The sequence below is a fragment of the Silicimonas lutimaris genome, from assembly GCF_047314965.1.
In the GTDB taxonomy this organism is placed as follows: domain Bacteria; phylum Pseudomonadota; class Alphaproteobacteria; order Rhodobacterales; family Rhodobacteraceae; genus JAVJUV01.
This window is the reverse complement of record NZ_JBLBVK010000055.1, coordinates 1-110,673: the sequence shown is the minus strand read 5'-3', so window position 1 is coordinate 110,673 and position 110,673 is coordinate 1. Positions and strand designations below refer to the sequence as shown.

Below are 110,673 nucleotides of genomic sequence, written 5' to 3'. Positions count from 1 at the left end.
GCCGACAAGCCAGCGGATGACAATGTGATGCAGGGCCGGGTGGTGGATATCGGCTATCTGGGCAACCTCTCGACCTATCATGTCGAACTGGGGAACGGTCAGATCATCAAGGCGCAGAGCTTCAACACCGAGCGCGACACGCGGCGGCGGTTCACCTGGGACGATCCGGTCTGGGTCAACTGGACCGATGCCTGCGGCGTTCTTCTGGAAAAGTGAGGGCGGCGGCGTGAATATCGGACGGAAACTGCTGGTCGCCATTCCATACGCGTGGCTTCTGGTCCTGTTCCTGGTGCCCTTCGCGATTGTTCTGAAGATCTCGCTGTCGGACATCGCGCTGTCGATCCCGCCCTACACGCCGACGCTGGATTTCTCGGCCGGCTTGGCGGGGCTGAAAAGCTTTTTCTCGGAGCTCGATTTCGAGAATTTCGTCTTCCTGACAGAGGATGATCTGTACTGGAAGGCCTACCTCTCTTCGTTGCAGATTGCAGTTCTCTCGACATTTCTGACGCTGCTTGTGGGCTTTCCCATCGCCTATGGCATGGCACGCGCCCCGGAAGAGTGGCGGCCGTCGCTGATGATGCTGGTGATCCTTCCATTCTGGACCAGTTTCCTGATCCGGGTCTATGCGTGGATGGGCATTCTTTCGAACGAAGGTCTGCTGAACCAATTCCTGATGTGGCTGGGTGTGATCGATACACCGTTGATCCTTCTGAACACGCAGATCGCGGTTTATATCGGTATTGTATACACTTACCTGCCGTTCATGATCCTGCCGATCTACGCCACGCTGGAGCGGATGGATGCGAGCCTTCTCGAAGCCGCCGAGGATCTGGGCTGCTCTCGCATGAGCGCTTTCTGGCTGGTCACCCTGCCGCTTGCGCGGCCAGGCGTCGTGGCGGGGTGTTTTCTGGTCTTTATTCCGGCGCTGGGCGAGTTCGTGATCCCGTCGCTTCTGGGCGGATCGGGCACGCTGATGATCGGCAAGGTGCTGTGGGAGGAGTTTTTCAACAACCGTGACTGGCCGGTGGCCAGCGCGGTGGCGATCATCCTCCTGCTGATCCTGATCATCCCGATCATCCTGTTCCAGCGGAACCAGCAACTGAGCCGGGAGCGCGAAGGATGAACAAGCTTTCTCCGTTCAACGTCGTCTCGCTGACACTGGGGTTCGCGTTCCTGTACATCCCCATGGTCATCCTGGTGATCTACAGCTTCAACGAATCGAAGCTGGTGACGGTCTGGGCCGGTTTCTCGACCAAGTGGTACGGTGAATTGCTGCAGAACGAGGCGTTCCTCGATGCCGCATGGGTCACGATCAGGGTCGCGTTCTTCTCGTCCACGATTGCGACCCTGCTGGGCACGATGGCCGCCTATGTGCTGGTGCGCCGGGGACGATTTCTTGGCCGTACCCTGTTCTCCGGCATGATCTACGCGCCTCTCGTCATGCCAGAGGTGATCACTGGTCTGTCGCTCTTGCTTCTGTTCATCTCGATCGGTCTTGACCGGGGCGTTCTTACAATCGTGCTGGCGCATACGACCTTCTCGATGTGTTACGTTTCAGTGGTAGTCTCGTCGCGGCTGGTGACTTTCGATCAGTCGCTGGAAGAGGCGGCGCTGGACCTTGGAGCCTCGCCCTGGGAGGCGTTTCGGCTGGTGACGCTGCCGATCATCGCGCCGGCCGTCATTTCCGGCTGGCTTCTGGCGTTCACGCTGTCTCTGGACGACCTCGTGATCGCGAGCTTCACGGCGGGACCGTCCGCGACGACGCTGCCGATCAAGATCTTCTCGTCGGTACGACTGGGCGTCAGTCCCGAGATCAACGCGCTGTCGACGATCATAATCGCGATCGTCACCGTCGGCGTGATCAGCGCCTCGCTGATTTCGAAGCACCAGATCAGCAAGCGCGAACGCGAGGAGCGCATGGCGGCCGGCTAGGGCTGGTCCTCTTGCGTCAGAGCGGCGGGGTGTGCTTCTGCCAGTCCGATGCCTCGTGCCAGGCGGTGGCAAGCGCGATGAGCCGGTCGTCGCTGCCTTTGGAGCCGATCAGCTGCATGCCGGCCGGCAGACCCTCGGGGCCAAAGCCCACAGGGATGGACAGCGCGGGCAGGCCGGTGAGACTGGCCGGAACCATGCATTCCATCCAGCGGTGGTACGTGTCCATCTGGACGCCAGCAATCTCGGTCGGGTGCACCGTCTCGACCGGGAAGGGCCAGACCTGCGTCGTGGGAATGGCCAGCGCGTCGTACTTCGCGAAGAGACCGGCCAGTGCGGTGAAGAGGCGGGCGCGGGCGGCGCTGGCGCGGCGGATATCGGTGCCGGACATTGCGAGGCCGCGCTCGATTTCCCAGATCAGAGCCTCTTTCATCTGCGCACGGGCCTTCGGGCTGGCATAGTCCGCCTCGTTGCCCGCAGCGAGTGACAGAGAGCGGAGCGTCGTCCAGCCGTCCCAGATCTCCTCGCGTGTGACCGGGGGATCAAGCCGCTCCACGAAGGCGCCGGCCTTCTCCATGCGCGCAAGCGCGGCTTCGCAGAGAGACAGGATGCCGTCCTCGAACGGCCAGGCGCCGCCCCAGTCGGCCAGCCAGCCAATGCGCTTGCCCACGAGGCCGGGTGTCGCGGGAAGTCGGGAGACGGAATGGGGCCAGAGCGGGTCGGGTGCAGAGAGGACGTTGAGGAGAAGCGTGAGGTCCGACGGGTGCCGCGCCAACGGGCCATCGGTCGAAATTTGGTGCAGGATCTTGTCGGTGCCGGGGTCTTCGGGGACGAGTCCGAAGCTGGGGCGCAGGCCATAGACGCCGGACCAGGCTGCAGGGTTCCGCAGGCTGCCCATCATATCCGAGCCATCGGCGATGGGCAACATTCCGGTGGCAAGGGCGACGCCCGCGCCGCCCGAAGAGCCGCCGGCCGTGCGGGACGGATTCCACGGGTTGAGCGTAGCGCCGTAAACCGGATTGTAGGTGTGCGAGCCAAGGCCCATCTCGGGCGTGTTGGTCTTGCCGATGATGATCGCGCCCGCCGCGCGGAGGCGGCGGGGCAACATGTCGTCCTCTGTGGGGACGTGATCGGCGTATATGGGGGAGCCCCATGTGGTGCGGAGGCCCTTCGTGGCCTGCAGGTCCTTGACCGCCATGGGCAGGCCGAAGAGCGGGCCGGTGGGCGCGGCATCGTCGAGCGCGCGGGCCTCGGCCATCAACTCCTCGCGGGGGCGCAGCGCGACGATGGCGTTGACTTTGGGATTCACCGCGTCGATGCGGTCCAGCGTGGCTTCCATCACGTCCGAGGGCTTCAGGCGGCCTTCAACCATGGCACGGCACATCTCAGCGGCGGTTGCGGGCAGGTCTGTCATGTCAGATCTCCGGGCGGCGGTGGAACCAGGGGCGGGCGCGCTCGAGATCTGCGGCGAGCGACATCAGCGCCTCATCCTCGCCGAAGCGCGCGGCGAGGTGGATGCCGATGGGCAGGCCCGTTTCCGACCAGCAGAGCGGAACAGACATGGCGGGCTGGCCGGTGGCATTGAAGGCGGCGCAGTATGGCGAATAATCGAAGCAGCGCCCCGGCCCGAGGCGGAAATCAAGGTAATCCTCGGTCTGGTGGTTGAAACGGCTGATCAGGGCAGGCGGCTCGGCGAGCGTGGGGGTCAGAAGCATGTCCCAGTTCTCGAAGAAGGCTGCCATTTGGCGCCCATAGCGGTGGATCGTACCGATCGCTTTGAGATAGCCCGCGCCGTCGATGGTGGCGGCATGGGCTATGGCGCCGCGCGTGACGCCTTCGACGTCGTCGGGCCGCAACGCGCGACCCAGCGTGGCCAGTTCCGAACGCACGGAGAGCGCAGTGCCGCAGGCGACGATGTCGGTCCAGGCTTCCATCATGGCGCGGTGATCGGCGTCGGGCCGGGCGGGCTCGACGATGTGCCCCATGTCTTCGAGGAGCCGGGCGGCATCGTGGACGGCATCGCGGCACGCGGGATCGATGGCTGTGCCGTCGAAACGGGTGTCGCAGAGCGCGATCCGGAGAGGTGCCGGCGAGGCCGAAAGCGCGGCGGTGTAGCTCTCCCGCAATGGAGGCGCGGCATAGGGCGCGCCAAGATCCGGCCCGGACACGGCATCCAGGAGCGTCGCGCTGTCCCGTACCGATCGTGTCAGGAAGCCCTCGATCGCCATGCCGCCCCATCCTTCGCCGGAGTAGGGGCCGTCGGGCAGGCGGGCGCGGGTGGGTTTAAAGCCGAACAGGCCGCAGCACGAAGCCGGGATCCTGACCGAACCGCCCCCGTCCGAACCATGCGCGCCGGGAACGATCCCCGCCGCGACGGCCGCGCCCGAACCGCCGGACGAGCCGCCCGGTGTGTGCTCGAGGTTCCAGGGATTGCGGGTGGGTGCGCCATAGACCGCCGCTTCGGTGGCGACACCGATGGCGTTCTCGGGAATAGCGGTGCGTCCGAACGGAACGAGGCCGGTACCGATCAGTCGCGTGTACAGGTTCGAGTCCTCGGGCCAATGGCTGTTGGTCATCAGACGCGACCCCTCGTGACTGGGGAAATCCACTGCTTCGCAGCCGGAGTCTTTCAGCAGGAACGGCACGCCGTGAAAGGGGCCGGGAGGCAGGCCTGCTGCGATTTTTCGCCGCGCAGTCTCTTCCGCAAGAATGACAACCGCCGCAAGGCGCGGGTTCACGTCCGACAGCCGCGACAAGGCAAGGTCCAGAAGCTCGCCGGGCGTGATTTTCCTTTTCGATACAAGGGCCGCAAGCCCTGTCATGTCATAGGTGTCGTAGTCCAGCATCGTACGCCATTCACTTTCGAACCCGTCCTAGCGCGGCGTTCCGGCGGCTGCACGAAAAAAGCGATTCCGCGTATATGAACGCTCGTTCAAAAAAATCATTTGACGATCAGGGGGAGTCGCGGGAAAGATTGTAACCGAGCCGGCAGAGATCGGTGTCGGGACACCGGCGATTGGGAGGAAAACTTGGCTGCAAGCGTTGCTTCAAGCGACGGGCTTTCATCCATTCCGCGACTGCTTGCGCGGAACGTCCGCCAGTATGGCGACAAACCGGCCTACCGCGAAAAAGAATATGGCATCTGGCAAAGCTGGACCTGGTCTGAAGCTGCCGAGGAGATCGAGGCGCTTGCGCTCGGGTTTCTCGATATCGGGCTGGAGCCGGGCGACTATGTCGCCATCATCGGGCGGAACCGTCCGCATTTCTACTGGACGATGGTGGCGGCCCAGATGGCCGGTGCCGTGCCGGTGCCGGTCTACCAGGATTCGGTCGCCGAGGAGATCGCCTATGTTCTGGATCACTGCGGGGCGCGTTTTGCCGTGGTCGAGGACCAGGAGCAGGTCGACAAGATCATCGAGATCAAGGACAGGCTGCCCGCGCTGACCGACATCATCTATGTCGACAAACGCGGAATGCGAAAATACGACCATACCCACCTGACGCCCTATGCCGAAGTGCAGAACATCGGGCGGGCCGCCAAGGGGCGGCACGAGGCGGAGCTGAAGCGGCGAAGCGATGCGCTTGGGTGGGACGACACCTGCGTGATGCTCTATACGTCCGGCACGACCGGACGGCCCAAGGGCGTGGTGCTGTCGAACCGGAACATCATCGAGACGTCACGGGCCTCGGCCGAGTTCGATCACCTGCGGCGGGATGAGAGTATCCTGGCCTACCTGCCGATGGCATGGGTGGGGGATTTCATCTTTTCGGTGGGGCAGGCCTATTGGTGCGGGTTCTGCGTGTGCTGCCCCGAGAACACCACGACGATGTACGAGAACCTGCACGAGATCGGGCCGACCTATTTCTTCGCGCCGCCCCGGTATTTCGAAGAGCGGATCACGGTGATCACCATCCGCATGGAGGATGCGGGTCGGCTCAAGCGGTGGCTTTACACCACGGCCATGGCGTTCGCCAAGCGGGTGGGGCCACAGATACTGGACGGAAAGTCGGTAAGCGGCTGGGATCGTTTTAAATACTGGCTTGGGGATATCCTCGTTTACGGTCCTGTGCGAAGCCGCGCAGGCATGAGCCACGTGCGTGTCGCTTACACCGCTGGCGAGGCAATCGGACCGGAGATTTTCGATTTCTGGCGCTCTTTGGGGATCAACCTGAAGCAGTTGTATGGCCAAACGGAAGCGTCGGTCTTCATCACCCAGCAGCCGGACAACGAGGTCAGGGCCGACACGGTCGGTGTGCCGTCGCCGGGGGTGGAGTTGCGGATCGCAGAGTCGGGTGAGGTGTTCTATCGCTCACCAGGCGTGTTCGTGGAGTACTACAAGAACCCCGAGTCGACAGCGTCCACCAAGGATGCAGAGGGCTGGGTCGCGACTGGGGATGCAGGGTTCATCGAGGAAGGCACCGGGCACCTTCGGATCATCGACCGGGCCAAGGATGTGGGCAAGCTGAAGGATGGATCGCTTTTCGCGCCCAAGTATGTTGAAAACAAACTGAAATTCTATCCCAACATCCTGGAGGCCGTGGTCCATGGCGCGGATCGCAACATGTGCACCGCCTTCATCAACATCGACCTGACGGCGGTGGGCAACTGGGCTGAGCGGAACAACATCGCCTATGCCTCGTATCAGGAACTGGCGGGGCACAAGCAGGTTCTCGACACGATCCAGAGCCACATCGAAGAGGTTAACGAATCCTTAAGCACCGATCCGATGCTGTCGGGCTGCCAGATTCACCGCTTCCTTGTCCTGCACAAGGAACTGGACGCGGATGACGGCGAACTGACCCGGACACGGAAGGTGCGCCGGAACATAATCTCCGAGAAGTACGGCGATCTTGTTAACGCTCTGTACGATGGATCGCCAAAAATCTCGACCGAGACGGAAGTGACCTATGAAGACGGGCGGAAGGGCTCGATCAGGGCGACGCTGGAAATCAGGGACGCCAGGACTTTCGAGGTCAGGCCGACGACGCTGGAGGCGGCGGAATGAACGCGATGGCCGGAAACTACACCACCGCCGACGGCCGCAAGATCGGCGGCGTGTTGATGGAGATGAAGAACATCACCCTGCGCTTCGGTGGCGTGGAGGCGATCAAGAACATCTCGTTCGATATCCACGAGGGCGAAATTCGCGCGATCATCGGGCCGAACGGTGCCGGAAAATCAAGCATGCTCAACGTGATATCCGGCTTTTATCATCCTCAGGAAGGTGAGGTCTGGTTCAAGGGCTCACGGCGACCATCGATGAAGCCGTATCAAGTCGCGGCCCAGGGTATTGCGCGGACCTTCCAGAATATCGCGCTGTTCGATGGCATGACGGTTCTGGACAACATCATGACCGGGCGTCTCAGCCATATGTCGTCGGGGATGCTGGCGCAGGCGATCTGGAAGGGAAAGGCCGAAGCGGAAGAGGTCGCGAACCGCGAGAAAGTCGAAAAGATCATTGATTTCCTTGAGATACAGCACATTCGTAAAGTTCCTGTGGGCCGGCTGCCTTATGGGCTGAAGAAGCGGGTGGAACTGGCCCGCGCGCTCGCGGCCGAGCCGATGCTTTTGCTCCTCGACGAGCCGATGGCGGGGATGAACGTCGAGGAGAAAGAGGACATGTCCCGCTATATCCTTGATACAAATGATGAATTCGGAACGACCATCGCGCTGATCGAGCACGACATGGGCGTGGTGATGGACCTCAGCGACCGGGTCGTCGTGATGGATTACGGCAAAAAGATCGGTGACGGTACGCCGGATGAGGTGCGGAACAATCAGGAAGTCATCGACGCATACCTGGGGGTGGCGCATGAGTGACCTGTCCGTCTGCGATCGGTCGGCAAAACGTATGGCAAGCGTATGGCACGCCGAGTGCCAGCGGCGGGAGGTGAGACATGCCTGACCAGCTTCTCTTCGCGATGGAGGTCACGCTGAACGGCCTGATGGCGGGCGTGCTCTATGCTCTGGTGGCGCTGGGCTTCGTACTGATCTTCAAGGCGTCAGGCATCTTCAACTATGCGCAGGGCGTGATGGCGCTGTTCGCGGCGCTGACCCTGGTGGGGATCATGGAGGGGCAGGTGCCGTTTGCCCATCTGATCAACAACATCTTCGGCACCGACATCCATCACTTTGGCTGGCACGTGCCCGCGCTGGCAGCGATCGTGCTGACCATGGTGGTCATGGTGGCTTTTGCCTGGGCCGTGAACCGATTTGTCCTGAGGCACCTCGTGAACCAGGAACCGATCATTCTCTTCATGGCGACGATCGGGCTTGCCTATTTTCTCGAAGGCGTGGGTGACCTGATGTGGGGGTCGGACATCAAGACGCTGGACGTGGGCCTGCCGCAGGGGCTGAACGCAACCATCGACGAGATCACCTACAACGCTTTCGGCTACGGCTTCTTCATCGACAACCTCGACATCGTGGCGACCGTGATCGCCGCGGTTCTTGTCATTTCGCTGGTGATGTTCAGCCAGTACACCAAGCAGGGACGCGCCCTGCGCGCCGTGGCGGACGATCACCAGGCGGCGCTGTCGGTGGGGATCAGCCTGAATTACATCTGGGTGCTGACCTGGAGCATTGCGGGTTTCGTGGCCCTTGTCGCGGGCATCATGTGGGGTGCGAAATCGGGGGTTCAGTTCAGCCTGTCGCTGATCGCGCTGAAGGCGCTGCCGGTCCTGATGCTGGGCGGCTTCACCAGTATACCCGGCGCCATCGTGGGCGGTCTGATCATCGGCATGGGTGAAAAACTGTTCGAGTTCCTGATCGGCCCCATGATCGGCGGCGCGACCGAGAACTGGTTCGCCTATGTGCTGGCGCTGATCGTGCTGGTGTTCCGCCCGCAGGGGCTGTTCGGAGAGAAGATCATCGAGAGGGTGTAGCCATGACGAAACTCATCGCCATTCTGAACGTCATCGCCTGGTCGGGGTTCTGGGCCTTCGGCTATCTGGCCGTGACCGGGGACGGGAACGCGGTGGTGGCCGCGATCCTGGCTTTCATCGGTGCCGTGATCGGGGTCTGGGCCTATCTGCAGCTTGTGCGCCACGCGGAGCGGACAGGCTACGCCAAGGCTCCGGGGCGCGCACGTCCCACCGGTGCAGGCCCGGTCAACGAAGAGACCATCGGGTAATGCAGGGCATCCGGCGAGTCATGTCACCAGGCGTCGTAGACAGCGTAGAGCACGACCAGCGCAAGGACGATGCCGAGAAGGCCGCCCACGAGTGCGAGGCCGATCGGTGCGCCGTACCAGAGGCAGAAGCCGGCACCTATGACCGTGCCCGCGATACCGCTGGCCAGGACGACTCCGACCAGTCGGAACAGGCCAAGGGCGGTGTCCTTGCCCAACTCCTTGATCGTGTCGACGATTTCGGACGTTCCGGATTGTTTATCCATGGCATTCTCCTCGGCCCCGGGGCCAGAAATGGGCATGTCGCTCTGAAAAATCAAGAAATCGAGGCTCTTGCATGATCTATCGCGAGGCGGGTGACTTCAAGACAACATATGCCGCGGATACCCAGACCTTCCCGATCAAGCTGGACCGGATGGGGTATTACGCGACGCTTCTTGCCGCCTTCCTTGTGGTCCCCTTCGTCATCAACGATTACTGGGCCAACGCCATCCTGGTGCCGTTCCTGATCTATGCCATCGCATCCATCGGGCTCAACATTCTGACCGGCTACTGCGGGCAGGTCTCGCTGGGCACGGGCGGCTTCATGGCGGTTGGGGCCTATGCCTGTTACAAGCTGATGACGGCTTTCCCCGAGGTTTCGATCCTTGTTCACATCGTCCTGGCGGGCGGCGTCACGGCGGCGGTGGGGGTTCTTTTCGGTCTGCCGTCGCTGAGGATCAAGGGTTTCTACCTGGCGGTCGCCACGCTGGCGGCGCAATTCTTCCTGGTCTGGCTCTTCAACCGGGTGCCGTGGTTCTACAACTACTCGGCCTCGGGACAGATCAGCGCGCCGGAGCGGTCGGTGGCCGGGATCATCGTGACCGGTCCGAACACCGAACCCTGGGCGCAGTACATGATCTGTCTGGTGTTCCTGGTGGCGCTGGCGCTGATCGCGCGGAACCTGACCCGCGGCATGCAGGGCCGGCAGTGGATGGCGATCCGCGACATGGACATCGCCGCCGAAATCATCGGGGTGAACCCGCTGCGCGCCAAGCTGACGGCCTTTGCCGTTTCGTCGTTCTATATCGGCATCGCGGGGGCCTTGTTCTTCTCGGTCTACCTTGGCGCGGTCGAGGTGGGCGAGGCATTCGGCATCCAGAAATCGTTTCTTGTCCTGTTCATGATCATCATCGGCGGGCTGGGAAGCATCTTCGGCAGCTTCGCAGGCGCGGCCTTCCTGGTGGTGCTGCCCGTGGTTCTGAAGGTGGTCGGCGCGGACATCCTAGGCTGGCCCACGGATCTGGTGGCACATCTTCAGCTGGTGATCGTCGGCGGTTTGATCATGGCGTTCCTGATCCTGGAACCGCACGGCCTGGCGCAGCTTTGGCGCCTGGCGAAAGAAAAACTGAGACTATGGCCCTTCCCGCATTAGGGAGGGGCGCATCGTGAACCGAAAAAAGGGAGGAAGAAGAATGAAGAAAATTATTGCGGCCACGGCCTTGGCCATGATGACGGCCGCTCCGGCCGTCGCCGAACTCGTGATCCCGGATCTCAGCTACCGGACGGGACCGTTCGCCGCGGGCGGTATTCCGTTCTCGGACGGCTATCAGGACTACTTCACGCTTCTGAACGAACGCGATGGGGGCATCGGCGGCGTACCTGTGCGCGTGCTGGAATGCGAGACGGGCTACAATACAGAAAAAGGCGTCGAATGCTATGAGGCGACCAAGGGTGAAGGCGCGCTGGTGTATCAGCCGCTCTCGACAGGGATCACCTATCAGCTGATCCCGAAAGCCAGCGCCGACGGCATCCCGATCCATTCGATGGGCTATGGCCGGACATCCGCCGCTAACGGCAAGGTGTTCGAGTGGGTCTTCAACTATCCGGGAAGCTACTGGGACGCGGCGTCGATCATGGTGACCCATGCAAAGGACGTCTCGGACGGAAGTCTCGAAGGCAAGAAGATCGCGCTGCTGTACCATAACTCGGCCTATGGCAAGGAGCCGATCCGCACGCTGGAGGAACTGTCGAAACTGGAAGGCTATGAGCTGACGCTCATTCCGGTCGACAGCCCGGGCCAGGAGCAGAAGTCCCAGTGGCTTCAGATCCGCCGCGAGCGCCCCGACTTCGTATTCTTCTGGGGCTGGGGCGTGATGAACCAGGTCGCCGTGCAGGAGGCCGCGAACATCCGCTTCCCGATGGAGAATTTCATCGGCGTGTGGTGGTCCGGTGCCGAGCCTGACGTGCTGCCTGCAGGCGATGGCGCCAATGGCTACAAGTCGACCAACTTCACCGCAGTCGGCCGTGACTTCCCGATCTTCGACGACATACAGAAGTTCGTCGTTGATGCGGGAAAGGCGGCAGGTGACGGAACGAGCCTTGGGCAAGTTCAGTACAACCGCGGCATGTACGCGGCGATGCTGGCCTCCGAAGCGATCGCGACCGCGCAGAAGATTCACGGCGTGGCCGACATTACCCCGGCACAGATGCGTGACGGTATGGAAGCGCTGGAACTGACGCCTGCGCGGCTCGAAGAGCTGGGTATGCCGAATTTCGGCCCGACTTTCGCTGTGAGCTGTGAAAACCACGGCGGACCGGGCAAGGCTCTTGTTCAGCAGTGGGATGCATCCGCCCAGAAGTGGGAAGCGATCACCGACTTCATCTCGTCGAACCGTGACGTGATCATGCCGCTGATCATGGAAGACTCGGCCGCATACGCGGCGGAGAACAGCATCAGCGAACGCTGCAACTGATCGTGGCTGCCGGGCTGATGCCCGGCCTACGCGCCCTCCGGCCGACAGGCCGGGGGGCTTAACGGAGAGAGAGATGCTCGACGCGGGGAAGACCGACACGCCTCTTCTGGAGGTCAACAATATCGAGGTGATCTACAACCACGTGATCCTCGTCCTTAAAGGTGTCTCGCTGACCGTGAAAGAGGGCGGGATCACCGCTCTTCTGGGCGGCAATGGCGCGGGCAAGACCACGACGTTGAAGGCTGTTTCCAACCTTCTGCGCTCGGAGCGGGGCGAGGTCACCAAGGGTTCGATCGTGTATCGCGGCGAGCGGGTGCAGGACCTGGACCCGGCGGCGCTGGTCAAGCGCGGCGTGATCCAGGTGATGGAAGGCCGCCACTGTTTCGAGCATCTGACCGTCGAGGAAAACCTGCTTACGGGCGCCTATACGCGGCGCGATGGCGGCGCGAAGATCGCCGAGGATCTCGAACTGGTCTACACCTATTTCCCGCGGCTGAAGGAGCGCCGGAAGAGCCAGGCGGGCTATACCTCGGGCGGCGAGCAGCAGATGACAGCCATTGGGCGCGCTCTGATGAGCCGGCCGGAAACCATCCTTCTGGACGAACCCTCGATGGGTCTGGCCCCGCAGTTGGTCGAGGAAATTTTCGGGATCGTCAAAAGCCTGAACGAAAACGAAGGCGTGTCGTTCCTTCTGGCCGAACAGAACACCAACGTGGCGCTACGGTTCGCGCACTACGGCTATATCCTTGAATCGGGCCGCGTGGTGATGGACGGACCGGCCGCGGAACTGCGCGAGAACCCGGACGTCAAGGAATTCTACCTTGGCGTCTCGGACGAGGGGCGCAAATCGTTCCGCGACGTGCGGTCGTACCGGCGGCGGAAGCGCTGGCTGAGCTGATCGCTCAGGACACTTCGGCCTTCATCTCGTCGATCCGCTGCATCGCTTCCTCGCGGGTGTTGCGGATATTCGGCCGGAAGCCGCGGGATTCGGCGCGAAGCCGAATGTCGGTTTCCGTCTCGGAGCCGGGGGCATAGCGGACGGACCCGAGAGACCATCCCTCATTCAGTGCCTTGCCTCGGGCGCCATAGCGAATCCAGGCTTCAGAGAAGATCTTGGTGTTCTCGTAGTTGACGAGGAAGTACCACTTGCGCCCGGTCTCTTTCAGCCGAGCTTCGATCTCGTCGTAACAGTCATCCACGTCGCGCGAATGTGCGAAGGTGATGTTAGAGAAATCGACCTCCATGATGTCCTGATCCGGCAGGAAACTGACGCGCGCGGCAAAGGTGCCGGGGACGTAGTTCGGAACGTGGACGATCCGGGCTTCGCGCTTGGAAGGAAGCGACCGAAGGCGTTCGATCGCGTCGGCCCGGTCGGCGAAGAGGTTGGGGTCGAAATTGTCGGTGCCCGCCGAGCGTTCGATCTGAGCCCGGGTTTCCTCGGTCGTGTCATAGCGCACGCTGCCCATGGAATGCGCGAGGTTCAGGTCCTTGCCACGCCGTCCGTAGGCGAACCAGGCGCCGGGTTCGATCCGCGTGCCCTTGTAATTGATCAGGAAGTACCAGAGCGGCTCGCCGCTTTGTTCGATCCGGTCTTCGATCACGTCGTAGAGCATGTTCACGTCGGCGGAGTTTTCGAGTGTCAGGTTGGACAGATCGATGTCGAGGATCTCGTCCTGTTCGAGGAACGAAATTCGCGCTTCTATCTCTGTCTTGCTTACTGTCGGGGGGCATTGGGGGTCAAGGTAACGGACATGGCAGAAGGTCTCTTGAGAATGTCAGGCTGCCTTTACACCAATCTTGGTTTGGTTTGGATGTGACCAAGCGCCACGGTATGCAATTGCATACATTACCCTTTTGCGGAAAGCACTTGAAGCTGCCGCGATCCGGTTTTCTAAAGGAGGCATGAGAGCACTTTGGTATGAGCGTTTCGGGCCCGCGGCCGAGGTTCTGACGCTGGGCGAAATGCCCGATCCCCGACCGGGGCCGGGCGAGGTTCTGGTGCGGGTAAAGGCGTCGGGCGTGAACCCGTCGGACGTGAAGCTGCGCGCAGGCGCAAGGCCGGGCGCGGTGATGCAATTTCCGCGGATCGTTCCGCATTCGGACGGGGCAGGCGTCATCGAGGCGGTGGGCGAAGGCGTGGATTCCTCACGCATCGGCGAGCGGGTCTGGCTTTGGAATGGTCAGTGGCAGCGTGCATCCGGCACGGCGGCGGAACTGATTGCCTTGCCCGCGGAGCAGGCGCGACGCCTGCCAGATGGAACGACCTTCGAGGAGGGCGCCTGTTTCGGCATTCCTGCGATGACGGCGTGGTACGCGCTGTTCGGCGACGGTGCAGACCTGACGGGCAAGACCGTGCTGGTGACGGGCGGGGCCGGGACGGTCGGGCGTTATGCCTGCCAGATGGCCCGGCTGGCCGGGTCGCGGGTGATCACCACGGTCTCGTCCGCGGAAAAGGCGCGTCATTCCACGGCGGAGGAATGGGTGAATTACCGCGATACTGACGTGGCGGGCGCCGTGATGGAGATGACGGATGGCGCCGGGGTCGACCGGATCGTCGAAGTGGATTTCGGCATGAACCAGGCCGCATCGCTGGCGCTGATCCGGCCGGGCGGCGTGATCGCCTCTTATGCGTCCGCTGGCGTGATGGAGCCGAAGCTGTTCTTCTACCCGTTCATGTTCAAGGATGTGACGCTGAGAATGCTGATCGTCTACCAGATCGCGCCGGAAACGCAGGCCCGGGGCGCTGCGGTGCTGGGGCACTGGCTGGAGAGCGGCGCGCTGAGCCATGCGGTGGTTTCGGGTGGAGGCCTTGCGGATGCGGCCGCCGCCCATGACCGGGTGATGGCGGGAGAGAAGATGGGGACGGTTGTCCTCTCGGTCTGACGCTTAACATTTCTCGAGTTTTTTTCGGCTTAGTGCGACAGGCGGACGCATACGCGCGTGCGCCTCGCCCGCTAGGTCACCGTGGACAAGAAACACGAGCGAAGAGGACTTCTCATGTTCAAGGGCCTTACCCTTGCGATGACGCTGATCACGGCGGGTATGCTTGGCGCACCCGCGCTGGTCTTGCTGATGGGCTGACGCCCGGCGGAATACGCAAGCGAACGATCAGTGCGCGGTCCGCGATTGCGGGCCGCGACACTCCATCGGGCAGGCTTTGGCCTCCGAAATCCAGTCCCGGAAGAGAGTGCCCCTCAAGACCTGCTGTGCAAATGATCTGATTGCAGCAATGTCGCCCGGAAGAGCAAATCAACCGCAGATTTAAGAAATTGTATTGCCCAAAGCGCATGATTGTGCGGAAAGCGGGACCAGCATTCAGCAGATATTGAGATTTTCTTGAATAAAGCCGGATTTGATTTGAGAAAGAAGCATAGCCGAAGTTAGATATTTCGGACGTGTGGGGAAAATATGATTGTTAATTTCATCGACTTGCGGTCGCGCCCGTATCGCTGGAGTTCCGTTCTTGCGGTGGTGGAGTCTGCGGCGAAAGACAATGCGGCGGACGACTCCGACAAGGTCGAGTTCGGAATAGGGGTCGAGATCGACTATGCCGAGCGTGACGGCATTTCCGTGCGCGAGGCGGTCTTGTGGGCAGACCGCCTGGACGGCATGGTGACGCTGTACCTTTACGACCGGGACGACAGCGAGACGGAATGAAGCAACCATACGACGAGTTTGAAACTCAGAGCGCCGGGGAAAGGGCCGCTCTGATCGCCGAGACATTGCCAAAGCAGATCGCAGTGGCGCAGAAGTTGCCCGGATATGCGGGTCTGAAGAATATCGATGCCGCCGCGATCGACGGGCGCGAGGCGCTGGCGGCGCTTCCGGTTCTGCGCAAGTCGGATCTCGTGGCGCTTCAGCAGGCGACCCCGCCCTTTGGCGGCCTGACGACGCGTGCGGCTCATCAGTTCGATCATCTGCACCAGTCTCCGGGCCCGATCAACGAACCGGGGATGCGCGGCGGCGACTGGTGGCGGTTGGGCCGTTTCCTGCATGCCGCGGGCGTGGGCCGCGGCGATATCGTCCAGAACTGTTTCGGCTATCACATGACCCCGGCGGGCATGATCTTTGAAAGTGGCGCCGAAGCGGTGGGTGCGGCGGTGTTCCCTGCCGGAACGGGGCAGACCGAGTTGCAGGCGCAGGCGGCGGCCGACATGGGCGTGACGGTCTATGCCGGCACGCCGGACTATCTGAAAGTGATCCTCGAGAAGGCCGATGCCCTGGGGCTGACCCTGAAAATCACCAAGGCGGCGGTATCCGGCGGGGCGCTGTTTCCGTCGCTGCGCCAGTACTATGCGGACAGGGGCATATCCTGCCTTCAGTGTTATGCGACGGCGGACCTGGGCCTGATCGCCTACGAGACGCCGGCCATGGACGGCATGATCGTGGACGAGGGCGTGATCGTCGAGATCGTGACGCCCGGCACCGGTGATCCGGTGGCGGAGGGTGAGGTCGGCGAGGTCGTCGTCACGAGTTTCAACCGCGACTATCCGCTGATCCGCTTCGCCACGGGCGATCTGTCGGCGGTCTTGCCGGGGGAAAGTCCCTGCGGGCGGACCAATATGCGCATCCGGGGCTGGATGGGTCGCGCCGACCAGACCACCAAGATCAAGGGCATGTTCGTTCGCCCCGAGCAGGTTGCGGCGCTGGTTGCGCGCCACCCGGAGGTCGCCCGCGCCCGTGTCATTGCAGGCCGCGAAGGCGAAGCGGATACGATGGTCGTGCGCGTCGAGGGCGAGGGCATCGACGCGGACGCCGTCGCGACGAGCGTTCGAGAAGTGCTGAAGCTTTCCGGGACGATCGAACGGGTCGCGCCGGGCAGCCTGCCGCGCGACGGCGTCGTGATCGAGGATACGCGCAGCTACGACTAAGGCGTTGCCCGGTCGAAACCGTCAGGCGGTCTGCCGGACGCTCGGGCCGTCGTGCTGGGCGCGCAGGCTGCGAGGTGCCTCGCCGAATTCCCGTCGGAAGGCGCGACTGAAGGCGCTGGCGTCGTCGTAACCCGTTCTCCCGGCGATTTCCGCGATCGAGAGCGGCGTCTCCGTCACAAGCCGGTGCGCTGCGGTCAGGCGGATATGTGTATAGACCTGCCTGGGCGTGGCGCCGAAGGCGCGCGCGAAACGTGCTTCGAGATCACGCTGGCTGCACCCGACCCTTGTGGCGACGGCGGGCAATGCCATCGGCCGTTCCACGTTGTCCTCCATCAGCGCCACTGCACGCGCCACGCGCCGGTCGCTGCCCCGGGGCGCTAGCGGGCCCGGGGCGGACGGGTCGGGGGCCGAGAAAAGTGACGCGATCCGGAGCGTCAGCGCGGTGCCGTGGGTGCGGGCGATCAGCGCCATCATCATCTCGAAGGAGGTAACGGCGCCCGCGGCTGTCAGGCGGTCGCCGTCGTCGACCCAGCGGGCGCGGGTCGCGTTCACCTCGGGGAAGCGTTCGGAGAAGGCGTCGAACTCGTCGAAATGGATCGTGGCGCGATAGCCGTCGAGGAGCCCGGCAGAAGCCAGCAGCCAGGCACCCGCGTCAAGCCCGATCAGCGCGCCGAAGCGTTTCGAGGCGGCTCGCAGCGTGCGGGCAAGCGCCGGTGTCGCGAAATCTCGATAGCCGTAGCTGGGCAGCAGGATCAGCGCGTCGCCCGAGGCGGTTCCGTCGAAACGCCCGTCGGGCAGGATGGTGACGCCGGCGGATGTGCGCACCGGCCCTCCGTCGAGCGTGAGGATCGTCCAGTCATAGGCGGCACGCCCCAGAAAGGTGTTCGCGGCCCGGAGCGGCTCCAGCGCATTGGCGAAACCGTGGTTCGAAAACCGGTCGAACAGCACGAAGCTGATCCTTTGGGTGCGGTCGTTCGGAATGATCCAATTCGGCATGATGGACGCTAAAACAGCACAATGAATGGCGTCAAGCCACGTAACGTCTTTGCCAAAGGGAGGATACCGATGCCGCTAGAGATGAACCGCGAGGTCTTTATCACCTGTGCCGTAACCGGATCAGGCTCGACGCAGGACCGAAGCCCCCATGTGCCCCGCTCGCCGAAAGAGATCGCCGACAGCGCCATTGCAGCGGCCAAGGCCGGGGCGGCCGTGGTGCATTGCCACGTGCGCGATCCCGAGACCGGCGCGCCGAGCCGCGATCCGAAGATGTTCCGCGAGGTGACCGACCGGATTCGCGACGCCGATACCGACGTGGTGCTGAACCTGACGGCGGGGATGGGTGGCGACATGGTGTTCGGGCCGGTCGAATCTCCCTTGCCGCTCTCGAACGGAACCGACATGGCGGGGGCCACCGAGCGCGTTGTCCACGTGGCCGAATGCCGGCCGGAGATTTGCACGCTGGACTGCGGCACGATGAATTTCGCGGAAGCCGATTACGTGATGACCAACACGCCCGGCATGCTGCGGGCGATGGGCGGCATGATGACGGAGCTGGGCGTCCTGCCCGAGATCGAGGCCTTCGACACGGGCCATCTCTGGTTCGCCAAGCAATTGGTGGAGGAGGGCGTTCTGAAAGGCCCCGCGCTGGTCCAGCTGTGCATGGGCGTGCCGTGGGGCGCGCCGGACGACCTGAACACCTTCATGGCGATGGTGAATAACGTGCCCAAGGACTGGACCTTCAGCGCCTTCTCGCTCGGCCGGAACCAGATGGCATATGTCGCAGCCGCCGTTCTGGCGGGGGGTAACGTGCGGGTCGGGCTGGAGGACAACCTCTGGCTCGGCAAGGGACAACTGGCGACGAACGAACAGCTTGTCGAACGTGCGGTCGGCATCATCGAGGGGCTTGGCGCGCGGGTGATCGGGCCGGACGAAGTGCGCGCGAAGCTGAACCTCACGAAGAGGGCGCCGGTATGAAGCGCATTCTGTGCTACGGCGACTCCAACACCTTCGGCACCGGGCCGATGCCCGCGCTGGGCAGCGATCCGATTCACCCCAAGCATGTGCGCTGGGCCGGTGTGATGGAAGCCGAACTCGGGGCGGGCTGGGATGTGGTGGTCGAAGGCCTGCCGGGCCGGACGACCGTGTTCGATGACCCGGTCGAGGGTGAATACCGCAACGGTCTCCGAAGCTTCCGGGCCATCCTGGAGTCGCACCGTCCGATCGACCTTCTGATCATCAAGCTGGGCACCAACGACCTCAAGCAGCGCTTCAATCTCGGGCCGCAGGACGTGGCGCTGGGCGTGGCACGGCTTTTGAAGGAAGCCGCCAAGCTGGAGATCGTGAGCCGCTCGATGGTGATCTGCCCTGCGCCGGTGAAGGAGCGGGGCGATCTTGCCGAGATCTTTCGGGGCGCCGAGGCGCGGCTGGCGGGCCTGCCCGCGCAGATGGAACGCTTCGCGCGTGAGAACGGTGCCGAGTTCGTGGATGCGGGCACGCTGATCGAAGTCGACGAGCTCGACGGCGTCCATTTGTCCGCCGCGGCCCATGGCACGCTTGGCCGCGCGGTGGCCGCCAAGGTCAGGACGATCTTCACGTGAGCCGCCGGGTGGTGATCACGGGCGGCGCCTCGGGGATCGGGGCACGGATGGCGGAACGCTTCGCGGCAGAGGGCGACCGGGTGGCGGTTTGCGACGCGGATGCCACAGCCGTGGCGGGCTTCGCCGCCGCAAACCCCGGCATTCGCGCCGAGGCGGTGGATGTGCGGGACGAGGCCGCGATGGATGCGTTTCTCGCCCGGATCGAGGCGGATTGGGGCGGCGCGGATGTGGTCTGCGCGAATGCTGGCACCGGGGGGCCGGCCGGGCGGATCGAAACGCTGGCGTTCCAGGACTGGCGCGACTGCATCGCGGTCAATCTGGACGGGGCATACCTGACCTGCCGCTGGGCGGCGCGGGTGATGCGGGCGGCCGGCTCCGGGCTGATCGTCCTGACCTCGTCCACCTCCGGCCAGTGGGGCCATCCCAACCGGTCGCCCTATGCCGCGGCCAAGTGGGGGATCATCGGGCTGATGAAGACGCTGGCGATGGAGTTGGGCCCGGCGGGCGTGCGCGTGAACGCGATCTGCCCGGGCGCGGTCGAAGGGCCGCGGATGGAACGGATGTTGAAGAACCAGGCGGCGGCGAGCGGCAAGGACCCGGAAGTGATCCGCCGCGAGTATGCGTCGGGCACGTCGCTGAAAACATGGGTCACGGCGGATGACGTGGCCGACACGGTTCTGTGGCTGGCCTCGCCCGGCGCGTCGAAGATCAGCGGGCAGGCGATCGCCATAGACGGACATACGGAGACGAACAGCGCATGAGCAAGGCAGCGGTGATTGGCGGGGGCGTGATCGGCGGCGGCTGGGCCGCGCGGTTCCTCCTGAATGGCTGGGACGTGGTGATCTACGACCCCGATCCGGAAGCGGAGCGCAAGATCGGCGAGGTGCTGGTGAACGCGCGCTGGGCGCTCCCGATGCTCTATGACCGGGCGCTTCCGCCCGAAGGCCGGCTGACCTGGGCGAAGACCATCGCCGAGGCGGTCGAGGGGGCCGATTACATCCAGGAAAGCGTGCCGGAACGGCTCGACCTCAAGCACAGGGTCTATGCCGAGATCGAGGCGGCGAACCCGGACGCGCCGCTTGGCTCCTCCACCTCCGGCTTCAAGCCCTCGGAACTCCGCGAAGGCATGGCGACCGGCGCGCGCGTCTTCGTCGCCCATCCGTTCAACCCGGTCTACCTGTTGCCGCTGATCGAGGTCGTGCCGGGCGAGGGCGCGGTCCCCGCGATCATCGAACGCGCCAAGGGATTCCTGAAGGGCTGGGGTCTCTATCCTCTGGAAGTCCGCAAGGAAATCGACGCCCATATCGCCGACCGTTTCCTCGAGGCAGTCTGGCGCGAGGCGCTCTGGCTGGTCCGGGACGGCATCGCCACGACCGAGGAAATCGACAACGCGATCCGTTACGGCTTCGGGCTCCGCTGGGCGCAGATGGGGCTGTTCGAGACCTACCGGATCGCGGGCGGCGAAGGCGGCATGGCGCATTTCATCGCCCAGTTCGGGCCCTGCCTCAGCTGGCCCTGGACCAAGCTGATGGATGTGCCGGAGCTGACCGACGAGCTGATCCGCGCGATCGGCGACCAGTCCGACGCGCAGTCGGGACACATGACGATCCGCGAGCTGGAGCGCAAGCGCGATACCAACCTGATCTCGATGATGCGGGCGCTCAGGGCGCGAGGCAACGCGGCGGGCGCGCTCATCGCGGAGCACGAGGCCTCGATCCCCGCGGCGGGGCGGGCGGCCGACCTCGCCGCCGTCCCGGCGATCACGGCGCGCCGGGTGATCCCGGTCGACTGGACCGACTACAACGGGCACATGAACGAAAGCCGGTACGGCCAGATCTGGTCGGACGGCACGGATGAACTGCTGCGCGAGTTCGGAGCCGGGCCGGAGATGATCGACAGCGGATCCTCCTTCTTCACCGTTCAGAGCAACACCGCCTACCGCGCCGAGGCGATGGCGGGCGACCGGGTGCGCTGCGAGACGCGCATCGAGGAGGTGAAGGGCAAGAAGCTGCGCGTTACCCACCGGATGATCCGCGAGGGCGACGAAGAGCTTCTGGCCGAAGGCGACCAGATCCTCCTTCATGTGGACATGGCCACCCGCCGCTCTGCTCCCCCGCCGCCCGACATGGCGGCGAAAATGGAGGCGATGGCGCGCGCCCACGCGGAGGGGCGGGACTGATGGCTTTCTTCCTGGCGCAAGTATGGCGGGGGTCCGGGGGCGGAGCCCCCGGCCGGTCGACGCCCGAAGGGCGGCGAAACAAAAGGATCCAAGGATGAACTTCGGACTTACCGATGAACAGCAGATGATCGTGGACACGGTCCGCGATTTCGTCGAGCGCGAGATCTATCCTCACGAGGTTGAGGTGGAGCGGACAGGCCAGGTGCCGCCCGAGGTGGCCGCCGAGATCAAGCGGAAAACGCTGGAGTTGGGCTTTTACGCCTGCAACTTTCCCGAGGAAGTGGGCGGCGCGGGGCTGAGCCACCTGGAATTCACACTGGTCGAGCGCGAGTTGGGGCGCGGTTCGATGGCGCTGACGCATTTCTTCGGGCGGCCGCAGAACATCCTGATGGCCTGCGAGGGCGACCAGCGCGAGCGCTATCTCCTGCCTGCGGTCCGGGGCGAGCGGGTGGACGCGCTGGCCATGACCGAGCCGGGCGCGGGGTCGGATGTGCGGGGCATGAAGTGCTTTGCGCGCCGGGATGGCAGCGACTGGGTGGTGAACGGCACCAAGCATTTCATCTCGGGGGCGGATCACGCCGACTTCGTGATCGTATTCATCGCCACCGGCGAGGACATGACCGACAAGGGGCCGAAGAAGCGGATCACCGCCTTCCTTGTGGACCGGGGCATGCCCGGGTTCACGATCCGGGATGGCTACAAGAGCGTCAGCCATCGCGGCTACAAGAACATGATCCTCGAATTCGACGATTGCCGCCTGCCGGACGCGCAGGTTCTGGGCGAGGTCGATGGTGGCTTCGAGGTGATGAACACCTGGCTCTACGCCACCCGCATCACGGTCGCGACCATGGCGGTCGGGCGCGCGCGCCGGGTCTTCGATTACGCGTTGAACTATGCCGCCGAACGCAAGCAGTTCGGGCAAGCCATCGGCAAGTTCCAGGGCGTGTCCTTCCAGCTTGCGGACATGGTGACCGAGATCGATGCCGCCGACTGGCTGACGCTGGCCAGCGCCTGGCGGCTGGACCAGGGCCTGCCTGCGAACCGCGAGATCGCCTCGGCCAAGGTCTATGCCAGCGAAATGCTGGCGCGGGTCACCGACGCGACGCTGCAGATTTTCGGCGGCATGGGGTTGATGGACGATTTTCCCATCGAGCGGTTCTGGCGCGATGCACGGGTCGAGCGGATCTGGGATGGGACATCCGAGATCCAGCGCCATATCATCGGGCGCGAGTTGCTGCGTCCGCTGGGGGCCTGAGATTTCATGCCTCCGGCGGGAGTATTTTCAAAAAGAAGAAACGGATGCGCGTTCACCGTGACGATGGGTGAAGCCCATGCGTGACCTGTCGCGGCTGTTGTCGCCCCGGTCGATCGCCGTCTTCGGCGGGGGCTGGGCCGTCAAGGTGATCGAGGAATGCGACCGGATGGGCTTTGGAGGCGAGGTCTGGCCGGTGCATCCGGACAAGCTTGAGATCGGAGGCAAGCGCGCCTATCGCTCGGTCGCCGACCTTCCCGGCGCGCCGGACGCGGCTTTCGTCGGCGTCAACCGCCACGCGACGATCGAGGTCGTGGGCGAACTGCGCGACCGGGGCGCGGGGGGCGCGGTTCTGTTCGCCTCGGGCTTCTCCGAAACCGGCGACGCCGACCTGACCGAGGCGCTGCTGGCGGCCGCAGGCGAAATGCCGGTTCTGGGGCCGAACTGCTACGGCTTCGTCAATGCGCTCGACGGCGCGGTGATCTGGCCGGACCAGCAGGGCTGCGGACGGGTGGAGCGCGGCGTGGCGATCCTGTCGCAATCCTCGAACATCGCGATCACGCTGACCATGCAGCGGCGTGGCTTGCCGCTGGCCTATGTCGCCTGCCTGGGCAACGCCGCCCAGACCGGTCTGGCGGGACTGGCCGACGCCCTTCTGGCCGACGAACGGGTGACGGCGCTGGGTCTTTACGTCGAGGGGATCGGCGATGCGGCGGCCTTTGCCGATGTCGTTGCGCGGGCACGGGCGGCGGGCAAGGGCGTCGTCGTGCTGAAAGCCGGGCGGTCGGAGGCTGGGCGCGCGGCGGCTGTCACCCATACCGCGTCGCTGGCCGGCGAGGGCGCGGTGTCCTCGGCCTTCCTTGCGCAGGCGGGGGCGGGCGAGGTGACGTCTCTGCCGGAACTGATCGATACGCTGAAGATCCTCCATGTCCACGGTCCGATCCGCGCGGATCGGCTGGTTTCGGTCTCGTGCTCGGGCGGCGAGGCGGGTCTGATGGCGGACGCGGCCGAAGCGGCCGGTGTCCGGCTGCCGCCGATCCCGGAGGTTCAGGCCGCACGCCTGTCGGCGGTGCTGGGGCCGCTGGTGACCATCGCCAACCCGCTCGATTACCAGACCTTCATCTGGGGCGACGGGCTTCGGATGGGCGAGGTGTTCACGGCGGCGGCCGAGGCTGGCGACGCGGCTCTGTTCGTTCTCGATCTGCCGCGGGAAGACCGCTGCTCGACGGCAAGCTATGACTGCGTTTTCGAGGGGCTGCAGGCGGCGCGGCTGGCCAGCGGCAAACCGATCTTCAGCGTCGCCACGCTGCACGACTCGGTGGACGAGGCGGTAGCCCGCCGGTTCGAAGAGATGGGGGCGGTGCCGCTTCAGGGCATTGCCGAAAGCTTCGCGGCGATCCGGGCGGCCTCGGGGGCCCCTGCGCGGGAGGGCTGGAGCCCCGTCGCGCCCCTTGGGGGCGGCGGCGCGGTGCTCGACGAAGTGGCGGGCAAGGCGTTGCTGGCAGTGGCAGGGATTACCGTGCCGAAGGGGACGACCGCACCGACACTTGCCGCTCTGGATGGCTCGGCACTGACGCCGCCCTTCGCCCTGAAGGGGCTGGGCTTCGCGCACAAGTCCGAGGCCGGGGCGGTCCGTCTTGGCCTTGAAACACTCGATGGCGCTGAAGATATGCGGGGTGCCGCCGGTTACCTGCTGGAAGAAATGGTGCCCGGGGGTATCGCGGAGGTTCTGGTCGGCGCGCGGCGTGATCCGGTCTATGGCGTGGCGCTGACCCTTGGAATGGGGGGCGTCGAGGCCGAACTGCTGGCTGACACGGTGACGCTTGTCGCGCCCGCTACGCGCGACGAGATCGCCGCCGCCTTCCGCCGTCTTCGGCTGTGGCCGCGTCTCGACGGTTTTCGCGGGCGTCCCAAGGCGGATGTTGCGGCGGCGGTCGATGTGGCGTTTCTTGTGCAAGCCATGTTACTGGAGGATCCCGCACTGTCCGAGGTCGAGATCAACCCGCTGATCGTGATGCAAAAAGGCGCTGTGGCCGTGGATGCGCTGATCCGGAAGGAGTGAGGATGACCGAGACACCGATCAAGACCCGCCGCGAGGGCGCGATCCTCGAGGTCACGCTGGACCGCCCCAAGGCCAACGCCATCGATCTGGTGACCAGCCGGGTCATGGGCGAAGTGTTCCGCGACTTCCGGGACGATCCCGAACTTCGCGTGGCGATCCTGCGCGCGGCGGGAGACAGGTTTTTCTGCGCGGGCTGGGACCTGAAGGCCGCGAACGACGGCGATGCGGTGGATGGCGACTACGGCATCGGCGGCTTTGGTGGCTTGCAGGAGTTGCCACAGATGAACAAGCCGGTGATCTGTGCGGTCAACGGCATCTGTTGCGGCGGTGGTTTCGAGCTGGCGCTGTCCTGCGACCTGATCGTCGCCTCGGAGACCGCCAGTTTCGCGCTGCCCGAGATCAGGTCCGGGACGGTGGCGGATGCGGCCTCGATCAAGCTGCCGAAGCGCATTCCCTATCATGTGGCCATGGACATGCTGCTGACGGGTCGCTGGATCGACGCGGCGGAAGCCCACCGCTGGGGGCTTCTGCGGGAGGTCGTCGCGCCGGAGAAGCTGGAGGAGACCGTTTGGGAGCTTGCCCGGCTGATCGCCTCGGGCCCGCCGCTGGTTTATGCGGCGATCAAGGAAGTGGTTCGGGACGCGGAGGATTCCAAGTTCCAGGATGCGCTGAACCGGATCACGAAGCGGCAACTGGCGACGGTCGACCGTCTCTATTCGTCGGAGGATCAGCTTGAGGGCGCCCGGGCCTTTGCCGAAAAACGCGATCCTGTCTGGAAAGGGCGCTAGGCCTCTCTCAGAAGACGCTGAGGTCGGTGTCTTCGCCTTCGGTGAGTTTGGAAATGAGCGCGAGGAGCTGCTCGTGCTCTTTCTCGGTAAGTTTGGCGCGCATCAGGGCGTTGTTCTCGATTGCGAAGGGGACGCCCTGTTCTATCCTCTCCAACCCGGTGTCGGTCAGCGTGACCCGCGTTGTGCGCCGGTCTTTCCTGCCGGTTTCCCTTTTCAGCAACCCGTCCGCCTCCATGTATCGCAGGGCGCGCGAGGTCGCGGTGCGGTCGATGCCGATGAAGGCCGCGATATCGGAGGGCTGCCTCAAGTTCTCGACGCCGACCGCCAGCAGGACGCACCATGTGGTGCGGGTCAGTCCGAGGGTTTTCAGCGCGTCGTCCAGGCGTCTTTCCTGCAGACGCGCGGCAAGCGAGAGATTATATCCAAGCGAAGCATGAAGCCGGTAATTGCTCATCGGGGAACTTTCGGGAGCGGCGGTGCAAGTGTCAATGTGTTGAATGAGGGCAAGGCATGACAGAAGCGATCGTCTTCGACAAGGACGGAACGCTGTTCGATTTCCGGGCGACGTGGACAGCGTGGGCGGAGACGATGCTGGAAGAACTGGCGGCGGGGGATGCGGAGCTGCGGTCCGCGGCTGCCGAGGCCATGGGGTTCGTGCCGGGCGTCGGTTTCCTGCCGTCCAGCGTCGTGATCGCGGGCACCTCGGGCGAGGTCGGCGCGGCGCTGGCCGGCGCGACGAACCGGACAGCGCGAGAGCTGGAGGCACTGGCCAACAGGGTCGCGGAGGCAACGCCGCAAGTGGAGGTGCCGGGCCTGGTCGAGACGCTGGCGTTGCTGGCCGAGCGGCATCTTCTGGGTCTGGTGACCAATGACGGCGAGGCGGCGGCGCGAACACACCTGTCAGGCGTCGGGATCGCCCAGCATTTCACCTTCGTGGCGGGATACGATTCCGGCTACGGCGCCAAGCCCGCGCCCGGACCGCTACTGGCCTTCTCGAAAGCCACCGGTACGCGACCCGAAAGGACGCTGATGGTCGGGGACAGCCGACACGACCTGGCGGCGGGACGCGCTGCCGGAATGACGACCGTCGCTGTCCTGACCGGGGTGGCCGTGGCCGAAGATCTGGCGGACCTTGCCGACGCTGTTTTGCCGGACATTTCGCATCTGCCCGGCTGGATTGCCGCCAGAACCTGACCGAAAAGGACGGCATGCGACACAATTCGTCGGTTTTCAAACCGCGAATCCGTCTGTTCCGTCCAACACTGGGCTCAGGTCTCAAGGGAGGACGCCATGGCGGATGCCGCCACGAAAAAGCGCAGAACCGGAGGGCGTGCTGCCAACAAGGAACGCCGCTCGCGCGAGTTGTTCAAGCAGATGCCGTGGCGCGTGCCGCTCAATCCCGACCGCCCGACCGAGCCCTTGGACGAGGCCGGGGTCGAGGCGATCCACGATGGGGCGATGCGCATTCTGGAAGAGATCGGGATCGAGTTCCTGAACGACGAGGCGCAGGTCTTGTTCCGTGAAGCGGGCTGCAAGGTCGACGGCACGAACGTGAAGATGGACCGCGACTGGGTGATGGAGATGGTCGGCAAGGCGCCGGCCCATTTCACGCTGACGCCCCGCAATCCTGAACGCGAACTGACGATCGGCAAGGGCCATATCGTTTTCGGCAACGTGTCGTCGCCGCCGAACTACTACGATCTCGAACTGGGCCGGAAGGTCTCGGGCACACGGGAGCAGTGCCAGAACCTGCTGAAGCTGACCCAGCATTTCAACTGCATTCATTTCGCCGGCGGCTATCCGGTGGAGCCGGTGGACTTGCACCCTTCGGTGCGGCACCTTGACGTGCTCTATGACAAGCTGACGCTGACCGACAAGGTGATGCACGCCTACTCGCTCGGGAAGGAGCGGGTCGAGGACGTGATGGAGATGGTCAAGATCGCGGGCGGGCTGAGCGAGGAGGCGTTCCAGGCCAAGCCCTACATGTACACCAACATCAACTCGACCTCGCCCCTGAAGCACGACCAGCCGATGATCGACGGGTGTCTCCGCATGGTGCGGCGCGGGCAGGCCGTCGTGGTGACGCCCTTCACGCTGGCGGGCGCGATGGCGCCGGTGACGATGGCGGGCGCGGTAACGCTGTCGATCGCCGAGGCGCTCTCGGCCATCGCGCTGTTCCAGTACGTCGCGCCGGGATCGCCGGCGGTCATCGGCACGTTCACCTCGAACGTCGACATGAAGTCGGGCGCGCCCGCTTTCGGCACGCCGGAATACGTACGGGCCACGCAGATGACCGGCCAGATGGCGCGCTACTATGGTTTGCCAGTACGCTCCTCGGGCGTTTGCGCCGCAAACGTGCCCGACGGTCAGGCGATGTGGGAGACCTCGAACTCGCTATGGGCGGCCATGCAGTCGGGGACGAACATGGTTTATCACGCCGCGGGCTGGCTGGAGGGCGGGCTGATCGCGTGCCCGGAGAAGTTCATCATGGACTGCGAGGTGCTCCAGATGCTTCAGCGCTACATGGAGCCCGACGTCTGGGCGACCGGGCCCGAGGAGATCGCGCTGGACGCGATCCGCGAGGTTGGGGCGAATGGCCATTACTTTGGCATCCAGCACACGCAGGACCGCTACGAATCCGCCTTCTACCAGCCCTTCGTCAGCGATTGGCGCAACTTCGAAGCCTTCGCGCTGGACAACGGCGGTGTCTGGACCGCGACGCGCGCGCATGGGTTGTTCAAGGAGATCATCGCGAATTTCGAAGCGCCTCCGATGGACGAGGGTGTCCGCGAGGAACTGGCGGACTTTGTCGCGAGGAGAAAGGCCGAGGGCGGGGCACCGACGGATTTCTGATGATGGCACGGATGGGCAGACTCTCGACGCGTCGTTCCGCGCATGGCGTCGGAAAGCGCATGGACATGTGCAGGGCATGGACTCAGGTTGCGCTATGACGAACGGCAGCGCCTCCATCCCCTCCACCGACCGTATCCTTCCGGGTGTCGCGCTGATGCTGGGGTTTTGCCTGACTGCGCCTCTCCTCGATGTGGCGGCCAAGCTGGCATCCGAGACCGTTCCCGTGGGACAGGTCACGGCGGCGCGATTTGTCGTGCAATGCGTGCTGATGGCTCCGTTCGTCTGGATCATGGGCCTGTCATTGCATGTTCCCCGCTCCCATTGGCTGGCGCTGTTTTCCCGCGCGTTCCTGTTGTTCATCTCGACGTTCTGCTTCATCGCCGCGATCCGCGTGATGCCGCTTGCCGACGCTCTGGCGATCGTGTTCGTCGAGCCGTTCATCGTGCTGTTGGTTGGCAAATTCTATTTGGGCGAGGAGGTCGGCCCGCGCCGCGTGGGGGCGGCCATTGTCGGGTTCGTGGGCGTGCTGTTCGTGATCCAGCCGAGCTTCGCGGCCTTTGGCGCGGTGGCGCTGTTTCCGATCGGCACGGCGGTGGGTTTCGCGTTCTACATTCTCGTGACGCGGGGGCTGTCGCGCCAGGTTCATCCGGTGACCCTGCAATTCCACACGGGGCTGGTCGCCAGTCTTTTCTGTATTCCGGTGATGATCCTGGCCGAGGGGACAGGCTGGGACCTGCTCGATCCGGTCTGGCCCGAGGGTATTGCGTGGGTCTGGCTTCTGGGCGTCGGGTTTTTCGCTGCGGTGAGCCACATGATGATGACCTACGCGCTGTCTCTGGCGCCGTCGGCCACGCTGGCTCCGCTGCAATACCTCGAATTGCCGATGGCGACCCTGCTGGGATACCTTGTATTCCGCGACTTCCCGAACACGCTGACGCAAATCGGCATCGTCATCATAATCGGCGCGGGGCTTTACATGATACACCGCGAAAGAGTGACTGCGAGAAGGTTGGTCAGCGAGCGCGCAGCGCCGCCGTTCTGAGACGGCGGGGCCAATGCGGTACGCAGGTGCATGCGTTAGTGCGTTCCCGGCATCGCTGCTTTTCAGGCCTATGCTGTCGGTCTGTTGTCGCGACACGCGCGCCGCGCGCTCGTGTCGCTGTCTGCCTGTCGTGGCGAAGCGTCCGAAGACGCCGCGCTGTCAGGTGTCACGCGGCGGCTTTTTTCGAGCGCGCATAGCCCAGCGCGGCCATGGCCCCGATCAGGAGCAGACCGCTTGCAGGCAGCGGGACAGGCGAGGGTGGCTCTTGCTCGCCGGTCGCGCGGAGGACCCCGACAAGGTTCGCGACATTTTCCCGGCGCTCTTCGGTCCAGAAGTAATCGAAGAGCGATCCGCCGTATTCGAAGCCAGAGATGTCCATGTAATAGGATACTCCGCCGATCTCCACGGTGTCCGACCGCGCTTCGTTCAGCGTGGCTCCAACGCGGTCGGCGCAGCCTTTGAGGTTGACGCCCGTGTAGTTGTCGACGCCGTTCGCGCAGGTCTCGGCTTCGTTATGTGTCTCGAAGTGGTCGAAGACGAACACCGAAGTCACCGCCTCTGCCAGTCCTTCGAAGAAAAAGCTGACAGTCAGTTCGGCCTCGCGCAGAAGCGTGCCGCGGATCGGCTTGTTCAGATGAGTGAAGGCCCCGATCAGGAAGGACGCATCCGGAAAGACTTCCAGTGGAGTTTCGGCCGAGTCGAAGCGATAGCCGGACTGACCGTAGCCGGCAGACTCACCCCAGAGGAGTCGATCTGTCCCGACCCCCGAGACTACGGGATCGGAACCGCTCCAAGCGCCGTCGATCGTTGTGATTGTCGCCGCGGCGGCAAGTCCTGGACTTGCCAGCATGCACGCGGTCACTGCAAATCTGAAGAAACCATTGACCATTTTACCAGATACCGGTCACACCCGGCCCTAACTACAAAAACACTTACCAACGTTAACCCGACGAGACGAATGCGGAAAGGGCCTTGCGCCAAGATGACGCCTTTGTGTTGCCATTTTTTCGCCATCCTCAAGTCCATGTTATCTAATACAGAATCCATTCTGGCCAACGTATGGTTCGGCGGATGTGGACGCAGAAACGGAGTGTTTCCGATTTTTCCGGGTATCTGGAATGCAACTTGCGGCGACTTTTCCCAAGGGCCGCGTTGCGCAGACAAGGCGAGTCGGTGCAGGTTAAGGCGTTCATTTTTTGGAGTTTTTATTCATGATGAAAAAAGCGATCGGTGCGGCTGTCTTGAGTCTTGCCATTTCCAGCCCCGCGCTGGCGGGCGGAATGGCCGAGCCGTTGATGGAACCCGAGGTGATCGTCGAGGAATCCTCGGCCTCCTCTGGCGGGATCATCATTCCCCTTTTGCTGCTGGCGATCCTCGTCGCGGTGGCAAGCGGTTCTGGTAGTTCAACACCTCCGCCTGCAACCTTCTGATTCCAGCGCGGCATTTTCCGCGCCGGGGCGTCGCGGTCCTGACGGGCCGCGCGCAACATTTCCTAAACCGAAGCGATCCGGCCGCCGCCACGCTGGCTGACGGACTGTCGCCCTCCGACAGCCCAATGTCGCAAACTCTCTGGACACCCCTGTCCAGAGCCTCATAGGCTCCTCCCAAAATCACCGGGAGGCCGTCCATGAAATCGCATTATCGCGTCGTCGTCATCGGGGGAGGCGTCGTGGGCGCGTCCGTTCTGTACCATCTGGCAAAGATGGGCTGGTCGGACGTGGCGCTGATCGAGCGTTCGGTCCTGACGGCTGGATCCTCGTGGCATGCGGCGGGCGGTGTTCACACGCTGAACGCAGACCCGAACATCGCGGCGCTTCAGGCTTATACCATCGACCTTCTGCCCAAGATCGAGAAGGAAAGCGGCCAGAACATCGGGTTCCACATGACCGGCGGCCTGACCATGGCGGGCACGCCTGACCGCTGGGAATGGCTGCAATCTGCGTTCCGCGTCTACCAGTCGATCGGGATCGAGGACTGCCGTCTGGTGACGGTCGAGGAGGCCGTGGAACTGAACCCGATCATGTCGCCCGATGGTCTTCTGGGCGGTATGTGGGCCGACCGCGAGGGCTACATCGACACGACGGGCGTAGTCCATGCCTATGCCGGCGCGGCCAAGAAGAACGGCGCGACCGTGATCGAGCACAACCGCGTGCTGGAACTGAACCAGACGCTGCAGGGCTGGGACGTGGTGACCGAGAAGGGCACGATTTCCTGCGAGCACGTCGTCAACGCTGGCGGTCTCTGGGCAAAGCAGGTGGGCCGCATGGCGGGGATCGAACTGCCTGTCTCTCCGCTCAAGCACCATTACCTGGTGACTGAGTCGATCCCGGCGCTGGAGGCGCTGGACTTCGAGATCCCGATGACCGTCGATCTCGAGGGCTTCACTTATATGCGCCAGGATCAGAAAGGCGTTCTTCTGGGCATCTACGAGGTCAACCACGAGCATTGGGCGATGGACGGCGCGCCATGGGATTACGGGATGGAGCTGTTCCAGGAGCAGACCGACCGGATCGAGGACGAGCTGATCGCGGGCTTCCACCGCTATCCGGCTTTGCAGGAGGCAGGCGTCAAGACCTGGGTCAATGGCGCGTTCACCTTCAGCCCGGACGGCAACCCGCTGGTCGGCCCGGTCCCCGGTAAGCGCGGTTACTGGAGCGCCTGCGCGGTGATGGCGGGCTTCCTGCAAGGGGGCGGCGTGGGCAAGTCGCTGGCCGAGTGGATCATCGAGGGCGAGCCGCAAGCGGATGTCTACGGCATGGACGTCGCGCGCTACGGCGTCTGGGCCGAGAACAAGCAGTACATCAAGGAAACCACCGGCCAGTTCTATTCCCGCCGCTTCGTGATGACCTATCCCAACGAGCAGTTGCCTGCTGGCCGTCCCTTGAAAACAGCCCCGGCTTATCGGGACATGACCGAGGCCGGCGCGCTTTGGGGCCAGAGCTGGGACCTGGAGGTGCCGCTCTATTTTGCCGAGAAGGGGTTCAGGGAAACGCCTTCGCTCAAACGCTCCAACGCCTTCGATATCGTCGGGCGCGAATGCAAGGCGGTCAGGGAAGGCGTTGGCCTTCTCGATATCACCGGCTTCTCGCGCTACGAGGTCTCGGGGCCTAACGCCGAGGCGTGGCTGGACAAGATTATGTCCACCAGGCTGCCGAAACCGGGCCGCGCGCGGCTGGCGGTCATGCTCGGTCATGACGGGCGTCTGAAGGGAGACCTGACGCTCTTCAACTGGGGCGATGGCACCTGGTGGATCATGGGCAGCTACTATCTGCGCGGCTGGCACATGCGCTGGTTCAACGACCACCTGGAGGATGGCGTGACTGTCCGGGATCTGGGTGAGGATACCGCCGGGTTCTCACTGTCGGGGCCGAAATCGCGCGAGGTGATCGAGCGATTGACGGATGCACCGGTCGGCGATCTGCCCTTCATGGGCTGCGGCGATTTCGACATCGGGCTCTTCCGCTGCAGGGTGGGCCGGATGTCGGTGACCGGCGAACTCGGCTATGAAATCCACTGCCGGATGGGTGACCACGCCATGCTGCGCCAGCTGCTTCTGAAGGCGGGCGCGGCAAGCGGTATGATCGAATACGGCTACAACGCGCTTCTGTCGCTTCGGCTGGAGAAATCCTTCGGCATCTGGTCCAAGGAATTCACGCAAGGCTACACCCCCGGCATGACGGGAATGGACCGCTGGATCGACTGGTCGAAGTCAGGGTTCATAGGAGAGGTTCCCGCGCGCAAGGAGCGCGACGGCGGCGGACCGTCGAAACTGTTGGTCACGCTGGAGGTGGATGCCGCCGATGCCGACGCGGACGGCTACGAACCGGTCTGGTCGGGCGACCGCAAGGTCGGGTTCGTCACGTCGGGCGACTACGGTCACACGGTGGGCAAGTCGCTGGCCATGGCGCTTGTAGATCGCGATGTGGCCTCTGTGGGCAGCGAATTGACGACCCATATCGTTGGCGTCGCGCGCAAGGCAACGGTGATCGCGGCCTCGCCCTATGATCCGGACGGCAAGGCGATGAGGGGGTGACCGTTTCGGCTGATATCCTGCCCGGGAACGTCAAGGTCACCCGGCAGGACTGGCTGGATACGGCGAAGGCGCTGCTGGTCTCGGAGGGCATCGAGAGCGTGAAGATCCTTACGCTGGCGGGTTCGATGGGGGTCTCGCGTTCCAGTTTCTACTGGTATTTCAAGGACCGGGAGGAGCTTCTTCAGGCGCTTCTCGACGACTGGCTGTCGACCAACACCGGCGCCATCGTTTCCGCCGCAGGGTCGCCGGCTGAAACCATCACCGGCGGCGTCTGCAATGTCTTCAAGAGCTTCATCGATCCGCGCCGCTTCGACGTACGCCTCGATTTCGCGATCCGCGACTGGGCGCGCCGCGCGCCCGAGGTGCGACGCGTGCTGGATACCTCGGACAGCCAGCGCATCGCCGCTCTGGGCGGGATGTTCGCGCGCTTCGGCTATGGCGACGAAGAAAGCCTGATCCGGGCAAGAGTGCTTTACTACATGCAGATCGGCTATAACGATGCGGACCTGCAGGAGACGATGGCCGAACGCGCGCGGCTGATCCCGCATTACCTCCTGACCTTCACGGGACGGGAGGGCCGCGCGGACGAGATCGAAGAAATGCGCCGCTTCACACTGGCGCTGGAGGGGGAGACATGACGGCGACTGCCGATGCCATCATCATCGGAACCGGGGTCATCGGCACGGCGGTGGCCTATGAACTGGCGAAGGCCGGCTGGAAGACACTGTCGGTCGACCGCAACAGCCAGATCGGCCATGGTTCGACTGCAGGGTCCTGCGCGATCATCCGGATGCACTACTCGACCATGGACGGCACAGCTTTCGCCTGGGAGGGCTATCACTACTGGCGCGACTGGCGCGACTACCTGGGCGCAGGCGCAGAGGACCTTCTGGCAGAGTTCCGGCAATGCGGCTGCCTTGTCATGAGGACCGAGGCCAACGGGATGATGGCAAAGCACCTCGAGATGAGCCGCGCGCTGGATATCCCGATCGAGGAATGGGACGCCGACCGGATCCGGCAGCGTCTTCCGATCTATGCGCTGGACCGGTTCGGTCCGGCAAAACGCATGGACGACCCGGGCTTCGGAGAGCCGACCGGCGGTGAGATCGAAGGTGCGGTGTTCTGGCCGCTGGCCGGGTATGTGACAGACCCGGCGCTGTCCTCCCAGAACCTTGCGGCGGCGGCACGGCGGCACGGCGCAGACTTCAGGATGGGCGTTGAAGTCTCTGGAATCCTTCAGGAAGGCGGCCGTGTCAGCGGCGTGCGCCTGGCCTCGGGCGAGGTTCTTCACGCCCCTGTCGTGGTCAACGTCGCCGGGCCCGGATCGGCGCGCGTGAACGCGATGGCGGGCGTTCTGGACGACATGACGATCACCACGCGGCCACTCAGGCAGGAAGTCGTGCATGTGCCAGCGCCAGATGGATTCGACTTCGAGAAGAACGGCATGATCGTCTCGGATAGCGACATCGCCTGCTATTGCCGGCCCGAACACGGCAATCACATCCTGATCGGCTCGGAAGACCCCGAATGCGATCCGCATCACTGGGTCGAGGCCGACACCGGCTATGGCCGCGATTTCACCGATCAGTGGACGACACAGGCGATGCGCTATGGCCAGCGCGTGCCGAGCCTGGGCATTCCCAGCCGTATGCGGGGCGTGGTGGACCTCTACGATGCCTCGACCGACTGGATTCCGATCTATGACCGCTCGATGCTGGACGGGTTCTACATGGCCTGCGGCACCAGCGGGAACCAGTACAAGAACGCCCCCATCGCGGGCAAGCTGATGGCGGCGCTGATCGGCCATTGCGAGAACGGGGGCGATCACGATGCCGCTCCGTTGCAGTTCGAGCTGCCCTATATCGGGCGCACGGTGGATGCGGGCTTCTATTCGCGGAAGCGGAAAATCAACGCCGAATCCAGCTTCTCGGTGCTGGGATGAGCCGGATCGCCTCCATCGACGTTCGCCGGTTCGAGGTGCCGCTGGACGAAGTGCTGACCGACGCAAAGCACGGAGATCACACGCATTTCGAGCTGATCACCGCCACTGTGCGGCTGGAAGACGGCGCAGAGGGCACCGGTTATACCTATACCGGCGGCAAGGGCGGTCGTGCGATCGCCGCGATGATCGAACATGACCTCGCGCCGTTCCTGATCGGGCAGGAGTCGGGGGAGGTCGAGGCGCTGCATGATGCGATGCAGTGGCATGTGCATTACGTCGCCCGCGGCGGGATCGCGTCTTTCGCGATTTCGGCGGTGGATATCGCGCTCTGGGATCTGCGGTGCAAGGCGCTGGGCCAGCCGCTCTGGCAGGTGGCGGGAGGCGCTTCGGACCGGTGCCGGGCCTATGCGGGCGGGATCGACCTGAACTTCCCGCTGCCGAAGCTCCTCGACAGCATCCGGGGGTACCTGGACCGGGGCTTCAACGCCGTGAAGATCAAGATCGGCCAGCCGATGCTTGAGGAGGATGTCGAGCGGATCGCGGCGGTGCGCGAGATGATCGGGCCCGACGTGACGTTCATGGTCGATGCGAACTATTCGATGAGCGTGGATCAGGCGATCGACTGCGCGCGTGCGATCGCGCCCTATGATATCGCCTGGTTCGAAGAGCCAACGATTCCAGACGATTACAAGGGGTATGGCCGGATCGCCGACGCAACAGGCATGCCGCTGGCCATGGGCGAGAACCTGCATACCATCCACGAATTCGAATACGCCTTCGAGGACGCGCGCCTGTCCTATGTCCAGCCCGACGCTTCGAATTGCGGTGGCATCACCGGCTGGCTTCGGGTGGCCAGGATGGCCGACGGGCACGGCATCCCCGTGTGCAGCCACGGGATGCAGGAGCTGCACGTCAGCCTCGTGTCGTCGCAGCCGAACACGGGATGGTTGGAGGTGCATTCCTTCCCCATCGACCGCTACACGACCCGTCCTCTGGTAATGGAAAGGCACATGGCGGTTGCGCCGCATGTGCCCGGGATCGGCGTGACCTTCGACTGGGAGAAGCTGGAAGCGGTGGACGGTCAAAGGGCCGGGTAGGGCAGTCGGCAAGGCGTCTGCAAAACGTATGGCAAGCGTATGGCAGGTGTCGGCGCCGCAGCCGGCCGCGCATGTGGCCCTGCCGTTTTGAGGGTGGCGGTGCCGGCGCATTTCTGCATGCTGGCGGGCAAGAGCGACGCGCGCGTGCTCCGGTCGTGCGGAGATGCCATGCGGGTCTTCGGCGCAGCGTCCGCACATAGGGGAGGAAGACGGACAATGATGAAACGCTTGCTGATCACGGGGGCCAACGGAGGCCTTGGCTCGGTTTGCCGCCAGCGGCTGGGTCACCTTGCTGAAACGATCCGAATTTCGGCCCGGAAGGGGCTGGGCGAGGCGGGGCCGAACGAAGAGATCGTCTACTGCGATCTGGGCGACAAGGCCGCGGTCGAGGCTCTGGTCGAGGGATGCGACGGTATTGTGCACATGGGCGGCCAGGCGACGGAAGCTTCGTGGGAGACCATCCGCAACGCCAATATCGACGGCATGTTCCACCTTTACGAAGCCGCGCGGAAATCCAGCACGACGCCACGCATCATCTTCGCCAGTTCGAACCATGCGATCGGCTTTCACAAACAGACAGAGCGGCTGGATGCGAAGTCGCCGACGCGGCCCGACGGGCTTTATGGCGTGTCAAAGGTGTTCGGCGAGGCGCTGGCCAGCATGTACCACGACAAGTTCGGGATCGAGACCGCCTCGATCCGCATCGGTTCCTGCTTTCCCGAGCCGAAGGATCACCGGATGCTGTCTACATGGATGAGCCATGACGATTTCGTCCGCCTGATCGAGCGCATCTTCACGGTGCCGCGACTGGGGTGTCCGATCATCTATGGCGCATCGGCCAATGACGCCAGTTGGTGGGACAACCGCGAAGTGGCCTATCTTGGCTGGCGGCCCCAAGACAATTCCGAGGTATTTCGGGCAAAGCTCGACGCGGCAATGGAACCGCCGGCGGCGGACGCGCCGACGGCGGTCTACCAGGGCGGTGTCTTCACCGTGGACGGCATCCACGAGGAGTGACGCTTACCGGGGCGGCGGCCCGAGCGAGTCCCTTAGGCAGATTCGCGCCTCCAGTTCCAGCGTTTTGCCTGGGCTTCCTTTTTCGACCATGTCGACGAGTTCGCGGGCGGCGCTGGCACCCATTTCGCGGTGCGGCACGTGAACGGTTGTCAGGGCAGGGACGACGATGCGGGCCAACTCGATATCGTCGAAGCCGGTGATCGACACGTCGCGCGGAACGTCCAGTCCCATCAGCCGGGCCTGCCGGAGCGCACCCGCGGCCAGCACGTCGTTTCCGCAGAGAACCGCCGTGGGCCGCGGCGAGGCGGACATCAGTTTTTCGAACGCCGCGGACCCCGCATCAATCTCGTAGACCGTCTCGACGACGGCCAGCGTGTCGGGCGCGATGCCGGCGGCGGCCACGGCGTCGCGGATGCCGTAGAGACGCAGCCTTGCCCGGTCGTTATCGCTGGTCTCGGCGCTGATGACGCCAATGCGCGTATGCCCGAATTCCAGCACGCGTTCCGTCAGCGCGCGCATCGATCTCCGGTTGTCGAAGCCGATCGAAGGCAGGCCCGAGTCCGTGGCATGCGACCATGTCACCAGCGTGGGCACGCCCTGCGTTTCGAGAAAGCGGTAGATGGTCGGGTCCCTGTCGTGCCCGATCAGCATCAGGCCGTCCGCGCCGCGCGCGACCAGCGAGCGGATCTGTTCCTCCTCGATGTCCGCGCGATAGGACGAACTGGCGACCAGCAGCGTGTAGCCGTGGGCGCGCAACTCTTCCTGGAAGGCCTGGACGCCACGGGCGAAGATCGCGTTCTCCATCGTCGGGATGATCGCCCCGATGGTGTGCGTGCGCTTCGCGGCCAGAACCCGGCCGCCGAAATTCGGTGAATAGCCCAGTTCGCGCACCGCGTTCATCACGCGTGTCCGGGTGCTCTCGATCACGCGCTCTGGCGAATTCAGGCATCGCGATACTGTTGCGGTCGATACGCCGGCCAGTTGGGCGACATCGTTCAGGGTAGGGGCTGAGCGCTGGGTCATAATTTTTCTATCGTAATACCAGCACCTTGGTGCACGCCATTGAAACCGATGTGCAAGTATGCGCGCGAGAAAGCTCGATGTAAACGCTTGCATTGAGATTATGTAAGCGCTTACATCGGGGGTGAGAGCTGATTCTCACCGGGAGGACCGCAAGATGTGGTTGATCGCATCGATCCTGTTGTTTGCTGCTTTTGCCGCGAATGTCGCCATCGGAGCGTCCACCGGATCGCCCCTGCTGAGCGATGTGGGTGAGATGCTCGTTCTCTTTGCCGCGTCGGCGCTGTTCGTCGTGGCCATCCTCAAGAAAGAAGCCGACCGAAAGAAGAAAGAAGGCGGCTGACAGTCCAAAAGGGAGGAAATGTTTTGGACATCGAACGCAAGGAACTTGAATCGGCGGAGCGCCGCAATTTTCTGAAACTGGCCTCAACTGGCAGCTTCACGGCCGCACTGGTTGCGGGCGCGGGCGGTATGCTCTGGTCATCCGAGGCCGCGGCCCAGACCCAGCAGGAAGAGCGTGAGCGCGAGAAGGCAGCCGAGCACGTCATGACGGTTGCCACGGCCTATGTGCTCGGCGCGTCGCGCAGCTATCCGATCATGCAGCTGGACCTGAAGGAAAACATCCAGAACGCCACGAACGGCAAGGTCTATGTCAAGCTGGCTCCGGGCGGACAGCTGGGCGCAGGCGGGGCACTGGTGCAGAAGGTGCAGGGCGGCACGATTCAGGCTGCGCAGCATTCGCTGTCGAACTTCGCCCCCTTCGCTTCGACGGTCGACCTGATCAACATGCCGTATCTCTGCGGCTCGAACCAGCGCTTCACCAACCTCGTCAACTCGGACTTCTGGAACTCGGAAGTGCATCCGAAGGTCGAGGCGAACGGCTTCAAGGCGCTGTTCTATGTCAACATCGACCCGCGCGTCGTGGCGGTCCGCAAGGGCGGCAATGCCGTGATCACCCCGGCCGACCTGTCGGGCGTCAAGTTCCGCGTTCCGGGCTCGAAGATGCTGCAGCAGTACTACAGGATGGTCGGGGCGAACCCGACGCCGGTGGCATGGGGCGAAACCCCGTCGGCGATCAAGCAGGGCGTGGCCGATGCGCTCGATCCGTCAGTCGGTGCGCTCTATGTCTTTGGTTTCAAGGACATTCTCAGCCACGTCACCTTCACCCAGGCGGTGCCGGATTCGCAGGTCTACTCCTGCAACCTCGAATGGTTCAACAGCCTGCCGGGCGATGTGCAGGAGGGCGTGATGTGGGGCTCGGAGATGACCGCGCACATGAACATCTCCAAGGTTCCGTCGGCACGCGCCTACGCGATGTCCGAACTGGTCAAGGCCGGTGTGGAATTCCACTCTCTGAGCGACGACCAGCTTGCCGAATGGCAGGCGGCCGGTGGCTACCAGCGCTCCGAATGGGACGAGTTCAAGATCGAGCTGGCCGGCTCGCTCGACAACTTCGCCAAGATGGAAGAGGCCGCAGGCACCCAGGGCAAGTACTACGTCCACGACGCCTAAGGTCCGTAACCTTCCGCGGACCTGTCCGGAGGCGGCGTCGCCTCCGGACACCCTGACCCCTTTCACCGAACAAGGGTTCCCCTGATGAATTTCCTACGCCGACTTGACCGCGACGCCGAGCGCTGGGCGCTTCTGGTTTTCTACGTGATGCTGGTGATCACGATGGCCATCGAGGTGCTGCGCCGCGAAATCTTCGCCTATTCCTCGATCTGGGGCGAAGAGATCGTGCGCTACTCGTTCATCTACCTTGCGTGGATCGGCGCGGCGGCGGCCGTGAAGGAGCGGGCGCACATCCGGATCGACGTCATCATCCATTACATGGGTCCGCGCATGAAGGCGCTGATCTACATCTTCGGCGATCTGGTGATGCTCGTCGTGGCGCTGATCGCGCTCTACTGGTCGTTCGAGACAGTCCATGTCTCGTGGAAGTTCGGCTCGGTCAGCCACGGCCTTCGGATCTCGATGGTCTGGTTCCTGATGGCGGTGCCCGCAGGCTTCGCCCTGATGACCTGGCGGCTTTTCCAGTCGCTCAACCGCGACATCCGCAGCCTTCGCGACGGCACGCCCGTCTACGAAGGCGACAAGCTGTTCGACTAAGGGGCTGGCCAGATGCTTTGGAATCAACTCAATCAGACGGTCGAACTGGGCTGGGACTTCTATCTGCCCGTGATCCTCTTTGTCGGCCTGATCGCCATGGCCGTGCCGGTCTGGGCCGCGATTGGCGCGGCGGCGATCCTGATGCTGGTCATGTCGGGCGACATGCCCTTGTCGGCGGTGGGCGAGAGCCTGTTTACCGGCATCGACGCGTTCGCGCTGACCGCCGTTCCGCTGTTCATCCTGACCGGCGACGTGCTGGTCCGCACCGGGCTCAGTCGAAAGTTCCTCGATGTCGCCGAGGCGCTGACCCAGTTCGCCAAGGGCGGGTTCGGATCGGCGACCGTGCTGGTCTGCGGCATGTTCGCCGCGATCTCGGGCTCGGATGCCGCCGGTGCGGCAGCCGTCGGCCGAATGACAATCGCGCGACTGGTCGAGTCGGGCTATCCGCGCCCCTATGCCTGCGCGCTGGTCGCGGCGGGGGCCTGCACCGGCATCCTGATCCCGCCGTCCATCGCCTATATCATCATTGGCCTCGTCCTCGGCATATCGGCCTCGACCCTGTTCCTGGCGGCGCTGATCCCGGGCCTGTGCATCCTCGTCTCGATCCTTGTCACCAATATCGTCGTCAACCGCATCCACGGCTACGAGGGCGGCGGCAACATCTCGATGGGCGAGTATTTCTCGCGGCTGGGCGCCTCGCTGAAATCGGGCTGGTACGCGTTCATCGTGCCGGGGATCATCTTCTACGGCATCTTCTCGGGCCGCCTGACACCCACCGAGGCCGGAGCGACCGCCGTTGTCGTGACTATCATCATGGGCTTCATCCTGCGCACTCTGACGCTGGCCGATTTCCCGGCCATGCTGCTCAGCTCGGCCAAGGTGAACGGGGTGATCCTTCCGATCATCGCCTTCTCGGCGCCGCTCGCCGAGGCGCTGGCGATCATGGGCGTGCCGCAGGGCTTCGTCGCCTCGATCACATCGATCACGGACGAACCCTGGCTCTTGATCCTTCTGATGATCGGAATCCTGATCGCAGCGGGCTGCGTCATGGAGACGACGCCCAACATCGTGATCCTCGCGCCGATCCTGAAGCCCCTCGCGGACAATATCGGGATGAACGAGATCCAGTTCTGCATCATGATGATCACGGCCCTCGGTGTGGGCTTCATCACGCCACCCCTTGGGTTGAACCTTTTCGTGGTCTCCGGCATCACAGGAGAATCGATCCTGAAGATCGCCGCCCGTGCCGTACCCTTTGTTTTCTTCATGCTGATTGTCGTTCTGATGATTGCCTACATCCCGGCAATATCGACGACACTTCTGCCCGATATCTACAAATAGGACGCCCTTACCATGGCTCGTGAGTATCTCAAAAAAGCAACGCTGACCTCGACTTCCGACGCATCGGACGTGCATGACATCGTGCAGGGCATCCTGTCGGATATCGAGGCCGGTGGTGACGCGGCGGCGCTTGATTATGCCAAGCGCTTCGACAAATACGAAGGCAGCATCCTGTTGAGCGAGGCCGAGATCGAGGCGGCCATCGCGCAGGTGCCCGAACGGTTGAAGGCGGATATCCGGTTCAGCCATGACAATGTCCGCCGCTTCGCCGAGGCCCAGAAGGGCACGGTGTCGGATTTCGAGACCGAGATCGTGCCGGGACTGATCGCCGGCCAGAAGGCAATTCCGGTAAATGCCGCGGGGTGCTATATTCCCGGAGGACGCTATAGTCATATCGCAAGTGCGATCATGACCGTCACCACGGCCAAGGTGGCCGGCTGTCGGAACATCATCGCATGCTCGCCGCCGCGCCCGGGGATGGGCATCGCACCGGCAATTGTATACGCCGCGCATCTTTGCGGCGCGGACCGTATCCTTGCCATGGGCGGTGTACAGGGCGTGGCGGCGATGACCTTCGGTCTTTTCGGTCTGCCCAAGGCCAACATCCTTGTCGGCCCCGGCAACCAGTTCGTCGCCGAGGCCAAGCGCATCCTTTTCGGCCGCGTCGGGATCGACATGATCGCCGGGCCCACCGACAGCCTGATCCTGGCGGACAAGACCGCCGATCCGTTCATCGTGGCGACCGATCTCGTCAGCCAGGCCGAGCATGGCTACAACTCTCCCGTCTGGCTGGTTACCGACAACCGCGCCCTTGCCGAGAAAGTGATGGAGCTGGTGCCCGGCCTGATCGAGGATCTGCCCGAGATGAACCGCGACAACGCGCGCGCCGCGTGGCGCGACTATGCCGAGGTGATCCTTTGCGCCGACCGCGAGGAGATGGCAGCCTGTTCCGACGAGTACGCGCCCGAGCACCTGACGGTGCAGGCCGAGGACCTCGATTGGTGGCTGAACCGGTTGACGTGCTACGGCTCGCTTTTCCTGGGCGAGGAGACCACCGTGTCCTATGGCGACAAGGCGTCGGGCACGAATCACGTTCTGCCGACCAGCGGCGCGGCCAGCTACACGGGCGGTCTGTCGGTCCACAAGTACATGAAGATCGTCACATGGCAGCGAGCCACCCGCGAAGGAGCCAAGCCCGTGGCCGAGGCCACGGCGCGCATCTCCCGTCTCGAAGGCATGGAGGGGCACGCCCGCGCGGCCGACGTGCGTCTGGCCAAATACTTCCCCGACGAAGAGTTCGATCTGACCGCAAATGGCTGACTCGCGCCACCTGTTCGATCTGACCGGCCGCATCGCCTGCGTGACCGGGGCCAGTTCCGGTCTCGGCCGGCGCGCGGCCACCGTTCTGGCGGCTGCCGGCGCGCAGGTGGTGGGCGTGGCCCGCCGCCGCGAGGCGCTGGAGAACTGGCAGGAAGAGGCAGGCGGGAATGCAGCCTTCGTCGTGGCGGACGTCGCCGACCGCGACGGTATCCCGGCACTGGCCGAGGCCGTTGCGCGGCCCTTCGGCGCGCCGGATATCGTGGTTCACGCCGCCGGGATCAACACCCGGCAGGCCGCCGACGACGTGACGCCGGACGGCTGGGACAGGACCATCGCGCTTAATCTCTCGGCGCCGTTCTTCCTGTCGCAGGCGCTGATTCCGGAAATGAAAACAAGGGGCTGGGGGCGGATCGTCAACTTCGCCTCGCTTCAGACGACGCGCGCCTTTCCCGGAGGCGTTGCTTACGGAGCATCGAAGGCCGGTATCGGCCAACTGACCCGGGCCATGGCCGAGGCGTGGTCTCCGAAGGGGATCACCGCCAACGCCATCGGCCCGGGCTTCTTCAAGACAGAACTCACCGAAGCCGTCTTCGCCGACCCTGAGCGCGCCGAGCGCAATGCGCGCCAGACCTGCATCGGACGGAACGGCCGGCTGGAGGATATCGACGGCCCGTTGCTCTTCCTCTGCTCCGAGGCTTCTGCCTATGTTACGGGGCAAATTCTGATGGTCGATGGGGGGTTCACCGCGAAATGAAGGCTCTGGTCTATGACGGCGTCGAAAAACTGGGCTTCCGCGACGTGCCTGAGCCGGTCCAGCGGCCGGGCGAGCACCTGATCAAGGTGGATGCGGTCGGCATCTGCGGGTCCGACATGCACGCCTATCTCGGTCACGACAATCGCCGTCCCGCGCCGCTGATCCTTGGCCATGAGGCCGCGGGAGTGATCGTGGGCGGGCTGCGCGACGGCGAGCGCGTCACGGTCAATCCGCTGGTGACCTGCGGCACCTGTCCGGCCTGTCTTGCGAAGCGCGAGAACCTGTGCCCGACGCGCCAGATCATCTCGATGCCGCCTCGCGAAGGCGCATTCGCCCAGTACATTTCGATGCCCGAGGTCAACCTTGTCAGCGTGCCGGACGATGTGCCGCTCACCAAGGCCGCGCTGGCCGAACCGCTGGCCGTTGGCTGGCACGCCTGCCGGCTGGGACTGGCGGCACTGCACGAAGCGGTGATGCCCCGCGCCCTGATCCTTGGCGGCGGAGCGATCGGGCTGGCCTCGGCACTGTCGCTTCGCGCGATGGGTGTGAAGGACATCACCATCGCCGAGACCAACGACGCCCGCCGCGCCTTCCTGGCCGATCACTGCGGCGAGCAGGTGACAGCACGGGCCGAAGGGGTCTATCCTCTCGTGGTCGATGCCGTCGGCTATGCCGGGACGCGCGCAATCGCATCGGCTCATGCCGAACCGGGTGGGGTAATCGTTCACATCGGGCTTGGCGAGGATACGGGCGGTCTGGACGTGCGCCGCATGACGCTTCAGGAGATCACGTTCATCGGCACGTATGCCTATGATGCCAAGGACTTCCGGGACACGGCTCAGGCGATCTTCGAGGGGCGGCTGGGTGAACTGAACTGGACCGAGATGCGCGCGCTGGATCAAGGCGCCACGGCTTTCGCCGATCTCCGGGGCGGGCGCGTAGCGTCACCCAAGATCGTGCTTCGGCCGTGGGGCGAAACGGAAGACTGACTGGGATGAAGGAGTAGAACGGTGTACCGGAAAATCCTTGTGCCGATGGCACTCGATCACGGAATTTCGCCCGAGACGCTTGAGATTGCGCAGGCGCTGAAGGCGGAGGGTGGTGAAATCATCGCCCTTCACGTTTATGAGGCACCTCCGAGTTCGGTGGGCGCCTATCTCGACGAAGAGGTCGTGCGTTCCGCCTTCGAGGCTGCGCGTGCGAAACTGCACGAGAAACTTGAAGGTATCGAGGGCGTGACGCCAGTCCTTCTGAAAGGGCACAGCGCCCGGACGATCATCGATTATGCGGACGAGAACGGCGTGGACTGCATCGTCATGGGCTCGCACCGACCGGGGCTTCGCGATTACTTCCTCGGATCCACTGCGGCGCGCGTGGTGCGGCATGCCACCTGTGCGGTGCATGTGCAGCGGACCCGGGACTAACCAGGACCAAGGTAACCGCCCGGATCGCCGGGCAAGACAGGAAAACGGAAATAGATGAGTATTGATAAAAGGATAGTGGATGACCTTGTGGCGAACGACATCTCGTTCGTCACCACGGTGCCCTGCAAGCAGCTGGCCGGCGTGATCGACGAGATCGACCGCCACCCGGACATCTTTCACATCCCCTCGAACAAGGAAGACGAGGGTATGGGCCTTTGCGCCGGCGCCTGGATGGGGGGCAAGCGCCCCGCGATCATCATGCAGAACACCGCTATCGGCGTGACGATCAACACCCTGGCGACGCTGATCCAGTACTACCGGATGCCGCTGCCGATGATCATCTCCTACCGGGGCGAATTGCGCGAGCCGGTGGCTTGCCAGGTCGAAATGGCGGTGCACACCAAGGCGCTGCTGGCCCAGTTGAACATCCCCACCTACCACTTCCACTGGAAGAAGGATGTCGAGGAGCTGGATAACATCCTGAAATACACCTTCATGTGCAACAAACCGGTCGCGATCCTGACTGACGCGAACTTCTGGGGAGGCTACGGCGACCAATGATCCGTTCTGAAATCCTGAAAGAAATCGCACCGATCATCCGCGACCATCTTGTTGTCTGCAACATCGGCATTCCCAGCCAGGAACTGCACGCCATCGATGACCAGCCCACGAATTTCTACATGCTGGGCACGATGGGGCTGGCCTCGTCCATCGGTCTTGGCCTCGCGCTGGCGCAGCCCAAGCCCGTGATCGTCATCGACGGCGACGGTTCGGTCCTGACCAACCTCGGAACGCTTCCGACCATCGCCAACAACGTGGCCGACAATTACATCCTGATGATCATCGACAACGGCTCCTACGGCTCGACGGGCGACCAGCCGACCTATACCGGCAAGAAGACCTCGCTGGCTGGCATGGCGCGCGCGGCGGGCTGCGAGAACGTGGTCGAGGTCATGGATGTCGACACGCCCGAGGCGCTGGAGAAGGCGCTTGCCGAGGGCAAGATGACCGTCATGATCGTCAAGTGCGAAAGCGGCAATGCCAAGATGCCGGTCATCACCATGGACCCTGTCGTCATCAAGGACCGCTTCATGAAGGCCGTCCAGGCCTGATCCATGGGCCGCGCCGCGCATATCCATTCCAGCGAGGATGCGCGGCGGCTGGCCCGGCGGCGGCTGCCGTGGATGGTCTTCGACTATATCGACGGCGCGGCGGGCGGCGAGGCGGGGCTTCGCCGCAACCGTGACGCGCTCGACGCGATCACGCTGCGCCCTCGCATCCTGCGCGACGTCAGCCAGCGCGCGCTGGAGGTGCCGCTTTTCGATCAGACGGCGGGCCGTCCGTTCGGCATCGCGCCCATGGGCATGTGCAACCTCTCGGGCCCCGGCGCGGACCTGATGCTGGCGCGGCTTGCAGCCAAACACCGGGTGCCGCTCGGCATTTCCACTGTCGCTTCGACCCCGATGGAGCGTCTTCTGGAGGTGGCCCAGGGCCACGCCTGGTTCCAGCTTTACTTCAGCGGTGACGGCTCCGGCTCCTTCAGGCTGGTCGACAGGGCCGCGTCCGCCGGGTTCGACGTTCTGGTCCTGACCGTCGACGTGCCGGAAGTCGGCCGCCGTCCGCGCGAGCTGCGCCACGGCTTCACCATGCCCTTCAGGATCGGGCCGCGCCAGTTCCTCGATTTCGCGCTGCACCCGCGCTGGTCGCTCGCGACACTGGCCGCCGGTCGTCCCGAGATGGCCAATTTCCAGATGCCGGGTTTCACCTTCGACCGCACCGAAAGCCGGGCAAAGGCGGACTGGGACACGTTGAAGCGCCTGCGCGAGACCTGGAAGGGCAGGTTGGTGGTCAAGGGCGTGCTGGACGCCGAGGACGCGGTTGCCCTGAAGGCAGAGGGCGTCGACGCGATCCAGGTCTCCAGCCACGGTGCGCGGCAGCTGGAAAGCGCGCACGCGCCGATCCTGGCGCTGCGCCGGATCCGGGAGGCGGTAGGCGAAGACTACCCGCTTTTCTTCGACAGCGGGCTTCGCTCGGGCGAGGACGTGCTGAAGGCCTTTGTCCAGGGCGCGCAATTCGCCTTCTTCGGCCGGGTCCTGCAATTCGCCATCGCGGCAGGTGGGGAAGAGGGGCTAAACCGGCTCTGGGATGTGCTGACCAGCGAGCTGTCGATTGCCATGGCGCAGACCGGGCTTACCGATCTTGGGACCACGCCGCTGGACGGCGTCGCCGCCTGATCAGCTCGCCCTCCGGGCGGCGATGGCCTGACCCGCGGCCACGCCCGAGGACCAGGCCCATTGGAAATTGTACCCGCCCAGCCAGCCGGTCACGTCGACGGCCTCGCCGATGGCGTAAAGCCCGGGCACCTTCTTTGCCTCCATGGTTTTCGAGGACAATTCGTCCGTGTCGATCCCGCCCGCTGTCACCTCGGCCTTGGCATAGCCCTCGGTGCCGGTCGGATGGAAGACGAGGTTGGTCAGCACCTCCGCCGCCTGGTCGAGTGCGGCGTTCGAGAGGTTCCCAAGTTCGGTCGCAAGCCCGATCTTCTCGGCCAGAGCGTCCGCCAGCCTTGAGGGCAGCACTTCGGTCAGCGCCGCTTTCAGATGCGCCCGCGGCATCCGGCTTCGCGCATCACGAAAGTGCTCGGCGGCACGGGGAAGGACGTTGAGCGAAATCTCGTCTCCGGGGCGCCAGTAGGACGAGATCTGAAGGATTGCAGGCCCCGAAAGCCCCTTGTGGGTGAAGAGCGCCGCTTCCTCGAAAGAAACGTTGCCCACCCGCACCACGACCGGGCAGGCCACGCCCGAGAGCTGGCGGAAGAGGATCTCGCTTTCGCCCAGCGTGAAGGGCACGAGCGCGGGGCGCGGGGTGACAACGTTCAGCCCGAAGCGCCGCGCGATGTCATAGGCGACACCGGTGGCGCCCATCTTCGGAATCGACGGACCGCCGGTCGCAACGACGAGGGCAGGGGCGGTGGCGCCCGCCACCCGGAACAGCCCATCCGAATGCCCGATCTCGCCAATCGACGTTCCGAGCCGCACCTCGACGCCGCCTTTCGCGCATTCGTCCAGCAGCATCGCCACGATCTGGCGGGCCGAGCCGTCGCAGAATAATTGCCCCAGCGTCTTTTCGTGCCAGGCGATCCTGTGGCGTCCGACAAGGTCGAGAAAATCCCACTGGGTATAGCGGCTGAGCGCGGACTTGGCGAAATGCGGGTTCTCGGACAGGAAGTTCGCCGGCCCCGTGCCCATATTGGTGAAGTTGCAGCGCCCGCCGCCCGAGATCAGGATCTTCTTTCCGGCTTTCTCGGCATGGTCGATCACCAGAACGCGCGCGCCCGCCTGTCCGGCGGTTGCCGCCGCCATCAGGCCCGCGCCGCCGGCGCCAAGGATGATCGCATCGAAGTCCATGTCCGCCTTCTAGGCCGAACGCGGCGCGACCGAAAGCGCCGCGCGGTCGCAATTCGATCTTCGCAACACCCGGCCAGATGGCTTAGACACGACAGGGAACCGGCCCGGAAAGTACCTGAGAATGACCGACACTCCCCATGTCTCGACCCATGACGCAGCGGCGGACGACCGCAACGACCATATCCGCATCTATGTGGACGGTGATATCGTTCACCGGAACGAGGCGAAGGTTTCGGTCTACGACTCGGGCTTCATGCTGGGCGATGGCGTCTGGGAGGGGCTGAGGCTTTATGACGGGCATATCCCGTTTCTCGATGAACATCTCGACCGGCTTTACGAGGCGGCGCTCTACCTCGCGCTCGATATCGGCAAGACGCGGGACGAGCTGAAGGCGGCGATCCGCGACACCTTGATGGCGAACGGCATGACCACGGATGTCCATATCCGACTGATGGTGACGCGCGGGCGCAAGAAGAAACCGTTCCAGCACCCGCATCTCAGCATCTACGGCCCGACCATCGTCATCATCGCCGAGCATTCCAAACCGGACGAAAGCATCATCACCCGAGGCATCCGCCTTCACACCGTGCCGCATCATCGGGGTCTGCCGCTGACGCAGGATGCAAAACTGAATTCGCATTCCAAGCTGAACTGCATCATCGCACTGAACCATGCGGTGCAGGCCGGCGCGGACGAGGCACTGATGCTGGACCCGTTCGGCTTCGTGAACACGACCAACGCCTGCAACTTCTTCATCGTCCGCAAGGGCGAGGTTTGGACCTCGACGGGCGATTACTGCATGAACGGGATCACGCGGCAGAAGGTGATCGATCTCTGCCGCGCAAATGGCATTCCCGTCCACGAGCGCAACTATTCGTTGGTCGACACCTATGGCGCGGACGAGGCGTTCCTGACCGGCACCTTCGGCGCGCAGACCCCGGTCTTCGAGATCGACGGCCGCGTGATCGGCGGCGGCAAGGCGGGGCCGGTCTTTCATCGGATACGCGGGCTTTACAAGGACCTGATCGCCCGATCCGCGGAAGAGGAGGACGCATCATGAAGGTCAACGGAACCCCCTATCGCTCGATCTGGTTCGACGACGCGTCGGGTGTCGTACAGATCATCGATCAGCGCTGGCTGCCCTATGAGTTCCGGATCGCGGACCTTGTGACGCTGGAGGAGTTCGCCACCGCCATCCGCGACATGTGGGTCAGGGGCGCGCCGCTGATCGGCGCGACGGCGGCCTGGGGCGTGGCCGGGGAAATGGCGCGCGACGCCTCCGACGCGGCGCTGGACAAGGCCCATGCCGTGCTGGGCGCGACACGCCCGACCGCGATCAACCTCCTCTGGGCGCTCGACCGGATGCGGGCCGCGCTGCGTCCCTTGCCCGAGGCGGACCGCGCGGGGGCGGCGCATCGACTGGCGCGCGAGATCGCTGACGAGGATGTCGAGATCAACCGCATGATCGGCGTCCACGGGCTGGAGCTGATCCGTCAGATCGCCGCCCGGAAACCGGCAGGCGAACCCGTCCGCCTGCTGACCCATTGCAACGCCGGCTGGATCGCCACCGTCGACTGGGGCACCGCCACCAGTCCGATGTACCAGGCCCATGACGCGGGCATCCCGCTTCACGTCTGGGTCGACGAGACGCGGCCACGGAACCAGGGCGCGCTGACCTCGTGGGAGCTGGGCAGCCACGGCGTGCCGCACACCTACATCACCGACAACGCGGGCGGGCACCTGATGCAGCACGGGCTGGTGGACATGGTGATCACCGGCACCGACCGCACAACGCGGCGGGGCGATGTCTGCAACAAGATCGGCACCTATCTCAAGGCGCTGGCCGCCCGCGACAACGGCGTGCCGTTCTATGTCGCGCTGCCATCGCCCACGATCGACTGGACGGTGGACGACGGTGTTGCCGAAATCCCGATCGAGGACCGCCCGGAGCGCGAGGTGACCCATGTGCAGGGCACCGCCGTTGGCGGCGGGATCGGTGTCGTGCAGGTCACGCCCGAAGGCACGTCCGGCGGAAATCCGGCCTTCGACGTGACGCCGAACCGTCTGGTAACGGGCCTGATCACCGAACGCGGGGTCTGCGAGGCCTCGCCCGAGGGGCTGGCCGCGCTCTTTCACGAAAGGGCGTTCGCATCGGGCTAGTCCGACCGGTCATGCCCATTCTGCATGGCGATCCACTCCCGGAACCTTGCCAGCGGCGCATAGGTCTCCTTCTCCTCCGGCCAGGCAAGCCAATAGGCTCCGGTGGCAGGGACGGCCTGGTTCAGGACCGGGCGGAGGCGGTTTTCCTCGATCTCGGGCCGGGCGAGATAGTGGGGCAGCAGAGCGATCCCCAATCCCGAGATCGCCGCCTGGATCATCATCGAGAACTGGTCCATGACCATGCCCGAGGCGGCCTGATCCGCCACGCCATGAGCCGCGAACCAGTCGGCCCAACCTGTCGGGCGCGTCTCGAGCTGCAGGAGCGGCAGGCCCGCCATGTCGGACGGCGCAGCGATGGGGTTTTGCGCAAGGAAGCCGGGTGAGGCGCAGGCCGTCAGCGTCTCGTCGAAGAGCTTGAGGTGCCGTGCGCCCGGCCAGTCGGGATCTCCGAAATAGATCGCGGCATCAAAGGTTTCACTGGCGAAACTGAAGCGCTGGATCTTGGTCGAGAGGTTGAATGAGATGCCCGGGTTCTGTTCAAGGAACCGGCCCAGCCGGGGCGCCAGCCAGCGCGTCGCGAAGGTCGGCAGAACCGACAACGACAGCGCGCCGCCGGCCGGATTGGCGATCAACGCCATGCTGGCGCGCTGGATGATGTCCAGCCCGCGCGTGACATCGGCCTGGAACGCCGCCGCCTCGGCGCTTGGGATCAGCCGCTTCTTCTGGCGCACGAACAGATCCTTGCCCAGTTGTTCTTCCAGTGACCGGACAAGGCGGCTGACCGTCGACTGCGTCAGGTGCAACTCGTTTGCCGCAGCCGTGACCGACTGGTGGCGCATCACGGCCTCGAAGGCGAGCAGTTGCGAGAGCGATGGCAAAAAGCGGCGTTGGCGCAAGTTCATTCATTCCATGCATGTTCTTATTCCGAAATATCGGTTTTCGACACCGGTTCCAAACGGTATTACGATCAGAACACGCAAAACATGCATGAAGAGGCTCCGATGCTTGACCGACCCGACAGCAAACCGGCCGTCAACCACAAGGGCGCGGCCTTCAACTGGGAAGACCCGTTTCTGCTGAACGACCAGCTGGAAGAGGACGAACGTCTGATCCGCGACGCCGCGCATGCTTTCGCCGCGGACAAGCTTCTGCCCCGGGTCGAAAAAGCCTATCTGGACGAGGTGACCGATCCCGAGATCTTCCGCGAGATGGGCGCGAACGGCCTTCTGGGCGTGACCATCCCCGAGGAGTTCGGCGGCGCGGGGGCGTCTTATGTGGCCTATGGTCTTGTCGCCCGCGAAGTGGAGCGGATCGACTCGGGCTACCGCTCGATGATGTCGGTTCAGTCCAGTCTCGTGATGTTCCCGATCCATGCCTACGGGTCCGAGGAGCAGAAGGCAAAATACCTGCCGAAACTGGCTTCAGGCGAGTACATCGGTTGCTTCGGCCTGACCGAGCCTGACGCAGGCTCCGATCCCGGCGGCATGAAGACCCGTGCGATCAAGACGGACGGCGGTTATCGCCTGATCGGCTCCAAGATGTGGATCTCCAACAGTCCGATCGCCGATGTCTTCGTGGTCTGGGCAAAGTCCGAGGCCCATGGCGGCAAGGTGCGCGGCTTCATTCTGGAAAAGGGCATGAAGGGTCTTTCCGCGCCCAAGATCGGCGGCAAGCTGTCCCTGCGCGCCTCGATCACCGGCGAGATCGTCATGGACAATGTCGAGGTAGGCGAAGACGCGCTTCTGCCGAACGTCTCCGGCATGGGCGGTCCGTTCGGCTGCCTCAACCGCGCGCGCTATGGCATCTCGTGGGGTGTGATGGGGGCCGCCGAGGATTGCTGGTTCCGCGCGCACCGCTACGGGATGGAGCGCAAGCAGTTCGGCCGTCCGCTGGCCGCGACCCAGCTTTACCAGAAGAAACTGGCCGACATGCAGACCGAGATCGCGCTGGGCCTGCAAGGCTCTCTTCGCGTGGGCCGTCTGATGGACGAGGGCAAGTTCGCGCCCGAGATGATCTCGATCGTCAAGCGCAACAACTGCGGCAAGGCGCTGGATATCGCGCGGATGGCGCGCGACATGCACGGCGGCAACGGCATCCAGATCGAGTACCACGTCATGCGCCACGCCCAGAACCTCGAGACCGTGAACACCTACGAGGGCACGCACGACGTCCACGCGCTGATCCTTGGCCGCGCCCAGACCGGGATACAGGCCTTTGGCTGACGCGCCGCTGAAGGGGCTCAAGGTCGTCGAACTGGCGCGGATCCTCGCGGGACCGTGGATCGGCCAGACGCTGGCCGATCTGGGCGCCGAGGTGATCAAGGTCGAAAGCCCGCAGGGCGACGACACCCGCACCTGGGGCCCGCCCTTCATCGAACGAGACCTGCCCGGCGGCGGCACCGAGACGGTCGCCGCCTATTTCCATGCCGCGAACCGGGGCAAGACCAGCGTCACCTGCGATTTCGGAAACCCGGACGATCTCGACCGCCTCAAACGCCTCATCGCAGAGGCCGATGTTCTGATCGAGAACTTCAAGGTCGGCGGTCTGCAGAAATACGGGCTGGATTACGACGCGATGGCCGCGCTCAACCCGCGCCTCGTCTATGCCTCGATCACCGGTTTCGGCCAGAACGGTCCGCGCAGCGGTCAGGCGGGCTATGACTTCCTCATCCAGGGCATGAGCGGGATCATGGAACTGACCGGCGATCCCGGGGGCGAGCCGCAAAAGGTCGGCGTGGCCTGGATCGACGTCTTTACCGGGCTTTACGGCGTGATCGGCATCCAGGCCGCACTTGCCGAGCGCGACCGATCGGGGCAGGGCCAGCACGTTGATCTGGCGCTCTTCGACACCGGGCTTGCCGTTCTGGCCAACCAGGCCACGAACCACCTGATCGGGGGCAGGGAGCCGCGCCGCCTTGGCAACGCGCATCCGAACATCGTGCCCTACCAGGTCTTTCCGGCCTCGGACGGACACCTGATCATCGCCTGCGGCAATGACCGTCAGTTCCGGGCGCTTACCGACGAACTGGGCCTCGCGCATCTCGCCGACGATCCCGACTTCGCCACCAACCCGGCCCGTGTCACAAACCGCGACCGCCTTGCAGACCTTCTGTCAGAGGCCACCAGCCAGCGCACCCGTGCCGATCTGATCGACGCGCTCGACCCCGCAGGCGTGCCTGCCGGACCGATCAACCGTGTCTCCGAGGCGCTGTCCGACCCGCAGGCCGAGGCGCGCGGGATGGTGATCGCACCCGAAGGCATCAAGGGGTTGCGCACTCCGATCCGTTATTCGCGCAGTGATCTGGAGCATACCCGTGCCAGCCCGCTTCTGGGACAGGGGCGATGGGCGTTTTCGGGCTCCGGCCTCAAGGACTGAGCAGCCGTTAACCAGCCCGTCACGCCTGATGCACGCGGACGGTGAAGACCGGCCACCGAACAAATCGTGCGGCTGTATGCCACTGTATGCAATTCACCGTCGACCTTCTCCGGGAAAACGGGTAAGCGTCGCGCAAATCTCCTAATGAGGGTCCGACCGATGACTGATCACACAACCCCCGACATCATCTACACCAGGGTCGACGAAGCGCCGGAACTGGCTTCGGCCTCCTTCCTGCCGATCATTCGCAAGTTCGCCGCCGCGGCTGGCGTCACGCTGGGCACGAAGGATATCTCTCTGGCGGGCCGTATCATCGCGGCCTTCCCGGAGAGCCTGACCGACGCGCAGCGTCAGCCCGACGACCTGGCCGAGCTGGGCGAACTGGTGAAAACGCCTGAAGCCAATGTGATCAAGCTTCCGAATATCTCGGCCTCGGTCCCGCAGCTGGTCGCCGCGATCAAGGAACTTCAGTCCCAGGGCTACAACATCCCGGACTATCCCGAAGACCCGCAGACCGAAGCCGAGAAGACGGCGCGCGCGCGCTATGACGCGATCAAGGGTTCGGCCGTGAACCCGGTTCTGCGCGAAGGCAACTCCGACCGCCGCGCCGCCACCGCAGTCAAGAACTACGCCAAGGCCAACCCGCACCGGATGGGCGACTGGTCGGCCGATTCGAAGACCCGCGTCTCGTCCATGCCGGGCGGTGATTTCCGCTCGAACGAGGTGTCGGCGACGCTTCCGAACGCGGGGACCGCGAAGATCGTGCTGGAAACCGCGAATGGCGAAACCGTTCTGAAGGAGGGCGTTTCCTACCCTGCAGGGACGGTCGTAGACGCGACTTTCATGTCCGCCAAGGCGCTCGATGCCTTCATCGCATCCGAGATCGAGAAGACCAAGGCCGATGGCGTTCTCTTCTCGCTGCACCTCAAGGCCACGATGATGAAGGTTTCGGACCCGATCATCTTCGGCCACGCGGTGCGCGCATGGCTGGCGCCGGTGTTCGAGAAATTCGGCGACCGGATGGAAGCCCTGGGCGTCGATCCGAACTCGGGCCTGGGCGACCTGCTGGACCGCGTCAAGGATGACGCCGAGATCATGGCCGCAATCGACGCCGTCAGCGCCGATCGCCCGCCGCTCTACATGGTGAACTCTGACCGGGGCATCACGAACCTGCACGTGCCGTCCGACGTCATCATCGATGCCTCCATGCCCGCGCTGATCCGCGCCGGCGGCAAGGGCTGGGGTCCTGACGGGAAAGAGGCCGACAGCAACTGCGTGATCCCCGACAATTCCTATGCGCCGGTCTATGACGAGGCGATCGCGTTCTTCAAGGCGAACGGCAAGCTGAACCCGGCCACCGCCGGCACCGTCCAGAACCTTGGCCTGATGGCGCAGAAGGCCGAGGAATACGGCAGCCACCCGACCACCTTCGAGATTCCGGAGGACGGCACGGTCAAGATGATCCTCGACGACGGCACGGTGCTGCACTCTCACAAGGTCGAAAAGGGCGATATCTGGCGGTCGGCATCGACGCGCAAGGCGCCGATCGAAGATTGGGTCAACCTTGCCATTTCGCGGCAGAAGGCCACCGGCTTCCGCTCGATCTTCTGGCTGGACGAGACCCGCGCCCATGACGCTCAGCTGATCGCCTATGTGAAGCCGATTCTCGAAGCCAAGGGCGTTGCCGACAAGTTCGAGATCATGGCTCCGCGCGAAGCCACCCGCGCTTCGCTGGAGACGATCACGAAGGGCGAGAACAGCATTGCGATCACCGGCAACGTGCTTCGCGATTACCTGACCGACCTCTTCCCGATCCTCGAACTCGCCACCTCGGCAAAGATGCTGTCGATCGTGAAGCTGATGAACGGCGGCGGTCTCTTCGAGACGGGCGCCGGCGGCTCGGCGCCCAAGCACGTCCAGCAGTTGATGGAGGAGAACCATCTCCGCTGGGATTCGCTGGGTGAGTTCTGTGCGCTTGGCGAAAGCCTGAAATTCCTGGGCGAGGTCAAGGGCAATGCCCGTGCCACGATCCTGGGCGAGGCGGTTGATGCGGCAACGCAGGGCATTCTGGACAACGACCGCTCCCCGGGCCGCAAGGTCGGTCAGCCCGACAACCGCGACAGCCATTTCTGGTTCGCGCTCTACTGGGCCGAAGCGCTGGCGGCGCAGGACAAGGATGCGGACCTGGCGGCGCATTTCGCACCGATCGCCAAGGCGCTGTCCGATAATGCCGAGACTATCACCGGTGAAATGGCTGCCGTGCGGGGCGCCCCTGCCGATCTGGGGGGCTACTACCATACGGACCCAGACAAGACCGCTTTGGTCATGCGTCCCTCGGCCACGCTGAACGGGATCATCGGGTAAGCCGGCCTTCCGCCCGGCACCCAGCCGATCCATCGTATGCCGGGGTCTTCCCCGGCATACGTGTTTCTGACCGCACGGCCGGAGCACGTCGCCGGCGGGCAATCATGTGAGTTCCGAGACAGGCGCGGAATGGCAAGGTGTCCATACCGGTTGCCATACGCTTGCCATACGTTTTGCCGACGCCGTGCAGACCGGGCAAAACCCTTGTCCGGTCAGATGAAAACCGCCGCTGCTCTCCGGTGCGCCCGCGCGCGGCTACGTGCATCGCACGTGACGTCAGCCAAGCGCCTTCGGGCTACCAGTATTTCGGATCGTTCAGCGCCGGCACGCAGCGCGAAGGGCCTTTCAGGGGCGTAAGTAATTGATCCGTCAGGGATTGTGCCTGCCATCCTTCCGGCTGGTTCAGCGCAAAGGGGGCGGGCACGTCATCCACGGTGACCTGTGCGAACCCGACCTTCGAATAGTAGTTGGGGTCCCCATAGGTCACGACGACATCGACATTGCGCTCCCGCAGAACGTCGAGCCCATAACGCAACAACGCCTGCCCAACCCCCAAACCCTGCCGCCCAGTCGCCACCGCCACCGGCGCCAGAATGAAGGCCGTGCGGTCGTCGTTTTCGAAAGTCAGGCGCGAGAACATGATGCATCCGGAGAGGGCGTCGTTCTCTTGCGCGGTCACGACGATCAGGTCGTCCGCATTGGTCGCTTCCATCATGTCGCGCGCCAGCGCGCCGACCAGTGCACCTTCCTCGGCGCCTTCCGACGCAGTGAAGGTCGCGGCGAAAAGAGCGCTGATCTCGTCCGCGTGATCTTTGTTATCCGTTCTGAATTCCAACAATCTTCTCCAAAGCCTGTACGTGTCCTCTCTTGTCGCAAGTGTAGGCCGGAAAGGCTTGCACTGCATCGGACAGAGCAAAAAAAAACGCCCGGCAAGGGACCGGGCGTTTCTCGTTTCTGATGTCACAAATGGGTTTCGTCAGCCATATACCAGTCTTGGCAGCCAAGTGATGATCTGCGGGAACAGCATGCAGAGTGTCAGTCCCACGATCTGCAGCGCCAGGAACGGCAGTGCGGACTTGAAGATGTCGCCCATCGGGATTTCCGGCGGAGCGACCCCGCGCAGGTAGAACAGCGCATAGCCGAATGGCGGTGACAGGAAGCTCATCTGCATGTTCACGAGGTAAAGAACCCCGAACCACAGCACCAGGTCGTCCGGGCTGTCGAGGCCGAAGGCCTGAGCGCCGAGTGCCTTGATGATCGGTACGAAGATCGGAACGCAAAGCAGAAGGATGCCCACCCAATCGAGGAACATGCCGAGGATGATCAGGAGGATCTGCATCAGGATCAGGATGCCCCAGGGGCCAAGTCCCGTCGCCGCGAGGCTCTCCTGAACGAACTGCTGCCCGCCTTCGAGGACGTAAAGTCCCACGAAGATCGTCGCGCCGAACATGATCCAGATGACCATGGCGCTGGCCTTTAGGGTCGTCAGAGAGGCTTCGCGCACGGTCTGCCAGTCCAGCTTACGGTGGATGGCGGCCACGATGAAGGCGCCGAAAGTGCCGATACCGGCTGCTTCAACTGGCGTGGCGACACCGGTGAAGATCACACCAAGAACCACGACGATCAGCGCGATCGGAGCGGACATCCCGCCGAGAAGGCGGAGTTTCTCGGCGTTCGACACGCGCTCTTCCACCGGGATCGGCGGGCCGAGGCGCGGGTTTATGTAGCTGCGGATCACGGCATAGGCGATGTACATGCCCGACAGGAGCAGGCCGGGGATGACCGCTCCGATGAAGAGTTCGCCCACCGACTGTTCTGCGACGACCGCATAGATGATCGCAAGGATCGAGGGCGGTATCAGGATGCCCAACGTGCCGCCGGCCATGATCGAACCCATCGCGATCTTGGGGTCGTAGCCACGCTTCAGCATGGCGGGCAACGCGATGATCCCCATGGTCACGACCGCCGCCCCGATCACGCCGACCATCGCGGCCAGGATCGTAGAGGCCAGGATCGTCGCTGCTGCCAGTCCGCCCCGGAGGCCGCCGAGCAGCTTGTAGATGACGTCGAACATCTCGTTGATGATGCCCGCACGCTCCAGCATCGCGGCCATGAAGATGAACAACGGAATGGCCGACAGCTGGTAGTTCGTCATCAGCGGGAAGATACGCGACGGAACGATGTTCAGAGCGCGCTCATCTCCGAGGAGGAAGAGAAACACGCAGGCCAGTCCGCCCGTGACGAAAGCCAGAGGCAGGCCAGCCATGAGAAGGGTCAGGAGAGACCCGAACATGATGAGCGTCAGAAGCTCGATGCCGATATCGAGACCCATGGATCAGTACCCCCTCGCGATCGCGCGGATGTCTTTCGAAAGTTTCGAGACGCCCTGCAGCACCAGGAGCAGGCCGCCGATGACCATTACCCACTTCATGGGCCAGAGCGGCACTTCCCATTCATTGAAGCTGATTTCACCCCAGCGGACATTCGGATCGGTCCACTGTCCGAATGTCAGCGAGCCGAGCATCTCGAAGAAGCCCAGGTTGCCGCGCGCCCATTCGGAGACCACCGAGTTGCCGGTCGGTACGGCCAGCGCATCCATGGCGAAGATATAGGACGTCACCAGAAGGGTGCCGGCGAAGATGAAGAAGAAGATCGACGTCAAGAGATCAGCCCATGCTTTCCGGGGGCGGGACATCGGTGCATAGAAAATATCGACCCGCACATGGCTTTCGGTCAGCATCGCGTAGGCGCCGGCGATCAGGTACTGCATGCCGAACATCAGATACATCGACTCGTGTGCCCAGTTCGTGGGCGAGCCGAAGACATACCGGCTGATGACCTCGAAGTAATAGACGAAGACCGCGATCACGGCCCAGTAGGCGACGAACTCGCCGCAGGTCAGCGATAGCCGGTCGATCCAGTTCTCGACGTGATCCGCATCGGCCTTGGGGCCTTCTTCGGCCTCGGCGGCTTCCAGCGCGATCTCGGCCTCGGTCTTCCTTTCTTCGACGATATTGTCGTTCGCGCGCCGGACCATGCCCGGGATCAGCACGGCATCGATCAGCATCAGAGCGACGATCACGTAGAACGCATAGCCAGCAGCGCTTGCCCAGAAGCTCCGCGAGGCCTGCGCCTCTTCAAGAGATGAGCCGATTCGGTTGACCGTCTCTTCGGCCTCTGCGATCCGCTGTTCGGATTTCGGGATACTGTCTTCGGCGCGCTTGATGCCACGCTCGACGCGGCGTTCGGCAAAGCTGCCGGCTTCGACGGTGGGAAGTTGCGCGCGCAACTCCTCGAGTTCGGTGCGGGCTTCCTCGAGACGGGGTTTCTCGCGGCTGAGTGTCCGCTCGGCGATCTTCAATTCGTTGGATATGTTCGACACGATCGTGCGCGCGTCTGTGGACTGGCCGTTGGCGTAGAGCACGAACAGGAAAATCGGAACGAAGATCAGCCCCAGAAGGCTTTTCAGGTAGAAGCGGTGGAGGCCAAGTATCCCGCCCGTGACAAGGATCATATAGGCCAGCGGGATCGAATAACGGCTTTCGCCGGAACGCGGTCGCCTGCCGAGCGACATGGCGATCAGGGGAAAGACGATCAGTCCGACCCAGTACAGCCAGTGCGGCAGGGTGAAGTGGAAATCAGGCATCGCTTCGGTCCTGAGGTATAGGGATGTGTCCGTGAACGCGCCGCCCGGCGACAAGCGCCGGGCGACAAATCCGGTTTGACGGCAGTCTCAGAGGTCGAGTTCGAGACCTTCGACTTGCTCGGGCGTCACGTAGCCCAGAGAGCCGGACATCATGTAGTCGAGCTGGATCTTGAACACGCGCGCGGCGTCCTTGTCGCGGTTGGCGTAGTTGAACCAGATCGGAACCGCGACCTCGGTCATCAGTTCGACGTCGTCCTGGCTGAGGCGGGTGACTTCGGTGCCGTCGGCTTCGAACTTTTCCCATGCCTCCTGGTCGGCCTTCTGGATCGCGGCATGATGCATGTCCGAGTAGACATGGGTTTCCATTTCCACGAACTGGCGCATTTCCGGCGACAGGGCGTTCCATGCGTCCATCGACACGGTGATGTCCATGAGGTCGACCGGCTGGTACAGCGACATGAAGCCCGGAGGACCCATGACGATGTAGTCGGTTACCTGGCTGAAGCCGAGAGCATAGTTCACCGCCGGGCCAACGTAGTCGGCAACGTCGATGGTGCCCTTTTCGAGAGCCGGGAAGATCTCCGAGCCGGGAAGAACCGTGGTTTCAGCGCCGATCTCGGTGAAGACTTCTGCGACCATGCCACCCGGCAGGCGCATCTTCCGGCCAGCGAAGTCGTCGATCGAGCGGATCGGAACTTTCGAGTGGATGATGTTCGGGCCGTGGTGCACCGGACCGACGAACATCATGCCCTGTGCGGCATAGAGTTCGCGCGCGATTTCAAGGCCGCCGAGGCCATAGTAGAACACGTCCCACTCGTGCGGATTGCGCAGACCCAGCGGATAGGAGGTCAGGAACGTCGCCGCAGGGATGATGCCCTGAGCATAGATCGTGAATGGGTTCACCGCTTCGAGAACGCCGTTCTTCACCGCGTCGTAAAGCTGGAAGTCGCCGACAACGTCGTTTGCGCCGAAGGGCTGGAACGCCAGTTCGCCGCCGGTTTTTTCCTCAATCGTCGCGCACCAGTCCTTGAAAATCTGCAGGCCGGCTCCGCCGGGCCAGCTGGACTGAATACGCCACGTGGTGCCGTGTGCGGCAGCACTGGCAACGTGCGGCGCAGCAAGGCCGGCAGCGCCGGCGCCGGCCAAAGCGCGAATGGCGCCACGGCGAGTGGTAAGCTTTTTCATGGTGTCCTCCCAATTTACCTGTGCCCGCTAGCTTCATGCCTCCGAATTGTGCGGGTCGGATGCCGAAACATAGCAAGGTTTTCAGGTTTGGCCAGAACTTACATGTATTGGATAGTATTTTTTACCAATAGGTCGATATTCTGGGCTGTGAGGGGGCAATTCGACCTGCCGCTCGAGGGCGGGTGGATGGGTCGGGCGTGGTTCAAAGCCCGAGGGTCGGTCCGTAGAGCCAGACCAGCCATACTCCCCCGGCCAGGCCGATCGCTACAGATGTTGCGTGCGGCGTTCCGGCCCGGTCGGCTAGCCTGCACCAGCCGCGATGCAGGAGGGCCAGGGCGATCCCCAGGAAAATGGCGGCCGGAAGGGCAACCGCCCCAAGGATCGCTCCCGCGGGCAAGAGCAGCAGGGTCGGCGCCCCCCGTATCTTGTCGAGGATTCCAAGCGCCGCACAGCTCGCCCCGATCAGCGCACCCAGAAGATGCATGCCGAAGGGACCGGTCAGGCCCATGGCAGCCCAGAACAGTCCGAGCCAGGTCAATACCATGGCCAGAGCGAACGCAGCCCGCCGGTCGGGCGCAGCTAGAAGCGCGATGGCCTGGATCAGCCAGGCGACGATAAGCGTCGGAAGCCAGAGGTGCTGGGGTGCCGCGAGAATTCCCCAGACTGCCAGACCCACGGCCGTGATCTCCGAACTCAGGAGCCCGTGGCGGATGTCTTTGCCACAACACCGCGCCCGTCCACCGGCCAGCAGCCATGAGACGATCGGAATGACCTGGGTCGAGCGCAACGGTTTCCCGCAATTGTCACAATGGGAGGCGGCGCCGATCACGCTGGAACCTTCGGCGGCGCGGTCGGCCCAGAACTTCAGGAACGCACCAGTTGCCGGCGAGACAAGCAGCAGGCCGAGTGAAGCGTAGAATGTAGTTGTACCGGCGAGTACCATCGCGCGTGCCGCATCCCCGTCTCGCCCCCGGTGTCACAATCGGCCTGCACTTCGGTTTCCGTCAAGCTGCCGAAAGCCTAACTGGCAGGCGTTTCCCACACGTTGCAGAAACACCCCTTCTTTATGGCGTGAACACGGCCAATCTGTGCTCTTGCTCTGCAGATTTCGCGCAGATCGTGTGTCTGGGCGGCTTTTCAGGCGCGCTCGCGACTCAGAGCGCGCCCTCGGCGGCATTCCGGATGGCCCTGATATTCATGCCGTAGGGGGCCGGATCTTCGACTGAGCCGCCCTTGAACACTGCCGAACCCGCAACCAGGACATCCGCTCCTGCGGCTGCGACCAGGGGGGCTGTTCTGGGGTCGACCCCGCCGTCGATCTCTATATGAACCGGCCGATCTCCGATCATCCCGCGCAGGCGACGGATCTTGGCGGTCATGTCGATGAATTTCTGTCCTCCGAAGCCGGGGTTCACGGTCATCACGCAGATCAGGTCGACGGCGTCCATCAATTCGGCTGCGGCGTCCGCCGGAGTTCCGGGGTTTAGCGCCAGTCCGGCTTTCATACCCGCACCGCGGATGGCCTGAAGCGTCCGGTGAATATGGGGGCCCGCCTCGACATGGGCGGTCAGGATGTCCGTCCCGGCATCGGCGAAGGCGTCGATATAGGGATCGACCGGCGCGATCATCAGGTGAACGTCCATGATGCCCTTGATATGCGGCCTGATCGCCTTGGCCGTAGAAGGTCCGAAAGTGATGTTCGGCACGAAATGCCCGTCCATGACGTCGACGTGGATCCAGTCCGCGCCCTCGGCTTCGACGGCCCGGCATTCGGCGCCGAAATTGGCGAAATCGGCGGCAAGGATGGAAGGGGCGATCTTGATGGAGCGGTCGAACGGCATCGGAATCCCAGGCTGATGATGTTTCTTTCCGTGTACCCCGAGGTCTTCCGGGGGGCCAGATAGTATCGGGGCTTTTCTTGGCGAAACGTCATGCTAGGTCTTGCGGCATGCCGATATCCGAAAATGACCTTGCCCTAGAAACTCGCCCGGCGTTGCCCGAGGCATTGCGCGTCCTGCTTAAGGAGTATCCCCGCGAGGCCTGGGAAGCCGATCCGAATTTCAGCGGGCTCATCCGTTTCTGGCTGGATCGCCACATGATGTTCCGTCGGCTTGTGGCGACGATGAAGAGCGAGGCGGAGCATGCTCTGGACCGGTCGATGGAGCATCGCGTCTTCGGTGCCCATCTGTCGCGCTATGGGTCGATGTTCATCGGCGAATTGCATGGGCACCATTCGATCGAGGATGCGCATTACTTCCCTGTGATGAAGACGCTCGACCGCCGGATCGAGAAGGGTTTCGACATTCTCGACCTGGATCATCACGCCATCGACGGTCATCTCGCCGAGTTTGCTGAGGCCGCCAATGGTGCGCTGCGGCTCATCGCGGGGGGCGATCCGGCCACAGACGCGATCGCCGCCTTTCATGCGGAACTTCTCAGCGTCGAAGGATTTCTCGACCGGCACCTGGTGGATGAAGAGGAGCTGGTGGTGCCTGTGCTGCTGAAATACGCCCCCGCCGGCCTGGTCTGATCGTTCAACTGCGCCGTTCGGGCAATTCGTCCACGACCTGACCATAGGCGATCATTGTGAAGATGGCTGTTCCGCCGATGATGTTTCCGGCCAGAACAGGCAGGAAGAAGCCCGTCAGTCCCGCGCCCAAACCCAGTTCGCCACCCACGACCAGATAGGCCATTTCGACTGATCCGGCGATGATATGGGTGAAATCGCCAGCAGCGATCAGCCATGTGAAGCCGAGTATGATGAAAAAACGGTTCGCGCTGGCCTGCGGCATCGACCAGACAAGCGCGGCGACGAGGATGCCCGCCGGGATACCGCGCATGAAGCTTTGCCAGGCTCCCATGCCGGTAGCATGTTCCGATAGCGAGTGGATCGCCGGTCTGAGTTCGGCGGGGATGGCGGCCGTGTGATGCATGACCGTCGCCGCGATGAAGGCCCCGACGACATTTGCGGCAAGTACGATGCTCCACAACCGCAGGGTCGCCAGTCCAACCGACCATTTCGGGTCGTTCAGGAAGGGAAAGACCGTCGTGATCGTGTTTTCTGTGAACAGTTGCAGCCGGCCCATGATCACAAGGAGGAAGCCGAAGCTGTAGCCAATGTTTTCCACGAGATAGGAAGCGGGTGCATCCGGAAGATAGGTGCGGAATATCGCCTCTCCCAGCACCGAGAAACTCATCATCATGCCGGCGGCGACGCCGGACCAGACGAGTGACCTGTTCGTGCGCGCCAGTTCCTCCTCGCCCTCGCGTCGGATGATTTCATAGATGACCTTCGAGGGCAGGGGGCTGGCCTTCGAGACCTTCTCTTCGTTTTTTTCCTCGTGGTCCTCGGCCGGTTTAGGCTTGATGATGAGATCGTCAGACAAAGGGCTGGTCCTTCCTGGTTGCATCGACTGGCGATGCGCGCCGTGCCCGGAGCGCGGCTTCTGGCGTAGCGGGTTGAGGCGGCAGAGACTCAGGTGTCCGGAGAGAAGATCTTTCCGGGGTTCATGATGCCGTCTGGATCGATGGCTTTCTTGATCGCCGCCATGACATGGGTAGCGCCGTCCATCTCCTTGATGAGCGATGCCATCTTGCCTTGTCCGATTCCATGCTCGCCAGTGATCGTACCGTCCAGTTCGATGGCCAGCTGGCTGAGCCAGACGATGAAGTCGTCGGCGCGGGCACGCTCTTCGTCCCCGTCGACAAGAAGTGTGGCATGGAAATTTCCGTCACCCACATGGCCAAGGATCGGGGCGAGAAGGCCCATCGCGGCAGCCTGTTCCTGGGTTCTTGTCACGGCCTCCGCCAGGTTCGAAATCGGCACGCAGACATCCGTGGCGATGGCCTCGGCACCCGGTCGCAGCTGCAGGAGGGCCCAATAGCCATCGTGACGCGCCTGCCAGAGTTTGTTGCGTTCTTCGGCCGACGCCGTCCAGGTGAAACCGTGGCCGCCGAACTCCTCCGCGATATCGCCGAAAAGTTCGGCCTGTTCCTTCACCGAGGCGTGAGACCCGTGGAATTCCATGATCAGCAGCGGCTCTACCGGCAGATCCAGCTTGGAATAGTTGTTGAGCGCGGTGACGCATTCAGCGTCCAGAAGCTCGATCCGCGCGATCGGTATTCCGGTCTGAATGGCAAGGATAACAGCGTTGCAGGCTGCTTCGACCGTCGGAAAGGCGCAGCGCGCGGCCGACATGGCTTCGGGGATGCCGTAGAGTTTCAGGGTCAGTTCGGTGATGATCCCGAGGGTCCCTTCCGACCCGACGAGCAGCCGTGTCAGATCATAGCCCGCAGATGATTTTTTGGCCCGCTTTCCGGTTCGGATAATCTCGCCATTGGGCAGGACGGCCTCGAGGCTGAGAACGTTTTCCCGCATCGTTCCATAGCGCACCGCGTTGGTGCCCGAGGCCCGCGTGGCTGCCATTCCGCCCAGACTTGCGTCCGCGCCGGGGTCGATCGGAAAGAACAGTCCCGTGTCGCGCAGGTACTCGTTCAGGGCCTTGCGCGTGACGCCGGGCTGCACGACAACGTCGAGATCTTCGGCATGGACCTCAAGAATGGCGTTCATCCGGCTGGTATCTATAGAGATTCCTCCGGCAGGGGCGTTCACATGTCCTTCAAGCGAGGTTCCCGTGCCGAACGCGATCACGGGAACTTTGTGCTGTGCCGCGACGCGCACGATATCCGCCACGTCTTCGGTGCTTTCGGCGAAAACGACCGCATCTGGTGGCTGGTTCGGGATCCAAGTCGTAGTGTGGCCGTGTTGCTCGCGGATCGAAAGTCCGGTCTGACATCTGTCGCCAAACCGTTGTTTCAAGATCCCGATGGCAAGCTCAAGACCGGTTTCGTTTCGTGGAAGAGTTGTCTGATGTGGCATGGCGCAAGAATGCCGGAACCAAAGGCGCGCGCAAGAGCAAAGAACGAGTGCCTCGGCTGCGTGCGAAGACCCGGAAGTCCTTAAAAAATTCTCATAATTCTCTGGTATTGAGGGGAATTTCTTCGCGGGTCGTCAACTTTTTGCCACTTTTCGTGTTAAGAAAGGCGGGGTGGCCAATCTGCCTGGCCGCTCTGACCAAAAGGGGGATTCGTGATGGGTGTGCTGCCCGCCATTCCGATGTTTCTTCTTTTACTCGTGGCCGTGTGGTTTTTCTGGCCTGTCGTCGTCGATCCGATCGCGCGTGCGATCAGTTCTTCCCGCCGCGAATTGCGCCGCGATGCGGACAGGACCGCAGACTATCTGTTCGACGCCTGGACGGAGCGTGGATAGGCCTCATCGGCACTTTCAGCGGCCTCTCAATCGCCCGAATGCCCTGGCTGCCCTTGCAGCCCCCCGAGGGCGCCACTAAGACTCTCGCAACACCCTTGCGGTAGAACCGGATTATTGAAGGCAGGCACCCCATGAACAATCCTATCGAAACTTACATGAATCTCGTGCCCATGGTGGTGGAACAGACCAGCCGGGGCGAGCGGGCCTATGACATCTTTTCCCGTCTCCTGAAGGAGCGGATCATTTTCGTGAACGGTCCCGTTCATGACGGGATGAGCCAGCTTATTGTCGCGCAGCTGCTCCACCTCGAGGCCGAAAACCCCTCGAAGGAAATCTCGATGTACATCAACAGCCCCGGCGGCGTCGTGACCGCGGGTCTGTCGATCTATGACACGATGCAGTACATCCGGCCAAAGATCGCCACCCTGGTGGTGGGGCAGGCGGCGTCGATGGGATCGCTGCTTCTGGCCGCAGGTGAGAAGGGCATGCGCCTTTCACTGCCGAATTCCTCGATCATGGTTCATCAGCCTTCGGGCGGGTTCCAGGGACAGGCGACGGATATCATGATCCATGCCCGCCATACCGAGCGGCTGAAACGCCGGCTGAACGACATCTATGTCAGGCATACCGGCCAGTCGCTGGAAAAAGTCGAAGACGCGCTCGAGCGCGACAACTTCATGACGCCGGATGAAGCGAAGGAATGGGGTCTGATCGACGAAATCGTTGAATCCAGGGTCGTGCCGGAAGGTGCCAAGAGCTGACGCGGTACGCTCGGTTTCGGCCTTAAGGCCGATTCCAATTTTGCGTTGTACCCGTCCCGGCTCTGTCCTAGGGTCGATCCAGGTAAGGGTGGCCACTCGGATAAGCCGGATGGCGGACGGGTGATTACGAAGAGAGAACAGGCGAAAGCCAAAAGGTTTGAGTGATGGCAAGCAACTCTGGCGACAGCAAAAACACCCTCTACTGCTCGTTCTGTGGCAAAAGCCAGCACGAGGTGAGAAAGCTTATCGCCGGTCCGACGGTTTTCATCTGCGACGAATGCGTCGAGCTTTGCATGGACATCATCCGGGAAGAGACCAAGTCATCCGGTCTCAAATCCTCGGACGGTGTGCCAAGCCCGAGAGAGATTTGCGATGTCCTGGACGACTATGTCATCGGACAGATGCATGCCAAGCGCGTTCTTTCGGTCGCGGTGCACAACCACTACAAGCGCCTGAACCACGCGGGCAAATCCGATATCGAACTTGCCAAGTCGAACATCCTGCTGATCGGTCCCACGGGCTGCGGCAAGACGTTGCTGGCCCAGACGCTGGCGCGCATCCTGGATGTTCCGTTCACCATGGCCGACGCAACCACGCTGACAGAGGCTGGTTACGTGGGCGAGGATGTCGAGAACATCATTTTGAAGTTGCTTCAGGCGAGCGAGTACAATGTCGAGCGCGCACAGCGCGGGATCGTCTATATCGACGAGGTCGACAAGATCACCCGCAAATCGGACAACCCTTCGATCACTCGTGACGTCTCGGGCGAGGGCGTGCAGCAGGCGCTTTTGAAGATCATGGAAGGCACTGTTGCGTCCGTACCGCCGCAGGGCGGACGCAAGCATCCGCAGCAGGAATTCCTGCAGGTCGACACGACGAATATCCTGTTCATTTGCGGCGGCGCTTTTGCCGGGCTGGACAAGATTATCGCGCAGCGCGGCAAGGGCAGCGCGATGGGCTTTGGTGCCGATGTCCGCGATCCGAACGAGAAATCCATCGGCGAGCACTTCAAGGAGCTGGAGCCGGAAGACCTTTTGAAATTTGGTCTGATCCCTGAATTCGTCGGGCGCCTTCCCGTCATCGCAACACTGGAAGACCTGGACGAGGATGCGCTTGTCACCATCCTGACCGAGCCGAAAAACGCCCTGGTCAAGCAGTATCAGCGCCTGTTCGAACTGGAAGACACTCAGCTGACTTTCACGGATGACGCATTGATCGCCATCGCCAAGAGAGCGATCGAGCGCAAGACCGGGGCCCGCGGACTTCGGTCGATCATGGAGAACATCCTGCTTGACACGATGTTCGAACTCCCGGGCCTGGACAGTGTGGAAGAGGTCGTGGTCAACGAGGAGGCCGTGACATCGGACGCAAAGCCGCTGATGATCCATGCGGACTCCAAAAAGGAGCCGGCCAGCGCCGGGTGACGTCGGCTCCGGGCCGTCATCCGGAAGGCCGCCTTCATCAAAGCGCGCCGATTTGCCCGCGATTGCCATAATGATCATGGCGTTCGATACCCATGTTTTCACGGAAGGTTCACGGTTTCTTTTCGATCTATCCGCCTAAATTAATTGCAATATTCGCATTTTCTGGGCATCCCAACCGCTAGGAGCATGCATCGCGTTGTCGTGTGAGTGGACGCAAGCGTGTAGCTCTCCTAAGCTTTCCCCATCACATTTGTGTGTGAAAAAGGGGGTGTAAAATCCAACTAATTCCGTTCGCGGTGTCTTTTTTGGTTGGCGCCTTACTGTTCGGGTCTGACGCTGTTGCCGCTCACTTGCATCGGGAACAAAACGCTGAAAACGGCGATCGAGAGAAGCTGGAAGAGACGCGGCGCATCCTGTTCCGGAAGCACATGGACTGTGCCTCCCAGGCAACCGAGCGGCTCATGTCGCCGGGCGCGGCCAGCGATTGCTCTGACATATACCTGCGTTTGAAACTGACGTTCTTGCCCGGGGTAGATGCCGAAGGGTTCAAGACATTTTCGCCGGAGACCCGGGCCCGCATCAACCGGATCACATACGTGGCATACAGGTCCTGGCTGCAACGGCAGCTTGCCCTTGCTCCAACTTCCGAGGGCGAGTATCCGAAGCCAGCGCAGTGACCTTTTCCGGTCGCTGGCCGGATAGGGAACAATGTAATGCGTAAGCTTATTTCCACGGGCTCACCCTTCGAAGCCCGTATCGGTTACTCTCGTGCAGTCGTTGCCGACGGCTGGGTCTTCGTGGCCGGAACCACGGGTTATGACTATGCGGCCATGGTCATGCCGAAGGGTGTTGAGGATCAGTGCAGCAACGCGCTTCAAACGATTGAAAAGGCGCTGAAAGAGGCAGGCGCGTCGCTCGACGACGTGGTTCGCGTCCGGTACATCGTGCCCGATCCGAAAGAATGGCCTGCCTGCTGGCCGATCACGTCCGAGGCCTTTGCCAAGGCACGGCCTGCCGCCACGATGATTTCGGCAGCGCTTCAGGAGCCCGAGATGAAGATCGAGATCGAGGTGACCGCCCGGGTTCCCTCTGCATGAACTGTGCCTTTCGGAAAGACGTACCATTTGGCCGGCGGCAGACCGGGAAGATATGCCGGTCGACAGGTGCCGCCGACACTGGATCTCGGCCCCGGTCTCGGGCATACGGAGTAGGAATGGAAATGAGGTCCTGATCATGGGAATCCTGAACGGAGCACTTCGCGCGGTCACCTGGTGGAATAGCCAGACCTGGGGCACGCAGCTTTATACCTGGCGTCACGGTCAGAAGGTCGGCGAGGACAACCAGGGTAACGTCTTCTACCAGTCGAAAGACGGAAAACGCCGCTGGGTCATTTTCAATGGCGAAGCCGAAGCCAGTCGGGTCGATCCGGAATGGCACGGTTGGCTGCACCATACCTGGGCCGAGCCGCCGACCAAGGCGCCTTTGAAGCACAAGGCCTGGGAGAAGCCGCATCAGGAAAACCTGACCGGCACGCCTGCCGCTTACGCGCCTCCGGGGTCCATCCGGCGGCCTGATCCGGTGGCGCGCTCTGACTACGAGGCCTGGCAGCCGGAGTAAGCGCACATGTCCCACAACTCGACCGAGGTTTTGACAGGTGCGGGCGTGCTGGCTGTTGCTGCTGGCTTCCTGTTCTACATGGCGCAGGTTGGCGGGATCGGCGGAGGGAGTTCCGGCGACTCGATCTATACCGCGTCATTCCGTTCCGCCGAGGGCATCGGGGTCGGCACCGATGTGCGCCTTGCCGGTGTGAAGGTGGGCAGTGTTCTGGACATGGACCTTGATCCCGAGACTTTCCGGGCCGAGACGGTGCTGTCGGTCGACCCGGCGGTGCAGTTGCCGGAAGACACCGCGATCGTCATCAGTTCCGAAGGGCTTCTTGGCGGAAGTTTTGTCGAACTCCTTCCCGGAGGCTCGCCATTCACGATCGAGCCGGGAAGCGAGATCCTGGATACGCAAAGCTCGGTTTCGGTCGTGCAGCTTCTGCTGAAATTCGTATCGGGCGACGGGGAATGATCCTGCGGCCTGCGGCAATAGCCCTTGCCCTTGCGGCCCCGGTTGCGGCGCAGGACAGCATCATCACGTCCCCGATCGACGGCTCGACCGTGTCGATCCCGGATGTTGCGGCGGACTCGGTGCGGGCCATCGCTGCGCAGGGGGCGACCTTGAAGGGGCTCGACAAGATGTCGGGGCAGGTCGCCGATATTCCGATCAATACTGGCGAGACGGTCGCTTTTGGCCGCATAGAGATCTCGCTTGGGGAATGCCGATATCCGGAGGACAATCCGACAGGCGAGGCATATGCCTGGATGACGATCCGGGATCCGCGTCAGGATTCAATTCTTTTCGACGGATGGATGGTGGCATCCAGCCCCGCGCTGAACGCGCTGGACCATGCGCGCTACGATGTCTGGGTGATCCGCTGCACGACCGCCTGAGGATCGTGTTCCAAGTCCAGAGCATGAATGTCCGCCGGCACTTCAAGAGCTTGTGAAAGCCGCGCCCGGTAGGTTGAACGCGCAATCTCCAACGCGCCGAGCGATGCCAGGTGTTCGGTCAGGAACTGAGTGTCGAACAGGATGAAGCCTGTTCTGCGGAGGTGATCGACCGCGAAGGCCAGCGCCATTTTCGAGCCGTCGGTTGCGCGGCTGAACATGCTTTCGCCGAAAAATGCGCCGCCGAGCGCGATGCCATACATGCCGCCGATCAGTTCGTCATCCCGCCAGATTTCGAACGAATGGGCGTGCCCCATGCGGAACAGCTCCAGCATCAGTTGCCGGATCGTCTCGTTGATCCAGGTCTCCTGTCTGTCCGCGCAACCGTCGAGGACCGCTTCGAAGGCCGTATCCATGCTTGCGCGGATGCTGCCACGCCCCATGCGGCGCGCAAGGCTGCGCGAGATGTGGAAACCGTCGAGTGGGATGACGCCGCGTCTTCGGGGATCCACCCAGAATACATCGGGGGAGTCCCGCGTCTCGGCCATGGGAAACACGCCGGCCGCATAGGCCCCCAACAGCAACTCGGGCGTAAGGCTGCGATCACTCATGGCCGCAGCCTACAGCAGTGACGGGCCCTGCGCTATTACAGGTTCCGCTCCAGCCACTTCTCCAGCCAATGAATGTTATAGTCGCCTGTCTGGACGGCTTTTTCCTGGAGAAGCGCATCGAAGAGGGGCACCGTGGTATCGATGCCATCTACGATCAGTTCGGACAAAGCGCGGTCGAGTCTTGCCAATGCCTCAGGCCGGTCGCGGCCATAAACGATCAGCTTTCCGATCAGCGAGTCGTAGTAGGGCGGGATAGAATAGCCGTCATAGATTGCGGAATCCATGCGAACACCAAGACCGCCCGGCGCGTGGTATTGAGTGATCCGTCCGGGCGAGGGAGAAAAGTTCGGAAGCTTCTCTGCGTTGATCCGAATCTCGATCGCGTGGCCCTTGACCTGCAGATCCTCCTGGCGGAACTCCATCGGAAGGCCGGCGGCGACACGAATTTGCTCACGCACGAGATCGACGCCGAAGACAGCTTCGGTTACCGGGTGTTCGACCTGAAGACGCGTGTTCATTTCGATGAAATAGAACTCGCCGTCCTCGTAAAGGAACTCGACGGTGCCTGCGCCGATGTAGTTGATCTTGGCCACGGCATCGGCGCAGATCTTGCCGATGCGCGCGCGCTCCTCCGCAGTGATCGCCGGGCCGGGCGCTTCTTCGAAGACCTTCTGATGGCGGCGTTGAAGCGAACAGTCTCGTTCGCCCAGATGGACCGCGTTCCCTTTGCCGTCCCCGAAGACCTGAATCTCGATGTGGCGCGGCTTTTCGAGATATTTTTCGATATAGACTTCGTCGTTGCCGAACGCGGCCTTCGCTTCGGACCGGGCGGTGCGGAAAGCGTTCTCCATCTCGGCCGCGCTGCGGGCGAGCTTCATCCCGCGCCCACCGCCGCCGGCCGTGGCCTTGACGATGACGGGATAGCCGAATTCTTCGCCGATCGCTCGGGCAGCCGCGATGTCCGGAACGCCGCCATCGGAACCGGGAACCACGGGGATGCCGAGGTTTCTGGCGGTCTCTTTGGCGGTGATCTTGTCACCCATGATGCGGATATGTTCGGCAGAGGGCCCGATGAACGTGATTTCGTGATCTTCGACGATCTGAACGAAGTTCGCATTCTCCGACAGGAAGCCGTAGCCAGGATGGATCGCCTGTGCGCCCGTTATCTCGCATGCGGAAATGATCGCCGGGACCGACAGGTAAGACAAGGTGCCGGGGGGAGGTCCGATACAGACGCTTTCGTCCGCCATCCGAACATGCATCGCGTCGGCATCCGCCGTGGAATGCACCGCGACCGACTTGATGCCCATCTCGCGACAGGCGCGGATCACGCGAAGGGCGATTTCGCCCCTGTTCGCGATCAGGATCTTGTCGAACATGGTTGTACCCTCACTCGATGATCATCAAGGGGGCGCCGAACTCCACAGGCGCACCGTCTTCGATGAGGATGCGCTTGACCGTGCCCGACCTAGGCGCCGGGATCTGGTTCATCGTCTTCATGGCCTCGACGATCAGAAGCGTGTCGCCTTCGCTGACCTTGTCTCCGACCTTCACGAAATTGTCCGCACCTGGTTCGGGCGCGAGATATGCAGTGCCAACCATGGGCGAAGTCACCGCGCCCGGGTGAGCGGCCGGATCGCCAGCTTCGCTGGCCGCGGGAGCGGCGGACGGGGCAGCGGCGTGGGCCGGCGCAGAAGGCGCCGCCTGAACGGCCGGAGCAGTTGGAACGGCAACAGTGGCGGTGACCGCGCTTATGCGGCTGACACGCACGTTCAGTGTCCCATCATCGGGATACTTCCGTTTCACCTGAAGTTCCGAGAGATCATTCTCGCTCAAAAGTTCGGCAAGCGCCCGGATGAACTCGACATCGGTATCATGCGATTTGTTTGTCATTCTCGCCCCTTTTCTCCCGGCTTTGCGCCAGCGTCATATCTGCGCCGCTTATACGCAACCATTTCCGGAAGGGAAAGCGCCCGCAATCCGATTCAATTCTGCTGAAAATTTACCAGTTGATAAAATTTTTGTCTGTGGCAGTCTGATTTCAATAACGACAGGGAGATCTCACATGTCGAACACACCGCGGACGCCGGGGGTTGTAGCGGGCCGACTGCCGTCCGATGTGCTGGCCCGGAATTTCGGCGACCTGCACGCCCCCTTGGGCAATCATGAAGCGATGGTCGCTGCGGATCGTTGCTATTTTTGTTACGATGCGCCGTGCATCACGGCATGTCCGACCTCCATCGATATCCCCTTGTTCATCCGCCAGATACAGGCGGACAATCCCGAGGGGGCGGCGAAAACCATCCTTGAACAGAACATCCTCGGGGGCATGTGCGCCCGGGTCTGTCCGACCGAAACCCTGTGCGAAGAGGCCTGTGTCCGCGAAGCGGCCGAAGGCAAGCCCGTGGAGATCGGCCGGTTGCAGCGCTTTGCGACAGACACGCTAATGGCGACGGGAGTGCATCCTTTCGAGCGCGCCGCCAGCACCGGCAAGCGTGTCGCTGTCGTCGGGGCAGGGCCCTCGGGGCTGGCCTGTGCGCACCGGTTGGCGATGAAAGGGCATGATGTCGTGGTCTTCGATGCCCGCGAAAAGCCCGGCGGTCTGAACGAGTACGGCATCGCAAGCTATAAGACCGTAGACGATTTCGCTCAGGCCGAGGTCAAGTGGCTGATGAAGATCGGCGGGATCGACTTGCGAACGGGTCAGCGCCTTGGTCGAGAGATCATGCTGGAGGAACTTCAGAAGGATTTCGATGCCGTTTTTCTTGGCGTCGGTCTCGCTGGTGTGAACGCGCTCCGGGCGGAGGGCGAGGAGCACGCTCATGTTCGCGACGCTGTAGATTTCATTGCCGAACTGCGGCAGTCGGGGAATCCCGGGAATGTGCCGGTAGGTCGGGATGTGGTCGTCATCGGAGGCGGGATGACCGCAGTTGACGCGGCGGTGCAGTCGAAATTGCTCGGTGCCGAACATGTCACCATCGTGTATCGCCGCAAGCCCGAGAGCATGTCGGCCTCGGAAGAGGAGCAGCACCTGGCGAGTTCCAAGGGGGTCCGGATCATCACCGGCGCGGCGCCGGTCCGGCTGAAGGGTGGCGAGTTCGTCACCGGCGTGGAATTCGCCTATACGGAAGAGGGCGCCGATGGGCTTCGGATGACGGAGGAGACATTCTCGCTGAAGGCCGATGTCGTTCTGAAAGCGATCGGGCAGCATCTCGATGGCGCGCCGGGCGGTCTGAAGCTGAACGGGAACAAGATCGCGGTCGATGGGCCGGGCCGGACGTCGATGGCCGGGGTATGGGCCGGCGGCGATTGCGCCAGTGGCGGCGATGACCTGACGGTGACCGCCGTGGCCGAGGGTCGCGATGCGGCCGAAGATATTCATGCAAGCCTGATGGGCTGAGGAGGCTGAAATGGCTGATCTGACGACCGATTTTTGCGGGATCAAATCCCCCAATCCCTTCTGGCTGGCCTCTGCTCCGCCGACCGACAAGGAATACAACGTCCGCCGTGCTTTCGAGGCGGGCTGGGGCGGCGTTGTCTGGAAAACGCTTGGGGAAGCAGGCCCTCCCATCGTGAACGTGAATGGCCCCCGTTACGGCGTGGTCTATGGAGCCGACCGGCGCGTTCTGGGTCTGAACAACATCGAGCTGATCACCGACAGGCCGCTTGAAGTGAACCTGGAAGAGATCACGCGCGTGAAGAGGGACTATCCCGATCGCGCGCTGGTGGTCAGCCTTATGGTGCCCTGCGAGGAGCGCGCGTGGAAAGAGATTCTGCCGCGCGTCGAGGACACCGGCTGCGATGGAATCGAACTGAATTTCGGCTGTCCGCACGGGATGAGCGAGCGCGGCATGGGCTCGGCGGTTGGGCAGGTTCCCGAGTACATCACGATGGTCGCCGAATGGTGCAAGGCAAACACGCACCTACCGGTCATCGTGAAGCTGACGCCCAACATCACGGATATTCGTTACCCGGCGCGCGCGGCCAAGGCCGGCGGCGCGGATGCCGTGAGCCTGATCAACACCGTGTCCTCGATCACGTCGGTGAATCTCGACACCATGTCGCCAGAGCCATCGATCGACGGGAAGGGTAGCCACGGTGGATATTGCGGTCCTGCTGTGAAACCCATTGCGCTGAACATGGTCGCGGAAATCGCCCGGGATCGGGAGACCGCTGGCCTGCCGATCAGTGGGATCGGCGGGGTGACGACATGGAGAGACGCCGCGGAGTTTCTGGCGCTCGGTGCGGGCAATGTGCAGGTCTGCACGGCGGCAATGGTTTACGGCTTCGGTATCATCAAGGAGCTCACGGCCGGTTTGTCCGACTGGATGGACGAAAAGGGGTACAGGAGCGTCGCGGAGGTGTCGGGCCGTGCGGTGCCGAACGTCACGGACTGGCAGTACCTGAACCTGAACTACGTGGCGAAGGCCCGTATCAATGAGGATGCCTGTATCAAGTGCGGCCGCTGCTATGCGGCTTGCGAGGATACATCTCACCAGGCCATCGCCATGAAGCCCGGCCGCGTCTTCGAGGTGATCGAGGAGGAATGCGTCGCCTGCAATCTGTGCGTCGACGTCTGCCCGGTCGAGAATTGCATTACCATGGAGCCGCTCGCGGCCGGCACGCTCGACAAACGGACCGGCAAGGTGGTCGATGCCGATTACGCGAACTGGACGACGCATCCGAACAATCCGGGGGCGGTCAAGGCAGCGGAATGACCGACCTCGAAGAGGTCTGGCGGATCCGGGAGGAGGAGGTCTATCCACGTCTGTTCGGACGGGCGAGCCGGGGAATCTTCGTTCTCGATAGGGATATCTTCGAGGCGTTCGGAGTGACCGACCCGGACCCGCGATGGCTCAGCTATGGGGTCTTCGAGTTCGCACCGACGGAAAGCCGCCGGAGTTGGCTCTATGTCACGTCGGCCTATTCCAACCCTTGGGATGTTGAGCCGTCGGCTTTCAGCGAGACAGGCGATTCCGGTGAAGGGGTCGAGTTCGTTCTGGAAACCGACCGTCAGGGAAACTGGCCCATCGAACATCTCAGGCGCCTGATGGCTCTTGAATTGCTGTTGGCCGCTGGACGGATCGGGAGCGGTTCCCTTGGCATGCACGACCGCATACCGCTGAACGCGCCCATCGACGGCGTGGAGGGGCATCAGATCGATCACGTGCTTGTCGTTCCGTCCCGTTGGCCCGAGTTCACTCTGCCGTCAGGTCAGGTCATGTTCGTTCAGTTCGCCGGTATCACAGAGACCGAAAAGGACTTCGCACGAGAGCACGGAGCACAAGCCCTGGTCGGGAAGCTTGCATCGACGGGGACCTTTCCGGTGGTCGTGCCGGACCGCGTGTCAGTCGTCTGACGTCAGCGCGAGACGTCCAGCGCGGCGGGTTCCCGAGGCTCGGACAAGGTGCGAGTCACGGCAAAGCTCACCTCGGCCCGTTCCCGGCGCGTGGGTGGCGGATCGATATCTCCCTTAGCGTCGGTCTGTCGGTTGCTGTCGGGTCTTGCGGTCTCTGTTTCCGGTAGCTCGGCGTCAGGCGGTGCATCAGGTGTGTTCCGGGTTTCCGGCGGGTCAAGGGCGACGCGTGCCTGACGTTCCAGCGGGCTTTCCTCGAACGCCGGGGGTGGGCCTGTCGGGCTGTCCCTGTCGGCCTGAACGCGGTCGGTCCGTTCGGAGGTTTCCTGGTCTCGAAGGCGCGACGCCACGGCTACCTGATCGGGGGCGTCCACGGCCAGCGCGGTTTCGGCCCTCAGGTTTCCGGCGGCCATTTCACCGATACTGCCCCGAGCGGTTTCAGGCGCGGGAGGCGCCGTGGTTTTGTTAGCTGTTGGCGGCGCGTTCGTGGCGGCCGGCTTGGGCGCCTGTGCTGGCATTGTAACGGACGGAATCATGCCCGGGTCCTCACAGAGACCCCCACCGTTCATGACCATATAGCTTGCAGGTAAAGAACGGGTTAATCAGGCGAAGGGGTAAGGGCTCTGCGGTAAAACGACGTCAGAAACTCCGACGCAGCTGTAAGATGCTCGTCGTCTGTCGGTTTCAGAATACCGCGGACCTGCGCGTCGAAATCGGCGTAGTGCTGGGTCGTGGCCCAGATCGAAAAGATCAGGTGCCGGGCATCCAGAGCCGCCAGTCGTCCGGCTTTCTGCCAGGCTTCGATCAGCGCTGCCTTTTCGTCCACGAGTTCCTTCAGAGGCCCTTCGATCTGGTCGATGATGCGGGGCGCACCCTGCACGATCTCGTTGGCGAACAAGCGGCTTTCCCGCGGGAACGCACGGCTCATCTCGAATTTCCGGAGCACGTAGCTCACGATTTCGTCGATCGGGTCGCCCGCCGGGTCAAGTTCGCGCAGGGGGTCCAGCCAGGTGTCCAGAAGGTGCGACAGAAGTTCGGTGTAAATCGCCTCCTTTGACGCGAAGTAATACAGCACGTTCGGTTTCGAAAGCCCGGCCTCGGACGCGATTTGGTCCAGGGTCGCCCCGCGGAATCCCTCGGTCGAGAAAACGCCAAGTGCTGCGTCCAGAATCGCCTCGCGATTTCGCTTCTGAATGCGTGTTTGCGGGCGTTCGACGTTCACGGCGGTCCTCTTCAAAGCTTCGCCCCGTGCCCGTTTTTCGCTCAGGAACAAGGCAGATGCCCATGCGGTTTGCAATTCCGGGACACTGCGCTTGACTGGCCCCTTTCCTCTGCTAGCGTGATCCTGACCAATTGGTCAAACATTTTGAGACCAGGTCCGAAAAGAGACCGAAGCCGGGGAGAAATGGGATGGCCGCACCAGCAGCAAACATGAAAGTCGATGGCGACCGCTTGTGGGACAGCCTGATGGAGATGGCCAAGATCGGCCCCGGCGTGGCGGGCGGAAATAACCGCCAGACCCTGACCGACGCTGATGCAGAGGGCCGTGCCCTGTTCCAGAAATGGTGCGAAGAGGCGGGCTGCACGATGGGTGTCGACAAGATGGGCAGCATGTTTGCCCGCCGCGAGGGCACCGACCCGGATGCATTGCCGGTCTACGTCGGATCTCACCTGGATACGCAGCCGACCGGCGGCAAATATGACGGCGTACTTGGCGTCCTCGGTGGGCTTGAGATCATTCGCACGCTGAACGATCTGGACATCAAGACCAAGCATCCGATCGTGGTCGTCAACTGGACAAATGAAGAGGGCACGCGGTTCGCGCCTGCCATGCTGGCCTCGGGCGTGTTTGCAGGACGCCACACGCTGGACTGGGCCTATGACAGGGTGGATGCAAAGGGGCTGAAATTCGGTGACGAATTGAAGCGGATCGGATGGGTCGGCGATGAGGAAGTCGGCGCGCGCGAGATGCACGCCATGTTCGAGTTGCATATCGAACAGGGCCCGATCCTGGAGGCCGAGGGCAAGGACATCGGGGTCGTCACCCACGGGCAGGGACTTCGCTGGATCGAATGCACGGTGACCGGCAAGGAAAGCCACACGGGCTCAACGCCCATGCACATGCGGAAGAACGCCGGGCGTGGCCTCGCTCTGGTGACCGAGCTGGTCCACGAGATCGCGATGAAAAACCAGCCCAACGCGGTGGGCGCGATCGGGCATATCGACGTCTATCCGAACAGCCGGAACATCATCCCCGGCAAGGTCGTTTTCACGGTGGATATGCGGACGCATATCCTCGACAAGCTCAATGGCATGGTCGATGAGTTCATGGAGCGGGCACCCAAGATTTGCGAAGAGATCGGGGTGACCTTCGAGGCCCAGATCGTCGGCCAGTTCGACCCGCCGGCCTTTGACGTCGGGTGCGTCAATGCGGTCCGGAACGCTGCCGAGCGGCTGGGGTATTCCCATATGGATATCGTCTCGGGTGCCGGTCACGATGCCTGCTGGATCAACGACGTCGCGCCGACGGCGATGGTGATGTGTCCCTGCGTCGACGGGCTTTCGCACAACGAGGCCGAGGAGATCTCGAAGGAGTGGGCCGCCGCGGGGGCGGATGTGCTGTTCCATGCGGTTGTCGAAACGGCGGAGATCGTGGAGTGAACGTGCCGAGAATTTTCTTAAGCGCTTGGCGGTTTCCCGGAAGGGAAATGGAGGGAGGAATTCTGTCATGAATGCGCCTGACACCCTGAATGAAACTCAAATCCGGATCGACCTGGCCGCGGCGATCCGTCTGTCCTGCAGGAACGAGTGGCACGAAGGTGTTGCGAACCACTTCTCGGCCGCCGTCAGCGCGGACGGCCGCAAGTTCCTGGTCAATCCACGCTGGGTTCACTGGTCACGCGTGAGGGCGTCGGATCTCGTACTCTGCGACGCCGACGACCCCGGAACCATGAATCGCCCGGACGCGCCGGACCCGTCGGCATGGTCGATACACTCGGCGCTTCACAGGAATCTGCCGCAGGCCCGTGTCGCGCTCCATATCCATCCGCCGCATGCGACTGCGCTTTGCGGGCTGAAGGACCCGATCATCAAGCCCATCGATCAGGTCACCGCGCGGTTCTTCAACCGTCTGGCCTATGACATGAGTTTCGGCGGCATCGCGACAGCGGAGGAGGAAGGCGAGCGTATTTCAAATGCCATCGGCGACAAGAAGGCGGTGATGATGGGCAACCACGGGGTGACCACGCTTGGAGACAGCGTGGCCGAGGCCTGGGATGCGCTTTATCACCTGGAACGTGCGGCAAAGACATTGTGGCTCGCCTATGCGACCGGCCGGGAGTTGAATGTCATGGGCGACAATCTTGCAGAGGAAACCGCGTCCGAGTGGGAAACCTACAAGGATGCCGAGTTCGCGCATTTCGCCGAGATGAAGCGGATCCTCGATCGTGAGGAACCGGACTACAAGGACTGAGACAGCCCCGGGGGCGCTGCCCCCGGACCCCCGGCATATTTGAGCCAAGAAGAAAGCCGGGACCACAAGGACATACGGGGAGTTTACCATGTCGACTGTGATCAAGAATGGAACCGTTGTGACGGCGGACCTGACCTATGAGGCCGATGTGCTTGTCGAAGGCGGCAAGATCGTCGAGATCGGTCAGGGGCTTAGAGGTGACGAGGAACTGGACGCGACCGGCTGCTACGTCATGCCCGGCGGCATCGATCCTCACACGCATCTGGAGATGCCGTTCATGGGGACATACTCGTCGGATGATTTCGAGAGCGGAACTCGGGCGGCTCTGTCGGGCGGTACGACGATGGTGGTGGATTTCGCTCTGCCGTCTCCCGGGCAGGGGCTCCATGATGCGCTTCAGATGTGGCACAACAAGTCGACGCGGGCCAATTGCGATTATTCCTATCACATGGCGGTCACCTGGTGGGGTGAGCAGGTTTTCAACGAGATGAAAACCGTGATCGAGAAGGAAGGCATCACCACATTCAAGCATTTCATGGCCTACAAGGGGGCTCTGATGGTGAACGACGACGAGATGTACGCGTCGTTCAAGCGGTTGGGCGAATTGGGTGGCATCGCGCTTGTTCACGCCGAAAACGGCGATGTCGTCGCCGAGCTGCAGGCCAAGCTGATGGCTGAGGGAAACACCGGGCCCGAAGCACATGCCTATTCGCGTCCCGCGCAGGTGGAAGGCGAGGCAACGAACCGGGCGATCATGATTGCCGACATGGCAGGGGTGCCGCTTTACGTGGTGCATACCTCTTGTGAAGAGGCGCACGAGGCGATCCGGCGGGCACGGATGCAAGGCAAGCGGGTCTGGGGCGAGCCGCTGATCCAGCATCTGACTCTGGACGAGACCGAGTACTTCAACAAGGACTGGGACCACGCGGCACAGCGCGTGATGTCGCCGCCTTTCCGTAACAAGCAGCATCAGGACAGCCTTTGGGCCGGTCTGCAATCGGGGTCTCTGTCGGTCGTCGCCACCGACCACTGCGCATTCACCACCGAGCAGAAGCGCTTCGGCGTGGGTGATTTCACCAAGATCCCCAACGGAACGGGCGGACTGGAGGATCGGATCCCGATGCTCTGGACCCATGGTGTTAGCACAGGAAGGTTAACGCCCAATGAATTCGTCGCGGTGACGTCGACGAATATCGCGAAGATCCTGAACACTTACCCGAAGAAGGGCGCAATCCTGGTAGGTGCGGATGCGGATATCCTTGTCCTCGATCCCGAGAAGGAGAAGACGATCAGCGCGAAGACCCAGCAATCCGCCATCGATTACAACGTCTTCGAAGGTCACAAGGTGAAGGGCTTGCCGCGCTTCGTGCTGACGCGCGGTCAGGTCGCCGTCTTCGATGGGGAAATCCGGACGCAGGAAGGGCATGGCGAATTCGTGAAGCGCAAGGCGAACAACCCGGTGAACAAGGCGCTGTCGTCGTGGAAGGAACTGACCGCGCCGAGGCCGGTCGAGCGTACGGGCATCCCGGCGACGGGGGTCTGATGGACGGAGGCACTGCGCCGGAAATTGCGGCGAGGAATGCTATGCAAAAGCCTGTGATTGAAGCGAAAAGCCTTTCGCTGACATTCCAGACGAATGATGGGCCGGTTCACGCGCTCAAGGACGTGAACCTGACGGTGGAGCGTGGGGATTTCGTGTCGTTCATCGGTCCGTCGGGCTGTGGGAAGACGACGTTTCTGAGGGCTGTGGCCGCTCTGGAGCATCCGACTGCCGGCACCTTGACGGTCAACGGAATGAGCCCGGATGAGGCAAGGAAAGCAAGGGCTTACGGCTATGTTTTTCAAGCAGCAGGTCTGTATCCGTGGCGGACGATCGCGGGGAACATCCGTTTGCCACTGGAGATCATGGGATACGCGAAATCCGAGATGGACACCCGCGTGAAAAATGTCCTGCAACTTGTTGATCTGGAAGGGTTTGGAAAAAAGTTCCCCTGGCAGTTGTCGGGGGGTATGCAGCAGCGGGCGTCGATTGCGCGGGCCCTGGCGTTCGACGCGGACATCCTGCTGATGGACGAACCCTTCGGAGCGCTGGACGAGATCGTGCGGGACCGGTTGAACGAGGAGCTTCTGAGCCTTTGGGAGAGGACCGGGAAAACCATCGGTTTCGTCACGCATTCGATCCCGGAAGCCGTTTATTTGTCTACGAAAATCGTGGTGATGAGCCCCCGGCCGGGGCGGATCACCGACGTGATCGAAAGCCCTTTGCCGAAGGAGCGGCCACTGGATATTCGCGATACGCCCGAGTTCATCGAGGTGGCCCACAGGGTGCGCGAAGGGCTGCGCGCGGGGCATGGGGACGAGCTGTGAGACGCGATCGGCAAAACGTATGCCAAACGTCGGCAAAACGTATGGCACGCGGTATGGCACCCTCATGAGCGACGCCGCGATCTCCCGGTCGGGTGGCCTCGGATGGATCGGGCTTCCTCTGGTCGGCGCCGTCTTGCCGGTGCTCACCGTGGTCGCCGCGATCCTTGCGCTCTGGTACGCGGCCTGTGTGCCGATGAACATCCACGGCACGGTCAACCTCGCCCGTCAGCACGGCTTCGAGGCAATGCCTCCGAACCGGGGCGAGCGTCGCGACATGGGAGCGTTCGCGCTTGCCGCGGCCAATCCGGTGGCCATCCCGTTCACGTGGAACGAGGAGAAACCACGTCTGCCGGCGCCGCACCAGGTTCTGTCCGAGCTTTGGACTACGGCGGTGATGGAGCCCGTTACGTCGAAGAAGAGCCTTGTCTTCCATGCGTGGGCGACACTTTCGGCGACGCTGCTCGGGTTCGCGATCGGTACCGGCCTGGGCGTCCTGCTGGCGGTGGGCATTGTGCACAACCGGGCCATGGACATGAGCGTTATGCCTTGGGCCATCGCGTCTCAGACCATTCCGATCCTGGCGATCGCGCCGATGGTGATCGTGGTTCTGGCCTCGGTCGGGTTGACAGGATTGCTGCCGAAGGCGCTGATCTCGGCCTATCTATCGTTCTTCCCGGTGGTTGTCGGCATGGTGAAGGGGCTGAGGTCGCCAGATGCCATGCAGCTTGATCTTCTGAAGACCTACAACGCCAGCAACGGCCAGACCTTCTGGCGGCTGAGGCTGCCGGCCTCGATGCCCTATCTCTTCGCCTCGCTCAAGATCGGTGCGGCGGCCTCGCTGGTCGGTGCCATCGTCGGTGAATTGCCGTCGGGCGGCGGGCAGGGGCTGGGCGCGCGGCTATTGGCGGGAAGTTATTACGGGCAGACGATCCAGATCTGGTCGGCGCTTTTCATGGCGGCGATCGTGGCCGCGTCGGTTGTGGGCATCATCGGGTTCGTCGAGCGCATGACGCTGAGACGGATGGGGATCAGGCCATGACCGTGACCTTGCCGGCGAGGAACGTTCTGATCGTGGGTCTGGCCGTTGTCCTGCTTGGGCTGGTGATGGACTGGAGGCTTGGATTTGTTCTGGCGGTCTGGCTGGGGCTTTGGGCGCTGAACGCCGTGATCTCGGAAAGCGGCGCAGGCTGGGCGCGTTATGTCGTGCCGGTTCTTTTCGGTCTGGCGCTGATCCTGCTTTGGGAACTGACGGTGAAGCTGTTCGACGTGCCGTTGGTGATCCTGCCGGCGCCAAGCGACATCGCCGCCAAGATCGCGACGACGACGGATCTTCTCTGGCAGGATTTTGTCCAGACGTTCGTGATGGGGGCGCTTTCGGGCTATGCCCTGGGCTGCACGACTGCCGTTCTGGTCGCGATCCTGGTGGACCGCTCTCCTTTCCTGCAGAAGGGTGTCCTGCCGGTCGGCAATTTCATGGCGGCGCTGCCCATCGTCGGCACCGCGCCGATCTTCGTCATGTGGTATGGGTTCGGATGGCAGTCGAAGGCGGCGGTGGTCTTTACCATGGTTTTCTTCCCGATGCTGGTGAACACGGTGGCGGGCCTGAAAGAGGCGAGCGTTATGCAGAAGGACCTTATGCGCACCTATGCCGCCGGCTACTGGCAGACGCTTCTCAAGCTGCGGTTGCCGGCCGCGATGCCGTTCATCTTCAACGGGCTCAAGATATCATCTACTCTGGCTTTGATCGGTGCGATCGTGGCGGAGTTCTTCGGCTCGCCCATCGTGGGCATGGGATTCCGGATTTCGACCAGTGTCGGGCAACTGGCCCTTGATATGGTCTGGGCAGAGATTGCGGTCGCCGCCTTGGCGGGATCGCTGTTTTACGGGGCGGTGGCCCTTATCGAGCGCTGGGTGACCTTCTGGCACCCGTCACAGAGAAAATGAGTTCAACTGAGTTCAACAATGGGAGTTAAGACAATGAAAACCGTACTGAGCGCCGCACTGGCGCTGGGTCTGAGCGCCGGTGCGGCGCTGGCCGGCTCGCACGCAGACAGCGTCACGTTGCAGTTGAAGTGGGTCACGCAGGCCCAGTTCGCGGGCTATTTCGTGGCCAAGGACAAGGGCTTCTACGAAGAAGAGGGTCTGGACGTCACGATCAAGCCGGGTGGTCCCGACATCGCGCCCGAGCAAGTCATTGCCGGCGGCGGCGCTGATGTGATCACCACCTGGATGGCCGCCGGTCTGGCTGCGCGCGAGCGCGGAGTGCCGCTGGTCAACATCGCCCAGCCCTTTAAGCGGGGCGGGCTTCAGGTGAACTGCCTCAAGGAAAACGGCATTGCCACCACGGATGACTTCGTTGGCAAGACGATGGGTGTCTGGTTCTTCGGCAACGAGTATCCGTTCTATGCGTGGATGGCCTCGCTTGGAATCGAGACCGATGGCGCGGACGACAATGGCGTGACCGTTATCAAGCAGGCCTTCAGCGCGGATCCGCTGCTGCAAGGTCAGGCAGACTGCATCTCGACCATGACCTACAACGAGTACCGTCAGATCCTACAGGGTGGCATCGGCGAGGACGAACTGGTCACCTTCAACTATCTCGAAGAAGGTTTCGGCATGCTGGAGGACGGCCTCTATGTTCTCGAAGACAACCTTGCCGACGAGGCCTTCAAGGACAAGATGGTCCGCTTCGTGCGTGCCTCGATGAAGGGCTGGGACTATGCCCGCCAGAACCCGGAAGAGGCGGCTCAGATCGTTCTGGACAACGATGAGACCGGTGCCCAGACGCTTGACCACCAGGTCTACATGATGGGCGAGGTGAACAAGCTGACCGAGGGGTCCACCGGAGCGCTTGACCCGGCCGACTATGAGCAGACGGTGCAGACGCTGCTGAAGGCCGTCAGCCCCGACAACCCGGCCATCACCAAGGAGCCGACCGGTGCATGGACCAGCGAGATCACGGATGCGGCTTTGAACTAAGCCATCTCGGTTGATTGAGTGGGGCGCGGCGCGAGGGTGCCGCGCCCTTTTTCTATTCCGGTTTCGGTGCCGAAGCACACCATTGCCGGCAATTCTTCGCTGGTCCCGAAATCGGGGCTTTGGGAACGGGGGAACTCGCGTTTATGTTGTGCGGCAGAGCGTGGAGCAACCACGCCGAGGCAGGAAAACGAGTAGATCACCATGACGGAAGTGCTGAAAATGGCCCTTCGCGGGGCCGAGCATCGCCGCCATGCGCTTACAATCTGGAAGCGTTGGTGGCGCAGAGCTCTTTGAATGCGGAAGGGTCACGCTGAAAGGCGTGGCCCTTTTCACATGCGTGTGCGGCGTGCGCATCGTGCAACGGTTGTTCGTCAAGAGGTCCCGGAGCCTTCTTTTTGTCAGATTTGTCCGGCAATTGCCCGGATGATGTAAGACGAAGGGTGAGCGCATGCTTGGAAAGCTGATGGGCCGGAAGAAGAAGTCCGGCGAGAAAGCCGAACGCGGTTCGACCGTTGAAGACAAAGCCATTATTCACCAGTCGGTGCCGGACGAGGTGCTTTACCCGGACCGGCCTGCGCCGAGTGCTGCCGATATGTCGTGGCTGGACAGGGGATCTGCCAAGGATACGGCGGAGACGCCATCCGCGCAGGAAGTTCCGGTCGCAAGTGTCGGGACCGCGCCGATTGCACCCGTGCCTCCTGTTGCCAGACGGAATCCCGTTCCTGCGCCGAAGCCGCGCGTCGAGACCAAACCACTCGCTGCCAGGATCCCAGATCAGGCGCCGAATGCCAGCTCGGAAGGCCGGCCTCGCTATCCTTACGGCTGGCTCGTCGTCGTCGAAGGGCCGGGTACGGGGGAATGGTTTCCCCTGGAGCGGGGGCGGACCCTTATTGGCCGGGCCCCTGGGCATACAGTACAGCTTGACTTCGGAGACGCGGGTATCGCCGCCGATTGCCACACGGAGTTGGGGTATGACGAGGAACGCCACGGCTTTGTCGTGCAGAGCGATACCGGCTTTCGGGTGAACGGTGTCGAACGGAACGGCGCGATGCCGCTGCGCGATGGTGACGTCTTCACGGTCTCGGGGACCAGTCTGAGACTGGTCGCTCTCTGCAGCCAGAATTTTCACTGGGCCGAGCATATCGCCGCCGAGTGAACTCAGCGCGTGACTGGATCGAGCCCCGCGCTGTCGATCTTGAGACTCAGGTGGTCGTGACCCGCGCCAGACGCGCAAGCCAGTCTTGCAAGAGAGAGTGGGATACCTCGGGACGTTTCCGCGTCAGTCGCCCATGACCGGCTGCGTCCAGCACGGCGATCGTGCTGCGGGGATACCGGGGAAGCAGATCGATGGGATCGAGGTATCCCGACAAACTGTCCTGCCGGCCCGCAACAATCAGGCTGGGGCCGTCGAAGGTGGTGTGCTCCATCTCTTTTGCAAAGGAGAACTCGAAGTACCAGGCAACCCGGGCTTCCTGATCGGGAGCCCAAAGCTCGATCGCTGGCAGTTTCGTGCGCCGGGTCTTTCCGACGATGTCCCGGTTCTGCACGACCATGAAGACATCGAACCTTCCGATCTCGTCTTCCTGGAGTTCAGTGCGGATTGTCGGATCCTGTTCGCAAACCTCGTGCGCCGGGCTTAGCCCATGCCCCGGCAAGTCGACGTAGATGCGCTGCCATCCGGGGCAGGTCTCGAAGATGGGTTCGAGCGCTTTCATCATGTGGCGATGATAGACACGCTCTCCCGTGGAGGATCAGAAGCTGTGGTTCGTCTCCGACGGCGATGTGATGCAGCATCCGATTGCTCGGAAAATCCCGTCCCCAACCATTCTGTCCCGCCGAGGGAGGGCGGGTCAAACGGAACGGATGCAGGCATTTCGGGCGTGTCGGATCAAGGCTCAGTTGGCTAAGAGATGCGACTGTCGATGAAAAAGCCCGCATCGGAGTGATGCGGGCTTTTCCGAAGTCTATTTCCGGTCCGTCAGCCCCGGTTCATCCGGTTTGCAATCAGGTCGTCAACCACTTCGGGTTCGGCGAGTGTCGAGGTGTCGCCCAGAGATCCATAGTCGTTCTCTGCGATCTTCCTGAGGATGCGGCGCATGATCTTGCCCGAACGGGTCTTGGGAAGACCCGGCGCGAACTGGATCAGGTCCGGCTTGGCGATCGGTCCGATATCGGTGCGAACCCAGGTTTCGAGTTCCTTGCGGAGCTCTTCCGAGGGTTGCTCGCCGCCCATCAGCGTCACGTAGGCATAGATGCCCTGACCCTTGATCGGGTGCGGATAGCCCACAACGGCGGCCTCGGCGACCTTCTCGTGCGCGACGAGTGAGGACTCGACCTCGGCGGTGCCCATCCGGTGGCCGGAGACGTTGATCACGTCATCGACGCGGCCGGTAATCCAGTAGTAGCCATCGGCGTCGCGGCGGCAGCCGTCGCCTGAGAAGTAGTATCCCTTGTAGTCGGAGAAATACGTTTTCTCGAAGCGTTCATGGTCGCCCCAGACGGTCCGCATCTGGGCTGGCCAGCTGTCCTTTATGCAGAGCACGCCTTCGGCTTCGGTCGTGGTGATCTCGGCGCCCGACTGGGGGTCGAGGATCACCGGCTGGACACCGAAGAAGGGCAGGGTGGCCGAACCTGGCTTGGTCGGGATCGCGCCGGGAAGTGGCGTCAGCAGGTGGCCGCCGGTTTCGGTTTGCCACCAGGTGTCGACGATGGGCACGTTTCCGTGGCCCACGGTCTCGTGATACCAGTGCCAAGCTTCGGGGTTGATCGGCTCGCCGACCGTTCCGAGCACCTTCAGGGACGAAAGATCGTAGGGTTCGACGAATTGCGTTCCCTTGCCCATCAGCGCGCGGATGGCGGTGGGGGCGGTGTAGAACTGGTTGACCTTGTGTTTTTCGCAGACAGCCCAGAAACGGCCCGCGTCGGGGTAGGTCGGCACGCCTTCGAACATGAGCGTGGTCGCGCCGTTCGCGAGAGGTCCATAGACAATGTAGCTGTGGCCCGTGACCCAGCCGACGTCGGCGGTGCACCAGAAGATATCGCCGTCGTGATAGTCGAAGACGTATTCATGCGTCATCGACGCGAAGACGAGATAGCCGCCTGTCGTGTGCACGACACCCTTCGGCTGGCCAGTGGATCCCGATGTGTAGAGGATGAAGAGCGGGTCTTCCGCGTTCATCTCTTCCGGCGGGCAGTCGGTGGAGACGCCGTCTTCCATTTCGTGCAGCCAGAAATCGCGGCCGTCCTTCATCTCGACCGAGCCACCGGTGCGCTGCACGACCAGCATCTTGACGTCGCCTTCGATCTTGCCGAATGCCTTGTCGGCATTGGCCTTCAAGGGCGTGTTGCGGCCGCCGCGGGGGGCTTCGTCTGCGGTGATGACGACCTTGCCCTGGCACTGGTTCACCCGTGCGGCCAGCGCATCGGGCGAGAAGCCGGCAAAGACGATCGAGTGGATCGCCCCGATCCGGGCACAGGCCAGCATCGCATAGGCGGCTTGCGGGATCATCGGCAGGTACAGAACCACGCGGTCACCCTTGCTGACGCCCATTTTCTTGAGAACGTTGGCAAATTTGCAGACCTCGGCATGAAGTTGCCTGTAGGTGATATGCGCCGCTTCGGCGTTCGGATCGTCCGGTTCCCAGATGATCGCGGTCTGGTCGCCGCGTGTCGCAACATGCCGGTCGATACAGTTCGCGGCGACGTTCAGGGTGCCGTCCTCGAACCAGCGGATGTCGATGTTGCCGGGTTTGAAGCTGGTGTTCTTCACCTTAGTGTACGGCTTGATCCAGTCGATCCGCTTTCCTTCACGGCCCCAGAAGCTTTCCGGGTCTTCTATGGATTCCTTGTACATCGCGTCGTATTTCGCGCGGTCGGCGTGGGCATTCGCGGACATCTCCTTGTCCGGCCAATACATGCCGTCATGCTGGTCCAGCATTCCTTCCTCCGTTTGTCGTTTTGCCGCGCGCCGGTTCCGGGCCGGCGCGCTGAAGTCAGATCGCGAGGTACTTGGCGCGCAGCGCCTCGTCTTCGAGTACCTTTTGCGCAGAATCGTCGTAGACGACTTGACCCGTATCAAGGATGACCGCCCGGTCGGCGAGTTTCAGCGCCGCCACAGCGTTCTGCTCCACGATGATGGTGGTGATGCCCTGATCGCGGATAACGTTCAGCGTCTTAGCGATTTCTTGCACGATGACGGGGGCGAGGCCCTCGTAGGGTTCGTCGAGCAGGAGCACCTTGATGTCACGGGCCAGCGCGCGGGCAATGGCCAGCATCTGCTGCTCACCACCCGACAGTGTCACGCCGTCCTGTGTCCGGCGCTCGCCGAGACGCGGGAACAGGTCGTAGATGCGTTCGAGCGACCAGCCGATCGGCGGGGCGATCTGGGCCAGCTTCAGGTTCTCTTCCACCGTCAGGCCAGGGATGATCCGGCGATCTTCGGGCACGAGTGCGATACCGGACTGGGCCGCTTCGTAGCTGGTCATGCTGTGGAGGGGCTTGTGATCGAGCCAGATCTCGCCATGACGCAGTTCCGGATTGTCCATCCGCGCGATGGCGCGAAGCGTCGAGGTCTTGCCGGCGCCGTTCCGGCCGAGCAGGGCAAGGATCTCGCCTTCGTGCACGTTGAAGCTGACGTCCTGGACGATATAGCTCTCGCCGTAGTAGGCCTCGATGTTCCAGACCGAGAGATAGGCCGGGGCGGTCGCCGCGTGATTGGCGTTCGGGTTGAACGGTTTTTCGTCGAGCATGGTTTGCCCTCCCTTAGTGCGCCGACTCGCCGAGATACGCTTCCTGTACCTTCGGGTTGCCCTTGATGTTGTCCGGCGTGTCTTCGACCAGGGGCGTGCCCTGTGCCAGAACCGTGATGCGTTCGGCCAGCGAAAAGACCACGTGCATGTCGTGTTCGATGATGCACATGGTGATGTCGCGCTTGGACTTGATTTCCTTCAGGAGGTCGATCGTGTTGTTGGTGTCGGCCCGTGCCATACCTGCGGTCGGCTCATCGAGCAGCAGCAGTTTAGGCTCCTGCACAAGGCACATCGCCATTTCGAGACGCCGCTTGTCGCCGCGTGACATCGAGGCCGAGTGCATGTGCCGCTTGTCGATCATGTTGACGTCTTCCAGCATGGATTCGGCCCTTTCGATCAACTCCTTCTCGTTTGAGAAGCTTTCGAAGGCATGCAGCCGGAACGCTCCGTCGCGCCTTGCGAAGCAGGGGATCATCATGTTCTCCATCACGGTCAGATCGCCGAAGATCTCGGGCGTCTGGAACACGCGGCTGATGCCCATCTGGTTGATCTCGTGGGGCTTGCGCCCCAGCACCGACTGGCCGTCGAACATGACCGAGCCCGTGTCGGGGATCAGTTTGCCGACAAGGCAGTTGAGCAGTGTCGATTTGCCCGCGCCGTTCGGTCCGATGATCGCATGAACGGTGTTTTCCTCGACCGAGAGGTTCACGTTGCCTAGCGCCTGAAGGCCACCGAAGCGCTTGTTGACACCTTTGACTTCAAGAATTCCCATCGAAATATCTCCTTATTCCGCAGGTGTCTTGGCGGCGGCGTCGGCCGCATCGGACTTGGCCTTGCGGCCAATTCCGATGAGACGTCCGATCCGCTGGCCGCCCTCGACGAGGCCGCCGGGCAGGAAGATGACGACCAGCATGAAGAGGATGCCAAGCGTCAGGTGCCAGCCTTTGCCCACGAAGGGGTGGATGACCGTGACCAGGAGGTCTTCGATCCCGTCAGGCATGAACGAGAACCACTGGTGCAACACGTTGTCGTTGATCTTCGAGAAGATGTTCTCGAAGTACTTGATGAAGCCCGCACCGAGGATCGGTCCGACGAGCGTGCCCGCGCCGCCGAGAATGGTCATCAGGACAACCGCGCCGGATTCCGTCCAGAACATCCGTTCGCCGCCCGCCAGTGGGTCCATCGCCGCGAGGAGAGCTCCGGCAAGGCCGGCATACATGCCCGAGATCACGAAGGCCGCAAGCGTGTAGGGCCGCGAGTTCAGGCCGGTGTAGTTCATACGCTGCTGGTTCGACTTGACCGCGCGCAGCATCATCCCGAAAGGCGAACGGAAGATGCGGATCGCAAGGTAGAACATCGCAAGGAAGATCACGCCGCAGAAGTAGTAACCGAAGTTGAACGTCCACTCCCACGCGCCGAAGTCGATGACCTTGCTGGAAGCCATCTGGAACCCGAAGAAATGCGTGTTCTGTGGGTCGCCCGCGCCGAGGAGGTATTGCGGATCGTTCGAGTATACCTGGAGGCCGGTTTCGCCGTTCGTCACCGTCGTGCCGACGAAGCGGCCGATCAGGTCGGAATAGGCGATCCGGTAACACATCTCGGCGAAGGCCAGCGTCAGGATCGAGAAGTAAATGCCCGAGCGCCGCAGCGAGATGTAGCCGATCACCAGAGCGAAGAGGCCGGAGACCACGATCGCGAGAATGATGCCGGGCAGGACGTTGAAGCTGAGGAGCTTGTACATCCATACCGTGGCGTAGGAACCTATCCCGAGGAAGGCCGCGTGGCCGAAGGAGAGATAACCCGTGAGCCCGAAGAGGATGTTGAAGCCGATCGCGAAGATCCCGAAGATCAGGAACCGCTGCATCAGGTCCGGGTAACCCGCGTTGAACTGGGCAAGGCCGCTGTCCGCCGGGAAGGGGTTTAGGATGATCGGCGCACAGATCGCCATGATCACAACGATGACGAACAGCGTCAGGTCTTTTTTATTAAGCCCCAGCATTGATTATTCCTCCATGACGCCTTTGCGGCCCATCAGCCCGCGGGGGCGGGTGAGAAGCACGACGATGGCGATCAGATAGATGACGATCTGGTCGATGCCCGGCAGGAAGTTCTTGACCTCGTTCATCGAGGCGAAGCTCTGCAGGATGCCGAGCAGGAAGCCTGCGGCGACTGCTCCGGGCAGAGAGCCCATCCCGCCGACGACGACCACGACGAAGGAGAGGACGAGGAAGTCCATGCCCATGTGGTAGTTGGGCGCAAGGATCGGACCGTACATCACGCCCGCAAGCCCCGCGACCGAGGCGGCTATGCCGAACATGATGGTAAAGCGTTTGTCGATGTTGATGCCCAGCATACCTACCGTCTCGCGGTCGGCCATGCCGGCGCGGACGACCATGCCGAAGGTCGTGAACTGCAGGAAGCCGAAGACCGCGGCAATGATGACCATTGCGAAGATGAAGTATATCAGGCGCCAGAACGGGTAGATGATAGTGTTCGGATCGAAGCCGAGGAGAACGCCGAAGTCGAACGAGCCGACGAAAGCATCGGGCGCCGGGGTCTGGATCGGGTTGGCGCCGTAGTAGGCCTTCACGATTTCCTGGAGCACGATGGCGAGGCCGAAGGTGACGAGGATCTGGTCGGCGTGGGGGCGCTTGTAGAAGTGCTTGATCAGGCCGCGCTCCATGACGAAGCCGACGATCAGCATGACCGGAATGGCGAGAATGATGGCCAACGGAACCGACCAGTCGATCAGGGCTTGCCCAACCTCCGGGCCGAACCATGCCTCGACATAGGGCTGCTCCACTTTCAGGGGATTGCCAAGAAAGTCCTTCTTGGTCTCGTCGATCGTGGTGAAGCTCAATCCCAGCAGGCGCTGCATGGTTACGGCGCAGAAGGCACCAATCATGAAGAGCGCTCCATGCGCGAAGTTGACCACGCCGAGCGTGCCGAAGATCAGCGTGAGACCCAGCGCGATCAACGCATAGGCCGAGCCCTTGTCGAGCCCGTTGAGAATCTGAAGGATGAGCGCGTCCATCATTCCACCCTATTAATTCGTTGCGGAAGTCGCCCCATCGGGCGGAAGGGACGGGCGATGATCGCCCGTCCCGAAAGGCGTCACGCGCCGTTGTTGCACTCGCCGAGCGAGGCTTCCGGTCCACCGAACATCGGGTGGTCGGGCGGATAGGTGACCTGTGCCACCGGCGTGACTTCGACGATTTCAAGCGTGTCGTATTCGGTGGTCGGGTTCTCGGCCCCGCGCACGACGAGCACGTCCTTGAAGCACTGGTGGTCTTCGGCGCGGTAAAGCGTCGGGCCGTTGCCCAGACCGTCGAACTCGAAGCCTTCCAGGGCTTCGACCACCGCACAGGGCTCGAACGAGCCGGCGCGGGTCACGGCGTCTGCGTAAAGCAGGGTCTGCACGTAGCAGGTGTGTGCCGAGTTTGACGGCGGACGGCCGTACTTTTCACCGAACGACTTGACGAAGGCTTGAGTGCCGGCATCCGGCAGCTGCCAGTTCCAGTTCATCGAGCCGAGCACGCCCTTGATGTTCTCGCCGGCACCGGCAGCCATCAGTTCCGAGTAGAGCGGAACGACGATGGCGAAGTCCTTGCCGTTGACCTGAGCGTCCTTGAGGCCGAACTGAACGGCCTGGGTCAGCGAGTTGACCATGTCGCCGCCGTAGTGGTTCAGGACCAGCACGTCTGCACCGGAGTTCAGAACCGGCGTGATGTAGGACGAGAAGTCGCCTGCGCCGACCGGCGTCAGCACCTTGTTGGCGGTTTCCCAGCCCATCGCTTCGGTCGCGCCGATCATCGATTCTTCCTGGGTCCAGCCCCAGGTGTAGTCGGCGGTCAGGTGGTAGGCGCGACGATCGCTGCCGAGCTCTTTCTGAAGGATCGGACCCAGAGCAGCACCGGACATGTAGCCGTTGAAGAAGTGGCGGAAGCCGTTGGCTTTCCGGTCCTTGCCGGTTGTGTCGTTGGAGTGGGTCAGGCCGGCCATGAAGATGATGCCAGCTTCCTGGCAGAGGCCCTGAACCGCGATGGCCACGCCCGAGGACGAGCCGCCGTTGATCATCGTGACGCCGTCCTTCTGGATCATCGACTGCGCGGCGGCGCGGGCGACGTCCGACTTGGTGGCGGTGTCGCCGGTGACGAACTGGACTTTCTTGCCCAGGATGCCGGTGCCGTCGAGAACCTTGGACGAGAAGGTGTTCAGCATGCCGCCGTCGCCTTCGCCGTTCAGGTGCTGAACCGCCAGCTCCTGCGCGCGCAGTTCGTCAAGGCCTTCTTCGGCGTAAGGGCCGGTCTGGGGCACGTTGAAGCCCAGCGTGACCGTCGAGCCTGTGGGCTCGTTGGTCATAGCGTTCACCCGAGAGGTGAAGATCGTCGGCAGAGCGAGACCCGCGCCGACTGCCGCACTGGTCTTCATGACGCCGCGACGTGTAATGTTGGATTTCGACATATAGTCCTCCCATTTGGAAATTCCGGCCCGATGGCGGAGCAGCCGCTCCTCCACAGACGGCCGGACCTTTACAAGGTGCCTTATTTATCGCGCTTAGTAAGAAAACTTTTCAACAAGGCCATGTGGTCAAAAGTTTTTTCTGTAAACATATACACAAAGATGTGTTATATTCTGTAAAGAAATTTTCTTGCGCTGGCAGAAACGCATTGAAAAATATGGAGGTTTAGCGTGAACACGCGGCAGTTGACCGGCTCTAGAATCCGCTCGTTGCGGCTTGACCGGGGGCTGCGTCAGGCCGAGTTGGCGCGCAGGTGCGACATTTCGGCCAGCTACCTCAACCTCATCGAACACAACCGCCGCAAGATCGGCGGCGCGCTGCTGAATCGTCTTGCGCGCTCGCTGAATGTCGATCCCGCCAGTTTGAGCGAAGGGGCCGAGAGGGCGCTGACATCGTCGGTCGAAAGCGCCGCGTCCCGGCACCCGGATACCGGGGCCGAGACGGACAGGGCCGAAGACTTCGCCGGACGTTTTCCGGGCTGGGCGCGGCTGGTTGAGGCCCAACACCGCGAGGCGCAGCGTCTTGAGCGCGTGGTCGAAGGATTGAATGACAGACTGACCCACGACCCGTTTCTCTCGGCGTCGCTGCACGATGTCCTGTCCAGCGTCACGGCGATCCGCTCGGCCAGTGCGATCCTCGCCGATGGCGGGGAAATCGCGCCGGAATGGCAGGCTCGGTTCCACCGCAACATCCTTGAAGACAGCCGGAGATTGGCACAGAGCGCCGAGCAGCTGGTGTCCTACCTGGATGCCGGAGCCGATGTCGAGCGAGGGATGAGCCTTCCGCAGGAAGAGCTTGAAGTATGGTTGGAGGGGACAGGCTGGTCCGTTCCGGAGCTGGAACAGGACGCCGCAGCGGACACGCAAGGCATTGTCGACGCTTCCGACGCTTTGGTCTCGGCAGCGTCCCGTCACCTGGCTCAGGCTTTCCTGGAGCAGTATGCCCTTGATGCCGCGGCGGTGCCGCAGGAGGCGTTGCGATCCGCTGTCGAGGTGTGGAACGGAGATCCGGCGCAATTGGCTGCCCGCTTTGGTGTATCCCTCTCCGTCATCTTCAGGAGGCTTTCCACCTTACCTGCCAGGGCTTTCCCGGATGGGTCGCCCCGGGGTCTCGTCGCCTGCGATGGCTCCGGGACGCTGGTTTTCCGCAAACCGATCAGCGGTTTCGATCTGCCGCGGTACGGTGCGGCCTGTCCGCTGTGGCCTCTGTTCCAGGCGTTGCAGCGGCCGATGCAGCCCGTCCGTCAGACGCTGATCATGAGCGGCCGGGACGAGGCCGCCTTTACCGCTTGGGCGGTGGCCGAGGTCGATCATCCCTCAGGTTTCGACGGTCCCAGCGTGGTCGAGGCATGGATGCTGTTGTCGCCAAGGCAGGGTCTTGGCGAGGGCGAGGCGGCGGTCGGTGTGGGAACGAGTTGCCGCATTTGTGCGCAACCACGCTGCCCCGCACGCCGCGAACCGTCGCTGGTCGCTCGGAGAGAGCTTCCGGCGGTCGCTGAAGTGCAGGAAAAATCAGCGATTTGACCGCTAGTCTTTTGACAGTGGTGTTCAGTCGGGCAATAGTCCCGATAATGCATGCGTTCGTCTGTCCAGGGGAGGGGATTGGCGATGCCCGGACGGGTCCTTCTGATCGAAGACGAGCCGAACATCATCGAAGCCATTCGATTCATCCTTTCTCGGGAGGGGTTTCGCGTGGACACCCACTCGGACGGCAGTACCGCGTTGGAGACAATCCGAAGCCGTGCGCCCGATGTCGTGATTCTGGACGTCATGCTTCCGAACCGTTCGGGGTATGACATCCTGCACGATTTGCGCGGTGACGCCGGTCTTGGGCAATTGCCGGTTCTGATGCTGACCGCACGGGGCCAGAAAAAGGACCGCGAGCTTGCTGAAAAGCTTGGGGCAACCCGGTTCATGACGAAGCCTTTTGCGAATAACGAGATCCTGGCTACTGTGCGGGAGCTGGCTGGCTGATGGCGCGACGGCCCGAACCGGTCTTCCTCGAGCGGCAAAGCTATCGAAGGCGCCGGATCGGGGATGCCGCGAAGTTCCTTCCGTTCTTCGGGCTCGTTCTGGTCTTGCTGCCGATTCTCTGGTCCAGGGATGCCACCACCTCGGGCGGCATCGTGTATCTTTTCGTCGTCTGGGGGCTGCTGGTTCTCGTGGCGGCCGCATTGTCGCACTATCTGGGCACGACCGAGCCCGCTCAGGGCGAGGCCGGGAAACGGCCGACCGGCGAGGGCTGACCCATGTTGTCCTTCAACTTGCTGATCGTCATCTGCCTGGCCTATGTCGTGTTGCTGTTCGCGGTGGCATTCTGGGCCGACAAGCGCGCGGAGCGCGGACGCGTCGGCTGGGTCCGCGCGCCGCTGGTCTACACGCTGTCCCTGTCGATCTACTGCACAGCATGGACCTTCTACGGTGCGGTGGGCTACGCCGCGCGCTCGGGGCTTGAGTTCATCACGATCTACCTGGGCCCCACGCTGGTCATGCTGGCCTGGTGGAGCCTTCTGCGCCGATTGGTGCGGATCGGGCGGACGGAGCGGATCACCTCCATTGCGGACCTCATTTCGTCACGCTTCGGAAAATCGAACCTGCTTGGCGTTCTGGTCACGCTTCTGGCCGTCGTCGGCACCACTCCCTACATTGCACTTCAGCTTCAGTCGGTGGCGTTGAGTTTCGACGTCTTTTCGGGGCGGGGGCTGGCTGATGAGGGCGGCTGGGATACCGCACTGCTGATGGCAGCGGGCCTTGTTGTGTTCACCATCATTTTCGGCACGCGCAACCTCGATGCGAACGAAAGGCACCATGGCGTCGTCATGGCGATCGCCGTCGAGGCGGTGGTCAAGCTGGTCGCGCTGCTGGCCGTAGGGGTTTTTGTCGTCTTTTCGGTCGGCGGCGGAGTGAGCGAAACGATGGCGCGTATCGAAGAGGCGCCGATCGCTGTCTGGGACCTGAGACCTGACCGGTGGCTGACGCTGGTCTTCCTCTCGGCTGTCGCGTTCCTTTGTCTGCCGCGCATGTTCCAGGTGATGGTCGTCGAGAACTCGGACGAGCGCCACCTGTCCACGGCAAGCTGGGCGTTCCCCGCCTACCTTATGCTGATGAGCCTGTTCGTCGCCCCTATCGCTGTCGTCGGCCTGGCGGTGTTGCCCGAGGGATCGAACCCGGACCTTTTCGTTCTGACACTCCCTCTCGCCTTCGATCAGGGGGCGCTGGCGACGCTGGCCTTTCTTGGCGGGTTTTCCTCAGCCACCTCGATGGTGATCGTGGCGGCCATCGCGCTTTCTACCATGGTGTCGAACCATATCGTGATGCCGATCTGGCTGAACGCGCGGCAGGGCGGCGCGACCATCACCGGAGATGTCCGCCACGTCGTGCTGCTGTCGCGAAGGCTGTCGATCGCGGGCATCCTGGCGCTGGGCTATCTTTACTTCAGACTATCGGGCGGCGGTGCCGCGCTGGCGGCGATCGGGCTGGTGTCCTTTGCCGGCGTGGCGCAGATCCTGCCATCGCTTCTGGGCGGTATCTTCTGGCGCGGCGCCACGCGCTGGGGAGCGGCCGCGGGGATCAGCGTGGGATTCGCGGTCTGGCTCTGGACCTCCTTCCTGCCGAGTTTCGGGCAGGGCGCGGTTCTGTCGTCCTCGGTTTTCGCTGCCGGACCGTTCGGTTTCGAGCTTCTAAGGCCGCAGGCGCTTTTCGGCATCGAAGGCATGGACCCATTGGTGCACTCGGTGTTCTGGTCGATCCTTCTGAATACGACCGCCTTTCTGGTTGTGTCGCTTCTGACCTTCCCGAACCCTCTGGAACGGGTTCAGGGCGCGACCTTCGTCAATATCCTGCGCTACGCGGAAAGCGCGGGCGGCTGGCAGGGTGGGATTGCCGAGGCCGAAGACCTGCTGATGATGTCGCAGCGCATCATGGGGGCGTCCGAAGCGCAGGCGTTGTTCGTTGCCGAGGCTTCGGCCCAGGGCAAGCAGGGTTTTCTGCCTGATGTGACCCCGGAATTCCTGGAGCGGCTGGAACGCGAATTGGCGGGGTCAGTCGGAGCGGCCACAGCACATGCGATGATCGCGCAGTTGACCGGCGGTGTGTCGGTATCGGTGGAAGATCTGATGAAGGTTGCCGACGAGGCTCAGCAGATCCTGGAATACTCGAACCAGCTCGAGGCCAAGTCGGCCGAACTGGGGCGAACGGCGCGACAGTTGCGCGAGGCCAACGAGAAACTCATGGCCCTTTCCGTGCAGAAGGACGCTTTCCTCAGCCAGATCAGCCACGAACTGAGGACGCCCATGACCTCGATCCGCTCTTTCAGCGAAATCCTGATGGGCGGCGAGCAGATGAGCGCGGATGACCGGCGCCGCTACAGTCAGATCATCCATGATGAAGCGATCCGCCTGACGCGGCTTCTCGACGATCTGCTTGATCTCAGCGTTCTGGAGAATGGGCAGGTCGTTCTGAATGAGCGGGAAGATTTTCTTGAGAATATCCTGGACCGCGCCGTTTCAGCGACCGAAAAGCGCGATCTGACACCGGCACTGGCCATTGAGCGTGAGCGTGCCAAGGAACGCATCGTGCTGTTCACCGACAGCGACCGGCTGTCTCAGGTCTTCATCAATCTGATTTCGAACGCGCAGAAATACTGCGATGCCGAGGCGCCGTCGTTGCGAATCTTGGTGCGCGATATCGCAGGACGCCGGGTTGTGGATTTCATCGACAACGGAAAGGGAATCCCGAGAGACGCGCAGCAGCTCATTTTCGAGAAGTTCGCGCGCGGCACGGATCATCGCGCTGCAGGCGGTGCGGGTCTGGGACTTGCGATTTCGCGCGAAGTGATGAACCGGCTGGGCGGCGCGATCACCTATCTGCCGGGGCAGGGCGGTGCCGCGTTCCGCGTCACGCTTCCCCACAGGCGCGCCGAAGCGGCCTGAGCCTAACCCTATCGTAACCTTATCGGGCGATGACGGCGGAAAACGTTCTGCCAGGAATTTCATGCCCGAGACCGACGCCCAGACCGTCATGCGCCGGAAGCTGGCGCCCCCCCGACCTCCGACGGTGCCGGGCCAGGGCGCTTTGCAGCATATGCTGGCCAAGACCATGCCACGCGATGCGGAAGAGCTGCTGGGGTTGCAGGTCATGGTGATCGAAGTCACGCCGGCACAGCAGAACAAAGCCGACGTGATCGCGGCGCTGACGCCCCATGATCTTGTCTACATGATGAAGTCCGACAAGCGGTCCCCCGGTCTTTGCGTCCTGTCTCCCGCTTTGCTCTCTGCTCTGATCGAGATGCAGATGTCCGGTCGCGTGTCGAGCGGCGAGCCGACCGATCGGGTGCCGACCCGCACGGATGGTATCGTGGCAAGCGACATCGTCGACCGGTGGATTTCGACCGCCAAGACCGAGGCCGGACATCAGGAGATCGCCGACCGAGTGCCTTTCGCGGATCACTATCGGGCGGGAACGGTTGCGAATGCGCGGGCTGCCGATCTTGCGCTGGACCCCGGCGAGTTTCGCACTCTGCAGGTTACGCTGGAGTTGGCGGGAGGCGCGAAGACGGGGCGGCTGCTCTTCGCAATTCCGGTGCCGAAGCCGTATCAGGGACAGGCGAACAAGGGGCTTGCCGAGGAGTTTTGCGGAGCGATAGTCGAGACGCGAACGAAATTGTCTGTGGTGCTGACCCGATTGCCCTCCACGCTGGGGCAGGTCTCGGGACTGGCGCTGGGCGATGTGCTGGAGGTGCCGATCACGGCGCTTCAGGCCGTCTCGGTCGAGGGCCACGAGGGCGAACAGGTCGCCACCGCCCGGCTGGGGCAAGCGGGCGGCAAGAAGGCCGTGCGGCTGCTTGGACAGGAACCGTCAGCTGGGCCGAGCCTTCCCGGTCCGGGCACAAGTGACTTTCTGGGTGCCGCCTTGCCAGCCGCCTCGCGGGTGGTGCCCAACAAGAACGGGGGCACCTCTGACATGCCGGGCCTTTCCGATCTGCCGGAGTTGCCCGACTTTCCCGATCTGCCAGAGCTTCCTGACCTGCCGGATCTTCCCGACTAGCCGGCGCTGCGTGCGGCGATTGCGTCCAGTTGCGGCACGAGGGCCTGAAGATTGTAGCCGGCAGCGGTCGTGCGGTTAAGGATATCTTCAGTCGTGTGTGTTCCCGCCATCGCCAGCCCCCAGAGGATGCTGGAGCGGTTGCCGGAAGCGCAATAGGCCAGGACCGGGCCGTCCGACGTGGCTGCCCGCCGCTGGATTTCGATATGGTCCGGCGAAAGCGAACCATGGCTGAGCGGGTTCATCACGAATTCGAGCCCCAGTTCCCTGCAGGCGCGCTCCATGTTGGCGGCACTCAGTTCCTCGGGGACTTCGCCGTCAGGCCGGTTGCAGACGATCGTCTTGAACCCCTGGGCCTTCAGGTCGGCCAGGTCTTCGATCGCAATCTGGGGTGCGACGGCAAATGTCTCGGTCAGGTATCTTGCTACGGTCATGGACTACTCACGTCGCCTGTTGCTGTTCCAGCCGCGACTTTAGCGGCGGAGCGGCGAACATGCCAAGGGCCATTGCGGCCACGAAGACCAGCCCGCCTGTACCTCCCCAGGAGAGGGACGCGATCGCCGGGCCGGGGCAGAGCCCGGCCAGGCCCCAGCCCATGCCGAACAGCGTCGAGCCGATCACGAGGTTGCGCCCGACGCGCGGTGCGGGCGCTTCGGGAAATGCGCCGCCGAGAACAGGCTGGCCGCGGCGGGCGGCGATCTGCCAGGCGATGCCCATGACGACCACGGCGCCGGCCATCACGAAGGCCAGCGTCGGATCCCAGCTTCCGAAGATATCAAGCCACCCGATAACCTTGCGCGTGTCGGTCATGCCGGAGATGAGAAGGCCGGCGCCGAAAATTCCGCCGGCAATGAAAGACCACAAGAGCCGCATCAGACGATCCCCAGAATGTGACGGGCGAAGACCACCATAAGGCCGCCTGCGCCGATGTAGAAAACCGTTGCGACGATGCCGCGAAGGCTGAACCTGCTGATGCCGCAGACGCCGTGCCCCGAGGTGCAGCCGTTCGCGATCCGCGTTCCGACGCCCACCAGAAGCCCGGCTAGCGCCACAACGACGACGTTGCCGGTGATGTGGGTGTCCGCGCCCCCCATCACCATGGCCATGATGCCGGGAACTATGGCGAGACCGGCGAGGAAGGCGGCACGCTCGGACCAGCTGTCCTTCGCGGTCCCGTCGACAAGGGCGCCGATGATCCCAGACGCCCCCATGATGCGGCCGTTCACCAGAAGGTAAACGGCCGCCGCCACTCCGATTATGACCCCGCCGACGAGGCCATAAATCCATTCAATTGGCATGTTTTACTTTCCCAGCTTGTTGACCGGCACCTTCAGGAACACGTCACCCTGTGCATCCGGTTCCGGCATATTTCCCGCGCGCATGTTCACCTGAAGCGAGGGAATGATCAATTTCGGCATTGCAAGGGTGGCGTCACGCGCGTCGCGCATGGTGACGAACTCTTCCTTGCTCTTTCCGCCGCCGACATGGACGTTCTTTTCCTTCTGCTCGCCGACTGTGGTTTCCCATGCGTATTCGTCCCGGCCCGGCGCCTTGTAGTCGTGGCCGACGAAAATGCGCGTGGCGTCGGGAAGAGACAGGATCTTCTGGACGCTTTCGTACATCGTTTCCGAGGATCCGCCCGGAAAATCGCAGCGCGCGGTGCCGAAATCGGGCATGAAGAGCGTGTCGCCCACGAAGGCCGCGTCGCCAATCACGTAGGTGAGGCAGGCGGGCGTGTGTCCGGGGGTGTGAAGCACGTCGCCGCGCAACTGTCCGATATGGAAGCTGTCGCCTTCGACGTAGAGCTTGTCGAACTGGCTGCCGTCACGCTGAAACTCGGTGCCCTCGTTGAAGACCTTGCCGAACGTGTCCTGCACGACGGTGATCTTCTCGCCGATGCCGATCTTGCCGCCCAGCCGCTGCTGAAGGTACGGCGCGGCGCTGAGATGGTCGGCATGGACATGGGTTTCGAGGATCCATTCGACCTTCAGACCCTCCTTCTCGACGAAGGCGATGATCTCGTCGGCGCTCTCGGTATCCGTGTGTCCGGATGAGTAGTCGAAGTCCAGCACACTATCTATGATTGCACAGGACGAGCCTGTCGGGTCCTTGACCACATACGAAATTGTGTTTGTGGGTTCATCGAAGAATGCTGTAACAACTGGATGCATGATGATCTCCTAGTGCTTTTCAATCATATGCATTTTTTTGAATGGATTGCAAGAGTAGCCTGAGTTATCGTCCGGATGCATGTTGGTTGAGTAGAGATGTGATGCCATGAGTTTCGATGCTGTTATCGATCACGATGTGATGGCCGATGCCGCGCAAGAGGCTTCGACCTGTCTGCGTGCGTTATCCAATCCTTCTAGGCTTCTTTTGTTGTGCCATCTTCTGGAGAGCGAAAAGAACGTCGGAGAGTTGGAAGACGCGATTGGTCTGGGGCAAGCCTATGTGTCCCAACAACTGGCGCGTTTGCGTGGTGAGGGGCTTGTAACGGCGCGTCGAGACGGGCGAATCGTTTACTATTCACTGGCCGACACCCGCGTCCGACCGATTATAAATGTGCTTTACGCGGAATTTTGCCGACCTCTGACTGGTCGATAATTCATCATTTTGCACGTTATTTGGACGTTTGTCCTTTTCTGCCTGCAACCTGCGGCAGGATAACATGTCTGTCATGAAACATCTGTTAATCTACCGTAGGTAGAGCGGCTGAAAAGGCTCGCAGGGAGGTTTTGCCATGACACAGCTGATGCGCCAGGCGAAGTGGGAAGATGAGATGGACAGGATCGTCGAGACCCTGATCGCGCATCCTGAACGTGCTCCCGAGCTGAAGGCTCTGCTTCGAGCCCGCTTTGAAAATCCCTCTGTCGTGCGGATTTCCCCGGTGCGGGTCGTGCCTGTCCCTCAGCCTGACGAGGCCGACGACATGTGGGACAACGTGCCCGTCTGACCGGCGGACACCCGCGCGGATCAAGGTCACGCAGCCTTGTTTTTTGTCCCCGTTGGCGTATGAAAAGCCATGGGCAAGGAAGAGCAGGTGATTTCGGCCGACACGGTGCGTCGCGAGGCTCGCGGCGACGTGGTCATTCTCACGATCGACAATCCGCCACTGGCCACGCTTACTGCCGAAATTCGAGCGAAACTGGTCGCTGAACTGGATGCCGCCGAAGCGGATGACGCGGTGCGCGCGATCGTGCTGGCAGGGGCCGGGGATGTCTTTGCGGCCGGTGCTTCGGCCTCGGAGGCCGACGAGCCGGATGTGCCCGATCTGGGCGCGCTCTGCGACCGGGTGGAAGCCTGTGACAAGCCGGTGGTCGCGGCCATCCGTGGCTCGGCCCTGGGGGGCGGTCTGGAACTGGCGCTGGCGGCGCATCTTCGGGTCGTGCATCCGGCGAGCCGCCTTGGCAGTCCGGAGATCACGGTCGGGCTGGTGCCGCGGGCCGGTGGCACGCAGCGATTGCCCAAGGTTGTGGGGGGCGTTGCCGCGCTGAAGATGCTTCTGAGCGGCCGCGCGGTTTCGGGCGATAGCTCGGCCAAGCTGGGACTGGCCGACATTCTGGCGGCGGGCGACACGCTGGAGGCGGCGGTCGAAGCCGCGCGCAAGCTGGCCGACAGCGCCGGGAGCCTGCGGCGTTCCTCGACGCGGCGGGACCGGCTGGGCGAGGGGACGGCGTTCCTGGAGGCGGTTGCGCAGCACCGGAAGATCGCCGCGAAATCGCCGCTGGAGGCGCCTTTGCGCCTGATCGAATGTGTCGAGTCGGCGCTTCTTCTGCCTTATGATATCGGGCGCGGGCTGGAGTTGGCCGCCTACGAAGACCTTGTAAACTCGGACCATTCCCGCTCTCTGAGGCATATCTTCGCGGCCGAGCGGCAGCTTCAGGCCGCCACACGCTGGGAGGGCCGGGTCGGGTCACGCCCCTTGAAAAGCGTGGCGGTGATCGGCGCGCAGGCCGAGGGCGCCGAGCTTGCGGTCCTGTGTCTTGATGCCGGTTTCGACGTGACGGTCGCCGAGGACAGCGACGAGGCGCTGGAAACCGGCGTGTCGCGGATCATCGAGCATTTCGATGCGCGCGTTGCGGCCAGCAAGATGACCGAAGACGGGGTGGAGCAGATCCTTGACCGGATGCATGCGGTCAGCGGGTTCAGCAAGCTGATCGATTCCGACATCGTGGTGGATCCGTTCGCCTCCGCCTCTGCCGAGAGGGTGAAGGAACTGGATACGTCCATGCGCGAGGGGTCAGTTCTGGCGCTTGGCCTCGAAGGGAGCGATCCGGCTGAAGTCGCTGCCGGGACGGGGCGTGAAGCAGACGTGGTCAGCATGCGCTTCCCCACGGGCCTGAGGCAGAACCGGCTGGTGGAATTCGCCGTGACGGACAAGACTGGCCCGAAGGCCGTGGCGACGGCGCGTGCCTTGATGCGCAAGCTGGACAGGCTTATTCTTGACGTGAAACCAAAGCCTTACAGTGTGGCCTCGCGGCTGGTTGCGGCGCTTCACGCGGCGGCTGACCTCTGCCTGGAAGACGGCGGTCGCGTGTTGCAGATCGACACGGCCCTGCGGGACTGGGGTTTGCCCTATGGCTCGTTCACGTTCCGCGACATCGTCGGGCTGAAGCGCGACAATGGCAACCGGGGCGCCGAGGGCGCGCGGGGAAGCGGTCTGGACGCGGCGCTGATCGCAGCGGGGCGGACCGGGTTGGCGGTGGGCCGTGGCTATTTCCTGTATCAGCAGCGTGGAAAGATGGGCGTCGAGGACCCGGAAGTGACGGCGCTGATCGAGGCGGACCGGGCCGCCAAGAGCATCAGTACGCGCACGCTCAGCGATGGCGAGGTGCGGATACGTTGCGTGGCGGCGATGGCGGGCGCGGGGGCGCAGATGCTGTCGGAGGGGATCGTCCGGCGTCCGGCGGATATCGACATGGTCGCGGTGCATGCGCTGGGCTTTGCGCGGCGCACAGGCGGCGTGATGTATGCCGCTGATCTTCTTGGGCTTTCCGAGGTGCGCGACGTGCTTGTGGAGCTGTCACAGGAGTCGGCGCGGATTGCGCCTCCGGACCCGATCTTCCAGGATCTGATCCGGTCGGAAAAGACCTTCGACGACCTGAATTCCTAGCCCAGCAGGATCCCGACGACGACCATCATCAAGCCGATGGCCGAGAGGAAGAGCGCGCCCATGTTGACGGCCACGACCGTCTGAAGCTTTGATTTCATTGCGTTTTCATCGAGACCCTGACGCTTGGCGCGCATCGCGGTCGCAACGCACCAGACCAGTCCCCCGACACCGAGAAGCGTGACCAGCGCGCCGATCCAGATCAGATTTTCCATGCCACTCTCCGCCACTTCGGGACCGGGGGGTGGTAATCGCTTGGGCCGCGCTTCGCAAGCCCTTGAAGCGGCGGCCCCGGACCGCTATCGAACGGGTTCCAGTACCCCAGAGAGGCTTCCGATGAACGACAGTGCCCCCGACCAGAGCTACCGCGTCACCGCCGATGAGTTGCGGCAATTTATCGAGCGTTTCGAACGGCTTGAGGCCGAGAAGAAGGATATCGCGGACCAGCAGAAAGAGGTCATGGCCGAGGCCAAGGGGCGGGGGTATGACACCAAGGTGATGCGGAAAGTCATCGCGCTTCGGAAACGGGACCGCGACGAGATTGCCGAAGAAGAGGCGGTTCTCGAGATGTACAAGGAAGCGCTTGGGATGTGATCCAGCGCAACGTTCGCTGCCCTGCGCGCGGTCCCCGGCGGGCCGAATCGCGCCCCGGCGTTAACGGGTGAGGAAAACAAGCGACAGGGGCGGTCGGCAAGGCGTCTGCGGAGCGTCGGCAAAACGTATGGCAACCTGCCATACGGACCCCGGGGTTAACTGCTCGCACGCTCCGAAAATGAACAGCCTGTTAAGGATTTGGGCGGATCGGGCCGCGCAAGGGTGCATGCGACGCCCATGTGCCTGAGCTTTGACGCGCAACTCTCTGAAAAGTCAGGCGTCCAGGAAGGTGACTTCCGGCATGCGCGCAATTTCCTCGACATCTTCGTCGTAGAGCGCGGTCAGGGTCTCGACCGTCTCCTCCGTCCAGCCCGGCAGGTCGATTTCGGCTTCGATCTGGTCTTCGAGCGCATGGGCATCGAGGAAGGCCGCGATGGCGCGGCGGCGCCGGGTTTCGACGCGGACGTCGCGGGTTTCGAGGAACTCGGACAGGCGCGTGTAGCCTTCCGGCGTCATGATGGTTTCGGCCATGTCGAGCGCGCCGTCGAGCGTGTGCGAAGGGTCGAGACCGGCCAGTTCCCGCTGGATTTGCGGCCAGAGGAAGGGCGTGTCTTCGTGACACCAGACGGTGATCGGGCAGCCGGGGTTGGCCTCGGCGATGCGGCGGATCACGTCGGACCAGCGCAGATCGTCGAGAAAGACGCCCTCGGCCAGAAGGTCCTCGGGCGGAGGAGGGCCGCCGAGCCCGGCGATGAGGTCGGGCAGGAAAGAAGCCGGGTTCCGAAGCGCGATGGCGAACTCGGCCTCGTGAGAGGGCAGACACTGGCGCAACCAGGCCGATTTCATCGCTTTCGGATAAAGACAGTCCCGGCCGAGCGCGACATCGGAGCGGCAAAGGAAGTTTTCGTTCGAGAGCACCACCCGTTCGGTGCCGGGGGCGGCGGCGATACGCTCGAGGATCATTGCCTCGGTCTCGGGCGGGGCCGGTTCGCCGCGCAACCGCGTCGAGGTCTCCCCGAGAAGTTCGCGGTAGCGCATGGGGCCGGGCAGGCAGATGCCATCGGCGGCAAGGGCGGCACGGTTTTGCAGTAGCGAGCGGATCAGCAGGCCGCCGTCGGTGCAATGCATTCCGAGGTGGAAGACGATGTTCATGTGCCTGCGTCGATTTCTTCTCTGCCCGTGGCCGAAGGATAGCCGCGGTCACTGGACAGGGAAACCCGTTTCGCTCTAGACCTTCGGGGCGATGACCGACGAAAAGACTCAACTACCGCGCCTCGGCGTGCCGGGCCTGCCGAGCGGCTGGTCTCTTGGCGCGTTGCTGATCGCGGCGTTGGTCCTGATGCCGATCCTGTCGGTGGTTTGGATCGCCTTTCACCCGACCGAGAACATCTGGGGGCACCTGATGTCGACCAGCCTGCCGCGCTATGCGGCGAACACGCTGGTGGTGATGGTCTGGGTCGGGGGACTTTCGGCGGTGATCGGGACGCTGACCGCGTGGCTGGTGGTGATGTACGCCTTTCCGGGCAAGAAGGTGCTGGAATGGGCGCTGTTATGTCCGCTGGCCGTGCCGGGGTACCTGGGCGCCTATGCGCTGGTGGACTTTCTGGAATTTGCCGGGCCGGTCCAGACAGGGCTGCGCGCGATATTCGGCTGGGCGGATGCACGGGATTACTTTTTTCCAGATATAAGATCGCGTTACGCGGCGATATTCGTTCTGACGATGTCGCTGTACCCTTATGTCTACCTGCTTGCGCGGGCCGGGTTCCGCGAGCAGTCGGGCAGCGCCCATGAAGTTGCGCGCGCGCTTGGCGCCAATGCGTTCCGGCGGTTCTGGGCGATCGGCGTGCCACTGGCGCGCCCGGCCATCGCGGCGGGCACCGCCATCGTGATGATGGAGACGGTGAACGACTATGGGACGGTGGATTTCTTCGGCGTGCAGACGCTGACCACGGGGATTTTCTCGGTCTGGCTGGAGGCGGGCAACGCGGGCGGTGCGGCGCAGATCGCCTGCGTGATCCTGGCGATGATCCTGGCGCTTGTGGCGCTGGAAAAGGTGAGCCGCCGGCACAGCCGGTTCTACCGCATGTCGCGGAGCGAGCGCGATCTTCCGGTGGTGCGCCTGAAGGGCCGTCTGGCCTGGGCGGTGACGGCGTTCTGCGCCGTTCCAGTGATCGCGGGCTTCGTGCTGCCGGTGTCGGTTCTGGCCCATCATGCGCTGACGCGCCCCGGACGCTGGCTGGCACCGGGGCTGGGCGAGGCCCTGACGAACACGGTTGCCGTGGGCGGGGCGGCGGCTGTGGTGACGGTTCTGGCCTCGCTGTTCGTTGTCTATGGCGCGCGGCTGACTCGGCGCGAACTGCCGCGGCTTCTGCTGCCGGTGACCACGATCGGCTATGCCGCGCCAGGGGCGGTTCTGGCGGTTGGCCTGCTGATCCCGCTGGGGGCCTTCGACAACGCGCTGGCGGATACTGTTCTGGCGCTGACGGGCTCCGATCCGGGTCTGATGCTGACCGGGGGAGCCGCGGTGATCGTCTATGCCTATGCGGTGCGGTTCTTCGCCATCGCCGAGGGCGCCGCGGATGCCGCGATGGGGCGGGTCGCGCCAAGCCTGCCGCTGGCGGCGCGCACGCTGGGTCAGACGGCCGGCGGCACGCTGAGGCGGATCTACGCGCCGCTGATCCGCGGCTCGGTCGCGACGGCGTTGTTACTGGTTTTCGTGGATTGCGTGAAGGAACTGCCGGCGACGCTCCTTCTGCGGCCGTTCAACTTCAACACGCTGGCGACGCGCGCCCACGAGCAGGCAACGCTGGAGAAGATCGCCGACGCGGCGCCCTCGGCGATCCTGATCATCGCTGTCAGCCTGCTGGCGGTGGCGCTGGTCGCCCGCCAGATGCTGCGCACGCGCTGAATATCTTGCCGTCGATGCGCAAGGTTGCTAGAGAGCGCGTCGTGCCCCTATAGCTCAGCTGGTAGAGCAACTGATTTGTAATCAGTGGGTCGGGAGTTCGAGTCTCTCTGGGGGCACCACAGAAATCTAAATAAATCAGTTTCTTACATGACAGTTGACCTGTCGTTGAAGTCGGCAGTCTAAGTTTGGCTTTCACCAGGCTTTCAAAGGATAGATTTTTCGGTATCCGGCGAATCCGCAAATGGCTTCCCGCAAGCAGGGACGTGAATGCCGAAAGCATACTGAAAACAAGAGACCTGATAGTCATGGATCATGACTTGTGCTGACTAGGCCCTTTTCCCGGTCAGCGTTGCTTTCGTCGCGTGGCACGCCAGTGGTGACGAACAG

General features: G+C 62.9%; 111 protein-coding genes and 1 tRNA gene (1 of these 112 only partly in view). 76 read left to right on the top strand and 36 right to left on the bottom strand.

Annotated features, from left to right (window positions below):
* The 3 genes in view from ACKLNI_RS16470 to ACKLNI_RS16460 are tightly spaced (at most 16 nt apart) and all read left to right on the top strand, a layout consistent with a single transcriptional unit that may run on beyond the window.
* Positions 1–216 carry the end of an ABC transporter ATP-binding protein gene (locus tag ACKLNI_RS16470; protein ID WP_413720183.1) on the top strand. The gene continues 918 nt to the left of window position 1, outside the view, so the window shows 216 of its 1,134 coding nt (coding positions 919–1,134); its start codon lies off the left edge, out of view; the stop codon is at positions 214–216.
* Between the two features lie 16 nt (positions 217–232).
* Positions 233–1,123, top strand: a complete 891-nt coding sequence (locus tag ACKLNI_RS16465; RefSeq protein ID WP_413720365.1) for an ABC transporter permease subunit — start codon at positions 233–235, stop codon at positions 1,121–1,123.
* The gene (locus tag ACKLNI_RS16460) at positions 1,120–1,932 is read left to right on the top strand and encodes an ABC transporter permease (protein ID WP_413720182.1); all 813 of its coding nucleotides are present in this window, start codon (positions 1,120–1,122) and stop codon (positions 1,930–1,932) included. Before ACKLNI_RS16465 ends, ACKLNI_RS16460 begins: the two co-directional genes overlap by 4 nt.
* A gap of 16 nt (positions 1,933–1,948) precedes the next feature.
* On the opposite strand, the gene ACKLNI_RS16455 is transcribed toward ACKLNI_RS16460, so the two are convergent.
* Both ACKLNI_RS16455 and ACKLNI_RS16450 read right to left on the bottom strand, forming a co-directional pair.
* Positions 1,949–3,343 carry an amidase gene (locus tag ACKLNI_RS16455; RefSeq protein WP_413720181.1) on the bottom strand — a complete coding sequence of 465 codons (1,395 nt, stop codon included), beginning with the start codon at positions 3,341–3,343 and terminating at the stop codon, positions 1,949–1,951.
* A gap of 1 nt (position 3,344) precedes the next feature.
* Positions 3,345–4,775, bottom strand: coding sequence for an amidase (locus ACKLNI_RS16450; protein WP_413720180.1), 1,431 nt, complete (start codon positions 4,773–4,775; stop codon positions 3,345–3,347).
* 183 nt (positions 4,776–4,958) lie between these two features.
* Here ACKLNI_RS16450 and ACKLNI_RS16445 point away from each other — a divergent pair, with 183 nt between their 5' ends.
* From ACKLNI_RS16445 to ACKLNI_RS16430, 4 genes are all read left to right on the top strand, one after another.
* On the top strand, positions 4,959–6,935 hold the full coding sequence (locus ACKLNI_RS16445) for an AMP-binding protein (RefSeq protein ID WP_413720179.1): 1,977 nt from the start codon (positions 4,959–4,961) through the stop codon (positions 6,933–6,935).
* Complete coding sequence (locus ACKLNI_RS16440; RefSeq protein ID WP_413720178.1) at positions 6,932–7,750, top strand: ABC transporter ATP-binding protein; 819 nt, start codon at positions 6,932–6,934, stop codon at positions 7,748–7,750. Before ACKLNI_RS16445 ends, ACKLNI_RS16440 begins: the two co-directional genes overlap by 4 nt.
* A 77-nt stretch (positions 7,751–7,827) precedes the next feature.
* The gene (locus ACKLNI_RS16435; RefSeq protein WP_413720177.1) at positions 7,828–8,814 is read left to right on the top strand and encodes a branched-chain amino acid ABC transporter permease; all 987 of its coding nucleotides are present in this window, start codon (positions 7,828–7,830) and stop codon (positions 8,812–8,814) included.
* 2 nt (positions 8,815–8,816) lie between these two features.
* Positions 8,817–9,062 (top strand): hypothetical protein, encoded by a 246-nt coding sequence (locus tag ACKLNI_RS16430; protein ID WP_413720176.1) that lies wholly within the window; start codon positions 8,817–8,819, stop codon positions 9,060–9,062.
* A 23-nt stretch (positions 9,063–9,085) separates the two neighbouring features.
* On the opposite strand, the gene ACKLNI_RS16425 is transcribed toward ACKLNI_RS16430, so the two are convergent.
* A complete protein-coding gene (locus ACKLNI_RS16425; RefSeq protein ID WP_413720175.1) occupies positions 9,086–9,325 on the bottom strand; it encodes a hypothetical protein in 240 nt (79 codons plus the stop codon).
* A gap of 71 nt (positions 9,326–9,396) precedes the next feature.
* Between ACKLNI_RS16425 and ACKLNI_RS16420 the strand changes: the two genes are divergently transcribed.
* The 3 genes from ACKLNI_RS16420 (at position 9,397) to ACKLNI_RS16410 (ending at position 12,692) form a co-directional block, all read left to right on the top strand.
* Positions 9,397–10,473 (top strand): branched-chain amino acid ABC transporter permease, encoded by a 1,077-nt coding sequence (locus ACKLNI_RS16420; protein ID WP_413720174.1) that lies wholly within the window; start codon positions 9,397–9,399, stop codon positions 10,471–10,473.
* A gap of 40 nt (positions 10,474–10,513) precedes the next feature.
* On the top strand, positions 10,514–11,794 hold the full coding sequence (locus ACKLNI_RS16415) for an ABC transporter substrate-binding protein (RefSeq protein WP_413720173.1): 1,281 nt from the start codon (positions 10,514–10,516) through the stop codon (positions 11,792–11,794).
* A gap of 73 nt (positions 11,795–11,867) precedes the next feature.
* A complete protein-coding gene (locus ACKLNI_RS16410) occupies positions 11,868–12,692 on the top strand; it encodes an ABC transporter ATP-binding protein (RefSeq protein WP_413720172.1) in 825 nt (274 codons plus the stop codon).
* A gap of 4 nt (positions 12,693–12,696) precedes the next feature.
* Here ACKLNI_RS16410 and ACKLNI_RS16405 read toward each other — a convergent pair whose 3' ends face one another.
* On the bottom strand, positions 12,697–13,413 hold the full coding sequence (locus ACKLNI_RS16405) for a hypothetical protein (RefSeq protein ID WP_413720171.1): 717 nt from the start codon (positions 13,411–13,413) through the stop codon (positions 12,697–12,699).
* 283 nt (positions 13,414–13,696) lie between these two features.
* Here ACKLNI_RS16405 and ACKLNI_RS16400 point away from each other — a divergent pair, with 283 nt between their 5' ends.
* The 3 genes from ACKLNI_RS16400 to ACKLNI_RS16390 all read left to right on the top strand — a co-directional run bounded on the left by ACKLNI_RS16400 (position 13,697) and on the right by ACKLNI_RS16390 (position 16,665).
* Positions 13,697–14,677, top strand: a complete 981-nt coding sequence (locus tag ACKLNI_RS16400) for an NADPH:quinone reductase (protein WP_413720170.1) — start codon at positions 13,697–13,699, stop codon at positions 14,675–14,677.
* A gap of 525 nt (positions 14,678–15,202) precedes the next feature.
* Complete coding sequence (locus tag ACKLNI_RS16395; protein WP_413720169.1) at positions 15,203–15,451, top strand: hypothetical protein; 249 nt, start codon at positions 15,203–15,205, stop codon at positions 15,449–15,451.
* Complete coding sequence (locus tag ACKLNI_RS16390) at positions 15,448–16,665, top strand: phenylacetate--CoA ligase family protein (protein WP_413720168.1); 1,218 nt, start codon at positions 15,448–15,450, stop codon at positions 16,663–16,665. The genes ACKLNI_RS16395 and ACKLNI_RS16390 overlap by 4 nt, the downstream gene beginning before the upstream one ends.
* A 21-nt stretch (positions 16,666–16,686) precedes the next feature.
* On the opposite strand, the gene ACKLNI_RS16385 is transcribed toward ACKLNI_RS16390, so the two are convergent.
* Positions 16,687–17,661: a GlxA family transcriptional regulator gene (locus ACKLNI_RS16385; RefSeq protein WP_413720167.1), complete on the bottom strand. Its 975-nt coding sequence runs from the start codon at positions 17,659–17,661 to the stop codon at positions 16,687–16,689.
* A gap of 69 nt (positions 17,662–17,730) precedes the next feature.
* Here ACKLNI_RS16385 and bcoG point away from each other — a divergent pair, with 69 nt between their 5' ends.
* From bcoG to ACKLNI_RS16350, 7 genes are all read left to right on the top strand, one after another.
* Positions 17,731–18,639 carry a 3-dehydrocarnitine:acetyl-CoA trimethylamine transferase BcoG gene (gene bcoG / locus ACKLNI_RS16380; protein ID WP_413720166.1) on the top strand — a complete coding sequence of 303 codons (909 nt, stop codon included), beginning with the start codon at positions 17,731–17,733 and terminating at the stop codon, positions 18,637–18,639.
* The gene (locus tag ACKLNI_RS16375; RefSeq protein ID WP_413720165.1) at positions 18,636–19,262 is read left to right on the top strand and encodes an SGNH/GDSL hydrolase family protein; all 627 of its coding nucleotides are present in this window, start codon (positions 18,636–18,638) and stop codon (positions 19,260–19,262) included. Before bcoG ends, ACKLNI_RS16375 begins: the two co-directional genes overlap by 4 nt.
* On the top strand, positions 19,259–20,023 hold the full coding sequence (locus tag ACKLNI_RS16370) for an SDR family oxidoreductase (RefSeq protein ID WP_413720164.1): 765 nt from the start codon (positions 19,259–19,261) through the stop codon (positions 20,021–20,023). Before ACKLNI_RS16375 ends, ACKLNI_RS16370 begins: the two co-directional genes overlap by 4 nt.
* On the top strand, positions 20,020–21,441 hold the full coding sequence (locus tag ACKLNI_RS16365) for a carnitine 3-dehydrogenase (protein WP_413720163.1): 1,422 nt from the start codon (positions 20,020–20,022) through the stop codon (positions 21,439–21,441). Before ACKLNI_RS16370 ends, ACKLNI_RS16365 begins: the two co-directional genes overlap by 4 nt.
* A gap of 94 nt (positions 21,442–21,535) precedes the next feature.
* Entirely contained in the window at positions 21,536–22,696 is a 1,161-nt protein-coding gene (locus ACKLNI_RS16360) for an acyl-CoA dehydrogenase family protein (RefSeq protein WP_413720162.1), read from the top strand.
* Positions 22,697–22,772: 76 nt separating this feature from the next.
* Positions 22,773–24,755 carry an acetate--CoA ligase family protein gene (locus tag ACKLNI_RS16355; protein ID WP_413720161.1) on the top strand — a complete coding sequence of 661 codons (1,983 nt, stop codon included), beginning with the start codon at positions 22,773–22,775 and terminating at the stop codon, positions 24,753–24,755.
* Between the two features lie 2 nt (positions 24,756–24,757).
* On the top strand, positions 24,758–25,543 hold the full coding sequence (locus ACKLNI_RS16350; RefSeq protein WP_413720160.1) for a carnitinyl-CoA dehydratase: 786 nt from the start codon (positions 24,758–24,760) through the stop codon (positions 25,541–25,543).
* A 7-nt stretch (positions 25,544–25,550) separates the two neighbouring features.
* Here ACKLNI_RS16350 and ACKLNI_RS16345 read toward each other — a convergent pair whose 3' ends face one another.
* A complete protein-coding gene (locus ACKLNI_RS16345) occupies positions 25,551–25,997 on the bottom strand; it encodes a MarR family winged helix-turn-helix transcriptional regulator (RefSeq protein ID WP_413720159.1) in 447 nt (148 codons plus the stop codon).
* 56 nt (positions 25,998–26,053) lie between these two features.
* On the opposite strand from ACKLNI_RS16345, the gene ACKLNI_RS16340 reads away from it, so the two are divergent.
* From ACKLNI_RS16340 to ACKLNI_RS16330, 3 genes are all read left to right on the top strand, one after another.
* On the top strand, positions 26,054–26,737 hold the full coding sequence (locus ACKLNI_RS16340) for an HAD family hydrolase (protein WP_413720158.1): 684 nt from the start codon (positions 26,054–26,056) through the stop codon (positions 26,735–26,737).
* Positions 26,738–26,833: 96 nt separating this feature from the next.
* On the top strand, positions 26,834–28,396 hold the full coding sequence (locus ACKLNI_RS16335) for a trimethylamine methyltransferase family protein (RefSeq protein ID WP_413720157.1): 1,563 nt from the start codon (positions 26,834–26,836) through the stop codon (positions 28,394–28,396).
* Between the two features lie 94 nt (positions 28,397–28,490).
* On the top strand, positions 28,491–29,438 hold the full coding sequence (locus ACKLNI_RS16330; RefSeq protein WP_413720156.1) for a DMT family transporter: 948 nt from the start codon (positions 28,491–28,493) through the stop codon (positions 29,436–29,438).
* A 166-nt stretch (positions 29,439–29,604) separates the two neighbouring features.
* Here the strand turns inward: ACKLNI_RS16330 and ACKLNI_RS16325 are convergent, their stop codons facing one another.
* Entirely contained in the window at positions 29,605–30,288 is a 684-nt protein-coding gene (locus ACKLNI_RS16325; RefSeq protein WP_413720155.1) for a choice-of-anchor K domain-containing protein, read from the bottom strand.
* 361 nt (positions 30,289–30,649) lie between these two features.
* On the opposite strand from ACKLNI_RS16325, the gene ACKLNI_RS16320 reads away from it, so the two are divergent.
* The 6 genes from ACKLNI_RS16320 (at position 30,650) to ACKLNI_RS16295 (ending at position 37,527) form a co-directional block, all read left to right on the top strand.
* Positions 30,650–30,868, top strand: a complete 219-nt coding sequence (locus ACKLNI_RS16320; protein WP_413720154.1) for a hypothetical protein — start codon at positions 30,650–30,652, stop codon at positions 30,866–30,868.
* A gap of 197 nt (positions 30,869–31,065) precedes the next feature.
* Positions 31,066–33,471 carry a GcvT family protein gene (locus tag ACKLNI_RS16315; protein ID WP_413720153.1) on the top strand — a complete coding sequence of 802 codons (2,406 nt, stop codon included), beginning with the start codon at positions 31,066–31,068 and terminating at the stop codon, positions 33,469–33,471.
* Entirely contained in the window at positions 33,468–34,109 is a 642-nt protein-coding gene (locus tag ACKLNI_RS16310) for a TetR/AcrR family transcriptional regulator (RefSeq protein WP_413720152.1), read from the top strand. The genes ACKLNI_RS16315 and ACKLNI_RS16310 overlap by 4 nt, the downstream gene beginning before the upstream one ends.
* A complete protein-coding gene (locus tag ACKLNI_RS16305) occupies positions 34,106–35,413 on the top strand; it encodes an NAD(P)/FAD-dependent oxidoreductase (protein ID WP_413720151.1) in 1,308 nt (435 codons plus the stop codon). Before ACKLNI_RS16310 ends, ACKLNI_RS16305 begins: the two co-directional genes overlap by 4 nt.
* A complete protein-coding gene (locus ACKLNI_RS16300) occupies positions 35,410–36,510 on the top strand; it encodes a mandelate racemase/muconate lactonizing enzyme family protein (protein ID WP_413720150.1) in 1,101 nt (366 codons plus the stop codon). The genes ACKLNI_RS16305 and ACKLNI_RS16300 overlap by 4 nt, the downstream gene beginning before the upstream one ends.
* Positions 36,511–36,726: 216 nt before the next feature.
* A complete protein-coding gene (locus tag ACKLNI_RS16295; protein ID WP_413720149.1) occupies positions 36,727–37,527 on the top strand; it encodes an NAD-dependent epimerase/dehydratase family protein in 801 nt (266 codons plus the stop codon).
* Between the two features lie 3 nt (positions 37,528–37,530).
* On the opposite strand, the gene ACKLNI_RS16290 is transcribed toward ACKLNI_RS16295, so the two are convergent.
* Positions 37,531–38,550, bottom strand: a complete 1,020-nt coding sequence (locus ACKLNI_RS16290) for a LacI family DNA-binding transcriptional regulator (RefSeq protein ID WP_413720148.1) — start codon at positions 38,548–38,550, stop codon at positions 37,531–37,533.
* 154 nt (positions 38,551–38,704) lie between these two features.
* Between ACKLNI_RS16290 and ACKLNI_RS16285 the strand changes: the two genes are divergently transcribed.
* The 11 genes from ACKLNI_RS16285 (at position 38,705) to ACKLNI_RS16235 (ending at position 47,729) form a co-directional block, all read left to right on the top strand.
* The gene (locus tag ACKLNI_RS16285; protein ID WP_413720147.1) at positions 38,705–38,890 is read left to right on the top strand and encodes a hypothetical protein; all 186 of its coding nucleotides are present in this window, start codon (positions 38,705–38,707) and stop codon (positions 38,888–38,890) included.
* A 23-nt stretch (positions 38,891–38,913) separates the two neighbouring features.
* A complete protein-coding gene (locus ACKLNI_RS16280) occupies positions 38,914–40,059 on the top strand; it encodes a TRAP transporter substrate-binding protein (protein ID WP_413720146.1) in 1,146 nt (381 codons plus the stop codon).
* An 84-nt stretch (positions 40,060–40,143) separates the two neighbouring features.
* On the top strand, positions 40,144–40,656 hold the full coding sequence (locus tag ACKLNI_RS16275) for a TRAP transporter small permease (RefSeq protein WP_413720145.1): 513 nt from the start codon (positions 40,144–40,146) through the stop codon (positions 40,654–40,656).
* Between the two features lie 12 nt (positions 40,657–40,668).
* A complete protein-coding gene (locus ACKLNI_RS16270; RefSeq protein WP_413720144.1) occupies positions 40,669–41,997 on the top strand; it encodes a TRAP transporter large permease in 1,329 nt (442 codons plus the stop codon).
* Positions 41,998–42,009: 12 nt separating this feature from the next.
* Complete coding sequence (gene hisD, locus ACKLNI_RS16265; protein WP_413720143.1) at positions 42,010–43,317, top strand: histidinol dehydrogenase; 1,308 nt, start codon at positions 42,010–42,012, stop codon at positions 43,315–43,317.
* Positions 43,310–44,071, top strand: coding sequence for an SDR family NAD(P)-dependent oxidoreductase (locus ACKLNI_RS16260; protein ID WP_413720142.1), 762 nt, complete (start codon positions 43,310–43,312; stop codon positions 44,069–44,071). Before hisD ends, ACKLNI_RS16260 begins: the two co-directional genes overlap by 8 nt.
* Positions 44,068–45,060, top strand: a complete 993-nt coding sequence (locus tag ACKLNI_RS16255; RefSeq protein ID WP_413720141.1) for a zinc-dependent alcohol dehydrogenase — start codon at positions 44,068–44,070, stop codon at positions 45,058–45,060. Before ACKLNI_RS16260 ends, ACKLNI_RS16255 begins: the two co-directional genes overlap by 4 nt.
* Before the next feature lie 21 nt (positions 45,061–45,081).
* Entirely contained in the window at positions 45,082–45,495 is a 414-nt protein-coding gene (locus tag ACKLNI_RS16250) for a universal stress protein (protein WP_413720140.1), read from the top strand.
* A 54-nt stretch (positions 45,496–45,549) separates the two neighbouring features.
* Positions 45,550–46,056, top strand: coding sequence for a sulfopyruvate decarboxylase subunit alpha (gene comD, locus ACKLNI_RS16245; protein WP_413720139.1), 507 nt, complete (start codon positions 45,550–45,552; stop codon positions 46,054–46,056).
* The gene (comE, locus tag ACKLNI_RS16240; RefSeq protein ID WP_413720138.1) at positions 46,053–46,607 is read left to right on the top strand and encodes a sulfopyruvate decarboxylase subunit beta; all 555 of its coding nucleotides are present in this window, start codon (positions 46,053–46,055) and stop codon (positions 46,605–46,607) included. The genes comD and comE overlap by 4 nt, the downstream gene beginning before the upstream one ends.
* A 3-nt stretch (positions 46,608–46,610) precedes the next feature.
* Positions 46,611–47,729 (top strand): alpha-hydroxy acid oxidase, encoded by a 1,119-nt coding sequence (locus ACKLNI_RS16235; RefSeq protein WP_413720137.1) that lies wholly within the window; start codon positions 46,611–46,613, stop codon positions 47,727–47,729.
* Here the strand turns inward: ACKLNI_RS16235 and ACKLNI_RS16230 are convergent, their stop codons facing one another.
* On the bottom strand, positions 47,730–48,902 hold the full coding sequence (locus ACKLNI_RS16230) for a BaiN/RdsA family NAD(P)/FAD-dependent oxidoreductase (RefSeq protein WP_413720136.1): 1,173 nt from the start codon (positions 48,900–48,902) through the stop codon (positions 47,730–47,732).
* A 121-nt stretch (positions 48,903–49,023) separates the two neighbouring features.
* Between ACKLNI_RS16230 and ACKLNI_RS16225 the strand changes: the two genes are divergently transcribed.
* A complete protein-coding gene (locus ACKLNI_RS16225) occupies positions 49,024–49,962 on the top strand; it encodes an aminotransferase class IV (protein WP_413720135.1) in 939 nt (312 codons plus the stop codon).
* Positions 49,959–51,062: an S-methyl-5-thioribose-1-phosphate isomerase gene (gene mtnA, locus ACKLNI_RS16220; RefSeq protein WP_413720134.1), complete on the top strand. Its 1,104-nt coding sequence runs from the start codon at positions 49,959–49,961 to the stop codon at positions 51,060–51,062. Before ACKLNI_RS16225 ends, mtnA begins: the two co-directional genes overlap by 4 nt.
* Here mtnA and ACKLNI_RS16215 read toward each other — a convergent pair.
* Complete coding sequence (locus ACKLNI_RS16215) at positions 51,059–51,964, bottom strand: LysR family transcriptional regulator (RefSeq protein ID WP_413720133.1); 906 nt, start codon at positions 51,962–51,964, stop codon at positions 51,059–51,061. The genes mtnA and ACKLNI_RS16215 overlap by 4 nt on opposite strands.
* Positions 51,965–52,063: 99 nt before the next feature.
* Between ACKLNI_RS16215 and ACKLNI_RS16210 the strand changes: the two genes are divergently transcribed.
* The 3 genes from ACKLNI_RS16210 (at position 52,064) to ACKLNI_RS16200 (ending at position 56,801) form a co-directional block, all read left to right on the top strand.
* On the top strand, positions 52,064–53,284 hold the full coding sequence (locus tag ACKLNI_RS16210; RefSeq protein WP_413720132.1) for an acyl-CoA dehydrogenase: 1,221 nt from the start codon (positions 52,064–52,066) through the stop codon (positions 53,282–53,284).
* Positions 53,277–54,437: a CaiB/BaiF CoA transferase family protein gene (locus ACKLNI_RS16205; protein ID WP_413720131.1), complete on the top strand. Its 1,161-nt coding sequence runs from the start codon at positions 53,277–53,279 to the stop codon at positions 54,435–54,437. Before ACKLNI_RS16210 ends, ACKLNI_RS16205 begins: the two co-directional genes overlap by 8 nt.
* Positions 54,438–54,596: 159 nt before the next feature.
* A complete protein-coding gene (locus ACKLNI_RS16200) occupies positions 54,597–56,801 on the top strand; it encodes an NADP-dependent isocitrate dehydrogenase (RefSeq protein ID WP_413720130.1) in 2,205 nt (734 codons plus the stop codon).
* A 295-nt stretch (positions 56,802–57,096) separates the two neighbouring features.
* Here the strand turns inward: ACKLNI_RS16200 and ACKLNI_RS16195 are convergent, their stop codons facing one another.
* The 6 genes from ACKLNI_RS16195 to rpe all read right to left on the bottom strand — a co-directional run bounded on the left by ACKLNI_RS16195 (position 57,097) and on the right by rpe (position 63,473).
* Positions 57,097–57,636 carry a GNAT family N-acetyltransferase gene (locus ACKLNI_RS16195; protein WP_413720129.1) on the bottom strand — a complete coding sequence of 180 codons (540 nt, stop codon included), beginning with the start codon at positions 57,634–57,636 and terminating at the stop codon, positions 57,097–57,099.
* A 141-nt stretch (positions 57,637–57,777) separates the two neighbouring features.
* On the bottom strand, positions 57,778–59,133 hold the full coding sequence (locus ACKLNI_RS16190) for a TRAP transporter large permease (protein WP_413720128.1): 1,356 nt from the start codon (positions 59,131–59,133) through the stop codon (positions 57,778–57,780).
* 3 nt (positions 59,134–59,136) lie between these two features.
* On the bottom strand, positions 59,137–60,447 hold the full coding sequence (locus ACKLNI_RS16185) for a TRAP transporter small permease subunit (RefSeq protein WP_413720127.1): 1,311 nt from the start codon (positions 60,445–60,447) through the stop codon (positions 59,137–59,139).
* 87 nt (positions 60,448–60,534) lie between these two features.
* Complete coding sequence (dctP, locus tag ACKLNI_RS16180) at positions 60,535–61,632, bottom strand: TRAP transporter substrate-binding protein DctP (RefSeq protein WP_413720126.1); 1,098 nt, start codon at positions 61,630–61,632, stop codon at positions 60,535–60,537.
* 202 nt (positions 61,633–61,834) lie between these two features.
* Positions 61,835–62,575 (bottom strand): prepilin peptidase, encoded by a 741-nt coding sequence (locus ACKLNI_RS16175; protein WP_413720125.1) that lies wholly within the window; start codon positions 62,573–62,575, stop codon positions 61,835–61,837.
* A 211-nt stretch (positions 62,576–62,786) separates the two neighbouring features.
* On the bottom strand, positions 62,787–63,473 hold the full coding sequence (gene rpe / locus ACKLNI_RS16170) for a ribulose-phosphate 3-epimerase (protein ID WP_413720124.1): 687 nt from the start codon (positions 63,471–63,473) through the stop codon (positions 62,787–62,789).
* A 107-nt stretch (positions 63,474–63,580) separates the two neighbouring features.
* On the opposite strand from rpe, the gene ACKLNI_RS16165 reads away from it, so the two are divergent.
* The gene (locus ACKLNI_RS16165; RefSeq protein ID WP_413720123.1) at positions 63,581–64,162 is read left to right on the top strand and encodes a hemerythrin domain-containing protein; all 582 of its coding nucleotides are present in this window, start codon (positions 63,581–63,583) and stop codon (positions 64,160–64,162) included.
* Between the two features lie 4 nt (positions 64,163–64,166).
* Here the strand turns inward: ACKLNI_RS16165 and ACKLNI_RS16160 are convergent, their stop codons facing one another.
* Entirely contained in the window at positions 64,167–65,042 is an 876-nt protein-coding gene (locus ACKLNI_RS16160; protein WP_413720122.1) for a formate/nitrite transporter family protein, read from the bottom strand.
* 65 nt (positions 65,043–65,107) lie between these two features.
* Complete coding sequence (locus ACKLNI_RS16155; RefSeq protein WP_413720121.1) at positions 65,108–66,511, bottom strand: FAD-binding oxidoreductase; 1,404 nt, start codon at positions 66,509–66,511, stop codon at positions 65,108–65,110.
* A 213-nt stretch (positions 66,512–66,724) separates the two neighbouring features.
* Here ACKLNI_RS16155 and ACKLNI_RS16150 point away from each other — a divergent pair, with 213 nt between their 5' ends.
* The 8 genes from ACKLNI_RS16150 to ACKLNI_RS16115 all read left to right on the top strand — a co-directional run bounded on the left by ACKLNI_RS16150 (position 66,725) and on the right by ACKLNI_RS16115 (position 71,581).
* Complete coding sequence (locus tag ACKLNI_RS16150; RefSeq protein WP_413720120.1) at positions 66,725–66,901, top strand: hypothetical protein; 177 nt, start codon at positions 66,725–66,727, stop codon at positions 66,899–66,901.
* Between the two features lie 131 nt (positions 66,902–67,032).
* Positions 67,033–67,662, top strand: coding sequence for an ATP-dependent Clp protease proteolytic subunit (locus ACKLNI_RS16145; RefSeq protein WP_413720119.1), 630 nt, complete (start codon positions 67,033–67,035; stop codon positions 67,660–67,662).
* Positions 67,663–67,826: 164 nt separating this feature from the next.
* Entirely contained in the window at positions 67,827–69,086 is a 1,260-nt protein-coding gene (gene clpX, locus ACKLNI_RS16140) for an ATP-dependent Clp protease ATP-binding subunit ClpX (RefSeq protein ID WP_413720118.1), read from the top strand.
* Positions 69,087–69,436: 350 nt separating this feature from the next.
* Positions 69,437–69,763 (top strand): hypothetical protein, encoded by a 327-nt coding sequence (locus tag ACKLNI_RS16135; RefSeq protein WP_413720117.1) that lies wholly within the window; start codon positions 69,437–69,439, stop codon positions 69,761–69,763.
* 36 nt (positions 69,764–69,799) lie between these two features.
* The gene (locus ACKLNI_RS16130) at positions 69,800–70,183 is read left to right on the top strand and encodes a RidA family protein (protein WP_413720116.1); all 384 of its coding nucleotides are present in this window, start codon (positions 69,800–69,802) and stop codon (positions 70,181–70,183) included.
* Positions 70,184–70,319: 136 nt separating this feature from the next.
* Positions 70,320–70,703 (top strand): NADH:ubiquinone oxidoreductase subunit NDUFA12, encoded by a 384-nt coding sequence (locus tag ACKLNI_RS16125; RefSeq protein ID WP_413720115.1) that lies wholly within the window; start codon positions 70,320–70,322, stop codon positions 70,701–70,703.
* A 6-nt stretch (positions 70,704–70,709) separates the two neighbouring features.
* Positions 70,710–71,159: an outer membrane lipid asymmetry maintenance protein MlaD gene (gene mlaD, locus ACKLNI_RS16120; protein WP_413720114.1), complete on the top strand. Its 450-nt coding sequence runs from the start codon at positions 70,710–70,712 to the stop codon at positions 71,157–71,159.
* A 2-nt stretch (positions 71,160–71,161) separates the two neighbouring features.
* Entirely contained in the window at positions 71,162–71,581 is a 420-nt protein-coding gene (locus ACKLNI_RS16115) for a DUF2155 domain-containing protein (protein ID WP_413720364.1), read from the top strand.
* Here ACKLNI_RS16115 and aat read toward each other — a convergent pair.
* The 3 genes from aat to accB are packed head-to-tail and all read right to left on the bottom strand — an operon-like array spanning position 71,545 to position 74,082.
* Entirely contained in the window at positions 71,545–72,189 is a 645-nt protein-coding gene (aat, locus tag ACKLNI_RS16110; protein ID WP_413720113.1) for a leucyl/phenylalanyl-tRNA--protein transferase, read from the bottom strand. The two genes, ACKLNI_RS16115 and aat, sit on opposite strands and share 37 nt — an antisense overlap.
* Positions 72,190–72,224: 35 nt before the next feature.
* Positions 72,225–73,568 carry an acetyl-CoA carboxylase biotin carboxylase subunit gene (gene accC / locus ACKLNI_RS16105; RefSeq protein ID WP_413720112.1) on the bottom strand — a complete coding sequence of 448 codons (1,344 nt, stop codon included), beginning with the start codon at positions 73,566–73,568 and terminating at the stop codon, positions 72,225–72,227.
* A gap of 10 nt (positions 73,569–73,578) precedes the next feature.
* Positions 73,579–74,082 (bottom strand): acetyl-CoA carboxylase biotin carboxyl carrier protein, encoded by a 504-nt coding sequence (gene accB, locus ACKLNI_RS16100; protein ID WP_413720111.1) that lies wholly within the window; start codon positions 74,080–74,082, stop codon positions 73,579–73,581.
* A gap of 172 nt (positions 74,083–74,254) precedes the next feature.
* On the opposite strand from accB, the gene ACKLNI_RS16095 reads away from it, so the two are divergent.
* The 3 genes from ACKLNI_RS16095 to ACKLNI_RS16085 are packed head-to-tail and all read left to right on the top strand — an operon-like array spanning position 74,255 to position 77,548.
* Positions 74,255–75,589 carry an NAD(P)-dependent oxidoreductase gene (locus ACKLNI_RS16095; protein ID WP_413720110.1) on the top strand — a complete coding sequence of 445 codons (1,335 nt, stop codon included), beginning with the start codon at positions 74,255–74,257 and terminating at the stop codon, positions 75,587–75,589.
* A 10-nt stretch (positions 75,590–75,599) separates the two neighbouring features.
* Positions 75,600–76,907, top strand: coding sequence for an NAD-dependent dihydropyrimidine dehydrogenase subunit PreA (gene preA / locus ACKLNI_RS16090; RefSeq protein ID WP_413720109.1), 1,308 nt, complete (start codon positions 75,600–75,602; stop codon positions 76,905–76,907).
* Positions 76,904–77,548 (top strand): suppressor of fused domain protein, encoded by a 645-nt coding sequence (locus ACKLNI_RS16085; RefSeq protein ID WP_413720108.1) that lies wholly within the window; start codon positions 76,904–76,906, stop codon positions 77,546–77,548. The genes preA and ACKLNI_RS16085 overlap by 4 nt, the downstream gene beginning before the upstream one ends.
* 2 nt (positions 77,549–77,550) lie before the next feature.
* On the opposite strand, the gene ACKLNI_RS16080 is transcribed toward ACKLNI_RS16085, so the two are convergent.
* Both ACKLNI_RS16080 and ACKLNI_RS16075 read right to left on the bottom strand, forming a co-directional pair.
* A complete protein-coding gene (locus ACKLNI_RS16080) occupies positions 77,551–77,958 on the bottom strand; it encodes a hypothetical protein (RefSeq protein WP_413720107.1) in 408 nt (135 codons plus the stop codon).
* 185 nt (positions 77,959–78,143) lie between these two features.
* Positions 78,144–78,767, bottom strand: a complete 624-nt coding sequence (locus ACKLNI_RS16075; protein ID WP_413720106.1) for a TetR family transcriptional regulator C-terminal domain-containing protein — start codon at positions 78,765–78,767, stop codon at positions 78,144–78,146.
* Between the two features lie 188 nt (positions 78,768–78,955).
* Here ACKLNI_RS16075 and ACKLNI_RS16070 point away from each other — a divergent pair, with 188 nt between their 5' ends.
* The 8 genes from ACKLNI_RS16070 (at position 78,956) to ACKLNI_RS16035 (ending at position 87,519) form a co-directional block, all read left to right on the top strand.
* Positions 78,956–80,206, top strand: a complete 1,251-nt coding sequence (locus tag ACKLNI_RS16070) for a Zn-dependent hydrolase (RefSeq protein ID WP_413720105.1) — start codon at positions 78,956–78,958, stop codon at positions 80,204–80,206.
* 67 nt (positions 80,207–80,273) lie between these two features.
* On the top strand, positions 80,274–81,017 hold the full coding sequence (locus ACKLNI_RS16065; protein ID WP_413720104.1) for a class II aldolase/adducin family protein: 744 nt from the start codon (positions 80,274–80,276) through the stop codon (positions 81,015–81,017).
* Positions 81,018–81,105: 88 nt separating this feature from the next.
* Positions 81,106–82,560: a dihydropyrimidinase gene (gene hydA / locus ACKLNI_RS16060; protein ID WP_413720103.1), complete on the top strand. Its 1,455-nt coding sequence runs from the start codon at positions 81,106–81,108 to the stop codon at positions 82,558–82,560.
* A 41-nt stretch (positions 82,561–82,601) separates the two neighbouring features.
* Positions 82,602–83,384, top strand: coding sequence for an ABC transporter ATP-binding protein (locus ACKLNI_RS16055; protein ID WP_413720102.1), 783 nt, complete (start codon positions 82,602–82,604; stop codon positions 83,382–83,384).
* 64 nt (positions 83,385–83,448) lie between these two features.
* Complete coding sequence (locus tag ACKLNI_RS16050; RefSeq protein ID WP_413720101.1) at positions 83,449–84,423, top strand: ABC transporter permease; 975 nt, start codon at positions 83,449–83,451, stop codon at positions 84,421–84,423.
* A gap of 65 nt (positions 84,424–84,488) precedes the next feature.
* Positions 84,489–85,328: an ABC transporter permease gene (locus ACKLNI_RS16045; RefSeq protein WP_413720363.1), complete on the top strand. Its 840-nt coding sequence runs from the start codon at positions 84,489–84,491 to the stop codon at positions 85,326–85,328.
* 33 nt (positions 85,329–85,361) lie between these two features.
* Complete coding sequence (locus ACKLNI_RS16040; protein ID WP_413720100.1) at positions 85,362–86,363, top strand: ABC transporter substrate-binding protein; 1,002 nt, start codon at positions 85,362–85,364, stop codon at positions 86,361–86,363.
* 448 nt (positions 86,364–86,811) lie between these two features.
* Entirely contained in the window at positions 86,812–87,519 is a 708-nt protein-coding gene (locus ACKLNI_RS16035) for an FHA domain-containing protein (RefSeq protein WP_413720099.1), read from the top strand.
* 46 nt (positions 87,520–87,565) lie between these two features.
* Here the strand turns inward: ACKLNI_RS16035 and ACKLNI_RS16030 are convergent, their stop codons facing one another.
* The 7 genes from ACKLNI_RS16030 to ACKLNI_RS16000 form a co-directional block, all read right to left on the bottom strand.
* Positions 87,566–88,081, bottom strand: a complete 516-nt coding sequence (locus ACKLNI_RS16030; protein WP_413720098.1) for an alpha/beta fold hydrolase — start codon at positions 88,079–88,081, stop codon at positions 87,566–87,568.
* 260 nt (positions 88,082–88,341) lie between these two features.
* Positions 88,342–90,300 carry an acetate--CoA ligase gene (gene acs / locus ACKLNI_RS16025; RefSeq protein WP_413720097.1) on the bottom strand — a complete coding sequence of 653 codons (1,959 nt, stop codon included), beginning with the start codon at positions 90,298–90,300 and terminating at the stop codon, positions 88,342–88,344.
* Between the two features lie 55 nt (positions 90,301–90,355).
* Positions 90,356–91,111, bottom strand: coding sequence for an ABC transporter ATP-binding protein (locus ACKLNI_RS16020; protein WP_413720096.1), 756 nt, complete (start codon positions 91,109–91,111; stop codon positions 90,356–90,358).
* A gap of 13 nt (positions 91,112–91,124) precedes the next feature.
* Positions 91,125–91,883 carry an ABC transporter ATP-binding protein gene (locus ACKLNI_RS16015; RefSeq protein WP_413720095.1) on the bottom strand — a complete coding sequence of 253 codons (759 nt, stop codon included), beginning with the start codon at positions 91,881–91,883 and terminating at the stop codon, positions 91,125–91,127.
* A 12-nt stretch (positions 91,884–91,895) separates the two neighbouring features.
* A complete protein-coding gene (locus ACKLNI_RS16010) occupies positions 91,896–93,110 on the bottom strand; it encodes a branched-chain amino acid ABC transporter permease (RefSeq protein ID WP_413720094.1) in 1,215 nt (404 codons plus the stop codon).
* A gap of 3 nt (positions 93,111–93,113) precedes the next feature.
* Positions 93,114–94,145 (bottom strand): branched-chain amino acid ABC transporter permease, encoded by a 1,032-nt coding sequence (locus tag ACKLNI_RS16005; protein WP_413720362.1) that lies wholly within the window; start codon positions 94,143–94,145, stop codon positions 93,114–93,116.
* An 80-nt stretch (positions 94,146–94,225) separates the two neighbouring features.
* A complete protein-coding gene (locus tag ACKLNI_RS16000; protein WP_413720093.1) occupies positions 94,226–95,575 on the bottom strand; it encodes a substrate-binding protein in 1,350 nt (449 codons plus the stop codon).
* 228 nt (positions 95,576–95,803) lie between these two features.
* Here ACKLNI_RS16000 and ACKLNI_RS15995 point away from each other — a divergent pair, with 228 nt between their 5' ends.
* The 5 genes from ACKLNI_RS15995 to ACKLNI_RS15975 all read left to right on the top strand — a co-directional run bounded on the left by ACKLNI_RS15995 (position 95,804) and on the right by ACKLNI_RS15975 (position 101,677).
* Positions 95,804–97,156 carry a short-chain fatty acyl-CoA regulator family protein gene (locus tag ACKLNI_RS15995; protein ID WP_413720092.1) on the top strand — a complete coding sequence of 451 codons (1,353 nt, stop codon included), beginning with the start codon at positions 95,804–95,806 and terminating at the stop codon, positions 97,154–97,156.
* Positions 97,157–97,240: 84 nt separating this feature from the next.
* On the top strand, positions 97,241–97,606 hold the full coding sequence (locus tag ACKLNI_RS15990) for a response regulator transcription factor (RefSeq protein ID WP_413720091.1): 366 nt from the start codon (positions 97,241–97,243) through the stop codon (positions 97,604–97,606).
* Positions 97,606–97,878: a hypothetical protein gene (locus ACKLNI_RS15985; protein ID WP_413720090.1), complete on the top strand. Its 273-nt coding sequence runs from the start codon at positions 97,606–97,608 to the stop codon at positions 97,876–97,878. Before ACKLNI_RS15990 ends, ACKLNI_RS15985 begins: the two co-directional genes overlap by 1 nt.
* Before the next feature lie 3 nt (positions 97,879–97,881).
* On the top strand, positions 97,882–100,563 hold the full coding sequence (locus ACKLNI_RS15980; RefSeq protein WP_413720089.1) for an ATP-binding protein: 2,682 nt from the start codon (positions 97,882–97,884) through the stop codon (positions 100,561–100,563).
* A gap of 61 nt (positions 100,564–100,624) precedes the next feature.
* Positions 100,625–101,677: a FliM/FliN family flagellar motor switch protein gene (locus ACKLNI_RS15975; RefSeq protein WP_413720088.1), complete on the top strand. Its 1,053-nt coding sequence runs from the start codon at positions 100,625–100,627 to the stop codon at positions 101,675–101,677.
* Here the strand turns inward: ACKLNI_RS15975 and ACKLNI_RS15970 are convergent.
* Genes ACKLNI_RS15970 through ACKLNI_RS15955 form a run of 4 tightly spaced genes read right to left on the bottom strand, consistent with a single transcriptional unit; the run spans position 101,674 to position 103,845 of the window.
* On the bottom strand, positions 101,674–102,108 hold the full coding sequence (locus ACKLNI_RS15970; RefSeq protein WP_413720087.1) for a protein tyrosine phosphatase family protein: 435 nt from the start codon (positions 102,106–102,108) through the stop codon (positions 101,674–101,676). The two genes, ACKLNI_RS15975 and ACKLNI_RS15970, sit on opposite strands and share 4 nt — an antisense overlap.
* A 7-nt stretch (positions 102,109–102,115) precedes the next feature.
* A complete protein-coding gene (locus ACKLNI_RS15965; RefSeq protein WP_413720086.1) occupies positions 102,116–102,547 on the bottom strand; it encodes a DUF6691 family protein in 432 nt (143 codons plus the stop codon).
* Positions 102,547–102,972, bottom strand: a complete 426-nt coding sequence (locus tag ACKLNI_RS15960) for a YeeE/YedE family protein (RefSeq protein ID WP_413720085.1) — start codon at positions 102,970–102,972, stop codon at positions 102,547–102,549. Before ACKLNI_RS15960 ends, ACKLNI_RS15965 begins: the two co-directional genes overlap by 1 nt.
* A 3-nt stretch (positions 102,973–102,975) precedes the next feature.
* Entirely contained in the window at positions 102,976–103,845 is an 870-nt protein-coding gene (locus tag ACKLNI_RS15955) for an MBL fold metallo-hydrolase (protein ID WP_413720084.1), read from the bottom strand.
* A gap of 106 nt (positions 103,846–103,951) precedes the next feature.
* Here ACKLNI_RS15955 and ACKLNI_RS15950 point away from each other — a divergent pair, with 106 nt between their 5' ends.
* From ACKLNI_RS15950 to ACKLNI_RS15940, 3 genes are all read left to right on the top strand, one after another.
* On the top strand, positions 103,952–104,278 hold the full coding sequence (locus tag ACKLNI_RS15950) for an ArsR/SmtB family transcription factor (RefSeq protein ID WP_413720083.1): 327 nt from the start codon (positions 103,952–103,954) through the stop codon (positions 104,276–104,278).
* Between the two features lie 136 nt (positions 104,279–104,414).
* Entirely contained in the window at positions 104,415–104,627 is a 213-nt protein-coding gene (locus tag ACKLNI_RS15945; RefSeq protein WP_413720082.1) for a hypothetical protein, read from the top strand.
* Positions 104,628–104,696: 69 nt separating this feature from the next.
* Positions 104,697–106,787, top strand: a complete 2,091-nt coding sequence (locus tag ACKLNI_RS15940) for an enoyl-CoA hydratase-related protein (RefSeq protein WP_413720081.1) — start codon at positions 104,697–104,699, stop codon at positions 106,785–106,787.
* Here ACKLNI_RS15940 and ACKLNI_RS15935 read toward each other — a convergent pair.
* On the bottom strand, positions 106,784–106,999 hold the full coding sequence (locus ACKLNI_RS15935; protein ID WP_413720080.1) for a hypothetical protein: 216 nt from the start codon (positions 106,997–106,999) through the stop codon (positions 106,784–106,786). The genes ACKLNI_RS15940 and ACKLNI_RS15935 overlap by 4 nt on opposite strands.
* Before the next feature lie 121 nt (positions 107,000–107,120).
* On the opposite strand from ACKLNI_RS15935, the gene ACKLNI_RS15930 reads away from it, so the two are divergent.
* Positions 107,121–107,378 carry a DUF2312 domain-containing protein gene (locus ACKLNI_RS15930; RefSeq protein WP_413720079.1) on the top strand — a complete coding sequence of 86 codons (258 nt, stop codon included), beginning with the start codon at positions 107,121–107,123 and terminating at the stop codon, positions 107,376–107,378.
* 273 nt (positions 107,379–107,651) lie between these two features.
* Here the strand turns inward: ACKLNI_RS15930 and ACKLNI_RS15925 are convergent, their stop codons facing one another.
* Complete coding sequence (locus ACKLNI_RS15925) at positions 107,652–108,530, bottom strand: hypothetical protein (RefSeq protein ID WP_413720078.1); 879 nt, start codon at positions 108,528–108,530, stop codon at positions 107,652–107,654.
* Between the two features lie 91 nt (positions 108,531–108,621).
* Here ACKLNI_RS15925 and ACKLNI_RS15920 point away from each other — a divergent pair, with 91 nt between their 5' ends.
* Entirely contained in the window at positions 108,622–110,286 is a 1,665-nt protein-coding gene (locus tag ACKLNI_RS15920) for an ABC transporter permease (RefSeq protein ID WP_413720077.1), read from the top strand.
* A gap of 43 nt (positions 110,287–110,329) precedes the next feature.
* Positions 110,330–110,405, top strand: a tRNA-Thr gene (locus tag ACKLNI_RS15915).
* Positions 110,406–110,673 lie beyond the last annotated feature (268 nt).

What these genes read in the sequence shown, in the direction of transcription:
- ACKLNI_RS16460 (WP_413720182.1), top strand. Translation starts at nt 1,120, where the DNA reads ATGAACAAGCTTTCTCCGTTCAACGTCGTCTCGCTGACACTGGGGTTC.
- ACKLNI_RS16455 (WP_413720181.1), bottom strand. Translation starts at nt 3,343, where the DNA reads ATGACAGACCTGCCCGCAACCGCCGCTGAGATGTGCCGTGCCATGGTT.
- ACKLNI_RS16450 (WP_413720180.1), bottom strand. Translation starts at nt 4,775, where the DNA reads ATGCTGGACTACGACACCTATGACATGACAGGGCTTGCGGCCCTTGTA.
- ACKLNI_RS16440 (WP_413720178.1), top strand. Translation starts at nt 6,932, where the DNA reads ATGAACGCGATGGCCGGAAACTACACCACCGCCGACGGCCGCAAGATC.
- ACKLNI_RS16435 (WP_413720177.1), top strand. Translation starts at nt 7,828, where the DNA reads ATGCCTGACCAGCTTCTCTTCGCGATGGAGGTCACGCTGAACGGCCTG.
- ACKLNI_RS16430 (WP_413720176.1), top strand. Translation starts at nt 8,817, where the DNA reads ATGACGAAACTCATCGCCATTCTGAACGTCATCGCCTGGTCGGGGTTC.
- ACKLNI_RS16425 (WP_413720175.1), bottom strand. Translation starts at nt 9,325, where the DNA reads ATGGATAAACAATCCGGAACGTCCGAAATCGTCGACACGATCAAGGAG.
- ACKLNI_RS16420 (WP_413720174.1), top strand. Translation starts at nt 9,397, where the DNA reads ATGATCTATCGCGAGGCGGGTGACTTCAAGACAACATATGCCGCGGAT.
- ACKLNI_RS16415 (WP_413720173.1), top strand. Translation starts at nt 10,514, where the DNA reads ATGAAGAAAATTATTGCGGCCACGGCCTTGGCCATGATGACGGCCGCT.
- ACKLNI_RS16410 (WP_413720172.1), top strand. Translation starts at nt 11,868, where the DNA reads ATGCTCGACGCGGGGAAGACCGACACGCCTCTTCTGGAGGTCAACAAT.
- ACKLNI_RS16400 (WP_413720170.1), top strand. Translation starts at nt 13,697, where the DNA reads ATGAGAGCACTTTGGTATGAGCGTTTCGGGCCCGCGGCCGAGGTTCTG.
- ACKLNI_RS16395 (WP_413720169.1), top strand. Translation starts at nt 15,203, where the DNA reads ATGATTGTTAATTTCATCGACTTGCGGTCGCGCCCGTATCGCTGGAGT.
- ACKLNI_RS16390 (WP_413720168.1), top strand. Translation starts at nt 15,448, where the DNA reads ATGAAGCAACCATACGACGAGTTTGAAACTCAGAGCGCCGGGGAAAGG.
- ACKLNI_RS16385 (WP_413720167.1), bottom strand. Translation starts at nt 17,661, where the DNA reads ATGCCGAATTGGATCATTCCGAACGACCGCACCCAAAGGATCAGCTTC.
- bcoG (WP_413720166.1), top strand. Translation starts at nt 17,731, where the DNA reads ATGCCGCTAGAGATGAACCGCGAGGTCTTTATCACCTGTGCCGTAACC.
- ACKLNI_RS16375 (WP_413720165.1), top strand. Translation starts at nt 18,636, where the DNA reads ATGAAGCGCATTCTGTGCTACGGCGACTCCAACACCTTCGGCACCGGG.
- ACKLNI_RS16365 (WP_413720163.1), top strand. Translation starts at nt 20,020, where the DNA reads ATGAGCAAGGCAGCGGTGATTGGCGGGGGCGTGATCGGCGGCGGCTGG.
- ACKLNI_RS16360 (WP_413720162.1), top strand. Translation starts at nt 21,536, where the DNA reads ATGAACTTCGGACTTACCGATGAACAGCAGATGATCGTGGACACGGTC.
- ACKLNI_RS16355 (WP_413720161.1), top strand. Translation starts at nt 22,773, where the DNA reads ATGCGTGACCTGTCGCGGCTGTTGTCGCCCCGGTCGATCGCCGTCTTC.
- ACKLNI_RS16350 (WP_413720160.1), top strand. Translation starts at nt 24,758, where the DNA reads ATGACCGAGACACCGATCAAGACCCGCCGCGAGGGCGCGATCCTCGAG.
- ACKLNI_RS16345 (WP_413720159.1), bottom strand. Translation starts at nt 25,997, where the DNA reads ATGAGCAATTACCGGCTTCATGCTTCGCTTGGATATAATCTCTCGCTT.
- ACKLNI_RS16340 (WP_413720158.1), top strand. Translation starts at nt 26,054, where the DNA reads ATGACAGAAGCGATCGTCTTCGACAAGGACGGAACGCTGTTCGATTTC.
- ACKLNI_RS16335 (WP_413720157.1), top strand. Translation starts at nt 26,834, where the DNA reads ATGGCGGATGCCGCCACGAAAAAGCGCAGAACCGGAGGGCGTGCTGCC.
- ACKLNI_RS16330 (WP_413720156.1), top strand. Translation starts at nt 28,491, where the DNA reads ATGACGAACGGCAGCGCCTCCATCCCCTCCACCGACCGTATCCTTCCG.
- ACKLNI_RS16325 (WP_413720155.1), bottom strand. Translation starts at nt 30,288, where the DNA reads ATGCTGGCAAGTCCAGGACTTGCCGCCGCGGCGACAATCACAACGATC.
- ACKLNI_RS16320 (WP_413720154.1), top strand. Translation starts at nt 30,650, where the DNA reads ATGATGAAAAAAGCGATCGGTGCGGCTGTCTTGAGTCTTGCCATTTCC.
- ACKLNI_RS16315 (WP_413720153.1), top strand. Translation starts at nt 31,066, where the DNA reads ATGAAATCGCATTATCGCGTCGTCGTCATCGGGGGAGGCGTCGTGGGC.
- ACKLNI_RS16305 (WP_413720151.1), top strand. Translation starts at nt 34,106, where the DNA reads ATGACGGCGACTGCCGATGCCATCATCATCGGAACCGGGGTCATCGGC.
- ACKLNI_RS16300 (WP_413720150.1), top strand. Translation starts at nt 35,410, where the DNA reads ATGAGCCGGATCGCCTCCATCGACGTTCGCCGGTTCGAGGTGCCGCTG.
- ACKLNI_RS16295 (WP_413720149.1), top strand. Translation starts at nt 36,727, where the DNA reads ATGATGAAACGCTTGCTGATCACGGGGGCCAACGGAGGCCTTGGCTCG.
- ACKLNI_RS16290 (WP_413720148.1), bottom strand. Translation starts at nt 38,550, where the DNA reads ATGACCCAGCGCTCAGCCCCTACCCTGAACGATGTCGCCCAACTGGCC.
- ACKLNI_RS16285 (WP_413720147.1), top strand. Translation starts at nt 38,705, where the DNA reads ATGTGGTTGATCGCATCGATCCTGTTGTTTGCTGCTTTTGCCGCGAAT.
- ACKLNI_RS16275 (WP_413720145.1), top strand. Translation starts at nt 40,144, where the DNA reads ATGAATTTCCTACGCCGACTTGACCGCGACGCCGAGCGCTGGGCGCTT.
- ACKLNI_RS16270 (WP_413720144.1), top strand. Translation starts at nt 40,669, where the DNA reads ATGCTTTGGAATCAACTCAATCAGACGGTCGAACTGGGCTGGGACTTC.
- hisD (WP_413720143.1), top strand. Translation starts at nt 42,010, where the DNA reads ATGGCTCGTGAGTATCTCAAAAAAGCAACGCTGACCTCGACTTCCGAC.
- ACKLNI_RS16260 (WP_413720142.1), top strand. Translation starts at nt 43,310, where the DNA reads ATGGCTGACTCGCGCCACCTGTTCGATCTGACCGGCCGCATCGCCTGC.
- ACKLNI_RS16255 (WP_413720141.1), top strand. Translation starts at nt 44,068, where the DNA reads ATGAAGGCTCTGGTCTATGACGGCGTCGAAAAACTGGGCTTCCGCGAC.
- comD (WP_413720139.1), top strand. Translation starts at nt 45,550, where the DNA reads ATGAGTATTGATAAAAGGATAGTGGATGACCTTGTGGCGAACGACATC.
- comE (WP_413720138.1), top strand. Translation starts at nt 46,053, where the DNA reads ATGATCCGTTCTGAAATCCTGAAAGAAATCGCACCGATCATCCGCGAC.
- ACKLNI_RS16235 (WP_413720137.1), top strand. Translation starts at nt 46,611, where the DNA reads ATGGGCCGCGCCGCGCATATCCATTCCAGCGAGGATGCGCGGCGGCTG.
- ACKLNI_RS16230 (WP_413720136.1), bottom strand. Translation starts at nt 48,902, where the DNA reads ATGGACTTCGATGCGATCATCCTTGGCGCCGGCGGCGCGGGCCTGATG.
- ACKLNI_RS16225 (WP_413720135.1), top strand. Translation starts at nt 49,024, where the DNA reads ATGACCGACACTCCCCATGTCTCGACCCATGACGCAGCGGCGGACGAC.
- mtnA (WP_413720134.1), top strand. Translation starts at nt 49,959, where the DNA reads ATGAAGGTCAACGGAACCCCCTATCGCTCGATCTGGTTCGACGACGCG.
- ACKLNI_RS16215 (WP_413720133.1), bottom strand. Translation starts at nt 51,964, where the DNA reads ATGAACTTGCGCCAACGCCGCTTTTTGCCATCGCTCTCGCAACTGCTC.
- ACKLNI_RS16210 (WP_413720132.1), top strand. Translation starts at nt 52,064, where the DNA reads ATGCTTGACCGACCCGACAGCAAACCGGCCGTCAACCACAAGGGCGCG.
- ACKLNI_RS16200 (WP_413720130.1), top strand. Translation starts at nt 54,597, where the DNA reads ATGACTGATCACACAACCCCCGACATCATCTACACCAGGGTCGACGAA.
- ACKLNI_RS16190 (WP_413720128.1), bottom strand. Translation starts at nt 59,133, where the DNA reads ATGGGTCTCGATATCGGCATCGAGCTTCTGACGCTCATCATGTTCGGG.
- ACKLNI_RS16185 (WP_413720127.1), bottom strand. Translation starts at nt 60,447, where the DNA reads ATGCCTGATTTCCACTTCACCCTGCCGCACTGGCTGTACTGGGTCGGA.
- dctP (WP_413720126.1), bottom strand. Translation starts at nt 61,632, where the DNA reads ATGAAAAAGCTTACCACTCGCCGTGGCGCCATTCGCGCTTTGGCCGGC.
- ACKLNI_RS16175 (WP_413720125.1), bottom strand. Translation starts at nt 62,575, where the DNA reads ATGGTACTCGCCGGTACAACTACATTCTACGCTTCACTCGGCCTGCTG.
- rpe (WP_413720124.1), bottom strand. Translation starts at nt 63,473, where the DNA reads ATGCCGTTCGACCGCTCCATCAAGATCGCCCCTTCCATCCTTGCCGCC.
- ACKLNI_RS16165 (WP_413720123.1), top strand. Translation starts at nt 63,581, where the DNA reads ATGCCGATATCCGAAAATGACCTTGCCCTAGAAACTCGCCCGGCGTTG.
- ACKLNI_RS16160 (WP_413720122.1), bottom strand. Translation starts at nt 65,042, where the DNA reads ATGCAACCAGGAAGGACCAGCCCTTTGTCTGACGATCTCATCATCAAG.
- ACKLNI_RS16155 (WP_413720121.1), bottom strand. Translation starts at nt 66,511, where the DNA reads ATGCCACATCAGACAACTCTTCCACGAAACGAAACCGGTCTTGAGCTT.
- ACKLNI_RS16150 (WP_413720120.1), top strand. Translation starts at nt 66,725, where the DNA reads ATGGGTGTGCTGCCCGCCATTCCGATGTTTCTTCTTTTACTCGTGGCC.
- ACKLNI_RS16145 (WP_413720119.1), top strand. Translation starts at nt 67,033, where the DNA reads ATGAACAATCCTATCGAAACTTACATGAATCTCGTGCCCATGGTGGTG.
- clpX (WP_413720118.1), top strand. Translation starts at nt 67,827, where the DNA reads ATGGCAAGCAACTCTGGCGACAGCAAAAACACCCTCTACTGCTCGTTC.
- ACKLNI_RS16130 (WP_413720116.1), top strand. Translation starts at nt 69,800, where the DNA reads ATGCGTAAGCTTATTTCCACGGGCTCACCCTTCGAAGCCCGTATCGGT.
- ACKLNI_RS16125 (WP_413720115.1), top strand. Translation starts at nt 70,320, where the DNA reads ATGGGAATCCTGAACGGAGCACTTCGCGCGGTCACCTGGTGGAATAGC.
- mlaD (WP_413720114.1), top strand. Translation starts at nt 70,710, where the DNA reads ATGTCCCACAACTCGACCGAGGTTTTGACAGGTGCGGGCGTGCTGGCT.
- aat (WP_413720113.1), bottom strand. Translation starts at nt 72,189, where the DNA reads ATGAGTGATCGCAGCCTTACGCCCGAGTTGCTGTTGGGGGCCTATGCG.
- accC (WP_413720112.1), bottom strand. Translation starts at nt 73,568, where the DNA reads ATGTTCGACAAGATCCTGATCGCGAACAGGGGCGAAATCGCCCTTCGC.
- accB (WP_413720111.1), bottom strand. Translation starts at nt 74,082, where the DNA reads ATGACAAACAAATCGCATGATACCGATGTCGAGTTCATCCGGGCGCTT.
- ACKLNI_RS16095 (WP_413720110.1), top strand. Translation starts at nt 74,255, where the DNA reads ATGTCGAACACACCGCGGACGCCGGGGGTTGTAGCGGGCCGACTGCCG.
- preA (WP_413720109.1), top strand. Translation starts at nt 75,600, where the DNA reads ATGGCTGATCTGACGACCGATTTTTGCGGGATCAAATCCCCCAATCCC.
- ACKLNI_RS16085 (WP_413720108.1), top strand. Translation starts at nt 76,904, where the DNA reads ATGACCGACCTCGAAGAGGTCTGGCGGATCCGGGAGGAGGAGGTCTAT.
- ACKLNI_RS16080 (WP_413720107.1), bottom strand. Translation starts at nt 77,958, where the DNA reads ATGGCCGCCGGAAACCTGAGGGCCGAAACCGCGCTGGCCGTGGACGCC.
- ACKLNI_RS16070 (WP_413720105.1), top strand. Translation starts at nt 78,956, where the DNA reads ATGGCCGCACCAGCAGCAAACATGAAAGTCGATGGCGACCGCTTGTGG.
- ACKLNI_RS16065 (WP_413720104.1), top strand. Translation starts at nt 80,274, where the DNA reads ATGAATGCGCCTGACACCCTGAATGAAACTCAAATCCGGATCGACCTG.
- hydA (WP_413720103.1), top strand. Translation starts at nt 81,106, where the DNA reads ATGTCGACTGTGATCAAGAATGGAACCGTTGTGACGGCGGACCTGACC.
- ACKLNI_RS16055 (WP_413720102.1), top strand. Translation starts at nt 82,602, where the DNA reads ATGCAAAAGCCTGTGATTGAAGCGAAAAGCCTTTCGCTGACATTCCAG.
- ACKLNI_RS16050 (WP_413720101.1), top strand. Translation starts at nt 83,449, where the DNA reads ATGAGCGACGCCGCGATCTCCCGGTCGGGTGGCCTCGGATGGATCGGG.
- ACKLNI_RS16045 (WP_413720363.1), top strand. Translation starts at nt 84,489, where the DNA reads ATGGACTGGAGGCTTGGATTTGTTCTGGCGGTCTGGCTGGGGCTTTGG.
- ACKLNI_RS16040 (WP_413720100.1), top strand. Translation starts at nt 85,362, where the DNA reads ATGAAAACCGTACTGAGCGCCGCACTGGCGCTGGGTCTGAGCGCCGGT.
- ACKLNI_RS16035 (WP_413720099.1), top strand. Translation starts at nt 86,812, where the DNA reads ATGCTTGGAAAGCTGATGGGCCGGAAGAAGAAGTCCGGCGAGAAAGCC.
- ACKLNI_RS16030 (WP_413720098.1), bottom strand. Translation starts at nt 88,081, where the DNA reads ATGATGAAAGCGCTCGAACCCATCTTCGAGACCTGCCCCGGATGGCAG.
- acs (WP_413720097.1), bottom strand. Translation starts at nt 90,300, where the DNA reads ATGCTGGACCAGCATGACGGCATGTATTGGCCGGACAAGGAGATGTCC.
- ACKLNI_RS16020 (WP_413720096.1), bottom strand. Translation starts at nt 91,111, where the DNA reads ATGCTCGACGAAAAACCGTTCAACCCGAACGCCAATCACGCGGCGACC.
- ACKLNI_RS16015 (WP_413720095.1), bottom strand. Translation starts at nt 91,883, where the DNA reads ATGGGAATTCTTGAAGTCAAAGGTGTCAACAAGCGCTTCGGTGGCCTT.
- ACKLNI_RS16010 (WP_413720094.1), bottom strand. Translation starts at nt 93,110, where the DNA reads ATGCTGGGGCTTAATAAAAAAGACCTGACGCTGTTCGTCATCGTTGTG.
- ACKLNI_RS16005 (WP_413720362.1), bottom strand. Translation starts at nt 94,145, where the DNA reads ATGGACGCGCTCATCCTTCAGATTCTCAACGGGCTCGACAAGGGCTCG.
- ACKLNI_RS16000 (WP_413720093.1), bottom strand. Translation starts at nt 95,575, where the DNA reads ATGTCGAAATCCAACATTACACGTCGCGGCGTCATGAAGACCAGTGCG.
- ACKLNI_RS15990 (WP_413720091.1), top strand. Translation starts at nt 97,241, where the DNA reads ATGCCCGGACGGGTCCTTCTGATCGAAGACGAGCCGAACATCATCGAA.
- ACKLNI_RS15985 (WP_413720090.1), top strand. Translation starts at nt 97,606, where the DNA reads ATGGCGCGACGGCCCGAACCGGTCTTCCTCGAGCGGCAAAGCTATCGA.
- ACKLNI_RS15980 (WP_413720089.1), top strand. Translation starts at nt 97,882, where the DNA reads ATGTTGTCCTTCAACTTGCTGATCGTCATCTGCCTGGCCTATGTCGTG.
- ACKLNI_RS15975 (WP_413720088.1), top strand. Translation starts at nt 100,625, where the DNA reads ATGCCCGAGACCGACGCCCAGACCGTCATGCGCCGGAAGCTGGCGCCC.
- ACKLNI_RS15970 (WP_413720087.1), bottom strand. Translation starts at nt 102,108, where the DNA reads ATGACCGTAGCAAGATACCTGACCGAGACATTTGCCGTCGCACCCCAG.
- ACKLNI_RS15965 (WP_413720086.1), bottom strand. Translation starts at nt 102,547, where the DNA reads ATGCGGCTCTTGTGGTCTTTCATTGCCGGCGGAATTTTCGGCGCCGGC.
- ACKLNI_RS15960 (WP_413720085.1), bottom strand. Translation starts at nt 102,972, where the DNA reads ATGCCAATTGAATGGATTTATGGCCTCGTCGGCGGGGTCATAATCGGA.
- ACKLNI_RS15955 (WP_413720084.1), bottom strand. Translation starts at nt 103,845, where the DNA reads ATGCATCCAGTTGTTACAGCATTCTTCGATGAACCCACAAACACAATT.
- ACKLNI_RS15950 (WP_413720083.1), top strand. Translation starts at nt 103,952, where the DNA reads ATGAGTTTCGATGCTGTTATCGATCACGATGTGATGGCCGATGCCGCG.
- ACKLNI_RS15945 (WP_413720082.1), top strand. Translation starts at nt 104,415, where the DNA reads ATGACACAGCTGATGCGCCAGGCGAAGTGGGAAGATGAGATGGACAGG.
- ACKLNI_RS15940 (WP_413720081.1), top strand. Translation starts at nt 104,697, where the DNA reads ATGGGCAAGGAAGAGCAGGTGATTTCGGCCGACACGGTGCGTCGCGAG.
- ACKLNI_RS15935 (WP_413720080.1), bottom strand. Translation starts at nt 106,999, where the DNA reads ATGGAAAATCTGATCTGGATCGGCGCGCTGGTCACGCTTCTCGGTGTC.
- ACKLNI_RS15930 (WP_413720079.1), top strand. Translation starts at nt 107,121, where the DNA reads ATGAACGACAGTGCCCCCGACCAGAGCTACCGCGTCACCGCCGATGAG.
- ACKLNI_RS15925 (WP_413720078.1), bottom strand. Translation starts at nt 108,530, where the DNA reads ATGAACATCGTCTTCCACCTCGGAATGCATTGCACCGACGGCGGCCTG.
- ACKLNI_RS15920 (WP_413720077.1), top strand. Translation starts at nt 108,622, where the DNA reads ATGACCGACGAAAAGACTCAACTACCGCGCCTCGGCGTGCCGGGCCTG.